Genomic DNA, 106865 nt, shown 5'->3' with positions numbered 1-106865 from the left:
ACGCTCAGCGAATCTAGTATACCTTGTCAGCATCCCAAGCCCGCTATTCTGCACTCAAAGCCTGTCATCCCGGCCCCCGAGCCGTGAACCACCCAAAAGGCAATACGGTCATCGCATCTAGTACACCTTACCTGCACACCAAGCCCGTCATCCCGGCCTCCGAGCCGGGAACCATTCCAAATACAACAAAAATACCACAGATAGTAACGAGAGGTGTTTTGTATCTGAGTAACTCCATCTTGCGGAGTCGCCTGTGAGTAGATCCCGTGTCGGGCACGGGATGACTGGGAGGAAGCATAGGACAACGGAGCTGGCGTTTAGATGACGGAGTACATGATGTATTCAATTATTCTGCACTCAAAGCCTGTCATCCCGGCCCCCGAGCCGTGAACCAGTCCAAATACAACACACATACCACAGATGGAAATGGGAGGTGTTTTCCTCCTGAGTAATTCCATCTAGCGGCGTCGCCGATAGGTAGATCCCATGTCGAGCCCGAAATGACTGGGTAAGTGCATAAAGCGACATAACTGAGTTTATAAATCACCCATAAAAAAGGGCTAAACCCTAAGGTTTAGCCCTCATTAAAAAGCCTGGGGAAAGTGCTTATTGTGCTTTTGCGTTTAATGTTACGCCAGAGAAAGTTCTGTACGCGTTAAGACCGAAGTACCAGGTACCCGCTTGTGGGTTAGTGAAAGTACAAGTCTCTGCGTTACCACCTTTATAAGGACGACAATCGTAGCTAGAGCTGGTAGGTGCGCTACCTTGCTTAACGAACAGGTCAGCGTCGCCAGTACCACCAGAGATAGTTACTGTCAGGCTGCTCATACCCGCAGGTACGTCTAGTGATTTCTGGATCCAGTTGCCAGTGCTTGCAGACAGGTTAGACTCTGTCAATTCAACTGGGCCAGTTGAACCACCTGCAGATTCAGCTTTCAGGCTCACACCGCTGTATGCAGAGTAGCCGCGCATCATAACGTGGTAAGTACCAGTAGACGGGTTATCAATTGTACATACTTCGTTGTTACCACCTTCGTATGGACGACAGTCGTAAGTTGACTGAGTCGGCTTAGCATTTGCACGTACGTACAGGTCAGCATCACCAGTACCGCCACTCATAGTGAAGGTTACTTTGCTCACGCCGCTGCCTACCTCAAAGGTGTAGAAAGTTTCGCTGCCCGCGCCGCCAGACAGGCTAGTTTTAGCTACGCCATCTTCCAGCTCGTTACCGCCAGTGCCGCCCAGTGCTGCATCGACCGCTGCAGACGCATCGATGATACCAGTACCACAGCTGGTACATGTTGCAGGGAAGCTACGTGTTGTGCTCTTCAGGATGCTCTCTACTTCATCAGGCGTTGCAGAAGGTTTCGCTTGCTTGATAAGTGCCGCTACACCTGCAACGTGAGGTGCCGCCATTGACGTACCTTGTGAGTATGAATAGCTGTCGCTTGAAGGTGTGTTGCTGCCTGAATTGTAAGTAGACAGAATACCTTCTGGGTCATTGGCAAAGCTTTGCGCACCGCCTGGTGCTGCAACGTCGATGTTTGAACCGTAGTTAGAGTAGTAAGCACGACCACCGTTACGGCCTACAGACGCAACGTTGATGATGCCTGAACAGTTACCTGGGTTGTAGTTTGCAGAGTTATCGTTGTCGTTACCAGCTGCAATAACAATGGTTGTACCGTTAGCACGCGCTGTGTTGATCGCGTTTTGAGTAGTAGAGCTACATGCACCACTGCCACCTAAGCTCATATTAATAACATCAGCCGGATTAGAGTTAGCAGGCACACCTGATACTGAACCACCTGAAGCCCAGACGATAGCGTCAGCGATATCTGAAGTCAGACCACCACACTTACCAAGTACACGTACAGGTACAACTTTTGCGTCGTAAGCAACACCGGCAACACCTTCACCGTTGTTAGAAACCGCAGCAACCGTACCTGCTACGTGTGTACCGTGCCAGCTTGAGCTGCGTGCGCTGTGCGTGTAACCACACTCGTTTGCGGATACCGCGTCACCCGGGTCACGTGCGTCGCTGTCACGACCGCCGCCATCGTTGGCAACAGACAGATCAGAGATCATGTCGTAACCTGGTAGAATGTTTGCGTTCAGGTCAGCGTGTGGACGGTAACCAGTATCCAGAACAGCAACAACTACGCCGTTACCCGTTGCTTTGTCCCATGCCGCTGGAGCGTTGATACCGCCAGCTGCTTCAAAGTAATGCCACTGATCAGAATAACGCGGGTCATTAGGCGTCGCGAAAGGCTGTAGCATTTGGTCAATTTCAATGTACTCAATGTTGCCAGTAGCAGACATTTCCATCATCAGGCTTTGTGCTTCAGCTGCACTCAGCTTTTGATCAACACGCATAACGTGGTGGTTGCTTAGCGCCATCTTGCGAACGTACTCAGTTTTCAGTGAAGATTTTTTCTTGCTTTTGAAGTTCTTCACGAAACTTTGTGCACGCGAGTTCATCATAGCTGGTGACATGTCGGCACCAGAAATAGACATAAGCTGATTGCTGTTATCTTTATATTTAATGATGAACTGGGTACCGGCAGTGTTCTGGCTTTGCATTTTCAGGCTCAGTTGAGCAATGTTTGCGTTATTATTGAATGCTTCAACGTTGTTAGCCATTGCATTAGAAGCGGCGAACATGCCTGACATCGCTAGCGCGACAGCGCCGATTTTTAAGTTGCGTGTTGTCATTATTATGATTCCTAGTTTCTTACTTGTTGTTGTTGTTCTGTTTGCGTGTGCAAGCAGATGGTTATCGAAGGTAAAGAACTGGTTAAACTATTTAAAGTGCTGTTTTGTTATTTACACTATTGTTTTTGTTATAAGCGGATGGCTAAATAGTTCAATTATGACAATAATTCTTTGTTTTTATTGCATAATTATTATTTGTTACAGTATGAAGTATGAATTAGTTAGTATTGTAAACGATTGTAAATGGTTAATATTTTATTACTAGTTGTGATAAAATTATGTGCCTTTGTTTGCTAAATAATCGCATTACTCCACCTCCAGGGCATAAGTTGATACAATAAGCGCATAACTTTTTCAGGACACAATATACAATGTTGAACTTTGATGTGGTGATCATCGGCGCGGGCGCGGCTGGCCTGATGTGCGCGGCACAGGCTGGGTATCGGGGGCGCAGTGTCGCGGTGGTCGATATGGGCAAAAAAGCTGGTCGAAAAATACTCATTAGCGGTGGTGGTCGTTGCAATTTTACCAATGAAGGTGCTGCGCCACAGAACTATTTATGCGCCAACCCCCATTTTGTGAAGTCCTGCCTGAGCCGTTACACCCAGCACGACTTTATCGAGCTGGTGGACCGCCACGGCCTGGCTTATCATCATAAAACCCTGGGTCAGTTGTTTTGTGACAACAGTGCCCAGGACATAGTCGACATCCTGTTAACCGAATGCGATTGGGCCGGAGTTGAAGTATTTCTGCGTAACGAAGTCATTAAGGTAGAACGTACCGAGGCCGGCGGATATATCGTCACAACTTCTGAGCAGGTGTTTAGCTGCCAGTCTCTGGTCGTGGCCGCCGGCGGTCTGACCATGCCCAAACTGGGCGCCACGCCCATTGGTTACAAAATTGCCGAGCAGTTTGGCCTGAAAGTACTGCCGACCATGGCGGCACTGGTACCTTTTACCCTGCACGACCACGATAAAGCCCGCTTTGATGGCCTGGCGGGTGTAAGTCTGCCTTGCACTGCACAAAGCGAAGATGGCACCCGCTTCAAAGAGAACCTGCTGTTTACCCACCGTGGCCTGTCTGGCCCCGCAATTTTGCAGATCTCCTCGTTTTGGCGCGCCGGGCAGGGGGTGATTGTTAACCTGCTCCCCGATATCGACATGCAGGCACAGTTGCACGACTGGCGTCAGGAGCAAGGTAATAAGTCTCTGAAAAACCTGCTAAGTACTATATTACCTAAACGCTTTGTTGAGGTATTAATCAACGAGCAAACCGTACCAGAAAAAAATGCCAACCAGCTCAGTCACAGCGAAATCGACACTTTAGCCCACGCACTGCACCACTGGCACATTAAACCCAATGGCACAGAGGGCTATCGCACCGCCGAAGTCACCCTGGGCGGCGTCGACACCGACGAACTCAGCTCCAAAACTTTCGAAGCCAAAAAAGCCCCAGGCCTGTACTTTATCGGCGAAGTCACCGACGTCACCGGCTGGCTCGGCGGCTACAATTTCCAATACGCCTGGAGCTGCGGCTGGGCATGCGGGCAGGCGTGTTAGGTGGTGTGTAATAATAAAGTTTGTATACTGCTAAGATGGGTCATCTAATCTTCTGGTTAGGTGACCCATTTTACTATGCCATTACAATCAGGTAAGTTGCTGGAATATGCTGAGGGTAACAACTTTAGCTGTGAACGTGTATACGGAAAACGAGTATTAGCTTGAGTGCCCAATACCGAAAGGATTATAAAAATGAAAAAAATATCCGCTACGGCCTTGTCATTACTATTGACGGGCTGCTTGTTTGACTCTCATTTTGAAACACCCGCAAGTGCCCAAAAGAAACATGGCTCAGGGTTAGTACAATCGTCAGACCTATCTCAAAATGGTGCTTTGTCTGTCATTGCAAGGCAAGATGAAGTTTGCTTATGGAGTAACATCTCAGACAAAAAAGTATTTCCCTGTATCGCGGAAGGTAATATTGAGTTGACCGGTATCGCTGACAACGCCAGTGTATTTTACATATCCAACAGGCTGTCTGTTAGCCTGTTTTCTGCCAAGTCGGGTAAGCTGTTAGGCGCGTGGACTAGCGGTGAAAATATTATCAGAGATATAGCGATATCCAGCGACGGTGAAACGCTACTGTTAGGTTACAGAAGCGGCATAACGGAAGTAATACATGTCAGAAGTAATCGTAGAGCACAACACACATTACACGACTTAGATATAAATACCGTGGCGCTGTCAGCTGACGGGCGCACTGCGATGACAGGTTCCAGCGATAAATTCGTTAAATTGTGGGATGTACAAACAGGCAAAGAATTACAGTCTTATAAATTTTCAACCAGAGTCAACCATGTTTCTCTTAACGCAGATGCGACGATGGCGTTCGTACTGGACTCTGTGAATGCTCGTCAATTTATTGATTTAAAATCACAAGAGTTGAGCTCTTCTTTGTCTACATATAGCAACTTCATAGAGTTTAATCAGTCGGCATTTATTAACAATGATCAGTGGTTACTCACTGCCTCGCCAAATCAAAAAGTGCAGATCTGGCGCGTTGCAGATGGCGATTTAATAGCAAAGTTTATGGCGAATAAAATCGATGGCCGAGATCGAGCGTCAGTATTAAGCATCGCAATGGATGAATCCAGGCAAGTGGTCATCAGTGAAACAAATGATGGGGTTGTGGAAACTTGGCCAATCAAGCCTCTACTTTAAGTCCATATGAGGGGAAAATGGTATGTCGTTTAAATTGTTCAAAAAGCTGATTTTGCTGTGATTCAATAAAATCGGACACGGGTTTAGATGGCATTACTAGCACTCAAAAAGAAAAGTCTGTGACCAGAGAGCGTTGTACTTTTATATTGTAATTCAAATTGGAAGCTGCCGTCTTGAGATGCCTCTTGCCGTATCTGCAGCACCAATAGCCGCTTGACCTGAGGGTTTACTTGTAAGCTTGCTAAACATGAACCGTTTCGGTTTCCCTTCCAGATTAAAATAACTGTTGTTTCCAGTGCTTAATTCGATGTATCAGGCAGCGCAATGGCGTTGCTGAATCGTTATGCCTGGCGTTGCAGTCAGAGAGTGTTACGGAAAATGGGGTTTTGCTTTTGATAGCTGGCACAAATGCGGCTTCGGTGTGATTAAAGTGGTGCTCAAAAAAAGCGGAATTTAGTCTGGCGACGTCCAGGATAGCATTGAATTGAGGCGTGTCTTTTAGGCCGTTTTCTAGCCAGTCTTTTAGTACCACAATGTCAGAAAAACTGACGTGATTGAGCGATTCAAACAGCGCTAAATAACCTTTGTTGTGTACATTGAGAAAGATTTCGCTGAAGTATTCTTCGTCTGCCTGCACGTACATAAAAGGTTGTGTAATGGTGATGTCTTGCCAGCCAAATACAGTGCCATCCATATTAACAATAGCGGTTACTTCGGGTGTTTTTGCCGCGGTATAAAACGCTGCTGCACCACCGTAAGAATGACCCAGAATACCTACCTGGCCATTGAGGGCGTTGAAAAGCGGGCTTTGCGGGTCGCGATTCATGTGTTGTATTTTAGCCAGTACAAAACGCTGATCTGCAGACCACATGGGTAAATCAATGCCCAGATCGTCTGATGGCAGGTCTATCGTTTTTATCGCTTTTGAATTGGGCGGCTGATAATAATCCGAGCCAAAACTGTGATTAATGGAAGCGACCAGGTATCCCCGGCTGGCGATATGTGCAGCCATGATGGTAAACAACTCTGGGTTAAGATAATAACCATGGGAAAAAATGATCAGGGGTAAAGTGTTGTGTGACAGCTGTATTTCGCTATCTGCGGCAATGTTCCAGGTCATTGCGCTCAGCGGAGCGATATGTGTCATATCTGCATCTGTATCATAAATCAGCCTGTGCGAGCGCGAAAACTGATTGCTTATCAGCGGTAATCTCTGGTTGCTGGCAGTTAGGTTGGTGGGGTAAAAAAATCGTACACCAAGTTGCCTGGGTGCGTCTGTTTGTGTTCTGTGGCTGTGACGGTCTGAATCCTCAAAATGCATGTAATGTGTGCCAACCGGGTGATCCAACGGCAGGAACAGTGTATTTTCAGTGTGGTCGATACTGAGCTGCGCAAATAGTGGCAGTGTAGTTAACAGGCAACATAGGCTGAGCAGCAGGTGAATCGATAGTCGTGGCATCGAGAGGTTTTTCTTATTTTTATCAGGCGTGTATAACTTTAGATTATAACACTTTCTGTCATATTTCAGCTTATTCCCGTGCCTTCAATTTATGTAAAATCGAACACTCTTCTACCTGCTCGGCGCTGCATGAGGCGAGGGTTTGCAGGGATTGCTCCTGCAGGGCGAGTTCGCGCTGGGCGCGTTGTACCTCAAAACGTTGTTTGTGTCGAAAGTTAGATGTCCGGCATCGTGTCTTAAGCAAAAGGCGGAAAACAATTGTTGTCATCTCTTCATTTAACATATATTGTTTTTTTGTTTGTTTTAGGTTTATTTGTTGTTTTTTCGCTGTGATGAAACTAAATAGACATGTAGAAAGCCTGTTTAAAGAAAACAGAATTATTTCTGTAATCATGATATTTAGGATGGCTGGGGGGAGTATTACCTGGTCATTGTAGCAAGCAATAAAAAACCAATGTAATACAAACACTTTTATTACTTTTAATGTATTAAGGAAGACCAAGGTGAATATTAAATTAAATCAAAAGAAATTGAAAAACCTTTCAATGGCACCAACTGTACCGCAAGAGCAAACACCTCATGTTGCAGGCGGTGTCAAGCAACTTAAAACTCTTAGACAGTGTATCAGCTTTGACGGTTGGACTTGTACTCGTGAGCCTTGCGTGCCTGACTAACCACATTAAACAGGAAAGTGAAAGCCAGCTGTTTTGATAAGGTACCGGATTTCTTATTCAAGACAAATAAAAAGTCCCAAATTCAACACTGAATTTGGGACACTCTTTTCAAGAACAAGCAGCCAGTGGCGCCGCGTCTTCAAATTACAACGCTGGTTGCTTGAAATCTAAGTAGTTTGTACCAGTAATTTATACGTGACGTCGCCAATTTAATTTTGTTTCAGAGACCTCTCTCATATCCGCGTGGTTCTCACTATGACAGGAAAGTAAGAGACACCGTTTTCAGCAACGTAAGCAGCCTCATAATTGCGTAGGGCATTGCCAACAGCAACTATGGTTGTGGTGCAATGTTCTAAATTTAGGTACAGAGGGGACGGCTTATTCTTATGGCGCCTTCAACTTATGCAAAATCGAACACTTTTCTACCTGCTCGGCGCTGCATGAGGCGAGGGTTTGCAGGGATTGTTCCAGTAGCGCGAGTTCGCGTTGGGCGCGTTGCACCTGGGCGAGTTGTTCGGCGATGATTTTATCGACCACGGCGCAGGAGGCGTTGGGATCGGCTTGTACTTCGACCAGGCGTTTGATGTCGTCCAGCGGGATGTTGAGCTCGCGGCAGCGGCGGATAAAGATCAAGGTGTCTACGTCGCTCGGTTGGTAGTGGCGGTAGCCGTTGCTGGCGCGTTGTGGTGCGCTGATTAAACCAACTTGTTCGTAATAGCGGATGGTTTTCGCATTTATCTGGGATTTCGTCGCAAGTTCGCTGATTTTCATATTGACCTTCCAGTCGCTGTAACCTTTAGCATCCGCAGTATCATTTATTCCTGTCCTGAGGGTCAAGTAAATAGTTATGTCTGATACGTTACGTTCTGCCGGTTTGGTTTTGTCATTAAGTTGTGTATCTCTGGGGATGTCGGTGAGTGTGGCGGCGCCGCTGAGTCCGCTGGCCACTGCTGTGAGTGCTGAACTGGTTGCGCCTGGGCATGAACATGAGTCCCATGCTGAAGAAAAGCATGAAGACGGGGGCCATGATGCGCATGCTGACGATGAGCACCATGATGATCATGGTCATGAAATGGAAAAAATCGTCATCCAGGCGACGCGCTCTGGCCGGATTGCCGATGAGCAGCCGGTGCGGGTGGAGCTGATCAACCGCGAAGAAATCGAAGAAAAGGCAGCGATGCGTCCGGGTAACATCTCCATGCTGGTGGCCGAAACCGGCGGTGTGCGTATGCAAACTACCTCGCCAGCGCTGGGCAGCGCCAATATTCGATTGCAGGGTTTGTATGGTCGTTATACTCAGCTACTGGCCGATGGTCTGCCGCTGTATGGTAATCAGGCAGCATCGATTGGCCTGTTACAAATTCCGCCAACAGATCTGGGCCGGGTGGAGATCATCAAAGGCTCGGCGTCGTCTTTATATGGTGGCTCGGCGCTGGGTGGGGTGATCAACCTGATCTCCCGCAAGCCGGGCGACGAGTTCAAGGGCGAGGTGCTGCTGAATCTGACCACTCGTGATGGCCAGGATCTGACGTCTTATATCGAAAGCCCGCTGACTGATGACCTGAAAGGCTCGCTGACGCTGGGTGCCCATCATCAGAAGTCCGAAGACATAGACAACGATGGCTGGTTCGATTTGGCCGGGTATGAGCGCTACACAGCACGGCCACGCTTGTTCTGGGAAGGTGAGCAGGGCGAATCCTTGTACGTGACGGCGGGTGCCATGACTGAACAGCGCACGGGGGGAACCAAAGATGACTTTATCATGGCAGATGGCAATCCGTATGTACAAACGCAGGATTCAGAGCGTCTGGACGGTGGGTTTGTGTATAGCCAGCCGATGTCCGACACGCTTACGCTGCATGCACGCTCATCGGCCATGGTGCAAAATCATGAGCACGGCTTTGGTCTGGTACTGGAAGAGGACAAGCACGAGAGCTATTTGTTTGAAACCAGTGTCAGTGGTTACAACGACACCACCGACTGGCTACTGGGCGTGGCCTATCAGTCGGACGTGTTTGAGTCTGAGACATTTCCGAGCTTTGATTATCGCTATGAAGTGCCAGGCCTGTTCGCTCAGTTGGATCACACGCTGAGCGATACGCTGACCGCCTCGGTGAGTGCGCGGGTGGACGATCACAATGAATATGGTACTCAGTTTAGTCCGCGAGTGACCTTGTTGTATCGTCCGGGCGAGCTGACGGTACGCGGCTCCTATGCACAGGGCTATTTTGCACCAACGCCTTTTGTGGAAGACATTGAAGCGGCGGGCTTATCGCGTTTAGCACCGATAGGTGAATTGCAGGCAGAGGAAGCCGAAACTGCCTCGCTGGACTTTACCTATACCTTTGATTCGGTTGAAACCAGTCTGACCCTGTTCGGCTCAAATGTGGATAACGTGACTGAGCTGGAGGTGGTGCCAACATCGGATGGCTCGCAACCCACTCAGGTACGCTTGATCAATGCGCTGGGCGAGAGCCAGATCCGTGGCTCAGAAGTGCTGCTACGTTATTACTGGCGCGACGTAAAACTGACTGCCAGTTATTTATATCTGGATGCAACCCAAAGCGTGGATGGTCGGGCGCGTACAGAGATTGCGCTAACGCCCAAACACTCGGCCGGATTTGTGGCCATGTGGGAGCAGCACGGTAACTTCCGCGCCGGGTTTGAAGCCTATTACACCGGGCCGCAGCGCCTGAATGCTAACCCGTTTGTCACTAAGTCCGACCCATACTGGCACCTGGGCCTGATGGGGGAGATCACCACCGGGCGTTACAGCTGGTTTATTAACTTTGAGAACCTGCTAGATGTAAAACAAACCGACGAGCATCCGCTGTTGTTACCACAGCAGGCAGTCAGTGGTCAGTGGACCACGGATATCTGGTCGCGCAACGATGGCTTTATTGTTAATGCCGGTGTGCGCATTAAGTTTGGTCATTAACTGAATAACGGGGTCAGTCGACTGATCCCTTTATTCCATTCAGTCCAAGCCCACAGATTTCCCACCCCTTAATTTATTGTCACCCCCCAATATGGTGATGGTTCTTCCCCGCCTGGGGAGTAACATGCTCTGTAATTGATGGATACATTAGTTGCATGTGTTCAGGCCAACCTAGTGTACGTTTAATCCGCGTTGTACCTGTCTGAGTGCATTTAAAACGATAAAACAATCAACAGGGAAAAAACATGAAACTTAAATCACTTTTTTTGACTGCGGCATTATTATCTGTGAGTGGTGCTGCCAGTGCGGGCTTTGTGAGCAAAGCCGATTACTACAAATACAATTACTATAACCATGTTGTCATGTTTGGTGGGATCGGGTCGGAAGTTGGCTTGTGTAAGGACCAGAACGGCTTGTTTGGGACTTTCTATCGCAATGCAGAAATCTGTCATGTTGGCTGGCATAGCAAAAGCTATGTCGCACCAGATTATCATGTGCTGGTTGAAGATGGTAAAAAGTACTTCAGAACGCTTGATTTGATCAGAGGCGTTCAGTTGTTCAGTGCCGGGCATTCTGCATGTTCACCCAATTCACCGAAGCTGGATGGGTCAAGAGTGATCATGGGTTACTATGTGAAGGATCATGGCAAGTGTTATTACCCTATGGGAAGTCGTCAGTACTCGGCACCAGTAGGTGGCTTTACACACGTTGTTTATAGCTACAGATAATCTATTTCGCTGAGTTTTGCACTGTTATTCACGCGTTATGAGCCAGCAAAGGCATGCTGACAGGTATGCCTTTTTTGATCCTTAAAAACGTTACTCTATGAGAATCAGCTCCTGGTCTATACCAATAAACTGCTCCAGCAAAAGCTGATCCTGATGCACGTCGTTTATTTTCCAGGCGGTGGGTTTGAGTGTACGAAGTGGTTTAATCAGAGTGCCGTTTAAATCGAACTGGTTCAGCGTCAGGCTACTCTGGTCAACGCTGAAGATATGCCCGCCTTTTATCACCATAGCGCGACCGTTCAGAGATGAAAGCGCTGTGGCGTGAGCAGGGTTTTCACCTAGTGTGAAGCGTTTTACTTTACCCAGAGCGTCACTGTAGTATACCTGCTTATTAGCCTGCCATGCACGGTGTACGCCGTTTACCCCCAATTTTTTCAGCTGGTTACTTACTAAATCATATAGATACAAACCGCCGGGCACGGGGTCGTTGATCAGTACCAGCAAGTGCTCCGGGTTACCCCATGTCTGAACGGAATGAATCGGTAAGGTTGTACTCAGGCTCTGCTGTCGGCCAGACAAGTCCGAGATATAAAGTTTGCCACCTTGTGCCCAGAGCAATTGTTTTGCATCAGGTGACCACACAAGCCCGTGGATTGGATGCGTTACACTGGCATCGCTCAGCGCAGTTGCCTTATTGCTCTGCCAAACCCAGAGTTGATCAGTACCGTTACGATTGGACACAAAAGCAATGTGCTGGCCGTCGGGTGAAAAGTGTGCCTGCCGCTCCTGTGCCTGTGTGCGCGACAGGCTGGTATAGGGCAGGGCACGGGCGTTTAAATCGTGATTTATGTCTGCCGCTGTGTCGGCTGAAGAGGAGTTGCTAAGCAGCAGGTGCGCAATATCGATGTCTTTGCCACCGTGAATGGCTGCCAGAGTGTGATCAATTGGATGTTTGTCTGCAAAGAGAAGATGACTGGCCGGAGTCGAGATCTGGCTTACCTTACCCCCGAGGCTCAGGGTGTACAGCTGACCGTTGCTGACTGCCAGCAAAGTGTTACCGTCGGGTGTAAACCGACCCGGCAAATAGGTGTTCGGGTCCATATGTGGCAGCAGAGTGATTTGATTGCGCTGTAAGATCTGCGCCTCTTTATCCATAATCCTCAGTATGTGATTGAGCTGTTTGTCCTGGCTTAGCAAGGCAAAGCGCTGACTGGGCGCATGATAATCAAAGTGGTAAAGGTGTTCGTTTTTGGTGGAGAATAAGGTATTGATACTCTTAGTTAAGTCGTTGTACTGAACCACCTGACTTTGACCCGTTTCGTGTTGTAAGAAGGCGTAAACGTGATTGGGCAGTGCTCTGGGAAAATGAGGTTGAGTTTGGTTGCACAGATAACGTGATTTAATGGATTGCGGCTGACCAAGTGCCTGCGCAAAGTCCAGTGAAGCCAGCGTCCAGCAGGGCTGGGTGTCGACCTTATCGCGCTCCAGGTTGCAATCTGCTTTGGCGGCAAATACCAGCTCTCGACCGTCGGGGGTAAAACTCGCAGCACCAAATTGTCCGGGTGTGTGACTGAGCTGATACTCTTTGTGACTGCTAATATGTCTGGCCCACAGGTGGTTGCTGCAACTGCCGGCATAGCGATTAAAGATCAGGTAGTCGCCATCGGGACTAAAAATAACATGCGATTCATGAGCATCCGTGTGGGTTACTGGGGTCAGGCGAGTGTATTCAGGGCGTCGATTATCGGGCCAGAGCAGATACAATAAAGAACACAGTAAGAGAGTGCTTACTACCAGTTTTAATGCTTTAAAATAAGGGCTGTTGGTTATTCTGGTTGCCGGCTCAACCGAGGACTCCGGCCAGCGCACCTGAGCAATCAGGCGATACCCTATTTTTGGATGGGTGGCGATAATGGTGGGATTTTTGGCGTCGTCTCCCAGTACTTTGCGCAAAATGGCAATGCAGCGTTGCAGGGCGTTGGGCACCACTTCAGCACCTTGCCAGACCTGACTCATTATCTCCTGATGGGTGACCACCTGTTCGCCATGCTCACGCTGACGTTGTGCGAGTAGCAGCAAGACCTGCAACACTTTTGGTTCTACATGGGTTTGCTGGCTATCCTGGATCACCACAGAGCGCGACAAATCAATTTCATACGCGTTTATAAAGAATCGTGTCTGTGTCATTGCAACTCGCTACTGCCTGAATCCGCCATTGAGTGTACGGTGCAATGCCATCACTGTCGAGGTGTACAGCAGCAGACGCTGGCCTGTAATTTGTGACATTGTTTTGCAGCAGACAGTTATGTGATGAGGTATACGACTGAGTAACGCTTTTTTGCTGTGCCGCCTCATCCCAATCCTTTTTTCTGCTATGCCGCCTCTCCCTGACCAGCGCTCCCTTTGTCAGCTAAGCCGCTTCATTCCGGCCAGTGCTCCCCTGTCATCCCGGCCCCCGAGCCGGGAACCACCCAAAGCACGGCTCAGGTGCTAAGGAAAGTAATATGAGGCTGTATGTGCCTGACGAAATCACCTTGTTGTGTAGCCCTCGACCACAGTGCCCTTTGTCAGCTACGCCGCTTCATTCCGGCCAGTGCCCCCTGTCATCCCGGCCCCCGAGCCGGGAACCATCCAAAACACGGCTCAACTGCTGAGGAGAGTAATTTGAGGCTGTATGTATCTGAGTGAACTTACCTTTTGTATAGCTGGTGAGTAGATCCCGGCTCGGAGGCCGGGATGACGGAGAAAGGGGACACGGAACAGCGGTTTTTGGTCAATAAATGGCTGTAATTGGCGTACAAGGAGGTGGGAAATATTCCTCGATTCTATGGTTTTGGCTCATCGGCTCTGCGCCGAATGCCCCTTTTAGTCGTCATCCAGTTTAAGCGTCTTGTCATCCCGACCAGCGCCCCTGTCATCCCGGCCTGCGAGCCCTTTGTCATCCCGGCCCCCGAGCCCTTTGTCATCCCGGCCCCCGAGCCGGGAACCACCCAAAGCACGGCTCAGGTGCTGAGGAGAGTAATATGAGGCTGTATGTATCTGAGTGAACTTACCTTTTGTATAGCTGGTGAGTAGATCCCGGCTCGGAGGCCGGGATGACGGAGAAAGAGGCATCGAATAGCGGAAAAGGGGGACAGAATAGCGGAAAAGGGGGACAGTATAGCGGGGAAAGGGACACGAATAGCGGAAAAGGGGGACAGAATAGCGGGGAAAGGGACACGGGATAGTGGGGAAAGGGCGACAGAATAGCGGAGAAAAGGGCGGGAGAATGGGTTTTGGGAAAACGGTGGATTTAAAATATATCTAATAAATTCAGTTTTTTATTTATATTCACCAAAAATCCAGACGGTAATTTGCAGCCCTCAGTAATTCATCAGCTTTTCATTAGGGTGGCTTTGTGGCCTTGTTTCGCGTGTTTACGTTCAATGGCGCCAAGTAAAAACAACAGAGCGCTAAGCCTATGTACTATGACAATAACAAATGCTGTACTTATCCTGCCGGACATTTCTTCAAGCACTTTACCAATGTGGCAGCCCGCCTTAAGCCTGGGTTGATATTTTTGGCCGGGCATCCCGTCGTTCTGGTGCTGATTTATGCCATTACTATGATGGGAATATGTCCATTGTCTCATGCGCAATCGCGCGAAGCTCAGATCATTGAGCGTTCGGTTCAGGCATATGGTGGTGAGCACTTGCTAACTATGCCCGGGCTGATAGTCAATGAACGCCTCTCTCACTATTCGCAGTGGCTCAGTGGTGATGCTCGTCAGGGCTCTATGGTCACTTATCTGAGTGAACTGCAAAACGACTACCGCATCGATTTTGCGGGTAAGCGTAAGGTCTTTAAGCAGGCAAACTCGAGGCGGGTGGGCAGTCATGGCAGCGATGTGCCAGAAGTGCTCCATCGTCTGTATATCAGTGACCAGGGTACAAGCGTGGACCATGCTCTTAAGCGCTACCAGCCCGGTTCACGGATCACTTTTGACAATACCACTTTGGGGTTTGAAGCCATGCTGGACACTCTGGTCGTTCGTAAGCTGGCGCAGCATAAACAAGCCAGCCAGTGGCTGGGAGAGGCATACATTGCGGGTATGCCTCATGATGTGATCACAGCCCCTTTGGATAATAACCCGGAGACAAAGCACACGCTTTATCTGAATCAGCATAGTGGTTTATTAAGCCGTATGATGACTGAGCAGCAAGGTCAAAAGCGCTTTTATGATTTTATGGTGCACCGTACCACACAGGCTGTGCGCTGGGCGTCTGAGGTGTTGGTCAGCACGGCACAGGGGCCGCAGTATCACAGTAAATCGCGCACCGTTAAGGTGGCGCGACCTGCCGAGCAGTCGTTTCATATTCCAGCCGGTTATCAGCGAGCACCTGAAGTCAGGCCTTATGATGTATCCAAACTGACAGTACGCACACTGGCAGACGGAGTGTACTTTGTGGGGCAAGACTGGGGGTATACGTTATTTATTGATGCGGGTGAGTATCTGGTGTCGGCGGGGACCTGGCAGATGAGCCAGCAGGCCGGAGCCTGGGCAAAAGCACTGGCAGAACTAAGGCAAAGCAAAGCGCTGGATAAACCCGTGAAATACCATATTGTCACGCATCATCATACCGACCATCTGAGAGGGCTGGCAGACACAGTAGCGGAACATACCACTTTACTGGTGCATCCGGCAGACAGAAGTGCGGTCGCCGATGAACTGGGCACACAGGTTAAGATTGAGTCGATCTCTACATCTTACACTTTGGCCGGGGGGAAAATTCGCCTGCTGGATGTACCCAACAGCCATGCTGCGCATAACCTGGTAGTGTATCTGCCTGAATCGCAGATCCTGCTGACGGAGGATATGTTCGGCAGCAGCTTTGAGCATGCGCTGCACTCGCCTGCTCGCTGGCCGGATCTCGACACCTACTATCGTCTCGACGCTCTGGTGGACAGACTCACGCAGCAGGGCATAAAAGTCGCTCAGTATGTGTCTTCGCATCATGGCAGAGTGTTGACACAGGCCGACATCGATCGAGCTATGGCAATGCCTCGCACAGCACGGGAAGTGTTATTAAAGCGCTTGTTTGCATCACAATAAGAAAAAGCGGCACCCGCTATACACAGGGTGCCGCCTGGTTGTGGCTAACGGGCGCGGTTACTCATATCTGAGTATCAGCGAAGGACGGGTGCTAGCCGCTTTAAAGGCCAGACAAGCGACGGTCAGCCAGGTAATGGCCAGCACACCCAGTGTGGCAGCAGCATACATCCAGGTCGCTTGCTCAATACGGTCATTGAAGTTGTTCAGCCAGAGGTTCATGAGCCAGTAACTCACAGGGATCGCCAGCAGGGAGCCTGCGCCTACAATGGTGATGAATTCCCTGGATAAAATCGTCACTATGCTGATACGTGAGGCGCCCAGCACCTTGCGTACGGCTACTTCTTTTTGGCGGCGAATAGTGGCGAACGAGGCCAGTCCTAAAATCCCCATACAGGTCAACACAATGGACAGCGTACTGAATAACAACACCAGCTGCTGCATTCTGAACTCGTTGATATGGGCACGCTGATAATCGTCTTCAATCAGACTGATCTCGACCTCAGGCATGGCCAGTTCATTTTGAATGATTTGCTCGGCCTGGCGCATCACCTGCGCTTTATTTGCCCCCGGATGCAGCTTCATGACCAAAGTGCCTATCGCCACGTTGATATCGCCTGCGGTGAGTAAAACAGGCAATTGTTGCTGACGCGCTGAGCCGATTTTTATGTCTTTAACAATGCCGATCACAGTGGCACGGGCCCTACCATCATGTGAGCTCAGGGTCTGGCCAAGCAGCACGCTGGGGTCGTCATATCCGGCTTGTTTTGCCAGACTTTGTGACAGCAACACGGAAAATGATCGGATGTTGTCATCGCTGACTTGGATCCAGTCTCCGGCAAACTGAGGAGAAAAATCACGCCCCGCGACCAGCTCCAGCCCCAGTGTCTCAACGGCATGGAAGCCGGCGGCTATGGTAGGTTGCGTGCCTTCAAGGCGCTCTCCGTTCGGGAACACCAAAAACAGCTCTGAAGTCATATCATTGGTCAGTAAAGTGTCTGACTGAGTGACCTGAGCGACCCCTTGTAATGATTTCAGGCGCCGCAATACATGAGGCTCGGCTTGCTGGTAAATGGCTTCTGCAGGCAGGTTTTTGATGATCAGTCGGTCATTCTTGGCATACCCTACGGGCAGATCATTGATCAAGGCCATTTGTTTGTAGACCACAGCTGCCGCGACAATCAGCGCCACAGACAGTGCACCTTGCAGGCCCAGCGTGAGTTTACGTACCCAGATGGCGGTTTTACCCCGCTGCAGATCGCCACTGAGTACGCGTTTGGCACTGAAAGAAGCAATAAACAGTGCCGGGTATAAACCTGATATCACCCCGATTAGCGCAACCACTGCCATCACAGCAACCAAAAACACCGGTGAGAAGCTCAAAGACAGGCTGCGCTCCAGCAGCTGATTAGCATAGGGGATCATCATTTCCACCAGGGCCAGTGCAACCAGTGCCGCAATCATGACAATAAACAAAGACTCGGTTAAAAACTGGGTGATAAGCTGAGGTTTACTGGCACCCAGCGCCTTGCGCACTCCCACTTCCTTGGCGCGTTTTGCAGCACCGGCAATGTTGAGGTTGATAAAGTTCACACTGGCGATCACCAGCAACAATACGGTCAGTGCAATACAGACCTGCATCACCAGACGCGAGCCACCTTGTTTCATTTCGAACGGACCACTGCTGTTAAAGTGTAGTTCCGACAGACGACTTAATTCCAGCGCACGAAGTTTGCGGCGGCCGGTCGATTGCTCTCGCATGGTATCCGTCATCTGCTGTGCCAGCAGTGCGGCATCCGCACCCTCAGTCAGGCGCATATACACATAGCCAATGAATGGCATCTTGGTGGCTTTGGGCAAAGCGGTTAAGGTTTCAAACACAAAGTGGGTGTTGTCCGGTAAATCTTCAAACACGGCGGCAATTTCATACTGGCCCTGCTCATACGATAAGGTCTTGCCGACGGTTTGCTCGCTGCCAAACAGGCGTAATGACTGGGCACGACTGATGGCCAGCAGACCCGGGCGGCTCAAAGCTCGGTTGAGGTCGCCGTGCAGTACTGTCATCGTGATGAAATCCGGCAGATTGGCTGTGGCCAAGTAAACTTTGCTCAGACGGACTTGCTGCCCGGCCACGCTGACATCCAGTGCCATTGGCTCCGCTGAGTAGGCCAGATTGTCGGTCGAGACCAGCATCATGATATCCTCAACCTGAGCATGGCTTTGCATATTCAGCGCGTTTTGTGAATCTGACGCGGCGATCAGTTGCAGACCCCATGCCCGGTAATCGGTATGAACACGGTAAACGCGCTCGGCGTTGGGGTGTTGTTTGTCAAAAGACAGCTCATACGCGGCGAACAAGGCCACCATAATGGCCGCCGCCAGACCGATACTAAAGCCGGCCAGATTAAGGGCAAAATGACGGGGGTCGTTTTGCATGGCCCTGAGTGTGGTTTTAAAATAATTCACTATCATAACGGGTACTTCCTTCTTATTCTGGGTATCACGAGGCGGGCTCGTTTAAGCCGCTGGCGAAACACTGTTGGCTTTATCCAGCATGATCTGACCATCCAGCAGACGCACCAGACGATCGGCATAAGCACCTTCTTTTTCCGAGTGGGTCACCACAATGACCGTGGTGCCTTCGCGGTTTAGCTCGCGTAGCATGGCCATCACCTCTTCGCCGTTTCTGGAGTCGAGATTACCCGTTGGCTCATCCGCCAGGATCAGTTTGGGATTGATCACCAGCGCCCTGGCAACCGCCACCCGTTGTTGCTGACCGCCCGATAATTGCTGTGGCAGATGGTCGGCGCGATGGTCAATGGCAACCCGTCTTAAAATTGCCTCAACCCGTTGTTTACGCTCTGCTTTAGAGATGCTCTGGTATTGCAGAGGCAGTTCTACATTTTCAAAAACCGTGAGTTCGTCAATCAGGTTAAAGCTCTGAAATACAAAGCCGATGGAGGCTTTGCGCAGTTCAGCGAGGCGTTTTTCACTGTATCCGGCTATGTCGGTACCGGCGAATTCAAAGCGGCCTGAGGTTGGTGAGTCGAGCATGCCCAGAATAGAAAGCAGCGTTGATTTACCACACCCCGACGGGCCCATGATGGCCAGGAATTCTCCTTCACTGACCTGTAAGTTAATGTCACTTAGTGCGGTGGTTTCTACATCTTCGGTACGAAATACACGGCTTAGGTTCGTCAGTTTAATCATCTTTGCTTCCTCAATTCGGTTGTTCTTGTTCTGTGCTTTGGGGCTAATTCAGTTGTAATATCTGTGCTTTATCAAAGTGGCTGTAGCCAGAGGTGATCACTTGATCGCCAGGCGCCAGTCCGTCTAATACTTCAAAGTAGTCACGGTTTTTCTTACCCAGCACGATATTTTTGCGCACGGCAGTGTCGCCTGAGACCACATAGACCCAGTTGCCGCCACTGCTGGTGTAAAAGGCACCGCGGTTGATCAACAGGGCGTTATTTTTGCTGTCTCCCAGCAGCAGTGCCACATCCAGGTTCTGACCTCGTTTTATCTCTTGCAGTCCGGCGGGCAGTGCCACCTCAACCTGAAATTGCGCGTTGGTAACCCGGCTGTCGATTTTGCTGACCTCTGCGCTGACTTGCTCAGTTCCCAGTGATACCTGCACCGCCATACCTGTGTGCACCTGGTTCAGATAAAACTCATCCAGCCGGACGATGAGTTTGAATTCATTGGGCATATCTATCTGGCCCAGTCGTGCGCCACGCTCTTTGGATTCACCCATTTCAACATCCAGCTCACTCAGATAGCCAGAGACAGGGGCTTTGACGAGCAGATTGTCCAGATTATGACGGGCAAATTGCAGGTTTTTTTGCAGCATGTCGGCGCTGTCTTCCAGCTGGGCAACCTGCACTTCACGAATGGTATTTTCCTGCTTCTGGCGCTCCTTTGTCAGCGCTTTGCGTGCTTTGTAGTAGGCCAGATCATCTTTGATTTCGTCGAGTGTGTCCTGCGCCAGCATGCCTTTTTTGGCAAGCAGCACAGACTGCTTGTAACGCCTGTGCAGGTGGGTGATCTGACGTTCAATTTCCAGCAGGTCGCGGCGCAGATTCAGGCGGCTGGTTTCCATGTTCATTTGTGTGTTACGTAAAAAATTGAGTTGTTCAGTCACCTGGGCCTCGCGGCTCATCACATCCAGTTGCAGGTTCGTATTGCTCAGGCGCACCAGAGGCTGGCCTTTCTCGACATACTCCCCCTGTTCAACCAGTCGCTCTTCGACCCGGCCACCAGAGACGGTATCCAGATAAATGGTGGTTTTTGGCACCACCTGACCACGCAGGCTCAATGCATCAATAAACGGACCCTGTGTTACTGTGCTGATGGTCAGGCTGTCCAATGGCACATTCTGGCTGCGTCCGTTACTGCCTTGATGAGTAAAGGCATACGCCATGGTCGTTGCTAACACAGCGGCAACCACGCCTGCTTTAAAATGCTTCTTTAGTCCTGAGCGTTCGATTTTTTTATCCATGTGCAACTCCCGTTGTCAAACTGTGTTGAGCCATGTTGGTTGGCTGATGCGCTAAATAAGTCAATCATTATGCCAAAAATTAAAGTTTAATAAATACAGTTGCTTAGTGTGTTTTTGCACTGGTGTAGTGGGAGAGAGTGTCCGCTTATAGCACAGTGTGAGCAGGGCAACTGCCCATAAATGGACACATCCTTGCGAAGTAAGCTAAGCTAGTACACCCATAAAAAATAAAACAGGGACAGACAGTGAGTGCAAAACAGCCCGGGGCCATTTTAGTGGTGGATGACAATCCGGATATTCTGATTGCAGCGCGGTTGCTGCTCAAACAACACTATCAGCTGGTTAAAACCACCGATAACCCGTTTGATATCGAAGACATAGTCAAAGCCCACGGCATTGAAGTGATCCTGCTGGATATGAATTTTAACCGCGATGCCATCAGTGGTCAGGAAGGGTTTTACTGGCTGAAGAAAATCATCAGTCAGGATCCCAGTATGGTGGTGCTGCTGATGACTGCCTATGGCGACATTCAGCTGGCGGTGGATGCCATTAAGGCCGGGGCTGCAGATTTTATTGCCAAACCCTGGCAAAACGAGCAACTGTTAGGGGCGGTCGCAGCGGCGTTTGCCCATGCCAAAGACAAACAGCAGCTTGGTAAGCTGACCCGTCAGACACAAGGGCTTAATCAGGCTTTGAGTGAGTCATCCACGGGTCCTGCTTTTGACTTTCTGGGCCAGAGCGCGGCCATGCAGCAGGTGTTCGCTACCATAGACAAAGCAGCTCAGTCTGATGCCAATATATTGATCACCGGGGAAAGTGGTACAGGTAAAGAGCTGGCAGCGCATGCCATTCACCGTGCAAGTTTGCGCGCAGCCCAGCCTATGATCAGCCTGGATATGGGGGCGATTTCCGAAAGCCTGTTCGAAAGTGAGCTGTTTGGTCATAAGAAAGGGGCTTTTACCGATGCGAAAACCGATAAGATTGGACGCTTTGAGCTGGCCAGTGGCGGGTCGCTGTTTCTTGATGAGCTGGGTAATTTGCCGTTAACGCATCAGGCAACGCTACTGGCGGCGCTGCAAAATCGCTGTATTACTCCGGTAGGCGGCACCAAACCGGTGGAGGTGGATATTCGTCTGATCTGCGCAACCAATGACAACCTGCAACAGGCAGTCAATGAAGGGCGTTTCAGACAGGATTTATTGTACCGCATTAATACGGTGGAGATCCGTTTACCCCCATTGCGTGGGCGCAGCGAGGATATTCCTTTACTGGTGAACTATTATCTGACGCATTTTGCGCAAAGATATAAGCGCTCGCTGGATATTGCACAGCAAGATATGGCCGCTTTGTGTGCCTACCATTGGCCCGGTAATGTCCGGGAACTGGCCCATGCCATAGAGCGCGCCGTGATTTTATCCGACGGTGATATGCTGGATGTCAGCTCCGTCGTTGGCACCACCGCGCAGGCGGTTGCACCTGAGGGAAATACAGGCGAGGGGATCTGTGCCAGTTACGATACCTTTGACTTGGAAGTACTGGAGCAAAGAGCGATCCGTGCCGCCCTGAAACACTATCAGGGTAACGTCAGTCATGCCGCCAAAGCATTGGGGCTGACCCGGGGAGCCATGTATCGGCGGCTGGAAAAATATGGGCTGTAGGGAGCAGCTATGTCTTATCTGAAACGTCACCCGCGCTGGTTGCTCGCTTTACAGCTGGGTGTGTTGTGCATGCTCGCCAGTGTTGCAACCGGACATTATCTGCAAAGCGGGATCAGCGCAACCTGGTTGTTACTGGTGCTGATAATTGCGGTGTGTGGTGGTGCGGTATTTTCCTTGTTTGTGCAGCAGCAAAAGCAAAGCACCGCGGTGATCCGGGCATTGGTCAATGGAGACAGCTCATTGCGGCTGAGTCCCAGTCATCCGTTACACCAGGAATATGACGAGATCCGCCATACCCTGCAGGCGGCACGCTTTAAAGCAGAGCAACAAGCGCAGTTTTTTCAGGCCTTGTTACTGCATATTGATCTGGCTGTACTGGTCTGTGACAGTGAAGGTCAGGTGATAGAGTCTAACCCGGCGGTGTCGCGTTTGCTGGGCAAGCCAATTAGTAGTGTGAGTGAGCTTGAGCATCTTGGCGAGCTAATCTTAAGCTGTGACACGCATCTCAAAAGCAGTGCTCCCTGGCAGCACGGCGAGCAGCAGGATACGCTGTCAGTACAGATAAGCGTGGCACAGATCCAGGGGCAGATCCGTAAGGTGATCACCCTGACGTCGATCCACAATGCTTTGATCAATAAAGAACAGCAGGCTTACAAACGCCTGACTCAGGTGTTGACTCATGAAGTCGCGAACTCCATCACGCCTTTATCGTCGATTGCGCAGTCTTGCCGGGGGTTATTACCGGAGAGTTTGTGTTTTGATGATGAAGATGACAAAGACGATCTGCTTTTGGCGCTGGATACGCTGGCTGCACGCACCGAACATCTTGGTGAATTTATTACCCGATTCAGAGCAATCAGTAGCTTACCGCGGCCCAGTCTGAATGCCACCGCATTGGCACCGATATTAGAGCGGTTAGTGACACTCCATCAGCGCCAGCTGGAGCAAGCTGGGATCCGCTGTGAGCTCGAGGTCTCAACTCATCTGCTGGTGATGCTGGACGCAGGCCAGGTGGAACAGGTGCTGATCAACCTGTTTACCAATGCAATCCAGGCGATTGAGCAAAGTCAGGCATTACAACCTCACAGTATTGAGGCACCGGTTATCGTTCTCACGCTGGCGCAAAACGAGGCACAGCAAGTGTACGTTGAGATCCAGGATAACGGGCCAGGCGTTGAGCCTCACGTCATTGACATGATGTTTGTGCCTTTCTTTACGACCAAACAACAGGGATCGGGAATCGGTCTCAGTCTGTCGCGGCAGATCATGGTCAGCCATGGCGGCGATCTTATTTATATCCGCAAGCCTCAGGGCGCGTGCTTTCGCTGTGTGTTTGGATGACTGTCAGCGGGTAATTGAGTGGGTAATTGAGTGGGTAATTGCGAGCAGAAATCTCTGGCTCGCAACGTGGTTACCAGAACCCTCGGTTAGTTCTGGTATCTGTCCAGCCACTCACGGATTTTTCTGGCTTTGCTGTAAGTGAGTGTCATATGTTGTTCGTTGTAGCCCGGGTAAGCCGCGACTTCATCCCAGTTGTTTGCACTGCCAGCAAGTGCTGAGTGGGTTGAAACAAACGAGTGCTGCTGTCCCAGTGTCACATAGGGAGTGATTGGATGTGGTTGATTTTCGATGAGATCGGAGAAGACCTGGTAGAAATCTGCATAGCCTCCTGCCACATTGTCAACACTTGGCTGGGTATAGACTTTGAAGTATTCGCTGCCACCCAGATACCATGGGCGGTGCAGTTTAAAGTGTGAGGTCATTTTTGAACTTGGTGCACCTTGTGTTCTGCTTTGCGCGCCATTCGTGATAGCCAGAGTGGGTACTGTCTGAACGTGCCCTAAGCTTGCCAGTTTGGATAGTAATGCACTTCTGTCACTTGAGCCTGATGGCGTGTTGATAATCAGCTCTTTAAAGGTTTTGGTTTCCAGTCGGTCCTTAATGGCTCTGAGCTTTTTACGTGCAGAGCTGCACTTAGGTATTTCACCACAGGCGACAACGTCGACTTTATCGAGTAAACGGTTTGTGTTGTCTAATATGGAGCGAGGGAAGTTTGCGCCATAGTGAGGAGCATCGAATGAAATAAAGGTCGCAACCTTATTCAGAGACCCTGTTTTTTCGATTTCACGCAGTGCAAAACGGGTTGCAACCCCACCCATTGATAAGCCGATAAATGAGCTGGATGTCACACCAGGTTTATTATTTAACATTTCAACCAAACGTTTCACACCATCAGCATTGAACTCAATGCCGCGGTCCTGTTCTCTGTAGCGGTATAAAATTACATCGTAGCCGGCGCTTCTTAAGCTTGTTGCCAAGCCTCCCTGATTTATATCATAGTAAAAATCTCGTGATGAATAGCTAGAGCCTTCAACATCAATGTGATAGGGCTGGACAATCACGACTGGCTTATCCAGGCGATTATCGTTGCTTAAATACACATCGGCAATACCGTAAACATGTACAGGCGTATCAATCCAGCTCAGGCAAGTGCGAGGTGGTGCCATAATGCCCTGATCTCCGGAGGGGTTGCTCACCTTTTCCTGAGCATTTGAACCATAACTACTCCATAGCTCACAGGTCCGCTCTGTTTCCGTAGACTGAACTCCCCAATAGTCTGACGGAGCACTCGATAGATGGTAATTAGCTTCCATGGTGAAAGGGACGAATGGCGTGACTTTTGTTGAGTGGTGCTCAGTGCCAAACAGTGAAATTGTATGCGAAGCATTGACTGTGAGGCCGTACTCATCCGTTGCAGAGTGTGCCTGACAGGTCAAAGTTATTGCCGCGACTAGTGTTGTAAAAAGTGCTGATTTCTTCATTTCTATCTCCTTGTATGAATCTTTTTTTGTGTTGCTGGTATGTATATTAGTTTTCTATTATGTCAATAATTAGTTTGTTTTTTGTTTTTTGTTTTTTGTTTTTTGTTTTTTTTGGGGGGCCAGAAGAGGATTTGCTCACTTTGAACGGGACGTAATACCAATTTGCGTCATTAGGCGTTCTATTTTGAGGCGAGAAAATATGGCGATTACAGCGCTTCCATGTTCTGCTACTGCTGTAGGCACATTGGTAGGCGATATGGATAATGGTGACCTTTTTACAGGGTCATGCCTCTAGCCGACCTGTGGTTTGGATATGTTCGGCTATGACAGGGTCAATATAGCAATGGCAAGATAAGGAGAGGCCTGCCCGCCCGTGGCGGTCGTTTGCATGGTGGTATAAACAGATAATAGGCAGAACACGTTGTGCTCTGCCTGGTTCACATTCGTTTGATACGCCATGTACCACTATACTAAGCCTGAGGCCCTGCAACTTGGATAAACACAGAGTACCATTCTGTACGAGCTGTGAATTAGTTCTGGTATCTGTTTAACCAATCCAGGATTTTCCGGGCTTTGGTGTAGGTCAGAGTCATATGCCGCTCGTTGTAGCTTGGGTAAGCCGCAACTTCATCCCAGTTGTTGGCGCTGCCAGCAAGTGCGGAGTGGGTTGAGACAAACGAGTGCTGCTGTCCCAGTGTCACATAGGAAGTGATTGGGTGTGGCTGATCTTCGATGAGATCAGAGAATACCTGGTAGAAATCAGCATAGCCCCCTGCCACATTGTCGACACTTGGCTGAGTATAGACTTTGAAGTATTTGCTGCCACCCAGATACCATGGGCGGTGCAGTTTAAAGTGTGAGGTCATTTTTGAACTTGGTGCACCTTGTGTTCTGCTTTGCGCGCCATTCGTGATAGCCAGAGTGGGTACTGTCTGAACGTGCCCTAAGCTTGCCAGTTTGGATAGTAATGCACTTCTGTCACTTGAGCCTGATGGCGTGTTGATAATCAGCTCTTTAAAGGTTTTGGTTTCCAGTCGGTCCTTAATGGCTCTGAGCTTTTTACGTGCAGAGCTGCACTTAGGTATTTCACCACAGGCGACAACGTCGACTTTATCGAGTAAACGGTTTGTGTTGTCTAATATGGAGCGAGGGAAGTTTGCGCCATAGTGAGGAGCGTCGAATGAAATAAAGGTCGCAACCTTATTCAGAGACCCTGTTTTTTCGATTTCACGCAGTGCAAAGCGAGTAACAACTCCACCCATAGACAGACCTACGAAAGAGGTTGAAGAGATACCGGGTTTAGCGTTGATAATGTCCAGTAATCTTTTCACACCATCAGCATTAAACTCGATACCATTGTCCTGATTTCTGTAGCGATACAAGATCACGTCATAACCTTGTCTTCTGAGACTGCTCATCAGGCCACCCTGGTTTACGTCGTCGTAAAATGCTTGTTTGGTGTAAGCTGAGCCCTCTACATCTACATGGTAGGGCTGAACGACGACGACCGGCTTATCCAGCACATTGTCATTACCCATATAGACATCAGCGGTACCATAGAAATGTCTTGGGTATTCAGTCCACAAACGGCAGGTGCGCTGCGGTGCGACGACAAATTCTTCCGCAACGGGCTGAGCGTTTAGGGCCTGTGTTTCGTTGCCCATGGTTTCTGGCAGGTCAACACCGCGTGGATCCTCGCCATCCCACCATTCACAAACGCGATAAGTTTCAAGGGATTGCACATACCAGGTGTTACCGTAGCTACTGCTTGTTGTAGCCAGGTTTTGGGCAACGCCAGGCTTGAATGGGGTCACCAGGCGGTCAGCGGTTGCTTTGTTGTTACTTTGTTCGCTGCCAAACAGTGAAATGGTATGAGATGCATCGATTACCAGACCATATTCATCTACCTGCTGACCTTGTGCCAGTGCCGTATGTGCCGAGAAGGCCAGCATGGCCATAGAGAGCGTTTTTATTTTCATTGTTATTTTCCTGTTGTCTTTGTGGTCCTTTTTTAGGAGCTGGTAATGTATTTATTTGTTACCAAAAGATCAACAGCGTGTTTTGTTTCATAATTCCTTACTGTTTTTATTTTGTAAATTATTGTCTTTTGGTGAGTGTTTACTTAATAAAAGGATAAATTCTTCTGAGTGTGAGTTAAGTCTTTTGCTGAAATATGCCATCAAAGTAACAAGTGATGTTTTTTACCCATTGGTAAAAAAGGAGATATTTTAAAAACCCATTATATTGCTTGGAAACCAGGTTACGACACAGCGCGCTCACGGTGCTGATTGTGAAAAAGTGAATGAATTAACCATATGTAACCACCAGATAGGGAGGAAGTTGAATAGTGTGAAAAATGCACTGATAAAAAATAAGAAAAATTTGCAAACGGATATGCACGCTGTGTTTTTAAGGCGGTGGGCCTGTGCAGCAGGTGGGCGCTGACACATAAAGAGGAAAGCTCGGGTACTGTTTATGCCACTTTAAGCTGTCGGTACATAAAGGGTCAGTAACTGTTCAGTAACTAATATGCACACTCAACTCGACCGTTCTGGGTGCGGCAATAGCAGCCTGAGCGGGATAGAAAATATCCGCCCATGGTACATATTCTTCGTTCAGTAGATTGCGTACGCTGAGATTAAAGCGGGTATGCTCAAACTGATAGGCAGCAAACAGGGTCAGCGTCTCATAGCGTTTGAAGGTAACCGAATTTTGAAAATTGGCGTAGCGGTCACTGACATGACGTATACCCCCACCAATTTCCAGCGGTAATGACAGGACCTGATCCCAGCTAAACCAAGCATTGGCGACAATTTCAGGCACATTAGGCGGGGTATGGCCACTGGCATTCACGCCAAAATCCGGGTCGACGAAAGACTCATAACTCGCCTTAGTGTAGGCGATATTGCCACCGACACGAAAATGGGGCGTTGGCTGACTGGTGATCGCCAGTTCTAGCCCCCGCGCAACATGGGTCCCCGAGTTACCTACCGTATCATGAGATGTCAGTAGCAGGATGTTACGGCGAGCTATATTATACCAAGCCGCGGTCAATTCACTGTGCCAGGCCGGCAGTATGGCTTTCATGCCCACTTCGTACTGGCGTATATCTGTAAAATTGAAGTTTTCACTGGCGTTGACCAGATAAATATTGGATCCGACCGGATCGTGCCCGGTGCTCCAGTGCGTATACAGGCTGAGTGACTCGTTGAGCTGATACGTCGCACCTAACTGATAGGCAAGGGGGGTAAAAGTACGCTCAAAACTTTCATCTATAAGAAAAGTTCCTGAATCATCATAGTTGTCTCTGTCCAGTTTAATGTGGTCGCGCCGCAGCCCGCCAAACAGGCGCAAACTCGGGGTTACCGACAGCGTATTATTAACATACATGCCCCATTGCTGGATGTCGGTTGGACTGAGGTGTTTGTCCAAAGCGCCGAACTGACCAGCCACAGGCTCAAATAACGAGACGCTGTCTCCTGCGGGAAATCCTCGCTCCCGGCTGAAGTCGGTGACTTTAAACTCAGCGCCAAAGGCTAACTGATGCTGCATCTTGCCAATCTTGTGGCGATAAACCCCTTCGAACTGGTTGCCGTAAAAGGTGTGGTCGTGGAAGACAAAAAAGCGGTCCCGATCGACTAAGCCTGTTGCGGGATTAAATACATAGCTTTCTGCGTTTTTCCAGGCGCGGTCCGCTTTGAAGTGAAACAAGGTATTGGTCAGCGAGAGTGTGTCTGTTGGCTGCCAGTTTATGTTCAGGCGAGACCATAAATGTTCCGAGTCTGAACGGCTGTCTTCAACATTATAGTTTAGATAGCGGGTATGCTGATCCAGCACCCGGCTGTCGTTGGTAGTGACTATGTCGTCCATTGGTTGCTGCGCAAACTGCACAGGAATAAAAGGCGTGCCCCAATAAGCCGGCAGGTCATCTTCCAGATAATCAAAACTGAGCAACCAGCTCAGGTCAGGGGAAGATTGCCAGAGCAGGGAAGTGGTTGCATTTAAAGAGTGGGAATGCGTTTGGTCAACCCAGCCGTCTGACTGCGCTTTATTAATGTCGACCCGCGCTGCGCTTTGTGCTGAAACGGGAAGGTTTATGCCTATGCCCCATTCCCGGGTATCGAAGCGAGACTGAGAGACAAAGGCTTCTGTGCTGGTGGGGGCGTCCAGTTGCGGCTTTCTGGTCACCATATTGATGGCGCCAGACGCCGTTCCCTGACCATATTGTAATGTGGCGGGTCCTTTGATGACATCTATTTGTTGCAGGTTAAAGGTGTTGTGTGGCCGCATCGTCATGGAAGCCGGACCCAGTTTAATGCCGTCCCGTAAAACCGAAACGGAGTCGCGAATAAAGCCTCGCATAGCAAAGCTGGAAGGTTCAGCGGGGGACTCACCCGATATGACTCCCACCAGATTCTCGACAGCACCGGTCACTGAGGTCAGGCCGCGTGCACGCATGGTTTTACGCTCAATCACATCTATGCTGAAGGGTAAATGCAGTGCTTTCAGGTTGAATGGGTTCGCACTGGCAGGGGTGGTTTCCAGATTCAGATCACGCACTGCGGAGCCTGTCAGGTTCACCTTAAGTAGCTCATCCAGGCTCATTTCAAACAGGTTGGTGCTTTCAGCAGCCTGTATGCTGGCAGCAAATGGCCATGCACAGAGTAACAAAAGGGGCTGACTGGCACCACGCAGCTTCATTTTTATCATTCAGAATCATGTTATTAATCTTGTGTTTACTTAGTGTAGTTCAGTATGGTCGGTTCGTCCGTGAGACAATTAAATTCCCGTTTAATTGGGTTCCCCAAAATGACAACTGTCTGCTCATTTTAAAGGCAGCGTTAGTGTAAAACAGGCTCCCGCCAGACGCGTTGAGTTGCAGACCCTAAGCTGTCCGTGATGCCAGTCAGCTATCCGTTGTGCCAGCGCCAGACCCAACCCAAAGCCACTGCGAATTGTGTTTTGTGTATTTTCTGCCCGGACGAATGGTTTAAAAATATGTTGCGCTTCGTCAGGTGACACACCGAAACCGTTGTCATGGACGCTTAGCACAGCCTGTTTTTCTTTGGTGCTTAAACACAAGATCATCTGACCTTGCCCGTATTTCTGAGCGTTGTCCAGCAGGTTAGTAAGCAAAGTGGTCAGGTAAAATGCATCACCTTCTATCTGAACGGGGTGCACAGGGATATCTAAATTGAGCGCAAGATCACAGCTCTCAAAAGTCGCACTGGTCTGTTTAATCAATTGGCAAAGATCGACTAATTGGCTTTGTTTGTTATGGATATTCTGGTCCAGTCTGGCATAGCTGAGTAACTTATCGATAAGCTCAGACAAGGTATCCAGATCACGGTTGATTTTAGCTTCGTAGCTACGGCGTTTGATTGGATCTGTGGTTTCCTCCAGCGTATCCATGCCGAGACGGATCCGTGCCAAAGGGGTGCGTAGCTCATGAGACATCGCCCCGCTGAGCAGTTTGACGTCCTGCACCAGGTATTCAATGCGCTCAGCCATATGGTTAAATTCATTTTCCAGATCACGCAGATAAAGTACCGAGCCCACTTGAAGGCGCTGCGACAGGTCGCCATCGCCAAAGCGTTGTGCGGCCTGACGCAGCCTGAGTAGTCGCAGTAAAAACGGCAGTAACCATATCAGGATCAGTGTCATTGTGGCGACATAAAACAGTATGGTTAGCCACCAGGCTGTGTCATTCTGAGGCTTTATTCGTTTGCTACGTATGACCAGCAAAGTATGGGGATCAGGCAGGCGCTGCAAAAACAGTAACTGCTGATCTGTTTCCAGCTGGATTTGTTCATTGGCCTGTAATTTTTTCTGTAAAGGTGTAGGTAAGGGAAACGCAGAAGTGGGCATAATTTGCGGATGAAGCAAGGATTGCGCTGGCCAGTTGGCTAGCAACGAGTGTGGTGAGTCCGCTGCTGAGATCACGGTGTGTATGTCTTTGGCTAAGTGCGCCAGTTGCATCTGAGGAGAGTTTGGTTGCTGCTGGGACGCAGTGATAGTCTGATACAAATGATCAAACAACCAGCTGGTAGCAACCGAAATAATAGCAATGGCCAGCAACAGAGACAGGGCAAATTGGCGCATTACCAGGCATCCCGGATTAATTGATAGCCCTGGCCCCATACTGTTTTGATACGAAATGGCGAAACCGGATCGTCACCGAGTTTCTTGCGTAGACGGGAAATACGTTGATCAATAGAACGATCAAAGCCGTCGTACTCAAACCCACGCAGCGATTTGGTGAGATAATCGCGGGTCACCAATTCACCTGCTGATTTCGCTAGTAACCACAGTAGATCAAACTCTTTGGACGAAACTTCAATGGTCTGGCCTTGTAAGGTCACAGTCCGGGTGCTTTTGTCCACCTGTAGCCCCTGTATTTGAACACGCTCTGAGCCTTGTGGCTGGTCAGGCGCGGGAGTGGCTGGGACATGGCGGCGTAACAGCGCTCGGATCCGGGCGAGCAGTACCCGGGCTCTTACAGGCTTGGTCAGATAGTCATCTGCACCCATTTCCAGCCCAAGCACTTCATCCATATCCTCGTCACGTGCTGTCAGCATAAGAATAGGTCCGTCATACTTAGATCTGACCTGTTTGCAGACATCCAGCCCATCCAGTCCGGGCAACATACCATCTAATATCACTAAGTCCGGATTCAGCCCGATGATCTGTTCAGGCGCACGATCGCCGCGATGACACTGGCTGACAGTAAAAGACTTTTCCGTCAGGTAGTCACAGATCCACTGTGCCAGTTCAAGATCATCTTCAATGAGGAGCAGGTGTGTATTCGGTATTGTCGTCATTAGAACATTCGCCATTTTACGCGTGTGTTTTTGCTTTTGTTGTATACCCAGGCATAAGTAAGTTGTGTACTTGCCAGCGTATGTTGTTGAATATCTTGCAGCGCAAAGACCACATTTTTATTGAATTGGAGTTCCAATGTCAGCGTGCCAGATAAGGATTTCTCCCAGCATTTTAGCGGTTTTTTTCGGTCTGATTGGGTCAGACAGTAGTGACCCTGTGTGCTGGCTTGCCAATGGATTGTTAGCTCGCTATAGCAGTGTTCGCCCTGATGCAATGCAACACATTGTTGTGGGTTGAGTGTCAATGTTGCAGGGACATCGACATTTGCATGACTGGGTAAACATGTGGCACCTGTCAGTGTCGAGAGTAACATGAGTTTACGCATGATCTTGCCCCCTAAAATACATAGCTGACGGACAGACCCAACCCCAATGCATTACGGCTGCGGTTGTCACCACGCATCAGGTTGTTCTGTATGATAGGGCTATCGGCAACGGCGCTGGGAGTCTGATAGTAGCGCAACGACGCATCAAACAGCCAGTTTTCTGTGAGCGGATAGGTGGCGCCAAGGTGCAAGCTATGCGACAAGCCACTACCCGCTATATACTTAGGTAACCCGCTGATCCTGTTATTATTGTTATTCTCTGTGTTGTTGACACCATAGTAATAATTCAACAAATCCCCCGACAGATAATTCACTCGATACGCGCCAAACAGGTGCCAGTTTTGGAAAGTCCAGTGTTTACTGATCTGCGAGCTCATATAAGTGCCTCGGTCGTCACTTAGCTTAGGAGTTGCTATTAATTGAAATCTTAGCCCTGACCATATCCCACGAAAGCGCACACCCAGGTAGTTAGTCTGGTTTTTTGTAAAGCGCAGCTCGGAGCCATCTTGTTGAATGTATTTGGTATCGGCGTCTGAGTGTGCCGATGAGGCCAGAAAATCCACATCCCAGTGGTCGGTGCGGTACAAGTTGTAGCCTACGCTGGTGCTGCCAAGAATATTATTGGGCCCACCCGGGACCTCAACAAACAAACCGTTATCCCACTCATAAGCACCATTAATGAAATAACCCAGGCCTGCACCCGCATCACCAAAGGGCCCTTGCCCTGCGAAAGCGCCAACGCCAATTGCCATATACCCTTTACTGTCAGGGCGTTTTTCCTCTACAGGCTCAGCCGCCTGCAAAGGTGCACTGGTTACGCCTGCCAGAGAAAGGCAAACAGCCAGTGTGTGTACCAATACCTTGTTCATTATTTTTATTCCTGTCATCACTTTCGATACGAACAGCATAGCGAGGAGCTGTTGAAGAAGTCGTAACAGTCACCACCAAAATGTATCAAAGTGTAGCGAAGGTTATATATAATTTAGGTACTGACGTCTATCCCCTCAAATTGCCATTGTGGATTAAGACGCAAACTTTATGCTGAGTGTTTGATGCTTAAAAGCGGGGGCTGGCTAAGTTGAAGGAAATGAGATTGACTATTGCTAAAGGTGTGGTTGAATTTTGACCACACGCTCAGATGCTGTTTTCTGAGTGTGTACTCTGTTGGTGCTGGAGTAAGGCACTGACTCACTCAAAAACACATGTAAGGACAAGCTATGCAACTCAAACTCAAAAAATCACCAGTCAAAAACCTCAGCCACAAAACACTGGACACGCACAATACTCAGGCTATCGCCGCTGGTAATGGGCCCAGTGCCAGTAACCCCATTGTTTGCCACAGTTACCCGGTGTGCTGGACAAAAACCTACTGCTGGACCGCATAACGGCGCAACACATCTATGCCTGAGTCACCGACTCGGGCATCATAAGGTTAAGATGTTGAGTATGTAAGGTCAGCCTTAGCGCCAGGCCTGGTGTCATCCGGTGGGCTGTTATCTGGCCTTGCTGAGCACTGACCAGTTGTGCGACCAACGCAAGTCCAATCCCGGTTCCCTGAGTTGTGCGGGTTAGTTCACTGCCTCCCCGATAAAATAACTCAAATAGCTTATCGCATTGTTGTTGCGACACACCGGGACCGTAATCGCGGATCTCCAGCTCCAGTTTGTCTCGATTGTGGTCGTTGCGTCTAAAGGTAATGTCGAGCTGTCTGCGTGCCGGGTCGGTGATGCCCTCGGCAGCGAAGAACTTGACGGTGTTTTCGGTAATGTTAATCACCACCTGCGCAAACGCATCCTGATCAACTAACACGGCGGCCTCTTCAGACAAAGGAGGCTCAATGGCCATATTCAGGGTAAAGGCGTGTTTATCTAGCAAGGTTGATGTCTTTGAACGAATAATATCGGCCAGCATAGTGACTGGCACGTATTCGGGATTGACCTGGCTCAGTCCGTCCTGATCATGATGATTCAACCGTGTCAGGAGCAGGATATTGTCGATCAGACGGCTTAGCCGCTCACTTTCACTGTGAATAAAGCCGTAATAGTCTTGCCGGGCATCCGTCGATACCACAGTACCTGAGCGCAGCATTTCGGCATACATACGAATGGCGGTAAGCGGTGTTTTGAGCTCATGGCTGACCGAAGACACAAAATTCATTCTCTGCTCTGCAAGCGCCAGCTGTTTAACACTCAGCCGATAAAATCCGTAGCAGGCACCCAGAATTGTCAGTATCAGCAACAGGGCAAACACACTGCTGTACAGCATGCTCTGACTCATGGGCAGAGTATGGGTCGTAAAGTGTAATGTGTAGTTGTTAAATGGCCAGCGCAGGGTGTCGCTATATAAGAGTTGCTCACTCAGGTCAGTGGGGATGTCGGTTTGTGCCAGGCGACGTGCAGGCGACTGTGAATGGGTAAGTAAAAAATGCACTGGCTCCGGCTGAGCTGTCATTGCATTATACAATTCATTGGAGCCGCTTGAACTATCTGCATCCAGCGTCAGTAAAACCGGGAGGTCAAACTGACTTTGGCTCAGGTACTCACTGACAAGGCTCAGTAAATACGGCTCTCGCCTGACCAGATAACCTTGCAACTTTCGCTGCGCGCCAACTTTGGGCAGACGGTAGAAAATAAAGTAGCCAGGCACATCAAACCACAGCTGGTACAGGCCGCTTTCTTTGCTTAATCCCTGCGACAGCTTGCTCTGTAATGCCTCGGATTTAGACAGGATCTGGTATATGAACCTTGCCTGTTCGTAACGTTGTTGTAACTCGGGTGAGGCTTTCTTTAGCTCTGAAACTGGATTTGCAATGTCCTTATCCGACAGGGGCTCTGGCCAGATTGGACTGTTGAACCGACCCTGTGCATCAAACTGAAAATAACCGACCAGCCCCTGAATAGGGCGGGTGGCCGTTGGTCTGGCAGGATCCAGATGTGACAGTACTGAGGGCATCTGCAGGGTTTCGTCGGTGAGTGGGTTATACACCGCCTGATAGTAGTCAAATGCGTTGACTGGCAGCGCATCGGTAAGTAGCCGGCGTTTAAACATCTTGCGGTCAATTTGTAATATCAGGTGACGAGCCTGTTCCTGATAGGTGTTCAGTTGGTTCTGTTTAAGCTGTGCAAAACCAAAGTAGAGCAAAATACCCAGTGGTATTAACAGGCACAGTAAAAAGGTGCCGGCCAGCCAGCGCAGTCTCTGTTTGCGCTGTGTATAGCTCATTAGTTGAGTATCTTTAAACCACATAGCGATGCCGTTACTGAGTGTACAACTGATAGCCTTCACCACGATGGGTGACCAGATGGCGTGGTGACTTAGGATCCTGCTCTATTTTTTTGCGCAACTTGGCAATATGAATATCGACCGTACGCGTATCTATGTCCCCCACGGTTTTATAGCCCCAAACCTGATGCAATAGCTCATCACGACTGACGGGTTTGTTCTGACGTAGCAGGTAACTTAATAAACTGACCTCGCGACGCGTATATTTGACGGGCAGCTGATAAGACGTTCCGGTCAGTGTGTGCGGACAAACACAGACGTCTTTGCTCAGAAGCAGCTCTTCTTCATGCTGGCTCCAGCCCGAGCGGCGCACCAGCGCATTGATGCGCAATACCAGTTCCGAGGTTGAAAAGGGTTTGGCCACATAGTCATCGGCTCCTAGGCTCAGGCCATTGATAATGTCCTGCTCGGTGCTTTTGGCCGTCAACATCATAATGGGTTGAGTTGCAGAGGTTTGTCTGAGTGCTTCGCAGATCTCAAAGCCGCTCATTGATGGCAACATGACATCCAACAAAATACAGGCATAGTCGTTCTGTTGTGCTCGTTTAAGACCTTGTGCACCGTCCATTTCACTGTCGACGTCATAGCCATGAAAAACAAATAAATCGGTCAGACCACGCAGGATGGCTGGTTCATCTTCTACGATCAGCAGGGTGGGTTTCATCTTGTTGTTATTCCCTTTTTAGTCGCGGCCAGTGATGTGAAAAATCTAGCTGGCCCGGCGCCAAAGTGCACGTAAACTTTTGTAAAACCTGCGCCGTTTTATTTTACATAGCTTGCCTGTTGTCACGCCCATACGCCCTCTAAAGTAGACTGCATCGTCCCGTTGGAGAAGTCACCATGGATATAGTGAGAACGAAAAAAAGCCCCCTGTTAAGACATAAAGGCAAAGCGATGAGCGCACTGGGCTTGGTTGTGATGACCTGCATGGCTGTGTTTTTTAACCGCCATACTAGCGCGACCAACCTGGTAGATAAAGCCCCGTTGTTGATTGATACCGTTCGCCGGGGTGAGCTAAAAGTCACGGTACGAGGCAGCGGCGTGCTGGTACCCGCTCAGATCCGCTGGATAACGACCCCGGTAGATGGCCGGGTGGAACAGGTATTTAAGAAAGCCGGCGCGCAGGTAAAACAGGGGGATGTACTGCTGCAGCTGAGTAACCCTGAACTGAAAGAGTCGCTTGATCAGGCGCGTTGGCAGTTACAAGCACTGGAAGCACAGACCCATGCGGAGCAGGTGACGCTGGAGTCTGCTTTGCTCGATCAGGAAATTGCGGTGGTTGATGAAAAGCTAAATCTGGAACGCGCCGAACTGACCCTGGCTGCCCAGGAAAAGCTGCTGGCGCAGGGGATCGTTGCCGTCTCTAAGATTGATTTTGAAGAAGTTAAAATCAATGTCGCCCAGTTTCGCCAGCGTTTTTTACTAGAGCAGCAGCGTCTTGATAAACGGCGCGAAAACCTGGCCGCGCAGTTACGCGCCGGTAACGCAAGGCTCAACAGTTTGCGCAAGCAGGTCGAGCGCATTGAACAACAGGTGAACGGGCTCACAGTAATCGCCACCATGGATAGTATTGTCCAGGCCATGCCACTGGAACCTGGCCAGCAGATCAGTGCCGGAAGTAACCTGGCTATGCTGGCCAGAAATGATCAGTTTGTTGCCCAGCTGCGTGTACCGGAAAACCAGATCAAAGATGTACAGATTGGTCAGGCTGTCGTGCTGGATACCCGGGCAAGCCAGATCAAGGGCGCAGTACAGCGCATTGATCCGGCCGTCAGCGATAGCGCGGTGCTGGTGGAAGTGGCGCTCAGTGGAGCGCTGCCCAAAGAAGTCCGTCCGGCCTTGAGTGTGGATGGGGTCATAGAGATAGCAACGCTTGCTGATACCTTATTTGTTAAACGCCCTGTCATGGCCAGTGGATTTAGTCAGGCCAGTCTCTACCTGCTGGATCAGTCTGGCGAGCAGGCCAGTCGGCAGCCTCTGACATTTGGTCATATGTCCAGCCAGTACATTGAAATTGAACATGGTGCGACGGTCGGCACCCGCATCATTTTGTCGGACACGTCACACTGGCAGCACAGCAACGTACGCTTTAGTCAGCCGTTTTCTGCGCAGTATTAGCCCCCACTCTACAGGAGCCCCGAGTATGTCAACTCAATATCCAAACCATGAAATGCTGGTTGAGCTAAACCAGTTAAATAAAGTCTTTGTCAGCGATGATGTCGAAACCTGGGCGCTGAACAACATCAATTTACGGATCTCAAAAGGGGAGTACCTTGCCATCACAGGGCCATCCGGCTGTGGTAAGTCGACCTTGCTGGCTCAGCTTGGGTTGTTGGATACCCCGACCGATGGTACCTACTGGCTGGCAGGGCATGATGCTGCACAGATAGATAAAAATGAACGCGCACGGATCCGAAATAAGGAAATAGGGTTCATTTTTCAGGCATTTAACTTGATCAGTGACTTGAATGTTGAGGATAACGTGGCTTTACCACTGACATATCGTCAGGACCTCAGCCGAGAGCAGCGACGTGCACGTGTCGCGACGGCACTTGAGCAGGTGGAGATGGTCCATCGCGCCAGTCATTTTCCTGCTCAGTTATCTGGGGGGCAACAGCAACGGGTGGCCATCGCAAGAGCCATTGCCGGGGAGCCTGCGATTATTTTAGCGGATGAGCCAACGGGCAATCTGGATTCCAAAAATGCCGCAGCTGTGATGGCACTGTTAGATACCCTGCACCATAACGGCGCGACGATTTGCATGGTAACCCACGATATGTCGTCGGCATTACGTACCGGGCGGATCATCGAAATGAAAGACGGCGCAATTGTGTCGGACAGTCCCACGTCTGCCCGTGCTGCCATTGCAGTGTAAGTGGCAATTTGCTGAAGAGGAATTGAGTATGCCTGCCTGGATAGATATCCGATATGCAGTTCGGCTGCTGCTGAAAAAGCCCCTGTTTACCCTGACCACCACTGCCATTGTGACGGTGGGACTGGCACTGACTTTGTACACCTATACGCTGATGCAGCAGCTGGTGTTTAAGCCCCTGACTTTAGGTCAGGATACGCAGCTTATTGCCATTGCAGGTGAGTTTAAGGCTGCCCATGGTGTCCGCCAGCGTGTTGATCCCTATCATCTGAATCGAGTTCAGGCGCACAGTACGTTATTACAGAGTATGAGTATGTATCAATCGGCAGTGCGCACTGTGGGCAGGCTGGGTAACGAAGCCATGTCGCAAAAAGTGCATCTGAGCTACGTACAGTGGGATATATTTGAGGTAGCAGGTGTGCAACCTTTGCTTGGCCGCAGCTTTGGCCCGGCTGATCAGCAAAATGAAACACAGTCAGCGGTGGTGCTGAGCCATGATATCTGGCAACGGGTCTTCGATGGCAATGAAGATATTATTGGCCAGGTGGTTCAGGTTGAGGCTATCCCTGTACAAGTGATAGGTGTCATGCCGCCTGGGTTTGCGTTTCCAACTCAGGCTCAGGTTTGGCAAATTATGACTCAGACCCGGCTATCGCCTGCCAACCCGTCGAATCGGGGAGGGCTGCAGGCAATAGCCAGGCTTAAGCCTGATGTTACTCTGGCACAGTTTCAACATGAGCTGGCCACTTTGTTGCAGCGCCAGATCCAGACCCTGCCACAGGAGTTTGCCTGGCGTTCTGATGTGCCGGGTGGCTACCTGCAGGCGGTGCCATTTAAACTCAGCGTCGATGTGTTGTATCAGCACTATTCTGTGCTGGTGGCCATGATGTTGGTGGTGTTACTGATCTTACTACTGACCTGTATCAATGTGGGTAATTTACTGCTGGCCCGGGTGAATGAGCAGATCCGTGATGTGGCTATTCGGGTTGCGTTGGGTGTGCCACAGCGGCGTTTAATTTTGCAGATGCTGTGGGAAAGCACCTTGATTTGTTGTTTTGGCGGAATATTGGCATTGGGGCTGGCACAATGGGGGATGACACTGACCAATCAGGCATTAGACGAGATCTTTGCATTGAACGGTGCACGCCCTTTCTGGTGGACGATCAGTTTATCGCAGGACTCAGTCTGGATGTTACTTGGCGCTGTTTTAATGATGATACTCATCACCGGTTTAATTCCGGCGTGGCGTGCTTTGCAAGGAGATATGAATGGCATTTTACGTGACGGTACCCGGGGTGCTGTCAGTAAACGTGCGGGCAGAGTGAATCAAGTGTTGGTGATTACCGAAATCGCTTTGTCCTGTGTCGTATTGGTCATTGCAGCAATGCTCCTGGGGAGTAGTTTGGCTGCGCAACAGGCGGATTATGGTGTACAAACCGAGCAGCGTCTGACAGCGTCGGTGCGTTTGGCGTGGGGGAGTTATCGTTGGAATGGGGGGGAGCCACAAGCGCGAAAAAAGCGCAATGATTTTTACTATGGGCTTAAAGAAAAGCTTGAACAGCTTCCAAACGTGCGTAGTGTTGCCTATTTCAGTAGTCTGCCGGGGACTGGCGGAGGCACCTCACACTTTGAGATCCAGGGACAGGCGGCAGAGGTTTTTAGTGACAACCCAATGTGGAACTTTGAAGTAGTCAGTCGGGATGCGTGGCGAACGGTTGGTATGCAGCTGCTTGAAGGGCGCGATTTTAACCTGACAGATCTGGCCATTGATAGCCGTGAACTGCGTAACAGTGGATCACCGGTCATTATTAATGCGGCGATGGCACGGGAGTTGTTTCCACAAGGAAGTGCTGTGGGGCAGCGTATTCGTACTCTGGATGGAGAAGGCTGGCATACGGAATGGCGGACCATAGTCGGTGTGGTGTCTGATAGCATTCATGGCCCGACACTGAATGCCACCAGTACTGCGTATACCGGTTATGGCCTGATGGATCTGCGGTCGTGGTGGATGAATATAGTTGTGCATTATAGTGGCGATGAATCAGAGGCCATTGCTGCGTTGCAGCAGATTATAATTGACCTGGATGCGGATGCAACGGTACACCAGATCCAGAGTTATCAGAGTTTAATTAAACAGCCTTTGCTTTTGATGGAATCACTCAATCAGGTGTTCTTAGTCGGCGGGCTGGTCGCCTTGTTTTTAGCGGCCAGTGGCATATATGCAATGTCTGCGAACAGTATTACTTTGCGCAGTCAGGAGATTGCCACCCGGCGTGCCCTTGGCGCACCAGATAAACAAGTGGTTGGTTTGTTTGTCAGGCAGGCGCTTGTGCAGCTGGCAGTGGGATTGATCGTGGGAGGGCTTAGCGCATTGTGGATCAGTGGACAGCTCACAGGTGCCATGAACATCGACCCTCACAGTTATGTATGGGCACTGCTTGGGATCCCTGCTTTTATCGTTTTGCTGGTACTGCTGGCCACTCTATTGCCAGTCTCACATCAGGTTAAAGCACCGCCTGCGCAGGCATTACGACAGAGTTAAGTGTGAAGATATGTGGTGGACACCCTAATAGGGTTAAGGCACAGTAGGGGTTTTCTGATTACTGTAAACACCTATGCTTGCTAATTTTATTACGCGTGTTCACCATGTCGCGATTATTTGCTCAGATTATGAGACATCTAAAGCTTTTTATACCGATATTATTGGCTGTCGAGTCGTCGCCGAACATTATCAGCCAGGACGTGAGAGTTATAAGCTGGACCTGTCACTGCCCGACGGCACTCAGATTGAATTGTTTCACTTTGCCTCGGCACCTGCGCGACCCAGTTACCCTGAAGCTCAGGGGTTGCGTCATCTTGCGTTGTCAGTCACCGACATAGAGGCGGCACGCAATGCATTGCTTGCTCAAGGGGTGAGCTGTGAATCTATCCGGGTTGATCCCTATACCCAGCAACGTTTCTGCTTTTTTGCTGATCCTGATGGCTTACCCCTGGAACTATATGAAATGCCGGGTTAGTAAAATGCGAATGTGTGACGAGACGCTGAGTGTCAGGTTGTTCCTTTTTTAGAACCGTATGATACCATCGGGATCTCGTCATATCAGGAAGTAATAATATGAAAAAACAAAGTGTACTCTTAGGGCTGTGCTTGCTGGCACTGGGCGGTTGTCAGGTATCTCAGCCCGCGCCGTATGAGAAAGACAAGGCTCCCGAGGAGCGTCAGGAATACAATGGGGTTGATGGCCTGGCTCAGGCACAACAGGATCAGGTATACCTGATGGATAAGGAGCTCAGAGATAAATGCAACAATGCAAAGGTTGATCTGGCGGTGGCCAAAGGCGATAAAAACGACAAAGAAATTGCCAGACAAATAAACATCATCAAACAAACCTGCAGACAATAACAATATAAACAGGGCCGCATTGATATGCGGCCCTGTCGTGATTTACTCGAATGACGTTAATCAAGCGAGATTAATCAAACCAGGTTACTGGAATGAAGTTAATCAAACCAGGTTACTGGAAACTCACACTCACTTCGTTCGAACAGATGTCACTTGCCTGACAGATCTTGTAGGTGAAGCCGGTAACCGCCGGGTCACGGCCGAAATCACGGAACTGACCTGAGTTGTTCACGGTACGAAGTAGTGCACCGTCGCGGTAAATATCGACCTGGTCAGCGCTGCTTCCAGACCATGACAATGACACGCGGTAGAAGCCAAGGCGTGACTTGTTAGTGCGTACCACTTCCAGCGCAATATCATCAGAGCTGACGGTGACTTCCTGCGTGGTACTGTTGCTGTTGCCTTCACTGTCAGTCACAGTGAGGGTAGCAGAGTAAGTACCAGACGCGGTATAGACATGTGTCGGGCTTGCTTCGCTGCTGCTGTTACCATCTCCGAAGTCCCATTGCCAGCTGACGATATCGTTATTGGCATCGGTACTGCTGTCAGTAAAGACCACGCTCAGACCGTCTTTTTCGAAGCTGAAGCCTGCGACCGGAGGCTGCGCAGAAACTTCGCCAAGGCCTGTGAGTGTCAGGGTCCAGTTATTCAGTGTTCCGGTATCCACACCCGCGTTATCAGACACGTTTAGCGTCCAGTCACCACGTGCCGTTTCACCATTGAAGGCCGCAGAGTTGAAGGTATCAACCAGGTTATCAGCGCTGCCACCAGCACGGTTATGCAGCGTCACTGAGGTACCCGCCGGAGATGTCAGGGTGACCAGCAGATCGCCAATATAGGTGTGAGTGATGTCCACCAGTGTGCTGCTGCCGAAAATAGTGATGTCATCAGCAACGGTGATTACTGAGCTGATGCCATTAGCGTCGTTATCAGGAATATCCACAGCCGTTGTGTTGTCATAGCTGAAGTCGCTCAGGCCCTGCGGCAATACAGACAGACTAACCGTTTTACTTTCAGCCAAATCGCCAGATGTGGCGTTGACGGTGAAGCTGTAATCGCCCCACTGAGTATCTGCTGTAGTGGGGACAGTCAGAGTCACAGTGTTACCCGGAGTAACTGTGCTTTGTGACAGAACAGCACCTGGCAATGCGCTGTCCAGCGTCAGCGCGATGTCACCCTGCCAGTCAGCAACTGAAGTGAAATTGAACTCATAGCTGGCCGTATCGCCCGCTGTGATCTCCTGGGTACCAGGTGTGACACCGACTCTAAAGCCCGGTGTCGGATCGGCATCAAGTAGCGCCTGATGTGCATTCAGACGTGTGCCTGCAACGGTTTTGCCGTCCAGGTCTGCATTTGCATCACCACTTTGCATCAGCAGGTTTTTCAGCGACAGAGTATCCAGTGTAGGGTCAATCGACAATACCAGCGCCGCAGCACCTGCGACGTGCGGAGTTGCCATCGAAGTACCTGAGAAGCTACTGTAGCCACCGCCCGGCACAGTTGACAGGATCGCGCTACCCGGTGCACCCATGTCAACAGAAGTCAGACCCCATTGTGAGAAAGACGACATAGTGTCATTGTCTGTGGTTGAGGCGATAGAGAATACGCTGTCATGCTCATAGCTTGAAGGGTAGTGTGGGTTGCTGTCGTTGTCGACCGCGCCGTTACCGGCTGCCGCCACAAACAGGATGTCGGCATTTTCACTGGCTGTGATTGCATCCGATAGCGCCTGACTGAAACCGCCGCCGCCCCAGCTGTTATTCAGAACGCGAACGTTATGGCCAGCCTGTTTCAGAGATACCATGTAATCAATACACTCGATGGCATCTGCGGTTGAACCACTACCTGAAGAGTCTAAGAACTTACAGCCCACAATCGATACTTCATGGTTTACGCCCACTACACCGGTGGCATCGTTACCCGTTGCGCCTATGGTGCCCGATACGTGCGTACCATGGCCCTGATCATCCATAGGATCGCCTGACCCTGTGATGGTATTGACACCGTAAACATCATCAACAAAACCGTTGTTATCATTGTCGATGCCATCGCCTGCGATCTCACCCGGGTTTTGCCACATGTTTGCTACCAGGTCCGGGTGCGTGTAGTCCACACCCGTGTCGATAACCCCGACAATCACATCTCGTGACCCGATGCTGATATCCCAGGCTTCAGGTGCATCGATGTCGGCATCGTCCACACCGCCAGTTTGTCCTGTGTTATGCAAACCCCATAGCTCGCCAAAGCGCGCATCGTCAGGAATACCCAGTGCTTTTACCTGATAGTCTGGCTCGACATATTCTACTGCCGGGTGTTTAGCCAGTTTGGCAATGGCCTCTTTGCTGCTGATCCCATCCAGTTTGAAGTTGGCAAGACGGCCTGACAGAACATGCTTATAACGATCATCTACTTCGTCGGCGTTGTTATCTGAGATACGCGCTTTTACCAGGCTACGAGCCTGAGCTCGCAACGCACTGGATGCCTCTTTTTTGAATACCACGATGACGCTGTTGTCATTGGTTTTTTCTGTTGCTGTGATCTGTACCGCAGCTTGAGCTGCACCGCTGAAAAGTGGCAGTAATGCCAGTGTTAAGGCAGAAAATTTTAATTTCATCATTTGTCCTAGATAGTAAGTTGGTTTGTTAACCATGACGTCATGGTGTGTGCTCGACTAAGTGGGCATGATGTGTGATCCGCCAAGCCCTCAGGCCGACGGTCGATAACTCGGTTTGGCAACTCAGCTCACGCTAAAACAGCCTGAATTACGGATGCAATTTCAACATGTAAAAAAGTCGTTAAAATACTGCTTTTTTGGCATTTAGTTGGTTTTGATAGGGCATTATTCATGCTTTTTTGTGAGCTTTGCGGTCCTGAACTGATTATTCTTTGACTCATACTATTTTGTGAGATTGTCTCGTACTAATATAGGTAAATTGAAATTTTTCATTTTAACTGTATGAATTTTATATGATTAGTAGAATCCAAATTATTTCTAATTTCCCTTACTAACACAGCACTCTAGAGTGGCTACATGAGTTCGAAAAAACGTGCAAACACTGCTCAGCCAGACGCTGAGCACCGGACTCAGGCTTTGATGACTAAGCGAGTATGAACGCGGCCCCGCTCATTGACGGTATCCGGTGACGGACGACGGTCTTTGTGAGCGAAGCTGAAGATAACCCGGGTTAACAGTGTATTGCGTCTGTTTCAGCGTACGTTAGGAGCCGGCAACCTCCGTTAAGACGATACGTTCTAAACCAGCAGGCAAGCAATGCGAGTTGAAGGAAATTGCAAAATAACGATTAATAACTCTAAGGAGAACCAGGTGAAATTTTCAAAATCACTGACCTGCTGTGCAATTGCATTGGCATTATCTGGTGTCAGCGTTGCACAGGCTGCCGACACAGAGGCAAAAGCAGCTTCAACGTCTGAGTTGGCACAGCTGATCCAGATTGATAATACGGGAAATACGCTGACGGTAACTCAGCGTTCTAATAATGGTGCGGGCAATGCACTCACCAGCTCACAAGAAGGCGAGTCGAACGTCAGCGAAGTGTCAATTGCGGGAGATGGCAATATCACCACGGTTGCGCAAGCTGGTACAGGCAATCTGACCAAAGTAACCGCTGTGGGCGATGGCAATACGCAGGAATACAGCCAGGATGGTGAACAAAATGGTGCACTGACTGAGCTCAATGGTAACGATAACAACCTGAACATCACTCAGCGTGGTGTTGGTTACCTGGGGATCAACAACGAAGTCACCAATACCATAAATGGTGACGGTAACCGTATTCATGTTGAACAAAGCAGTGGCGGTCATTGGTTCTATAATACCGACATGCAGGGTAACAATAACCAGGTGACGGCTGTTCAGCAAGGGACCTGGGGTGAAGTGAATATTGACCGTGTACAGGGCGATCAGAACAGCATCGAGGTTGACCAGAACGGAACCTACAACGAACTAAATCTGGCGAGTCTGCAGGGCAACGACAACGATCTGAGCTTGTCTCAGGAAGGTAACTACAACAAGTTTACCATTGATACGCTAGCCGGCAATGATAACGAGTTACAGGCAGAACAAAGCGCTGGTGATGGTAACCGAGTTGAAATGGCCGAATTGCAAGGTGAAAGTAACCGCATTGATCTGGAGCAGGAAGGCAATGATAACCGCATGACGTCGACCCTGTTTGGCGGTGATAGTAACTATGTCACGGTGGCACAGCTAGGTGACAACAACCAGACAACGTTCGATGTGGTTGGCAATGACAACGACTTTGACGCGCAGCAGCGTGGTAACGATAACCAGGCATATCTGGGCGCTGCGGGCAATGACAATGAATACAGCACCTTGCAACTAGGTGACAACAACCAGCTACACATTGCGAAATTTAATAGCAATGGCAGTGAAGTCGGTGTTATCCAAAATGGTGATAACAATGAGGTTGTGCTGCAGTCATCGCATCCTGATAACTCGCTGACCAGCAATAATAATATGCTAAATGTTGCGCAAACAGGTGACAGCAATGGCGTGTCAGTTACGCTGGCGTCTGTGACTGAAAGCGGGTTGAATCAGCTTGATCTGGTCCAAAATGGCGAGCTCAATGCTATCGATTTGATGCTTGAAGGCAATGGTAACGACATTGCGATTGAACAAACCGGCGGCGCTAACTTTGTTGCTGGTGTGGGTTCAGGTGCATTCGTTGTGAATGGCAGCGATAACAACATCCAGATTAATCAGGACGGCTTTGGCAACCTGGTTGAGGGTGGAGTTAATGGCAGTGGCCAGACTATCAACATCACTCAGGTCGGTGACTACAATGTCGCGACTGTGACTCAGCAGTAAGCAAATTGGTCACAAAGCGGATGGCTTTGTGACCAGGTTTAACACCATGAAGATTTACCTATTTATTTTGGGTGTCTGGCTTTTGAGCTTTACCCCGTATAGCCAGGGAGCCGACGAAGAGGTCGAACTGGGCGGGCTGGTCATTGATCAGAGTATTAGCCGTTTTGGCTATCAGTTTTATTTTGACTTTTCACAGCTGTGGCGCGATGTACCGGCGACAGCAGGTGTGAATATCACCATTAAAGAAACCGTACTGCCGCGCGCTGGCACCCGGTTACAGGTATTTATGAACAACCAGCTGGTGTATGCCACAGCCATGGGGCGTCGTGGTGGGCCACTTAAGTCGCGCGTTGAGGCAGCTTTGTTTGCCATTATGGACGCCATGGCCAGTGCACAGCATCAGCAACACTCTCCAGATTTAGCAACAAGCGGGTGGTAACAATGAAAACAACAATAATATGCTGCTTTGGGGCGCTATGCAGTTTGTCGCTGCATGCCACTGAATTGGTCTACAAGCCCATTAACCCGTCATTTGGCGGTAATCCTCTCAATGCCAATATGCTGTTAAACAAAGCACAGGCACAAAATAAGCATCGCGCACCTGTGATTGAAAAGTCCTACGGCGACCGCTTTCAGGAATCGTTGGAGCGGACCTACCTGAATCGCATGGTGCGGGAAATCACATCCACCGCATTTGGCGATGAGGTCGAGGACAGTATTTTTGATAAAGACTCGACCTTTATGAGTGGTGATTACGAAATACAGGTGATCACCAGCACACCGGATTCCATTACGGTGCAGATCACAAACACCCTTACGGGAGACATTACGACGCTGGAAGTACCGAGGTTTGGTTAATGAAGTATCTGAGTATTACCTGTGTGATATTACTGCTGAGCGCCTGTAGCGCTCTGCCCGTACTGCCTCCGCCCACAGTAAAGGCTGAGCCGCTGGCAGCCACTGAGGTGTTTAGTGAATTGAAGGCATTGCCAGCGCCGCGCGGACCTATCCCGGTTTCTGTGTATTCGTTTCGTGACCAAACAGGGCAATATAAGCCTCAGGAAAATGTCAGTTCATTTTCGACGGCGGTGACTCAGGGAGCCAACTCGATCCTGATGCAGGCGCTGCACGAAACCGACTGGTTTATTCCTATTGAGCGTGAGGGACTGCAAAACCTGCTGACCGAGCGTAAGATCACCCGGGCCGCGATGCAGGATAAAGATAACGCCAACAGCCTGCCGCCGTTAACCCACGCCAAGCTGATCTTTGAAGGGGGGATCATCAGCTACGACGCCAATATAAAAACGGGTGGGATGGGAATGGAATACTTCGGTATTGGCGCCTCCGAATTGTACCGTGAGGACACCATCAGTATTTATCTGCGCGCGGTCGATGTTCGTACCGGACAAGTCTTGTTGTCGGTCGCCACCAGTAAAAAAGTATTGTCTAAAGAAATGCGTGCGGGGTTTTTCCGCTACGTGAGTTATAAACGGCTCGCAGAGGCCGAAGCCGGATACAGTGAAAATGAGCCTATGCACATCTGTGTTACCCAGGCGATAGAAAAAGCCCTGACGTTGCTGGTCCATCAGGGCCTCGAAAAAGGGGTCTGGGCGGCAAAATCCACACAGCCGCAGGCTGGTTAATTGGCCAGCCCGCCAAATGGAATATGTTGCTGGGCCCAGTTGGCCAGCTCAATTCGGTTGCGTGAGTTGGTCTTTTTAAATGCGCTGTATATGTGGGTTTTAACAGTGTGACTGCTGATATTCAGAGAGTCGGCAATGTCGTCGTTTTTGGCACCATCGGCCAGTAGCCGGATCACGGATTTTTCGCGTTTGGTGAGCGAGGCCAGGGTAATATCACGCTGCTCGTCCGACAGTGCTGGCAAAGTTTGCGGCAGGCGCTGCATCAGAGCGCTGAATGCCAGTGAAATCGCGCCTCTGCCGAACCAGAGTTCACCACCGAGTACGCGCTGGATGCCCTTAAACTGACTTTCTGGTGAAGCGCCCTGATAGAGCACACCTTTAACATTGGCGAGTAGGGCGGTTTGTTCGTTCAGAGTATCCGGGCAGGCATTGAATAACAAGACGCTGTGATGTTGTGCCAACGCCCTGAGCTGTGCGCTGAGTAAATCGCGACATTCGCGATGACTGACATCGACCAGAAACAGCTGGTATTGTGAGCGTTGCTCAGTGACGGGCAGGCGGGTATCGACCTTGATATTGTTACCGCAAGCCTCAAGCATTTTGACAAACATGAGGAAATCCTGACTTAGCGTGTTGGTCTTTTGGTCTGTCAGGACGAACAGAGCACCACGCGTTTGGTTGTCTGAATACATCATTTTCTCGACTGTCCTTTTGTTGTTCCATTAACTTAAATATACATATTTTTTACAGGATGTTTAGTACTTATTTTCAATTTTTGGAACTGACCGGAGCCGTATCTCGTATTGGAACATTCCACTTGATCGCGGGTAAGGTGACGGAGAATTGGTCAGGCAGTGCGTAAGAGCTGGACCTGCTGCATTACCTGTTCCTCACAGGGGAGTCGTAAGCAGGTGGCCAGGTTGCTGGCCTGACCACCTCGGTTGGTTGGATATTTATCGGTAGAGGGCTCGCCATGCACAGGTGCGATAGCCATTGCGTTCAAAGTAAAAACGATTGCAGTTGTCGTCGTAATTATAGTTACCCACATCCACCCGGTAGCCGCTGATATAAGTGTTGTGAAGAGACACGAAACGACCATTATAAAGCAATGAAAAATGCAGGTGCGGCCCACTGGATTGGCCACCCTGACATAGCGCTGTGTTGTAGTCATTGGCATAGCGACCCAGCCAGGCACCTGCATCAATCACGTCCCCAGTCTGATATTGCAAGGCGTCCATATGATAGTACTGAGTAGCGTAACCGCTGGGATGTGTAACGCGGATATTACAGCGTGAGTAGCGGGTCACGGTTCCGCCGTGGGCTGCCTGGACCCAGGGCGTATTCGACCCCCAACCGCCTGAGTTGTTATTAAAGTCCAGTGATGAATAGGGGTAACCAGAGCCGGTATTAGAGTGTGCGCCACCACTGTACCAGGCATAGCCAGAGGGCCAGGGAAAGTTAAGATAAAAATTGTTCTTAATCGTCACGGACTCTGTATTGGAGGTCTGTACGTGTGCTTGTGGGTTAAGGAGAGCATCGCCGAACAGCTGCTGGAAGTGTCTGGCTACTTTGGCAACGTTACCTTGATCGCCCAGTAGTGTGTGCAGGGCAAACGTCGCCGGGCTGACTGAGGGGGCATGGCTGAGTGTGTGATGTAACACGTCTGAGTGCTGACCCTGCTGCTGTTCAAAAGCGTAATAGCGTTGCGACAGGGCTGTGGTGATTGCTGCCAGTTGCGCCGAAAATCCTGATTGTGACACCAGCGAGCCAAATGGCTGTTCGAACGCTTTGGCTGAGGGCGCGGTGAGTAGCTGACTCTGTTGTTCCATCAGCGCTAATAACAGCTTAGGGTTAATGCTGGCATGACCTGCCCAGTGCAGCAGGGTTTCAAGCTGAGGTAACAGATGGGGAGCATGACTTGCAAGCAGAGCTTCCCAGTCTGTTTGTTGTAGCGGGTTACTGAACAGAAAGTGTTGTGGGTCAATGTTGAGCAGCGGAGAAATCGCATGTTGCGTCAGTGCATCTTCAGGTAGCTGATAAGCCGTGGCATCATGGTGCTGGCCCTGTGCATGTATCTGCGTGCCGCTGAGCCCTAGTGCCAGCGCGGCGTAGTGTAGTGTTTTCATGTTGTATCCTCATTAAGGTGAGTTCATGATCAGGTATATCCTTTTGTTGAATAAATGTACAATTTGAGTTTTTACTCTGTAATTTGTTTTTGTTTCTTAATGTTTACATTTTTGTTTCATTTAAGTTTGCAATTTGGCTGACGACTGGTATCACGACAAAGGACGTTGAACCAGGTTTAAACCGAGCGAACGTCGGGTGTTTCAGAAGGGCTAATAAGTACAGTAATATGATTGCAGACAGGCCTGATGGGGCACCGGCCATCAGGCCCTGAGATTACGCTGAGTTACGCTTTGGCTCGGCCAGCAGAAAGGGCAATGACTGAGTTTTGGCCTGGTACATAGTTTTATCTGCACAACTCAATAATTCAGTTGGTCCATCACCATGATCCGGAAACAGCACGGCACCGATACTGAGATCCAGTGTGACTTCGCGCATATTGCCTTGCTGATCTTGCAGGCAGTAATTGTCGGCCAGCAGGTTATGCTTGTAACGGGTAAATAGTTCCAGCTGGCCCGGGTTGTCTATGTTGGGGGCAATCACCACAAATTCATCGCCGCCAAAGCGCGCCACAAAATCTGAGCTGCGTTTGTACATTTTGAGTTTAGACGCAAGCAGCCTGAGCAGCTGGTCGCCTGCCTGATGACCTAACTCATCGTTAATGGTTTTAAAATTATCAAGGTCGATAAACAACATGGCAAACTGCTTACCATAACGCCGGGCATCCTGAACCTGGGTATGTAAGTGTGTATCCAGTGCGCCGCGGTTGTTGAGCATGGTAAGTCTGTCCAGGCTGACGAGGTTTTCCAGGTTACGCTGCATATCAAAACGCTCTTTAGAAAACACTATGGTGCGCCTGAGTAAATGAGCGCTGAGCTCGTGCTTTGGTATATAGTCCTGCGCGCCAAGCTGAATGGCTTTCTCGCCAAACATTTCGTCGGACATGCCCGTCAACACTATGATGGGGATGTGTGCGGCAAAGTCTTTAACCCGCAGCAAGGTTTCCAGCCCCCGGCTTTGTGGCAGGTTAAGGTCCATTAAAATGGCTTCGGGATTAAGCTGGGCGACTGCATCACGCAGCGACTCTATGGTTTCAAAGGCATTGACGGCATAATGGTGCTTACCATGGTGCTGGCTTAGCAGTTCTTTCACCAGATAGATGTCATCCTGATTGTCCTCGAGTAAATAGATTAACCTGGCATTCATACCTTATCCTTTGCGTTTTTGATTGTATTGAAACCAATATTTAATGAGCGTTTGGACCAGCTCGGTCAGCTCCGTCAGGCGGTTCGGTTTGGTTAAATAAGATTTGGCACCAAGATGATAGGCTTTGGCGATATCTTTGGGGCTGTCCGACGTGGTGTAGCAGATCACCAACAAGGAGTTTACCAACCCCAGCTGTTGCAGCTCTTCCAGCGCTTCGAGCCCGCCCTTGTGTGGCATGTTTAAATCCAGCAGGTAAACGGGCATCTGGCTGTCACTTTGCTGCACATGAGAGATAAACTCAATGCCGTTGTTTAACACGGTGACTTTGGGCTCCCGGGGAAGTTCTGCACAGGCTTGCTGGAAGAAATAAATGTCATCCGGGTCGTCTTCAACTAATACGATTTCCATCATAGCTCCCGTTGTTTTAGCGTGATTACAAAGTGTGCACCAGCGTGTTCGCTGTCGATACAGGTAATTTGCCCACCATGCAGGTCAACTATTTTCTTACATAAGGATAGACCAATCCCGCTGCCTTTGTGGCTGTCGCCATGTAAACGCCTGAAGGGTTCAAAAATCTGTTGCCTGAACTGCTCAGGTACACCGATGCCGTTGTCTTGATAGTGCAGCATTAGCGTCGTGCCCTCGCGCTGGATAGTGATCCGCACGCAGGGTGCCTTGTCGTCAGCACAGAACTTAATACTGTTAGCAATCAGGTTCTGCCAGATTTGAATAAACAAAGAGGCATCCACTTCCAGTTCGCAATCCGGGTTATCACATTCTATTTGGGCGTGACTTTCCTCAATTATAAAGCTCAGTTGATCGCACGCTTCAGTAATCAGGCTATTGAGTGATACTCGGGTTAGTTTTAATTGGTGCGCATTCAGCCGGGATAGCTTGAGTAGGTCCTGGATCATGGTGCGCATGCGCTGCGTTGCATCCAGTAGCCTGTCCATTTCAAAGCAGGCTTTATCGTCCTCTTTCAGGGCTGGAGCCAGCCGTAATGACAAGCTGTCGGAAAAGGCGGAGATTTTACGCAGTGGCTCTTGTAAGTCATGAGAAGCAATGAAGGCAAAATGTTCGAGGCTGGCATTGGATTCCTGTAATTCACGCAGCAGGTTGGTTTGTTCCGTGATATCGACAAAGGTCCCCAACATCAGCTCCGGGTTACCCTGCTCATCTCGGGTGACTATTGTATCTAGCGAATAACACCAGACCCAGTGTCCCTGCTTATGCTTGAAGCGGTACTTTAATGGGATTAAATCACCGCTCTGACTGCTAACGACTTCTTTCATATGAGCATCTAACAAAGGGCGCTCCTGTGGGTGAAACAGCTCCATCAGATTGCGGTTTTCCAGCTCCTGAAGTGTATACCCGAGCAGGTGTGTGTATCTGCGGTTGATTTTCACATTGGTCTGCTGTGTCAGATCAAACAAGTACAAACCGCAGACGGCAGAGTCTATGATGCGTTGCAAAAATTGTTGGCTGTCTCGTAATTCGGTCTCTGCGTATTTCCGAGCTGTGATGTCAATAGCGGTTCCAACCAATTGTTTTACGTTACCCTGACTATCGAGCAAAGGGTACAACGTTGTTTGATACCATAATTCCTGACCATGCGTTGGCAGCATTTCGATATACTCCAACGGCTTTTTGAGTTCGCAACAGGTCTGGTAGTTATCCTGAATATGGTTGAGAATTTGGTCATCAAACATTTTTCCGCGTAACTCGGATAAGCGTTTGAACTGAATGTCCTCCAGCTTGATGGATGCGCGTTGGCAGGCGGTTGGATTAAATTCCAGGAAAGTAAAATCACCGTCTTCTTCTATCTGCAATAGCCAGATGGCCTGACTGGCACCATTATAGATTGCGTTTAAGATGTTGGTTTTTTCACTGACTTTACGCTCCAGTATTTTGCTGGAGTCGATGTTGCGCAGCGCGCCAGACATCAGCAGGGGTTTGCCCTGCTCATCAAACTGGCTATTACCCACTGCCATAAACCAACTGTACTCGCCGTGTTCGTTGCGGCCCTGATACTCCACCTGGTACTGTTCCTTACTTTTAAAGTGGTGTTCAATGGCCTGTTCTACACGCTGGCGGTGCTCAGGGTGAATATGTTCAAACCAGTCCTCATAACCAGGGTGCTCTATATTGGCTTTGCCTATCATCGCCATCAGGCGAGGCGAGTAACTGACCTCGCCAGTGACAACATTCCACTCCCAGATGCCATCGGCGGTGGCATTGATGGCCCGGCGCATTTTTTTATCAGACTCTTTGAGTGCTCGTTCGGTATTTTTAAGCGTACTCAGGTTATTAAACAGCGCTAGCACCACACTTTGTCCTTCAAACTGGGCCTTAACCAGCTTCATTTCCATTGGAATGGTGGACTTAGCTTGTGTCGTAACATGGCATAAAGTTGACAGCTCCGCTGATTCTGCATTGCTCAGCTTATGGGCCAGCGTATCTATGGTGGTAAAGGGATCGCTGAATTCAATCCACTCGCTCAGCGGCTGACCATTGAGTTGGGTGTCACAAAGATCTAAGGCCTTAAGAAAGTGCGGGTTACACTGAGTGATTTTAAAGGTTTCATCGAGAACCACGATACTGGCAGGCAGGCTGTTGAGAATAAAGTGGGTTAACTCATGCTCAGCCAGTTTTGAGTCCAGCTGATGTTTTTCCTGTGTGACCTTGTCGAGCTTGCGGGACACCCCCTGAAATTGATTCGGGGTGGGAATGGCAATGGCACTGGGAATAAGGCGGAACATGTACACCGCTGTGGTGATAGAGACCAGAGCGGTGGCCATTTTGGCCAGAGCATGCATGCCATAGGCACCTTGCCAGACTGTGTAAATCCCTATCAAATGAGTCAGTCCACACAGCAAGATAAAGCTTGAAAACAACACAAACAGCCAGTGTCCGCCAACATCAGGCCGTTTTTTGGCAAATATCATAATGGCAATGGGGATAGAGAAGTAAGCGGTGGCAATGAGTAAATCCGAAATAACATTGCCCCACAGCAGGTGGGGTTGCCATAAATAACAGTGCCCGTGTGGCATATAGGTATCATGAAAAAATGACTCAAAACTGTTGGATTCCATGGGATGTCCTTACTCGGCGTGCTCGGCTGGCTCCGTGGGAAAGCTGGGGGTCGGCAAAGTTGCAATCACGGGTTTGGCAAACAGATAGCCCTGCATCAGGTACACCCCTAAATCGCACAGGCACTGGTAGTCCGCCAGAGTTTCGACGCCTTCGACCACCAGGTCGATATTTAGTCGGCGAGCCATCAGGCATATGCCATCCACGATGGCTTGTTTGACCGGGTCCTGTGCAATGCCGCTAACCAGTGAAATATCGAGCTTGATGATATCGGGCTGAAAGCGGTGCAGCACTTCAATGCCCGCATAGCCTGCGCCAAAATCGTCCAATGCAACCTTGAAGCCGTTTTTGTTATACGTATTGGCGATATCGATGAGTTTTTCATGGTCAGTGAGGTGTTCCTGTTCAGAGACCTCAAAAATAATACGTTTCTTTGCCAGGTTGAATTTATCGGCGGCTTCTAGGGTTTTGCGCAAGCAGGTTTGGGGATCATAAATGGCGTTGGGTAAAAAGTTGATGGAGAGCTTGGCTGTGTCGCTGAGACCAGCCATCATCTCAATGGCAGTAGTACGGCACAACTGGTCGAAATAATATTTGCTGTCTTCTGTGACCTGAGCGAGTACCTGCCCGGCCGACTGACCCTGAGTGCCTCTGACTAGTGCTTCATAGGCATAGACTTGCCGGGTGCGCAGGTTCACTATCGGTTGCATGGCCATAGTGATGTCCATTTTGTAATCGGTGTGACAACGGCAAGTTTTACAGCCCGGCATAGAGACTCCCTGTTTAAAAGTTAGACGCCTTAACAAGTCTGGCACAGCCTATGGGTTTTGCAATCGAACAGTACGCAGGTTTACAAGGGAATGATACGTTGGGGAGGCGGATCGGAGTTTACTTTGCTGTGCAGATATCCGAATAATAACAAAAGGAAAAAGCGCCCGTGGGCGCTTTTAGCAGAGATTAGCTCTGGCCTGTGAGTTTGAGAAACTTCTCAGCCAGCGTATCCAGGCTCTCGCGGTGTGCGGGGTCTGGTTTAATACAGTCAATCGGGCAGACACTGACACAGGTTGGCTGGTCGTAGTGGCCGACACATTCTGTGCACTTATCCGGGTCTATCTCATAGATTTTCTCACCCATATAGATTGCCTGGTTGGGGCATTCCGGGTCGCACATATCGCAGTTAATACATTTACTATTGATCAGTAACGCCATAGTTTACGCTCCGTTCTGGCCGGTTCAGGCTTTTTTAAACGGATTGCGGGTGTCTTCCTGTGCGCCCAGGTTACGCATCAAAATAGCGTGGCTCAGGTCAATGTCTTCGGGCAGTGGGATCTTCACAATATGGCCCGAGCCCTTGGCATCGCTGATCTGCTCGCCTTTTTTGTTTTCCATGTGCTCAAGGTTAAAGCTGATATTACCCTGTGGGGTCATCAACTCCAGGCTGTGGCCGGTACAGAACTTGTTTTTAACGTCAATTTCCACCAGGCCATTGTCGTGGCGTCCCAGGATCTCGCCAACAAACTGCTGCTGATCAGATACTGAGTGACCATAGTCGTAGTTCTGGTATTCCTGATGGGCATGGCGCTTGAGGAAGCCTTCGGTGTAGCCTCGGTGCGCCAGATTTTCCAGTGTTCGCATCAGTGACGGGTCGAACGGTTTACCGGCGACGGCATCGTCAATAGCGCGGCGATAAACCTGCGCAGTTCTGGCAACATAGTAAAAAGACTTAGTCCGGCCTTCAATTTTCAGGCTGTGCACGCCCATCTTGGTCAGCTGATCCACGTATTGTACGGCACGCAGGTCTTTGGAATTCATAATGTAAGTGCCATGCTCATCTTCAAAGGCCGGCATATACTCACCCGGGCGACCTTGTTCTTCGAGCATAAACACCTGATCGGTCGGTTGCCCGTCGCCGAGCGTTGGGATCACCTGTTGCGGGTCAATTTTGTGCACCACATCGCCTGTGGCGTTTTCTTCTCCCGGTTTAACGTCGTAGCTCCAGCGACAGGCATTGGTGCAGGTGCCCTGGTTCGGGTCGCGCTTATTGATGTAGCCAGAGAGCAGGCAGCGCCCTGAGTAGGCCATACACAGCGCACCATGCACGAACACTTCCAGCTCAGTATCCGGACACAAAGTGCGGATCTCGGCAATTTCTTCCAGCGACAGCTCCCGCGACAGGATCACCCGCTCTATACCTTGCTTTGCCCAGAATTGTACGGCGGCATAGTTGACGGCGTTGGCCTGAACGGACAGGTGAATGGGCATATCGGGCCACTTTTCGCGTACCAGCATGATAAGACCCGGGTCGGACATGATCAGCGCGTCCGGTTGCATGGCAATAACCGGCTCAATATCGCGCAGGTAAGTTTTGACCTTGCCGTTGTGCGGCGCAATGTTAGACACCACATACAGCTTTTTATTTTGCTGGTGGGCTTCGTTAATGCCAATTTCGAGGTTGGCCAGGTCGAATTCATTGTTGCGCACGCGCAGGCTGTAGCGCGGCTGGCCGGCGTACACGGCATCGGCACCGTACGCAAAAGCGTAACGCATATTCTTTAAACTACCGGCGGGTGAAAGGAGCTCAGGTACAAACATCTCAAAAACCTCATACATTGAACTGATTACGGGTCAGCTGTTGGGGTAAATCAATCGTCTGCGTGCCCTGCATTGCAGTGAACCTGACGATTGGGTTAAATCAAAAAGCGGCGCAGTATAGGGCAAGCCGCCGAGGTGTTTTTTGACTTGGATCAGGTTTTGCGGGGTCCCTGACAAATTGCCCAACCTGCGGTCACATAAGGCCTGGTTTCACACAAAATCAAAGCGGGACGGAAATAGTAGGTTTTTACATCTAAAACGCGTATAATTCGCGCCCGTATAAATTCATTAATTTCATTTTGGAGCAAAAAAGATGGCTTTAGAGCGTACTTTTTCAATCGTTAAGCCTGATGCGGTAGCTAAAAACCACATCGGTGCAATCTACAACCGTTTCGAGTCTGCTGGTCTGAAGATCGTTGCAGCTAAAATGATCCACCTTTCTCAAGAGAAAGCGGAAGGTTTCTACGCAGAGCACAAAGAGCGTCCTTTCTTCGGTGCTTTGGTTGAGTTCATGACATCTGGTCCAGTAATGGTTCAGGTACTTGAAGGTGAAGATGCAATCCGTAAAAACCGTGAAATCATGGGTGCAACTAACCCAGCTGAAGCCCTAGCGGGTACGCTACGTGCTGATTACGCTGACAGCATCGACGAAAATGCGGTACACGGTTCAGACGCTCCAGAGTCTGCTGCACGTGAAATCGCTTACTTCTTCACTGAAGAAGAGCTGTGTGCACGTACTCGTTAATTCGAGCGCGGTGACAGGAAAGAAGGGCCTTAGCGCCCTTTTTTCGTCCCTGATGCACTTTGCTAAGCCTGAATGCGACAGACAGCAGGTTTAGCAAAGTATTCAGATTTGAAAGCGCTGATTGAATTTTGTACAATTTGGCGTTTTATTAAATTTGCACTGGCCGTCATCTGATCTGGGGTTGTTTCATGACTACGACTGAGAAAAAAATTAACTTACTTGATTTAAATCGCGAGGGGATGCGCGAGTTGTTTGCATCATACGGTGAAAAGCCGTTTCGCGCCGATCAGGTCATGAAATGGATTTACCACTTCGGCATCGATAACTTCGATGATATGAGCAACATCAATAAAAAGCTGCGCGCTAAGTTGCAGGCGGAGTGTGAGATCCGTGCACCGGAAATCTCGGTACGCCAGCAGGCCAGCGATGGCACCATCAAGTACGCCCTTGTGCTGGATGGCGGACAGGAAGTGGAGACCGTGTGGATCCCGGAAAAAGACCGCGCCACCTTGTGTGTGTCTTCTCAGGTTGGCTGTGCGCTGGAATGTACTTTTTGCTCCACGGCGCAACAAGGCTTTAACCGTAACCTTAAAGTCAGCGAGATCATCGGTCAGGTGTGGCGCGTAGCCAAAGACATTGGCTTGCATGATGGTGACAGCACCAAGCGTCCGATCACCAATGTGGTGATGATGGGCATGGGGGAGCCGCTGCTTAACATCAATAACGTGGTGCCTGCCATGGAACTGATGATGGATGACTGGGCATTCGGCCTGTCTAAGCGTCGTGTTACTTTGAGTACCTCGGGCGTGGTACCGGCATTGGATATCCTGAAAGAAAAAATTGACGTCGCACTGGCGATTTCCTTGCATGCGCCAAACAACCCGCTGCGTGATGAGCTGGTGCCTATCAATAAAAAGTACCCGATTGAAGAATTCTTAGCGGCCTGTCGCCGTTATATCGATGGTTCAAAAGCCAACAAAGACGTTACCATTGAATATGTGATGTTGCAGGGCGTGAACGACAGCACCGATCATGCCCATGAACTGGTTCAGGTATTGAAAGGCACGCCGTCTAAAATCAACCTGATCCCATTCAACCCGTTCCCGGGCAACGAATATGGACGTTCGAGCAACAGTCGTATCGACCGTTTCTCTAAAGTACTTCAGGCCGCTGGGTTAACCTGTATCGTGCGTCGCACCCGAGGTGATGATATCGATGCTGCCTGTGGTCAGCTGGTAGGAGACGTGGTCGACAGAACCAAACGCCTTGCTAAGAAAAAGCAGCTGCAAGACAATGCGATAGCGGTGAAGGTTGGCTAAAAAAAGGGTGAAACTCGAACGCATTCGGGTAATATATGGGCATAGATCAACAGCGCTCTGGTGAGCTATGCCTGCGGCCTTGCGCCGAGTGTCACCTGTCAGTGCGCGCTTATAACTAAAGTGTTTAGTTTAGCTATGTTTTCATTGGTAAAAAGTTTCTCCTTTGAGGTCTCAAAGCGCACTGTGGCTGCCCGAACCGGGGTGCTGCTGACATTGAGCGTGATACTGAGTGGCTGCGTGACCGAAACTCGCTATGCCAACAGTGACAAACCGGTTGTACAAAGCAAAGCAAGCCGTGAAGATGCTGCTAAAACCCGTATTTCGCTGGCATTGCAATATCTGGCAAACGGCAATAACACGCAGGCTAAGTACAACCTGGAGCGGGCACTGACTTTGGCGCCACAACTCCCCGAAGCACACTATTCTCTGGCTTACTACTATGAGCAGGTGGGCGAGAATGCCCGTGCCGAACAGGCTTATCAAAAAGCACTGGCACTGGCACCCAAAGATCCCAATACGCTCAATAACTACGGCACCTTTTTATGTCGCATCGGCAAGTATGATGAAGCGACGGAGCAGCTGTTTAAAGCCATAGAGATCCCAAGCTATATTCGCGTTGCACAGAGTTATGAAAATTTAGCCCTGTGTGCACTGCGTCAGGATAACTTTGAACTGGCATTGGAATACCTGGGCAGCGCCGAGAAACACAATGGTCAGCGTCAGTCGACCCTGTTATTAATGGCTGGCTTACACTATGCAAAGAGTGAACTGCATAGAGCAGAAGAAGTCCTTAAGGTGTATGGTGACCGCGGGTTTGTCTCGGCACGTGGATTATTGCTGTCTCACTTACTGGAGTTACGCAAAGGTCATTTGCAACAAGCTGAAGAAACAGCCACTTTGTTGTTGCAAACTTACCCTGAGTCTCCTCAGGCTGCGCTGGTGATCCAGCAGCGTTTGAAGGACAGCGAATTTGAACGCCTGAAGGAGCAATACCGTCAAGCCCAGTTAACTAAGATTACTCATAAATCGCCGACCCATATAGTGGCAGAGCCTAAGATCAAGGTACGTCGGAAAGTAGAGGCTGCTAGTACTCGCGTTGAGGCGCCAGCGCTATCCCCTGTTGTGTCTCAACAGTCACAGATAAAAGCGCCCGCACGTTCGTTGCGTACTCAGCAATTCACCCAGAATTCACTTGCACAGGATACAGTGAGCGCCGCGACAAAACCACAAAAGGCGACTTCAGCTGTGGTTAAACCTGTGATTTCAATGCAACAAGGGAAAGTGGTGTTTTATGAGCCTGACCCTGAGGATATTTCATTTTCAGCGTCTTCATCCCGACCAAGCGCTGAGCCTACAGATAGTTGGTTGGCACAACTGCCAGCTGAACCTGCTTCTGCTCGGACATCAAATCGCGCTGTGGGTGGCTTATTGAACACAGATATTATGCTTCCCAGCATCCCTCAGCACACCGTCAGGCTGGGAGAAAACCTGTTTAGTGTGTCAGTGAAGTACAACCTAAAGTTAGAAAAACTGATGGCATGGAATAATTTACGCGAGTCGGACAAGCTGTCGATTGGTCAGGTGGTGTATTTAAATGACCCTAAAATCGTTCACACCATTGGCGAAGGCCAGTCATTGTTCGACATTGCAATGGAATATAATTTACAGATTGACGACCTGATGCGGTGGAACAAATTGACACCGGGTATCGTCTTACAACCGGGGCGACATCTCTTAATCGTGGATCCAGATAACTATACTTTATGAACGAAGCAGAATTAGACACAGATACCGGCAGCGACGTACTGTCGCTCGGACAAACACTGGCAAAAGCCAGACACGACAAAGGCGTCAGTTTTGAGGAGATCACCGCACGGCTGAAGCTCAGTGAATCTCAAATCAACAAGCTGGAACAGGACGACTATCACAAGCTGGGCCCTGAGACCTTTGTGAAAGGGTATATCAAAAGCTATTGTGGCTTACTGGGCCTGGATGCACAGGAAACCTTACGGTTATATCAGTCCCCAGTCGTACCCGAGCAAAAGGGCAAGATGAAGAGCTTTTCGCGTCGAACCGAAAAAGAAGCGCATGATAATCGCCTGATGTGGTTTAGTTACGCTGTCCTGGCGCTGGTGATCGGTAGCTCAGCAATTTGGTTCTGGCAAACTATCAGCACACAAAACGAGATCACGCCAGGGGACGCCCGAGATATTCCTCAGGTCAGTGCACCTGTCACCGGTGTGCCAAATGAGGTACCAAAAGAAACGGCACGAGAGAATACGCCAATTGAGGACACGATCGATAGTGGTGAATTGAACACCACCACAGAGCCTGCTGTACCGTCAGATGATGTGAGCGAAGCGCGACCTCAATTAGCGTCGGCGACGTCTGAGAGCGAGGCTACACAGGTGAGCACTGAAGTACCACAGAATACTGTGGCTACTGAATTGTCGTCTCCGGCGGTAACTGCCCCAGCCCCAGAGCCCGGCAATACACAAAGCGAATTTTCACAGAGCACCATAGTGATGGTGTTCAAAGAGGACAGCTGGGTTGAGATCTTTGACGCCAGCCAGGAACGGGTTGCGTTTGGTGTTAAAAAAGCAGGGTATACCATGACCGTCAGTGGTGTTGCCCCGTTTTCAGTCGTACTGGGCAAACATCGTGCTGTGAGCATCACACTGGATGGCGAAGCCGTGGATATTTCCGGGTTGCCACGTAACCGTTTAGCCAAATTTAATTTACCGTTAGCAGAGTAATCGTCATGTTTTCAGAATCACCGATCAAACGTAGAAAATCCACACGCATCAATGTGGGTAATGTCCCAATCGGGGATGGCGCACCGATCGCCGTGCAGTCGATGACCAACACCAATACCCTGGACGTAGATGCCACTGTGGCTCAGATCCGGGCGATTGCCGATGCCGGCGCAGACATTGTGCGAGTATCCGTGCCAACCATGGAAGCCGCAGAAGCGTTTAAGAGTATCAAAGAGCAGTCAGAAATTCCGTTAGTCGCAGATATCCACTTCGATTACCGTATTGCCCTGAAAGTAGCGGAATATGGCGTGGATTGCCTGCGCATCAACCCAGGGAACATTGGTAACGAAGAGCGTATTCGTGCTGTAGTTGATGCCGCCCGGGATAAAAATATTCCCATTCGGATCGGCGTCAACGGTGGGTCACTGGAGCGTGATTTACAGGAAAAGTATGGTGAACCGACGCCAGAAGCTTTGCTTGAATCGGCTATGCGCCATGTCGAAATACTTCAGCGACTCGACTTTGACCAGTTTAAAGTCTCAGTTAAAGCCTCAGATGTATTTTTAGCTGTGGGTGCCTATCGCCTGCTGGCAAAAGAAATTGATCAGCCTCTGCACCTGGGGATCACCGAAGCCGGTGGGATGCGCGCGGGCTCGGTGAAATCTGCTGTGGGCCTGGGGATGCTATTGGCTGAGGGGATTGGTGATACGCTGCGCGTATCTTTAGCAGCCGATCCGGTTCAGGAAGTCAAAGTGGGTTTTGATATCCTGAAGTCTTTGCGGATCCGCTCACGCGGTATCAACTTTATTGCTTGTCCAAGCTGTTCACGGCAGGAGTTCGATGTAGTTAATACGATGAACCAGCTGGAAGAGCGCCTTGAGGATATTACCGCACCCATCTCTGTTTCTGTGATTGGTTGCGTGGTGAACGGTCCCGGTGAAGCGCTGGTAAGTGATTTGGGACTAGCTGGCGCGAATCGTCGTTCGGGTTTGTACATCAATGGTGAACGCCAGAAACTGCGTATCGACAATGACCATATTGTCGAACAGCTGGAAGAGCAGGTACGCAGCTATGTTGAAAAACAGCAGAATGAACCCAAAATCGATGTCAAGATAGTCGAATAACCGGTACAGACTAGGCAAACTAAGCGTTTACGTTTTAGCCTAGCTGGGTATAATAGCGGGTTTATCAGATCTGGCTAAGTCATCGGGCTTAGCCAGCCATTTCGTGTAAAAAATTAGATTACTAGGATTTTCAGTGGCAAAACAAATTCAGGCAATTCGAGGTATGAACGATTGTCTGCCGGGTGATACGCAAGTCTGGCAGAAGGTAGAATCTATCTTACGTGACACAGTGGCATCTTTTGGATATCAGGAGATCCGCTTCCCTATCGTAGAATCCACCGAGCTGTTTAAGCGCTCGATTGGTGAAGTCACCGATATCGTTGAAAAAGAAATGTATACCTTCGAAGATCGCAATGGCGATTTCCTGACCTTGCGTCCTGAAGGCACCGCTGTTTGTGTGCGGGCCGGTAATCAGAACGGCTTACTGTACAATCAGGAACAGCGTTTGTGGTACATGGGCCCAATGTTTCGTCACGAGCGTCCGCAAAAGGGCCGTTACCGCCAGTTCCACCAGTTTGGTGTGGAAACCTTTGGCGTAGCCAGTGCCGATATGGACGCGGAAGTGATCCTGATGACTGCGCGTTTATGGCAGCAGTTTGGGATCAAGGATTTTGTTCGTCTGGAACTGAATTCACTGGGCTCAAACGAAGCGCGTGCAACTTATCGTGATGCGCTCATTGCGTTCCTTGAGCAGCACGAGTCACAACTCGACGAAGACTCAAAACGTCGTATGCACAGCAATCCATTGCGCGTTTTGGATAGCAAAAATCCAGACGTTCAGGCCATTTTGGTGAATGCACCAAAACTGTCTGAATATCTGGACGAAGAGTCTCGTCAACATTTTGCAAATTTATGTGAACGTTTGGACGCTGCGGGCGTCGAATACCAGGTTAATGAAAAACTGGTACGCGGCCTGGACTATTATAATCGCACCGTATTTGAATGGGTAACGGATAGCTTAGGCGCGCAGGGTACCGTGTGTGCCGGTGGCCGTTATGATGGCTTGGTAGAGCAAGTCGGTGGTAAAGCGACTCCGGCTGTGGGCTTTGCCATGGGTATGGAGCGTCTTGTACTGATGTTACAAGAGCTTGAGCGTATCGGCACATTACGCCGTAATGCAGATGTGTTCGTTGCAGCGATGGGCGAGCAGGCTGGCATTCAGGCTCCGGTCATTGCGCAACAACTACGCAGTGAAATCCCTGGCCTGCGTGTACTGGTTAACGCCGGTGGTGGCAACTTCAAGAAACAATTAAAACGTGCGGACAAAAGCGATGCCTTGGTTGCCCTGATTTTTGGCGAAGATGAATTAGCCGAAGGTAAGGTGACTGTTAAGTATCTCCGCGAACATAAAGAACAAGTTACCCTGACACTGGCAGAGGCAAAGAGCCTGTTGTCAACGTTGGTGGAATAAGCGCTGATGCGCAGTAAAGCCGGGTTACTCAAAAGTTGGGTACTGGCTTTACGCTATTAATAAAGAGGTCAGAATGGAAATTTATTCAACAGAAGAACAACAAGCCGAAGCAATAAAACGATTTTTCCGTGAAAATGGAACATCTTTGATTATCGGCGCGGTGCTGGGCCTGGGTGGTCTGTATGGTTGGAAAGCTTACAATCAGCATCAAATCGATAGCGCAGAAGCAGGTTCTGAAGCCTACAACCAGCTGGTTGATAGTGGTGACGTTCTGACCAAAAGCGATGAATTTTTAACGAATAACGGCGAGTCCAGCTACGCAGTCCTGGCAGCTTTTGTTGCTGCCAAAGAAGCGGTGGAGCAAGGTAAGTTAGATGTTGCTCAAGAGAAGCTGAGCTTCGCAGCAAGTAAGGTGAAAGCGCCAGAGCTAAAAGCCACGGCTTATCTGCGTTTAGCACGTGTTCAGGCGGCACAAGAAGATTACAGTGCGGCAATGGCCACGTTAGGCAATCAAATGCCTGAAAGCTTTGCAGCCCAGCTTGCTGAAGTCAAAGGTGATATTCTTTTAGCGCAAGGTAAAAAAGACGCCGCGCGTGATGAATATCAAAAGGCAGTGACAGCCGGTGGCAGCGACAATAACCCACTGTTGCAAATCAAACTGGACGACCTGGCTGGCACAGCAGCACTTTAAGGAGTAGCCATGAAGAAGTTGACTATGGCCTCTCTGACGCTATGTATGGCGTCATTGCTAGGGTGTTCCTCAAGTGATGATGAGCAAGAGTTGGTGTTACCTGAGATTGTGAATCAGTTCGAAACGAATGTGGTTTGGCAGGAGTCTGTGGGCGACGGCGTTGAGCATTACTTTTCTCGTTTGACCCCAACCTTCTATCAGAACACCGTTTATGTTGCTGAGCGAAACGGTCTCGTTGCTGCGCTGGATGTTGGCAGTGGTGATACGCTGTGGGAAGTCGATACCCGTGAGAATCCTGCTTTTTGGCCCTGGGAAGACGATGACAGTGCAAAGTTGTCGGGTGGCGTTTTGCAGGCCTATGGCAAGTTATATATCGGCTCAGAGCATGGCGAAGTTGTTGCTCTGGATCGTGAAACCGGTGAGGTGGTTTGGCGCAAGTCAGTCCCGGGAGAGGCCCTTTCTACACCTGCTGCCGGAGATGGTCTGGTGTATGTGAATCTGGGTTCAGGTAAGTTGTTGGCGTTGCACCCTGATACGGGTGAAGAGCGTTGGCAGTTTGAACAAGAAGTTCCGGCACTGACCTTGCGTGGCTTGAGTTCTCCCACGTCAGCAAATGGCGGCGTACTGGTCGGTGAAGAAAGCGGCAAGCTGTCGGTATTGATTGCAGAAAATGGCTTTATGGCTTGGAGCACAGATATTGCCTTGGCAAAAGGTGCATCTGAGTTTGAGCGTCTGGTTGATGTAGATACTAAGCCTGTTGTGATTGGCAGTACCGTGTATACCATAGCGTATAATGGTAAACTAGCGGCGTTGGATGTGCGCAATGGTAATGTGATCTGGGACCGTGAATACAGCAGTTACCGAGACCTGAGCATTGAACTGAATACCATTTATTTGGTAGATAGCGAGGGCGTACTCTATGCTCTAGATAGAGAATCAGGTATCGAACGCTGGAGTCAGTCGGCATTACGCGGCTGGTATCTGACCACCCCGGCAGTAGCGGGAGACTATCTGGTAGTCGGAGATCAGGAAGGAAACTTGCACTGGCTGGATAAACAAACTGGTGCTCTGGTGTCTCGCGAAGAATTTGATAGTTCGGGCTTTTTTGTCGAGCCAATCGTGGTAGATGACAAACTGATCCTGTACACCCGTGATGGTGAAGTCAGTGCGGTAAAAATTCCGTAATCACTTTACACGGTATAAATAGAAGTAAGGCTTCGCGGTGCGAAGCCTTTTGTTGTTTTTAAAAGAGGTAGTCTATGCTTCCTGTGATCGCTCTCGTCGGGCGACCCAATGTGGGTAAATCCACTTTATTTAACCGTCTGACCCGCACGCGTGATGCGTTGGTGGCGGACTTTCCGGGCCTGACACGTGACCGTAAATATGGCCAGGCAAACTATGATGGCTATGAATTTATCGTGGTCGATACCGGCGGTATTGATGGCAGTGAAGAAGGTATCGAAACGGAAATGGCAGAGCAATCCTTGCTGGCCATTGAAGAAGCCGATGTGGTGCTCTTTCTGGTTGATGCCCGTGCCGGCATGACCGCGGCTGACCAAGCCATTGCGCAGCATTTGCGTAGGCAACAGAAAAAAAGCTTTGTTGTTGCCAATAAAACAGACGGTATTGATGCTGATTCTAACTGTGCTGAGTTTTATCAGCTAGCACTGGGTGAGGTATATCATATTGCTGCAGCGCATGGTCGAGGCGTGACGCAACTCCTTGAAGCCACGCTGGGTCCGGTAATTGCCGAACTGGCTGCTGAAGAAGATGAGATTGAGCAGGACGATGAGCTGCTGACAGAGCTTTACCTGGAAGGGGAAGAAGCCCCGGAAGAGGGGAAAACCGGCTTTGAAGACAAACCCATTAAACTGGCGATTATTGGTCGACCAAATGTGGGAAAATCGACGCTTACTAACCGTATTCTCGGTGAAGAGCGGGTCATTGTATATGATATGCCTGGCACCACACGGGATTCCATCTACATTCCGATGACCCGTAATGAGCGCGACTATGTACTGATAGACACCGCCGGTGTCCGCAAGCGTAAGAAAGTCAGTGATGTGGTCGAAAAGTTCTCGGTTATCAAAACGCTAAAAGCGATTGAAGACGCCAACGTTATTTTACTGGTGATCGATGCCCGTGATGGTATCTCTGACCAGGATCTCAGTCTGCTGGGCTTTGCCCTGAATGCGGGTCGTTCTTTGGTGATCGCAGTGAATAAATGGGATGGTCTGGATGACTACGTGAAAGAGCGTATTAAGTCTGAACTGGACCGTCGTCTTGGCTTTATTGATTTTGCTCGCCTGCATTTTATTTCGGCATTACACGGGACTGGAGTGGGTCACCTGTTTGAATCGGTTGAAGAAGCCTATGAATCGGCAACTAAGCGTGTTAGTACCGCTATGCTCAGACGTATCATGGACATGGCTCAGGCCGATCACCAGCCACCTCTGGTGCGTGGTCGTCGGGTTAAGCTGAAATATGCGCACGCCGGGGGATATAACCCGCCGCGCATCGTGATCCATGGGAATCAGGTGCATGACTTGCCTGACAGTTATAAGCGTTACCTGATGAATTACTATCGTAAAGCGCTGAATATCATGGGCACGCCGATTAAGATCGAGTTCCGTGAAGGGGATAACCCCTATTCTGGTCGCACCAATAAAATGACCCTGTCGCAGAAGCGTAAACTCAGGGCATTTACGAAAGAGCAAAAGAATAAGCAGTAATTGCTTGATAACAGGGCGCCAATGGCGCCCTTTTTACTGTCTGCGTCATTGCTGTCCGGATCCTAAAGCGGTTTACGCTGAACGAAAAATATGCTTTATTTATATTTATTTAGCCCGAATATTCGCCATGCAGTTTCTGAAAACCGTGATCTACGTTGATAGTGTCGAAGAGGTACTGGATTTTTACTATCAGGCATTTGGCCTGAGTGCCTGTGGTCTCAGCGAGGACGGGGATTATGGAGAGCTGGATACCGGAGAAGTGCTGCTGGCATTCGCCACACACCCAGTCGCTCAGGCACAGTTTAAACAAAGCTATATTCGTAGCCAGCCTAAGCAGCCTGCGCTGGGGTTTGAATTGACTTTAGGCTGTGAGAATGTTGCAAAAAGCTACGACAGGGCGGTTGCTGCGGGGGCAGAGCCTTTGTCACCACCTTGCCAAAAAGGAGAGCACACACAGGCTTATGTGCGCTCAATAGAAGGCACCCTGGTTGCCTTAGTGTGCGCCGACTAAGCGGGACTATTCAGACAGTGCCCGGGCAAGACCGACTGGCTCGATTTCTGTACAGACGTTGTCATCGTTCCAGTTAAGGCCGAGCAGCGCGTTATCGTCGCGTAAATCTTCAATCCATTCGTCAAGCAGCTCATCCAGTGCGATGGCGATAGGTTTAAAATCAGCCCACTCATCACGACATTGAGCTTTTGCATTGTCTTCGTTATCCCACAGCAGTAGCACGTCTGATTCTTCAAACTGGTTAGAGTCAACGACAACCAGGCCGCCATCCTCTGAGCCCAGTGCCCAAACTTGCTCCTGTTTTTTCGCTGCAACGACAAAACTGACTACTTCCGATTCTATTTCGATGTCACTCATGGTGTATTTCCAAAGTTAACGAGCTTATGCTCTGGGATCTGTAAGACGTGCCTCATCAAGAGACTGCCATTGGTCATAAAACTGCCCCAGAGCACTGTACGCAGTTAAGTCGAACAAGTCTCTGAAGCGGATCCAATCCAGCAGGCAGTATAAACTGATCTGAAGATACTCGCAGTTTAAAAATACGTTTTCCTGGCAACGCTGATCTAATACATGCAGGGTTTCAGCTATTCTGCCACGTTGCAGGTTAAAAAATAGCCTGTCTTCGTTGGTGTCAAACTCTGAACGCTGACACAGTAAAAGCTCTACCAGGGAATCGTTACAGGCATTAAGGATCGTTAAGAGATTTTCCTGCGCCCAGTTGAGGTGGGGAAGAGAAAATTTCTGTTGTAAATATCGGGCAATGACGTTTGAGTCGAGTACCGGCTGATCGTCAGCTAGCAGAAAAGGCAGTTTTCGTGCCGGATTGTATCGGTTAAGCGTTGCTCTGCCTTCATCACTGAAGATGTCCAGTTTTCGATAGTCCAGGGTAATGTCATGGCGAAGGCAGTAGATGCGGATGCGCCTGACGTACGGAGATGTGTCCGAGCCGTATAAGATCATCACTCAATCCTTATGTTTTAGTTGGATGCGCAATGACTATAGCACTACTTTTATGTGGGTATAAACAGGGAAGGGTATATTTAGAAAATAGCACGCAGAGCTACCAGCAGCAGTAAGCTACCAGTAGCAAATGGGCGTGGGCAGATTAATCGACCCGGCTTGTCACTTCAAGCAGGTGGTACCCGAACTGAGTCTGAACTGGCCCTTGTACTTCATTGATCGGTGCAGAAAAAACCACTTTGTCGAACTCGGGGACCATCATACCCGGTCCAAACTCGCCCAGTTCTCCTCCATCCTGGCCGGACGGACAACTTGAATACTGTTTGGCAATGTCGGCAAAGTCTTCGCCTGATGCAATACGTTGCTTAAGTTCCAGGCATTGGGCTTCGTTATCGACTAAAATATGTCTTGCGCTGGCTAGTGTCATTATCTCTCCATGGTGGTTAATTAATGCTCATACATTATTCTAATATACTTAGATTTAAAGCGCATTATTTAAGATCAAGTTCTTTTTCAATCGCAGCGATCAGTGGCTCAGACATGGGCTTAGTTCTGCTGTTGAACTGCTGTATAGTCTTACGATCGGCAGAGATCAGGTACTTGTAAAAGTTCCACATGGGCGCGCCGCTCTGCTCGCCCAGATGTTGAAAGAGCGGGTTTGCATCACTGCCTCGTACCGCGCCGGTTGCCATCATAGTGAAGGTGACGCCATAGTTAATAAAGCACACTTCAGCGGTGTCTTTCTCGTCGTTCTCTTCCTGGAAAAAGTCATCAGACGGAAACCCTAGCACGACCAAGCCCTTATCTGCATAAGCTTTGTGCAGCTTTTCGAGGCCATCGAACTGACCGGTAAAACCGCAATTGCTGGCGGTATTGACCACCAATAAGGGTTTGCCTTTGAAAGCACACAAGTCAACGGTGTCTTTTGATCTCAGCTTTCGGAATTCGTAGCCCGTGAAGTCATCACATGCTGTGCTCTTTGAGAAGTTAGGGATATCACTGGCCTGAATGCTGGCGCTGGTGAGCAGTGCTAATGAAATCAGTAGCGGTTTTATCATTGGGGAGCTCCCTGAAACTGTTTTAAATTCAATGCCTGAGTATACGCGACGTGATGGTGTTCAGTTCACAGTTTACCTCTTAAACAGCATGATTCAACCGCACAGAGTATCGTCTCGGCAATTCTTGACTAAACTGAATGCAATGATTGAGAAGAATATTCCGGTAATTTGGCTTACCACAACAGGGTTTAGTTATGGAAAACAACAAGGTATTGATTATCGATAGCAGCAGTGTGCTGGCTATGAGACTGAAGGTGTTATTTGAGTTACTGGGTTGTGAAGTGGTACATCTGCACTTTCAGGTGTTGCACAAAGTTCAGGACTTTTTTGCCTACCATGTTGTCGCTATTGCCCATGGACTGCCTGATACTACGTTCGACGCTCTGTCTGCGCTTAAAGACCATGACCGCCTGATTTTATTGGCTCCCAAACCAGAAAATTCGGAACATGTCGAGGCATTCAGTCGCTTAAACCGGATGCTGTGTAATGCCATCGTGATTTACCCTTTTTTTGGTAATAAAGAAATCACTAGCTTGCTGGAACGAGTGCTTGAAACGGGCGATCATGACCGTCTTGAGCTGCCCAAAATTTTACTGGTTGATCACAGAGAGGAGCGCCTTGCCCGCCTGGCGGCCAGTTTGCGTGGCGCACAACTTTCGGTGGTCACAGCGCGCTGTATTGCTGAGGCTATGCAACAGGCAAGTAGCCATGATGTCGATTTGTTGATTTGTGATTTCAACCTGGAACAGGGAAGTGGGCTGGATGTTTTTAAGAAGGTGCGGCAAGTTCACCGTGATACGCGCTGTTTGTTGATGACTTCGCGACAAGATCAGGTTGATATGATGGAAGCCATCCGTCAGGGGGTGGAAGATGTGCTAACTAAGCCCATAGATGAAGGGGCGCTGCTGCAATCTCTGCATAAACTCTGGCAGAGCGAGTTGCTGCGTCGACATAATCAGGAACTGGTTGAACGTTTACAAGATACGGTCGATGCGTTGATTGAAAGGGATAGCTTACTGCGGGTGATTTATAAGCATACGCCGGACCCCATCATGTTGTTTAACCTGGATGGCTATGTGATTGAGGCGAACGATGGTTGCACGACCTTGTTGCGCCTGCCCAGCGATCAGCTTCAGCAGCATTCGATATTCAATTTGTTTGAACCCTCATCGGTCGCAGCACTGAAAGAAGCGATTAATAATGGCGGTATCTTGCGCCATTTTAACTGTGAGCTGGTGTTGCCACAGGAAGAAGGACCCAGCATTCCCCTGATGGGCACTTTTATCGAAATTGATCATCATGGCGAAATTGCGTTAGCAGCGATTTTTAAGAACGTTGCTCAGCTAAAGCGTAAGCAACAGTTACTGGAAGAAGCCAAGGAAGTGCTGGAAGTCGAGGTTCAGGCGCGTACGGCCCAGCTTCAGGCCGCCAAAGAAGCCGCGGAAGCCGCAAATATCAGTAAATCTGAGTTTCTGGCGAATATGTCACATGAACTCAGAACCCCGATGCACTCAATTCTGAGTTTTGCCCGCTTCGGGCTCGACAAGCTGGGTTGTGGTGAGATACCTGTGGGTAAGTTAGAAAAATATTTGTCGCGGATTGAAACCAGTGGTGAACGTTTGCTGTTGTTACTGAACAACTTACTCGATTTATCTAAGCTCGATGCAGGGCGCTTTCCTTTCAACCCGTCATCGCATAATTTGCTGACTTTAGTGCATACTGCAAAAGAAGATGTCTCGGGTCTGGCCATGGCAAGACATATACGCATTGAGCTGGATGTGCAGGAAGAAGCCATTATGTTGTTTTGTGATGCTGAGCAACTCACTCAGGTGATGAGAAACCTACTGGGCAATGCGCTGAAATTTAGCCCGGAATACAGTCAGGTCAGTGTCACTGTCATGCAAAAATCTGGGTATGTGCACCTGTTGGTGCGTGACAAAGGGGTTGGGATCCCGGAGGATGAACTTGAGCACATTTTTGACAAGTTTGCACAGAGCAGTAAAACCAATAGCGGTGCGGGCGGAACAGGACTGGGGTTAGCAATCTGCAAAGAGTTCGTGCTACTGCATAAAGGCTGTATTTATGCCGAGAATAATCCGGATGAAGGTGCCTGCATCCACATTGAACTGCCAATTCAGTTGGAGCACTAGCGCCATTGGGGATCACTGTCTATAACTAAAGGATGAGTGTCTCCGCTGGGTTTGTGGTTTTACAGCAGGCTGGCAGATGACAACGCTTTGGCAACGGAAAAGGAACTGTGTTATGGCATTGCAACGAATCCTGGCGGTGGATGATGAACCTTTCAACCTCGAAATCATTGAGGAAATACTTGAAGACCTTGATTTTGAACTGCTTACTGTAACCAGTGGTCAGCAGTGTCTGGACGTGATTGAAGACTTTGCGCCTCAGGTTGTTTTGCTGGACGTGAGCATGCCACAAATGAATGGCTATGAGGTTTGTAAAAAGCTGAAGGCTAATTTGCAGACACAGGACATTATAGTGATGTTTGTGTCGGCGCGTGGCTCGGTTGAAGAGCGTATGGAAGGTTATGCGGTTGGTGCCGAAGACTATATTGTGAAACCTTTTGGCCACAATGAGCTCAAGGCTAAGCTACTCAACCTGGGGCAAATGTTACTGGAGCGAGATATTCTCGAGCAGCAGGTAGAGGATGCCACCTCCACAGCATTTAACGCCATGGCAACCAGCAGTGAAATGGGCTTTATCGTCAGTTATATTGAGCAGATCGGTGTGATTGATGACATTCAGGCGTTAGCAAAAGCCCTGATCCAGTGTCTGAATAACTTAGGGTTAAGCTGCAATATCGAATTTCGGGTAGATGAGCAGCGCCATCATTTCGCAACCGCAGGGCTGTGTTCACCTATTGTGTTGGAACTGTTTGAAATATTACGCTCCAAGGGGCGGTTGCATGAATTTACCAGCCGAATTCTGGTGAATTACAACCTCGTTAGTGTCCTGATTCTGAATATGCCATCGGAAGATGCCGACAAGCATGGTCGGCTCAGAGATCATATCTGCTTTATCGCCAGCGTTACAGAGCAGCAATTGTTGGCCATCCTGACGCGGAAACAACTGCTCTGTCAGCAGGCAGAGCTGAATGAAGCCATTACCATGATCCACAGTAAGTTCACCGGGTTACTGGCTTTGCTTAATAATAATCGCAGTCAGAATGAATCTATTTTTAGAAATCTCCAGGAAGTATTCGAGCAACGGATCCCGACCATGGGGCTGGATGAAGATCAGGAAGTCTTTATATACCAGCATATTGATGAAGCGATTCAGGGATCCATCGCCCGAGAAGAAGCCATTATGCAGGTGCGTGAAGCCTTCACTGAAATCGAAAGTGATTTGTCCTTGCTCAGTTCGACGGGAAAGCAATCACAGTAACAAAGAAGAGTGAGTTTTGCAGTGCCGCTGTAACAACACTAGCCTAATAGTCCAGATGACCCTAGGTGAGGCGTATTTTGCTCACCATAGCGGTGTAGTTTACAGCTCGATGTTAAAGTGATTTAATTTATTGAAATATAATGGTTTTATCAAGCATCTCGCGGCAGGCCTTTCTCGATTATACGGATCAATCTGGCGCTTTTACGTTGTTGCTGAGCTTGTTTGGTACGTTGCTGCTCCAGTGCCCAGACAATATGTTCCCGGACCAGCTCGGAGGCCGACTCAAGACGTGCCTCAAGTGCCCTGATAATGCCGGGGTCGGGGTCGGCATTACCCAGTCCAACGGCCAAATTACGCAGCCAGCGTTCATGACCAATACGGCGAATAGGGCTGCCTTCTGTATTTTTCAAAAACGTGGGTTCATCCCAGTTGAATAGGGTAACCAGCTCTTGATCTTTGAGCTGCTGGCGGGGGTGGAAGTCTTGTTCGTCAGTGAGCTGGCCATAGCGATTCCATGGGCAAACCAGTTGGCAGTCGTCGCAACCATAGATTCGATTGCCCAGTAATGAGCGATACTGCTCGGGGATCGGGCCTTGTAATTCAATGGTCAGATAAGAAATACACTTGCGGGCATCCACCACATAGGGCTCCACAATTGCGCCGGTGGGGCAAAGCGTGATACAGGCGTTACATTTGCCACAGCCCTTTTCTTGTGGCTGATCATCTATGGGCAAGGGCAGGTCAACAAACAACTCGCCAAGAAAAAACCAGGAGCCGGCTTGCTTGTGGATCAGTAAGCTGTTTTTGCCTCGCCAGCCCAGTCCGGCCTTTTCGGCAAGCTGGCGTTCCAACACCGGCGCCGAATCAACGAACGGGCGAAAACCAAACTGTCCGACTTCCTGTGCTATGCGTTGCCCGAGTTTTTTTAACCGATTACGGATAACCTTGTGATAGTCTCGGCCCAGAGCGTAACGGCTGATATAGGCCGTTTGCTTATTTTTAAGCGCACGGGCGAAACTGGCATCAGGTGGCAGGTAGTTCATTTTGACTGAGATCACCCTTTGAGTACCGGGCACCAGTTCAGCGGGGCGGGCACGTTTCATACCATGGGCAGCCATGTAGTCCATTTCACCATGATAGCCATTATCAAGCCAGCGCTGTAATTGCGTTTCGTGTTCGCTGAGGTCTATGTCGGTGATACCAACTTCAGCAAAGCCAAGTTCTTTGCCCCAGAGCTTAATTTTTTGCGCAAGTTCAGTATAGTTAATATCAACAGAAGAATGAGTAGTGGTTGTCACGGCATGTCTATATCACAAGCAAAATACCTGACTAATTTACCACAAGTTGCCTATACGGCCCAAGCGGTACAAGTCAATGAAGGCGAAGCGGCGCGCCTGGCAGGAACCACGTTAAGTGCATTAATGCAACGTGCCGCAGGCGCATTGTTTGAGTATGTCCGTAGTCTGTCACCGAGCGGTCCTGTACTGATCCTTGCTGGTAAGGGAAACAATGGGGGAGATGGCTACGTGCTGGCACATCTGTGTCATCGGGCTGGTATTGTTGTTGAAGTACTTGCGTTGTTCGACCCGGAGCAACTTCAGGGTGATGCACGCGCGGCTTATCATCAATATTGGGGCGGCGGTGGCAAGGTGTCACGGGATTGTGTTAACTGGCAGGAGTCAGCACCCGCTTTAATCGTGGATGCCGTGTTTGGTAGCGGCTTTCGTGGCCAGTTGCCAGAGCATGTCGCAGCGGTTTTTAGACAGCTTGTTCAGTGCACGTCACATCGGCTTGCGGTTGATATTCCCAGTGGTGTGAATGGCTCGACCAGTGAAGTTGCCCGGGATGCCTTTGTTGCAGACGTGACCATCACGTTTATTGCGCTCAAGCAAGGTCTGCTTACCGGTTCAGCCAGACACCATAGCGGGACTGTCTATCTGGCAGAGCTGGGCGTTGGGGGCGAATTTGCACAACTGGTATCTCCCTCAAGTCACTACTTGTCAGCAGAGGCTTTGCTGGCAAAGCGTCCGGTGCGCCCAGCTGATACCTATAAAAACCGCTGTGGCCATGTGCTGTTAATTGGCGGAGGCCCCGGCATGGCGGGCGCGATACGCCTGGCTGCTGAAGCCTGTTTACGCGCTGGTGCTGGTTTGGTCAGCGTAGCAACTCACCCAGATAATCAGGCCGTGGTTCTGCAGGGGCGCTATGAACTGATGGTGCATGGTGTGACTGGCCCCGATGAACTGCTCCCCTTGCTGGACAAGGCCGATACCTTGGTCATAGGCCCCGGTTTAGGGCAATCAGCTTGGGCAAGATCACTGTTTGACAAGGTGATTCACTGTGCTCACCCTATGGTTGTTGACGCCGATGGGCTGAATTTGCTGGCGAGACAACCCAGGCAGTGGCAGAATGCTATTTTGACCCCACATTGGGGAGAGGCAAAGCGCCTCAGCGCTGCCATCGCGACCTTACCAGAGAGCAGCTCCAGGTTCGAAATGTGCGATGCGCTGGCACAGTATTTTCAGGCCTGTGTGGTGTTAAAGGGACCGGGTACATTGGTTCAGCAGACGCAGCGGATAAATATCAACCGCTCAGGATGTACTGCCATGGCCAGTGCTGGGATGGGCGATGTATTATCTGGTATAATTGCCGCTTTGTTGGCGCAGGGCATGAGTAAATTTGATGCGGCTATGTTGGCGGTGTATATTCATGGTCTTGCGGCTGAAAAAGCGGCACATGACGGCGCGCATGGGTTGCTGGCAAGTGATTTATTTGTCCATATTAGAGGTATTATCGGATGAGTGTCGATGCGACATTAGAAATTGAGCTGGCTGATGAAGCCGCAACCATTGCTTTGGGAAACCAACTTGCCAAGTTGATTGATTCCGGGGCGGTATTCTATTTGCATGGTGATTTGGGCGCCGGTAAAACGACTCTGACACGCGGTATTGTGCAAGGGCTGGGTCATCAGGGGAATGTGAAAAGCCCGACTTATACCTTAGTTGAACCCTATGAGTTGGGGGACGTGTGTATTTATCACTTTGATTTGTATCGTCTGGGCGACCCGGAAGAGCTGGAGTTTATGGGGATCCGGGATTATTTTGCGCCGCATGCCGTCTGTATTGTTGAATGGCCAGAGAAGGGGGCAGGTGTGATCCCAACGGCAGATATGGACATTGACCTGGCCTATCACGGTGAAGGACGCCGTGCTGTATTAAGGCCGCACACAGAACGAGGAAGACAGCTTGCTCAAGCTATAGGTCGATATGCGTAGTGCGATAACAAAAATTAGTTTTACCCTGTTTGCGCTGAGCGTGTTACTGCTCGCCAGCGCTGCACAGGCAAAAAATAAAATCAACGGTGTGCGTGTGTGGCCTTCGCCCGAAAGCACACGCGTGGTATTTGATCTGTCTGAAAAGCCCGAGTACAGCTACTTTATGCTGAAAAACCCGCTGCGGCTGGTGATCGATCTGGAAAACACCAGTAAGCTCAAGCAACTACCTACCTTGCCCAAAGAGCATAAAATCGTAGAAAAGCTCCGTTACAGTCAGGCCAAGAGCCGCAACAGCACCCGGGTGGTCATGGAGCTGAGCCGCACTGCCAAGCCGGTGATTTTCGCGCTTGCGCCGACCGGGCCATACAAAGACCGTTTGGTGGTGGACTTATATGGGCAGCAAAAAAGCCTTTATGCCAGTAAATCTAAACAAAGCAAAAAGCGTGAACTGGTCAAAGACAGAGACATCATTATTGCCATCGATGCAGGTCACGGTGGGGAAGACCCCGGCTCAATCGGGCCTTCGGGGACGTACGAAAAGAACATCACACTGCCAATTGCTAAACGGCTTGCGCGTTTAATTGATAAAGAGCCTGGCATGCAGGCACGCCTGACCCGCACAGGTGATTACTATATCAAGCTCAATACCCGTACAGCGAGAGCCAGAGAGCGTCAGGCTGATTTCTTTGTGTCTATCCATGCAGACGCCTTTTCGCGCCCGGAACCCCGTGGTGCTTCGGTTTGGATCTTGTCATTACGTCGAGCTAATTCCGAAGTCGGTAAATGGCTGGAAGATAAAGAAAAGCACTCTCAGTTACTGGGTGGTGCGGCGGATGTGATAAAGGATACTGCGAACGAAAAATATCTGGCTAAGGCATTGCTGGATATGTCCATGGACCACTCAATGAAAACCGGTTTTAAGGTGGCGGAAGAAGTGGTAACCGAGCTGAAAAAAGTCACCAAGCTACATAAAAAGCGTCCTCAAGCGGCAAACTTTGGGGTACTAAAGTCACCGGATATTCCTTCCATTTTGGTTGAAACGGGTTTTATCTCTAATCCACAGGAAGAAAAACAGCTAAAAACCAGCTACCATCAGCAGCGCCTGGCGAATGCCATTTTTAAGTCGATCAAGCGGTATTATCAGCAAAACCCGCCAGATAACACTTTGTTTGCGAGCCTGAAAAACAACAAACCTCTGCGTCATAAAGTACAGCAGGGAGAATCTTTAAGTGTGCTGGCCGCTCGTTATGGCACTACGGTGTCTGCACTGAAAAAGGCCAACCGACTGACAAAAAATACTTTGTATATTGGTCAGGTGCTGACCATTCCTAAGGCGTAGACCGTGGCCATTGAAATTTTACCAGCCAGATTAGCGAACCAGATAGCTGCGGGGGAAGTGGTTGAACGCCCGGCATCTGTCGTCAAGGAGTTGGTCGAAAATAGCATTGATGCGGGCGCGACACGCATACAAATAGACATAGAGCGTGGTGGTCATAAGCTCATCCGGATAAGGGACAATGGTGCCGGTATCGTCAAAGATGAGCTGACACTGGCGCTGTCTCGTCATGCAACCAGCAAGCTTAAAACTTTGGACGACCTGGAATGTATTTCGTCGCTGGGCTTTCGCGGTGAAGCGCTGGCTTCGATCAGTTCTGTATCCAGACTGACGTTAAGCTCTAAGCCTGCTGATCAGGAAACGGCCTGGCAGGCGTTTGCCGAGGGGCGTGATATGACGGTGCAGATCCAGCCCACCGCTCACCCTAATGGCACCACCATTGAAGTCAAAGATCTATTCTTCAATACCCCAGCCAGACGAAAGTTCTTACGTACTGAAAAAACCGAGTTTAGTCATATCGATGAACTGATTAAGCGCATTGCATTAAGTCGCTTTGATCTGGCCCTGACGCTGACGCATAACCAAAAAGTGATCAGGCAATTTCGTGCCCGACCGGATCCATACAGTGTAGAGCGGGTTGCTCAGGTAGCAGGTAAAGTGTTTTCACAGCAGGCCAGCTTTGTGGAATCTGGTCACGATGGCCTGAAATTGTATGGCTGGGTGTTACCAGTGGGAAGCAGTAATCAGACCCAATACACTTATGTAAACGGGCGGATGATGCGAGATAAATTGATCCTGCATGCTATCCGACAAGCGTTTGAAGAAACAGTAGGAAGCGTTGATACGCCGGGGTTTGTGATTTACCTGGAACTCGACCCAACTCAGGTTGATGTGAATGTGCATCCTGCCAAGCATGAAGTGCGGTTTCATCAGGCACGTCTTATCCATGACTTTATCGTTCAGGCTGTAAAACAAGTTGTACTAAGTGAACGACCAGAGCTGCCATTGCACCAACCGGATACACAAGTGGCTGCGGACATGGGAACTGACACTATAAGTCAGAGTGAGCCTGTTGCGGCTGAGCAATTGACCTTACAGCAGACGCGTCAGCATCAGGCTTATCGAACGCCACTACAAAATGAATATGGCGAGGTTCGGGCTAAGACTTTTTCGTCAGGCCACGAACCCTCATCCGGTGCGCGGGGGACGAGTCAAAACCCCCGAAGTGGTGCGAAAAGCAACACCAGTTCAGTCTCCGCTAAGCCGCCTCAGGTTAATGTCAACGAGCTGTATCAGGGGATGTTTACCCCGGCAGAAGCCGTGCAGGTAATACCCGGAGTTGAAGAAGCTACAGTCCATCAGGAGACGGTGGTCACCCAGTTTTTGCCTCTAAATAGCGGCGCAGTCCTTTTCACTAAGGCTGGTGACCTCAGGTTGGGCCATTGTCGAGATGGCCTGAAAGAAACCTGGCAGGCACAGCTTGAGCAAGACGGTACTTTGCAGGGCAAAGCACTACTATTGCCTGTGCGCGTTAATTTGAGTGCGCAGGAGATTGCGCGTATTACGCAGCAGGAGTCCTGGCTGACTTTATTGGGGTTTGCTATCCAGGCACACGAACGCTATGTGATGGTGAAAAAGTTGCCTTTAAGTCTGTACAGTCTGGATGTGCCCCAGTGTCTGGATAGCGTGTTCGACGCCTGTTCGGCAGAGGCGCAGACATTGGAAGACTGGTTAAGCTGGCTGCAAACGACGACGCCGGCAAGTTACTTTGACTCTCAGCACTTTGCGGCAGCCATTGAAAAAATATTAAAAAATGCCAGAAGCTGTGCTCAAATCGAAGCAAAAGCGGTTACAATAGACCAAAGCAAGCTAATAAGCTTGTCCCAACAAGAGTTATAAGCTCTTGTCCTGGCTGTAACCCTGATGTGTTGCAGCACCAACAGCAGTAGAGAAACAGTGTGCAAGCAAAACCCGTTATTACCTTGATGGGGCCAACCGCCGCCGGTAAAACCGCGTTGGCTATTGAGCTCTGTCAGCATTTAAATAGTGAGATTATCAGTGTGGATTCTGCACTGGTATACAAAGGCATGGACATAGGTACCGCCAAACCTGATGCTGCTGAGCAGGCTATGGCACCGCACCACCTGATTGATATGTTGGATCCGGCTGAAAGTTACTCTGTTGCAGATTTTCGCCGTGATGCCATTGCCTGCATTGACCGGTTGCATGAACAGGGCAAAGTGCCTGTGCTGGTTGGTGGCACTATGATGTATTTTAAAGGCCTGATTGAAGGCTTATCGCCTTTGCCTGAAGCCAGTCCACAAGTGCGTGAGGCGCTAGAGAAAGAAGCAAAAGCGCTAGGCTGGCCGGCTTTGCATGCACAACTGATGAAGATAGATCCGCAGGCTGCGGCGAAAATCAGCGAGAATGATTCACAGCGTATCAACAGAGCGTTGGAAGTGCACCGTTTAACGGGTAAAACCATGACTGAATTGCAAAAAGCCAAACAAGCGCCTTTGCCTTATCAGTTTCATCAGTTTGCAATTGCCCCCAAGGATCGTAAGATACTGCACGAAAGGATAGAAAAAAGATTTAAAATAATGCTGGATCAGGGCTTTAAAAACGAAGTTTTGGCCTTATATCAGCGAAATGATTTGCATCCGGATTTGCCTTCCATTCGTTGTGTGGGATATCGGCAGATGTGGGAGCATTTGGCTGGCGAGTGCGATTATGAAGAAATGCTCTTCAAAGGGATTGCAGCGACCAGGCAGTTAGCGAAGCGCCAATTAACCTGGTTACGAAGTTGGCCAGATGTCACCTGGCTTGAAACGGACGGGCAAGAAAACTTGCAACGTGTATTAAGTTCGCTAAGCTAATAGAGGTTGGGGAAATTTTTTTATTCAGATTACTTCAACTATCTCAACATAATAACACCTAGAACGAAGGATAAGAACATGGCAAAAGGCCAATCGTTACAAGACCCATTTTTGAATGTCTTACGTCGTGAGCGCATTCCCGTTTCCATCTTTTTAGTTAACGGTATCAAATTACAAGGCAAGATCCAGTCCTTTGATCAGTTCGTCATCTTGCTGGAAAACACAGTAAACCAGATGGTTTACAAACATGCCATTTCGACCGTGGTGCCTGCTCGTGCTGTAAATTTCCAGAACACACAAGGCAATGACAGTGCAGAACATGGCGAAGATGGTAACTTTTAATCGTTTTTAGTCGATAGTAGGAGCGTAATGCTTGTTTGACCGTTATGAAGCCGGCGAACAGGCAGTCTTAGTACATATAGAGTTTCCGAATGAAGGAGATCGAGAAGATCTTCGCGAACTGGAAATGCTAGTGTCTTCTGCTGGTGTTAGTTGTTTGACGGTTGTGCAAGGCAGCCGTCAGGCGCCTCATCCGAAATTGTTTGTCGGAACGGGGAAAGCAGAAGAAATCGCTGAGATTGTCAGAACTCACAATGCAGATGTCATCATCTTTAATCATCAACTCAGTCCCTCTCAAGAGCGCAACTTAGAGCGTGTCTGCCGTTGTCGGGTATTAGATAGAACGACCTTAATTTTAGATATTTTTGCTCAGCGTGCACGAACCCACGAGGGTAAGTTGCAGGTTGAGTTGGCGCAGTTGCGACATATTTCAACTCGCTTGATCCGTGGCTGGACCCACCTTGAAAGACAAAAAGGCGGGATAGGTTTGCGCGGGCCGGGTGAAACGCAGCTTGAAACCGACCGCCGCTTGCTCAGAGAGCGCATCAAAAGCATCCGTAAGCGACTGGAGAAAGTTGCGACGGTGCGTGAGCAGGGGCGCCGGGCGCGCAGCCGGAACGAGATCCCCACGGTGTCTCTGGTCGGCTATACCAATGCGGGCAAATCAACCCTGTTTAATCATGTCACGCATGCCGATGTATATGCTGCGGATCAGCTGTTCGCGACCTTAGACCCGACATTGCGTAAGCTTGAAATTGCCGATGTCGGGCCGGTCATTTTTGCCGATACCGTTGGTTTTATTCGCCATTTACCTCATGATTTGGTGGCTGCGTTTAAAGCTACACTGACTGAAACCCGCGAAGCAGATTTGCAGCTTCATGTTGTGGATGTGGCTGATCAGAGAAGAAAAGAGAACATAGAAGAGGTACAATCGGTCCTCAAAGAAATTGAAGCGGATGAGATCCCTCAGTTACTGGTTTACAACAAAATTGATCTGGTTGAGGAGATCAACCCTAAAATAGACAGAGACGATCAAGGCGTACCTGTGCGTGTGTGGTTATCTGCACATACTGGTGAAGGCAGTGAATTGCTTGAGCAGGCGATTTCAGAGCTATTAGCAAAGAAAATTTTTGCCCATAAGCTCATTGTGCCACCTGCTTTTGGCAAGTTACGTGGGGCTTTGTTTAACCTCAATGCAGTCAATGGTGAGTCTTATGACGAGACCGGAAACTGGCTGCTGGACGTCAGATTGCCACAGGCAGACTGGGAAAGACTTAAAAAAGAGCAGGGGCAGGAAATAGAGCAATTTGTGGTTGGGGATTGAAAAAGCCATATATCGCACGCATTTCTCTATTAGATCTCTGTGTTTTTTGTTAGATTTAGATTAATTCATTTTATAACAATGGAGTATAGCTATGGCCTGGAACGAACCGGGTAATAATGGCAATGATAACGATCCGTGGAAAAACCGCGGTGGTCGTGATCAGGGGCCACCTGACTTAGACGAGGTATTCCGCAAATTCAACAACAAGTTTGGCGGCATGTTTGGCGGTAAGCCAGGCAAAGGCGGCGGAATAGGCGGTGCCGGTACGGTATTTGTGCTGCTGATTGCTTTTGTTGTTTGGGCACTGAGTGGTATCTACACAGTAAAAGAAGCAGAACGGGGCATCGTGCTGCAATTCGGTGAGTTTAACCGTATCGCAGAGCCGGGTCTGCGCTGGAAAATGACCTTTGTTGAACGTGTTATCCCCATTGATATTGAAGCGGTTCGCTCATTGTCGGCATCCGGCTTCATGCTGACTGAAGACGAAAACGTGGTGAGTGTTGAGTTCGAAGTGCAGTATCGTGTGGTTGACCCGACTTTGTATCGCTTCAGCGTAACCGATGCCGATCACAGCTTACAGCAGGCGCTTGATAGTGCATTGCGTTATGTTGTGGGTCACTCTCGCATGGACCAGGTCTTAACAACGGGCCGTGAATTGGTACGTCAGCGTACCTGGGATGAACTGACCAAGATTATCGAGCCATATAACCTGGGTATTATTGTCACCGATGTGAACTTTAAAGATTCACGTCCGCCTGCAGAAGTAAAAGATGCATTCGATGACGCCATCGCAGCACAAGAGGATGAAGAGCGTTTCATTCGTGAAGCAGAAGCATACGCGAGAGAAATTGAGCCGCGTGCTCGTGGTCAGGTAACGCGTATGACGCAAGAAGCTGAAGCATATCGAGAGCGCATCACACTGGAAGCGCAGGGTGAGGTTGAGCGCTTTGAAAAGCTGCTGCCAGAATACCAAGCTGCCAAGCAGGTTACCCGTGAGCGTTTGTACATCGAAACCATGGAACAAGTGCTGGGTAACAGCTCTAAAGTCCTGGTTGACGTAAAAGGCGGCAATAACATGATGTATCTGCCACTGGATAAGATTATGCAGCAAGGCAAGCCGGGCACGCAGGTTACCCTGCCAAGCCAGAACGACATCAATCAGCTACGTCAATCACTGGGCCAGTCACGCAATAGTACGGTAAATAGCAGTGATGACCGTTTTTCGCGTGACCGTTTTAACAATGGTGGGAGGTAACTGACATGAAAAACATGACTATTGTAGGATTGCTCATTGTTGCATTTCTGACTTTTTCGTCGGTGTTTGTTGTGACAGAAGGGCAGCGCGCCATTGTTTTACTATTCAGTAAAGTACAAAAAGACAGTCAGGACAATGCCGTGGTCTATGAACCAGGCCTGCACCTGAAAGTGCCTTTCTTCAGTCAGGTACGCCGTATTGATGCGCGTATTCAGACGCTGGATGGTGCACCAGACCGTTTTGTTACCAGCGAGAAGAAAGACTTGATCGTTGATTCATTCGTCAAGTGGCGTGTTAACGATTTCTCTGCGTACTATCTGCGTGCCAGAGGTGACAAGCAGTACGCTGAGACCCTGCTTAAACAGAAAGTGAACAATGGTCTGAGAACAAACTTTGGTTCCCGTACCATCAAAGAGATCGTTTCAGGTGAACGTAGTGAACTGATGGAAGAAGCACTGGTACAGGCCTCTGAAAGCGCTCAGGAGCTGGGTATTGAAGTACTGGATGTGCGGGTTAAGCAAATTAACCTGCCGAATGAAGTCAGTAACTCTATTTTCCAGCGGATGCGTGCTGAGCGTACCGCGGTGGCAAAAGAGCACCGCTCTGAAGGTCAGGAAAAGGCGGAGATTATTCGCGCTGAAGTGGACCGCCGGGTAACTGTTATGTTGGCAGACGCAGAGCGTAATGCTCGTGCTGTACGTGGTCAGGGTGACGCGCTAGCGGCAAAAATTTATGCTGATGCCTATAACAAAGATCCTGAATTCTTTGGCTTTGTTCGCTCACTGGAAGCATACAAAAATACCTTCACCAGCAAAGGTGATGTCATGGTCTTGTCGCCAGACAGCGAATTCTTCGATTATATGAAGAACAAAAAAGGTGAATAAGTTAGCGTTCTTTTTACTGTAACAACGCGACTAAAGTCCGAACTGAAAAACCCCGCAGCAGCGGGGTTTTTTTCTTTTCTAACCAGGTTCGAACACGCCAGCGGGCAATATCACCTGATCAGACGAGTTAAAGAAACTCTCTTAATTTCATTGGGATCCCAGCAAGTGCGGAAAAAATAGCCGTAATGGGGTGTTTTGACCGGGCTTTTCTGATAAAATCTGCGCCTAATTTTTTCTAAGTGATTTTGCAATGGGTAAAAACGTCGTTGTATTGGGCACCCAGTGGGGTGACGAAGGTAAAGGCAAGGTTGTAGACCTGCTGACAGATAAAGCTTCTTTGGTTGTTCGCTATCAGGGCGGACATAACGCGGGCCACACGCTGGTGATCAACGGTGAAAAAACCGTTCTGCACCTGATCCCGTCGGGCATTCTACGTGATAACGTAAAATGCATTATCGGTAACGGTGTGGTTTTGGCACCAGACGCACTAATGAAAGAAGTGCGTATGCTGGAAGAGCGTGGCGTACCAGTTCGTGAGCGCTTGCTTATCAGTGAAGCATGTCCGTTGATCCTGCCTTACCATGTTGCTTTGGACCAGGCACGTGAACTGGCTCGTGGTAATAAAGCAATCGGTACAACCGGTCGTGGTATCGGCCCAGCTTACGAAGACAAAGTAGCGCGTCGTGGCCTGCGAGTGGGCGACCTGTTCAACCCAGAGCAGTTTGCAGCTAAGCTGAAAGAGGTGCTTGAGTACCATAACTTCACCTTGGTTAATTACTACAAAGTAGACCCGGTTGATTTCCAGAAGACCTATGATGAAGCGATGGAAATTGCACAAATCCTGAAGTCTATGGTTGTTGACGTTACTGAGCTGTTGGATCAAACGCGTCTGAATGGCGATAACATCTTATTTGAAGGCGCTCAGGGTACTTTGCTTGATATCGACCACGGTACTTACCCATATGTTACCTCTTCGAATACCACTGCAGGTGGTGTAGCAACGGGTGCTGGTTTTGGCCCTCTGCACTTGGATTATGTACTGGGTATTGTGAAAGCCTACACCACGCGTGTTGGTTCAGGTCCATTCCCAACGGAGCTATATGACGGTCTGGACAAGCAAGATCCAGTTGGTAAGCACTTAGGTGAGAAAGGTCACGAGTTCGGTGCAACTACGGGTCGTCTGCGTCGTACAGGTTGGTTTGACGCAGTTGCTATGCGTCGTGCTATCCAGATTAACAGTATCTCAGGTTTCTGTCTGACTAAGCTGGATGTACTGGATGGCCTTGAAACCATCAAGATCTGTACTGGCTACCAGCTGGAAGATGGTACAGTCACTAACGTGACGCCACTGGCTGCGGAAGGTTATGAGAAAGTGACGCCTGTTTATGAAGAAATGCCAGGCTGGTCTGAGAACACCTTTGGTGCGACCACCGTTGAGGCGCTACCAGAAGCGGCTATCAACTACATCAAGCGTCTTGAAGAGTTGACTGGTGTACCAATCGACATCATCTCAACGGGTCCTGACCGCGTTGAGACTATGATTGTTCGCAACCCATTCGGCGAATAATTAAGTGTAAAAAAAGCTGCTACGGCAGCTTTTTTTATGTCTGTAAAATGCATTATGCTTGTCTTCACTTGCTTCGGCTCAGCCTAGTTTCTCCAATACAATCCTTCTCAGTGGCACATTTATTGTATACTTAATGTCAGTGTGTCATTGGTACGTATCGAATATGAACAAGCATCTAAGTATGATATCTGCGCTGATTGTAAGCGCTTGCTTATTTATCAGCCCTCATTCTAAAGGCGATGAGCCGATTGAAGCCGTTCCCCTTTATAGCCAGGCGGAGCTGCTGGAGCTGATCAGTCGCAACGCACACCTGAAACGTGTGAAAGACGATGAGTGCCAGTTGGTTCAGGATATCGAAGCACGCGCCGAAATAATGGCGCTTCCGTCGTACCAGTTTCTGTATGGCGATATGCTGGCTTATGCCGTTTGTGTGGATCGTAATGTTGAACTTGGACTGTATTATATGCGTAGGGCTGCAGAGCAAGGGTTGGCGCCGGCGCTGGAACAGCTTGGTCGCTATTATGATCTGGGCAAACTGGTACAGATGGACAAACGCATGGCGATCACCTATTTGCGTGAAGCGTCAGTATTGGGCAATTTGAAGGCTCAGCTACGACTGGTCGATTTGTTTAACAAAGGGTATGGCAGCCCAAGAGATTACGAAGATGCTTATCGCTGGCTGTTCCATGCAGCTGTCGCAGACAAAAAGCTGCACAAGCGTATCGAAACAGCCCTGGCGTTACTGGCGCAGAAAATGCCGGACAGTGTGGTTAAACGTGCCCGGCTACCGATGTAAGTAATACTAATCTCCCAGTTTTTCTCCGATCGGGGCCTCTTTTTGCGCCGGGTCTTTCAGAACCGACAACTTGGGAGGTTGCAGTGCTAGTACCCGCTCTCCACTGCCGGGGGCGTTTTTCATATCCGTTGTAAAGGGCCGCACTGGCAGACCGTCGTCATTTTTGCCTGCTTCTCCAATGATAAACAGCGGTATCGCTTCTTTATTCACATCCTGATATTGCGCCCAGGTAAACTCTTCCGATAAGCGGGTCGCGCTCACCTTTCCCCCTTTGGCCATCATACTGCTTAATTTGGCATAATTCCCCTCGTCTCCAAACAGTAACTGACGCGACAGGAAGGTTGCACTGTCCTTGTTTGCTTTGGCGTGATTCGTAGAGGACTTAAGAGAAAACACATTTTGCTCCCCCAGCAGGTGAGAAAAATACTGTACACCAAGTGCGTTATGGTGGCGATTGGGCGACAGTGCCATGACTGATTTTAAGCTGGTAAGTGGCAGGTAGCGTTCGGCATGCTCCGATTGGGGGTTTCCATAATAACAGGGCAGGCCGTCCATGCGTGCCATTTTGCAGTTTTCCCAAGCCGGATCAGACAGGTAGACGTCGACACTTTGCTCCTTTAAGCCCTTGGCGATTGCCCGGGATACATGGTTGGCACCAATCAGCAACAGGGTATTAGGCGCTGGCTGGCGGACCTTGAGCAGACGCGCCAAAGGCGTAGCCGTCAGGCTTTGCAGTATCACTGTGATGATGATCACAGTGAAGATCAAAGGCACCATTTTGTTGGCATCGGGATAGCCCGACTGCATCATACTCAGTGCAAAAACAGAGCCCACCGCTGCCGCAACGATCCCCCGCGGGGCTATCCAGGCCAGCAGCAACCGAGAGCGCAGTGGCAGATCACTGCCAAATGTCGATACTGCAATACTCAAAGGACGCGCTACAAACAACACGATGGCCAGAAAGATGAACACCTCACTGTCGAGTAGCATCAAATCTTCCAGTTGTAACCTGGCGGCCAGAAGGATGAACAAACTGGAGATCAATATCATCGACAAGTCTTCTTTGAATTCCAGCACCGAATCAATTTCCAGGTCATCCTGATTAGCCAGCCAGATACCAAAAATGGTGACAGCCAGCAGCCCGGATTCGTGGCTCAGGTGATTTGCCAGGGTAAAGCTGAACAGTACCAGCGCAAGAATACCAAACTTGTGCAGCTCGTACGGTAACCACTCTCGGCGAATGATAGTGGTGGTCAGCCAGCCTGCGACGATCCCCACAGAGGTGCCCACGCCCAGAGTTGAAAACAGCGCTAACATGGTATGGCTGAACACGGCGGCCTCTCCCACCTGGTTGACTGCTTCAAACACCAGAACAGCAAACAACGCGCCGATGGGGTCGATGACAATACCTTCCCAGCGGAGGATCCGATCAATGTCTTTTTCCGGTCGCATGGCGTTGAGCATAGGGGCTATCACGGTCGGGCCTGTGACCACCAGAACTGCGCCCAGTACCGCAGCCACCCGCCAGTCAAGTTCCAACAGCCAGATAGCACTGGCAGTGAGGATAGCAAAGGTCGTTAGCATGCCGATGGAGCACAGGTTTCGCACCACCTTGCCGATGCCTTTTAATTCATGAAAATGCAGTGTGAGTGCACCTTCAAATAAGATAATGGCAACAGACAAAGAAACAACAGGAAAGAGTAAATCACCAAGCAGCTGGTCTGGTTGTAATTGTCCTGAGACTGGACCCAGCAACAAGCCGGTGAGAAGTAAAAATAAAATAGCCGGAACCCGACAGACCCAGGCAAGCCATTGGGCTAAAACAGAAAATAACGCAATCCCGGCAATATAAATAGCTGACATAGCTGCTCCCGCAAGTTGGGGTAAATATAATTATAGTGTTTGCTTGGTTATAGCACAGACAAACCACAAATAAAGTGTTTACATTGCTTTAAGTGTGCTGAGCCGAGCATGTCTGACGGTATAGCTAAATAGTCAGTCAAATAATTACACCCTTGTAATATTATGAAAAATATAGACTATTAATTTTGTTTATGATGGTTATAAATCAAAATCACGTGACAGGGTTGAAATGTAAGGTAGATCCGCGCTAAGGTATAAAGCGTTTATTCGAGCGGGCTTTGCGCCCATCATCAATCTACTCATGTGCGCAATTATTCATTGCGATCAGACCTTTTTTGCCGCACCAAACCATGGTGAGCCTGCAAAAAACGGTCCGACCCGAAGAGCTGGTCTCTCAGGTCACAATCAATCTTTCTTAGTTTTCGCAGCCACAGTTGCTTGTTAGTACTGAATCATTCAGTGCGTGCTCGTCAGGGGTCTGTCTGTTTGCCGTTTCGAAATGTATGCTGTATCCGTGTGAGTGGGTATTTCGAAGCCGTTGTTATCTTATCTTTTATGTGGTCGCGTATGCTGACAAAGAAGCGTTGTAGTATCAACCAGGATACTGCGCGCATGAGGATATAAGGTAAAACGGAAAAAACATGTCAATCGAAACATCTCAACGCATAGTGATCAAAATCGGCAGTGCGTTAATCGCACCAGAGCAGGACGGTTGCCGCTCTCGTTACCTGCTTAACATTGCCCAGTTTATTGTGCAGTGTCGCGCCAAAGGCAAAGAGGTGCTGTTGGTGTCGTCCGGTGCTGTGGCTGCCGGGTCACACCTGTTCAAAAACAAAGACAAGAGTTCGGTGGCGGTGAAAAAAGCCATGGCGGCAGCAGGGCAGACAGAAATGATCTCGACCTGGGAGCGCTTTTTTGACTTTCCGTCGGCCCAGTTATTGCTGACTCACGGCGATTTACGTGACCGTGATCGCTACAACAGTATTCGTGAAACATTGTTCACTTTACTGGAGCAAGGGATCCTGCCTATTATCAACGAGAACGATGCGGTAACGACAGACGATCTTAAGGTCGGTGATAATGACAATCTGTCAGCCATGGTGGCAGCGGCGGCGGACGCCGATTGCCTGATCATCTGCTCTGACGTGAACGGCCTGTACGATAAAGATCCCAATAAAAACCCAGATGCCAGATTGCTGGACACGGTAGGTGAGCTGACGCCAGAGATTTATGCCATGACCAGCGGCCCTACCAGCAGTGTAGGTACTGGTGGTATGAGGACCAAGTTACAGGCGGCGGAAAAGGCTACATCCCATGGTATTGTGACGTACATAGTGAATGGCTTTAACGAAGATACCTTCTCTGAGCTGCTCAATGGAGCGAATCCTGGTACACGTTTCCTGCCTTATGATACGCCGATGCAGGAAGCTGTGCACTGGATGACGCACACCGCGTCGGAGCAGGGGGAGCTGATCGTCGAGGCAAACGAGTTTGATGAACTGAGTTGTGATGACATAGTAGCAGTCAATGGTGACTTCTCGGCGGGTGAAACCGTGCTGGTGAGAAACGAAGATGGCCAGAAGCTGGCCAAGGCAAACAGCAATTACAGTAGCTGCTTACTCAACTTCATTGCCCAGCAAGACAAAGATATAGTGACCGAGAAAGTTCAGGACAGTATAGGCCCGGTCATCTCACAAAATGATATTGCAGTATTTGAGGAAAGAAATTCATGAGTTTAATTACAGAAATTGCACATAGTGCTGCGCAGGCGGCAAAAACCCTGGCGCTGCTATCGACCACACAAAAAGATGCGGTATTGCGCGGTATGGCTGGCGCACTCAGAGCCAGCATGGATGAAATCATTCATGCTAATCAACAGGACCTCGAAGCTGCGCGAGAAAACCAGTTGCCTGCTGCCATGATTGACCGTTTAACACTCACGCCTGAGCGCATCGAGGATATGGCGCAGGGTATAGAAACCATTATCGAATTACCCGATCCGGTTGGCACCGTTCGGGAGCTGGGCACTCGGCCCAACGGCATCGAGATCAGAAAAATGCGCGTTCCTCTGGGAGTGGTGTGCATGATTTATGAAGCTCGTCCAAACGTCACGGCTGATGCCGGCGCTTTGTGCTTTAAGTCGGGCAATGGTGTTATCCTGCGCGGCGGTAAAGAAGCCCTGCAAAGCTCACTGGCCATCGCCAAAGTCCTGCACGGTGTGCTGGAAACTCACAGCTTGCCGACGGCGCTGATCAGCGTGATCCCCGACCCGGATCGCAGCCTGATGATGGAACTGATGCAGCAAAAAGATTACATAGATCTGATCATTCCACGTGGTGGTGAAGGCCTGATCCAGTTTGTCACACAAAACAGTACCGTGCCGGTGATCCAGCACTTTAAAGGGGTGTGCCACTTGTATGTCGATAAAGCAGCCGATCTCGACAAGGCACTGCAACTGCTGCTCAACGGTAAAACTCAGCGCACTGGGGTCTGTAATGCACTCGAAGGTTTGATAGTGCACCAGGATATTGCCGGGCAGTTTTTGCCGCAGGCCGCACAAGCCCTGCGGCAGCGTGGCGTTAAGATCAATGCTGATCAGGCAAGTGCCGGTTACTTCGACGGTGCCACCGTATTGGCAGACGATGAGTTTGGTGAAGAGTATCTTAGTCTGGAGATTGCAGTCAAACAAGTGGCTGATTTCAGCGGCGCCATTGCGCACATTGATCGCTTTGGTAGCCACCACACTGAAGTGATCTGTACTCAGGATCCGCAAACGGCAGAACTGTTCCAGCGCAGCGTTGATGCGTCGGTTGTTATGGTGAATGCCTCGTCACGCTTCAGTGATGGTGGTCAGCTGGGCTTAGGCGCTGAGATTGGCATTGCAACGACCAAGCTGCATGCTTATGGTCCGATGGGACTGGAATCGCTGACAACAGAAAAATATCTGGTCAATGGTGAAGGTCAGATAAGAGATTAGTATGTTACTGGGTACAAGGATGTGCCCTGAAAATAGCCTAACAGACTGCCTGTATATGTGGTTTTTGAGTTTGGGATTAATGACCAAGGAAAGGCGGAAAGTGGTGGAGCTAAGCAGGATCGAACTGCTGACCTCCTGCGTGCAAGGCAGGCGCTCTCCCAGCTGAGCTATAGCCCCACTTCCGGTGTCGATTTGACGGTGAGAATTTAAATCATTTTTCTACCCAGCGTCAAGCCTTCGACTCAAAAAACTTGCCAAGATGCCGCTTTGCTTTGTTACACTGGGCAAAAAACACAGAGAAATTTATGATACGTGTGAGTCTACTGTTCGGCGCCGCCCTACTGCTCAGTGCTTGTAGTAGTAAGCCAGAGGCACCACTTCTGGAAGTTGAAAGCCAGCAATTACATCAACGTGTGAACGCCAAAGGACAAGATGAGTTTGCTTTTGTCGTCACGGTGAAAGCCACCCCACAAATGAATTTGGATACCAGCAAACCGGTTTCCCGACGCGAGTTGAAACGCTTTGCGCAGCAGCAAAGGGTAGAGGACTCCCCGGAGCTTAAGCTCAAACTGGAAGACGAAGCGGTTGTCAGACTCAGGCAGGCACTGGAGGATGCCAGTTACTGTGGAGCTGGCTACAAGATAGAACGGGTGTTCTGGCGTAATCGGAGTGTCCAGCTGCGTGGGGTGTGTCAGTGAGCGTATTGACTGTCGATGCGCTGGCAGCACTCATGGACAGACTAAACATATCCTATCAGGCATACCAGCATCCTCCATTGGCGACTTGTCAGGATGCTGACCGGCTCGATCTGGCGCGTGAAGGCACGCGTCTGAAAAACCTGTTTTTGCGAGATAATTACGGTCGGCAACACATTCTATTGATCACTACTGCGAGTAAGCAAATTGATTTGAAGGCATTATCCAAACAGCAAGGCTTATCTCGCCTGGGGTTTGCCTCTGACAGTCGACTACAACACTATCTGGGCATAAAGCCAGGGTGTGTATCCGCGCTGGCGACGGCCAATGACCCCCAGCAGCATGTCCAGCTGTGGCTGGATGAGAATCTACGTCAGGCTGCTTTATGGCAATGCCATCCTTTCGAAAATGATAAAACCTGGGTGTTGTCTTTGGCAGATCTTGAGCTAGTGTGGCAGCACACAGGCCATCAGCCGCAGTGGCTGGCCTTACCTGAACGACAAACCTGAACCACAGAGCAGCTATAGAGGAAGGCTGGCTCTGCTGGACCGCGCATAATGGTGATTACGCCATATCAACACTAACCCGGCGATACACATTATCAGTAGAGACAGCAAAAAATAAGGCAGTCCCCAGCGCTGATAGATGAGACCCGGCAGGTAGGAACCCAGTGCTCCGCCGCAGTAATAAAATGAAACATAGGCGCCATTGGTCACAGTGGATTCGGCACGGCTAAGCTGGTTAGCAAGGGGAGCGGCACTGGCATGGATCATAAACATACAGGCACAAAACAAGGTAAAGAGCACCAGAAACAGCCAGAAGTTATGCCACAACATACCCACAATCGTCAGGCAATACACGGCAAATAAGCCACTAAGGATCAGCCACATACTGGCTTGCAGCCTACTCAGCAACGGCGTAGACAAAGACAGGCAAGCACCAACCAGGTAACCTGTGTAGACCCAGCCGATCAGGCGAGGATCGCTTATTTTGTAGTCGTTGCTGAGGATAAAGGGCAAATAGTTGAGTAGCGCGGCAAAACAAAAAAACATACAAAACACCGCCCCATAGAGACCTAACAAATCAGCCTGTTTGAGTGGTTTGAGATATGCTAAAGGGTGATTAGCCGGACTGTTGACGACCTGAGCTCGTTGGGGCTTTATCCACAAAGCCAGTATTATCAGGACAACGGCATTGAGCAGGTAAAAGCTCTGCCAGTCGAACCACACCGCAAAGTTGGCAGCTAATGTGCGGCCAAGGTAACCTCCGGCAATAGTGCTGCCAATATACCAGCTCATTGACCGTTTCAGTTGGTTATGCTGGTAAGTTCGGCCCAGATAACCGGTCATTGCGGTGAGGGCGGCCGGAAGTAACAGACCCTGCATAAAGCGTATTGCCATCATCCATTGAAAATCCCCACTGAACGCAAAACCTATGCAACATAGTGCCAGCATCAGCATGCTCCCTTTGATGATCCGCAATGGATTACGTTTCGTAAATAATAATCCGTAGCAAATAGGCGCAATAGCCAGTGGCAGCATAGTCAGCGACATAAGCATACCTGCTTTTGCCGGCGCGACCTGATAAGACTCTGCAAACAAAGACAACAAGGGTTGAGGGGCGTACAGCACACAAAAAATGGCAACAGAGCACAGCAGCAAGTGCGGCAGAGACATAATCTATCCATAATGATCAAATCGCGCTCAAATTATGCCTGCCGAATCACAGAATTGCGAAGTAAATCACAGAAAACTTGCGTTAAATCATATTTTTTAGTGCCGACTCTGCTAGATTTTTGAGGTGTAAAATTTTTCTTCCGGAATGCTCACCAGCAGTGGTCAAATTCGTCCACTGCGTTAAAATAGCGTCAGTCTAGTTTTATGGAGTGGCATTATGGGATCTCTACAAGATCAACTTTTGAAAGCGGGCCTGACCACCGAGCACCAAGCCAAAGTTGCGAAGAGCGAAAAACGCAAAGCGCAAAAGAAAAAGAAGAAAAAAGGCGCGACCAGCGACGTCAGCGATCTGCAAAAGCACATTGAACAAACTAAGCAGGCTCAGCAGCAAAAAGCGGAAGAGCTGAACAAGGCAAAACAGGCAGAACTCAAAGAGCGTGAGCAGGTTGCCAGAGTGAAACAAATCCTGGAGCACCACAATCAGGATGAGATCCGTGGCAATGTGACCTTTAACTTTACTTATGAAAGTAAAATTAAAGAGCTGGATGTGAATGCGCAAACTCAGCAGGCATTAGCGAAAGGCAGACTGGCGATATGCGTACTGGAAGGGCAGTTTTATGTCTTACAGGACGAGCCGGCACGTAAGATTGCTGAAGTAGATGAAAAGTACATTGTCTTTCATGTTGAAGATGATCAGAAAGATAAAGACGAAGATGATCCGTATGCGGACTTCGAAGTCCCGGATGATCTGATCTGGTAGGCACAGCAGCCGTACCTGTAAGCTCACCGTCATGAGAGTATGGATAACAGTGCGGCATAGACTACACTTGAATTGATCCGTTATATAAGAAGAGAAAAGATATGAGCAAGATGAAACAACTGATGTTGGCCAGCACGTTGGCCGTTGCTGCCCTATCAGCTGGTACTGCCAGTGCAGCTGATGGTAAAGCGCTTTATACTGCAAAAATGTGCCAGACCTGTCATGGCGCAGAAGGTAAAGCACCTATCATGCCTGTGTACCCTAAATTGGCAGGACAAAATAAAGAATACTTGTTGGCACAGATGAAAGACATTAAATCAGGTGCGCGTAGCAATGGTATGTCTGCGGCGATGAAGGCCATGACAGCAAATGTCTCTGACGCAGAGCTGGAAGCCATTGCCGATTACCTGTCAAAAGTTCAGTAACATTGACAGTTAATAAAAAAACCACCGCTTGTCGGTGGTTTTTTGATCCACATCGACTATTCTGCTTTCTCCCGGCTTGAGTTATTGCATCCCGGAGATGAGTGTTTTAGACTTCTATACATCCAAAATAAATTGGGCTTTATAACAAAAGGAAGGGCCATGTTTGAATTGCCGAAACTCAACGTAAAAGACAAAGTCAGTGAGCAAGAGTGGCGACTACGTGTTGATCTGGCAGCGTGTTATCGTTTGGTAGAGCACTTTCGCTGGGGCGATCTGATCTATACACATATGTCTGCACGTCTCCCTGGTACCGATCATTATTTGGTTAATGCCTTTGGGCTGAGTTTTGATGAAGTCACGGCCTCCAACTTGGTAAAGGTGGACCTGCAAGGCAATATTCTGGACGATACGCCGTTTGAAATTAACCCAGCCGGTTTTACCATTCACAGTGCCATTCATGAAGTGCGTGAAGATGCGCACTGTGTGATCCATCTGCACACCAAAGAGACCATTGCGGTTGCGAGCCTGAAAGGTGGGTTATTACCCCTAAGCCAGCACAGTATGTTCTCTTTGCCTTCATTGTCTTATCACGAATATGAAGGCCTGGCGGTGAATGATGCTGAAAAAGCCCGATTGCAAAACGACCTTGGCACAACCAACCATATGCTATTGGTGAATCACGGTGGCCTGACAGTCGGACCCACAGTCGGTGATGCTTTTATGCGCTTTTATGATCTGCAGCGCGCCTGTGAGATCCAGGTCGCGATTCAGGCAACAGGTCGACAAGCCATTGAAGTTCCGCAACCCATTCAGGACAATATTTATAATCAGGCAAAGGTGGTGCACAGTGGTAGCACCGGTGGCCAGTTAGCCTGGCCTGCTATGTTGAGAAAGGCATACCGCCTGGATCCTGGCTTTGCCGAATAGGAGTCAAAATGAAAGTTAATCGCGTCGAAGTGTTTGATATTCACTGTCCGGACAGACCAGCCTGGACCCCGGTATTTGTTCGTATTCATACCGATGAGGGAATTTCCGGAGTGGGCGAAGCGGGCCTTGCCTATGATCTGGGCCACAGCGCAGCAGCTGCCATGATCAAAGAAATGGCGGAAGCCTTTTTAATCGGCCACGACCCGTTCCAGACTGAAATGCTGTGGGCCCGCATGTTACGAGAGAGTTTCTGGGGACTCGGTGGCGGACCTGTGGTGTATGCTGCAATGAGCGCCATTGATACAGCGCTGTGGGACATTAAAGGTAAAGCTTTAAACCTGCCTGTTTATCAACTGCTTGGCGGTAAGGTGAACGACGAGCTGCGCACTTATGCATCACAGCTTCAGTTTGACTGGGACAATGAATTTAAGGCACTGGTGCAGCCACATGAATATGCTGAGGCAGCCCACAAAGCACTGGCTGAAGGCTATGATGCGGTGAAAGTTGACCCTATCATGTACGACAAAGACGGAAATACTTACTACGACCGCACTAAGCTGATCTCGCGCGCCGAGATGAAGTTATACCGGGCACGTATGCAGGCGATCCGTGAAGCGGTTGGTGACGAGGTAGACATTATTTTTGAATGTCACAGTTTGCCAGGTGCCACTTCCGCGATTCAGATTGCTGAGATTGCCGAAGAATTTGACTGCATGTATTACGAAGAGCCGGTCAATTATCTTAACCATTCTTTGCACGCCAAAGTCGCTAACAAAACAGCGGTGCCGATTGCCGGTGGTGAGCGTTTGTATAACCGCTGGGATGTGCGTCCTTATTTTGAAGATCAAAGTATTGATGTTCTGCAGCCGGATATTGGTCTGTGTGGTGGTTTTACTGAGACGAAAAAAGTCTGTGATTACGCCGACATTTTCGATATCCGTATTCAGGCACATGTCTGTGGTGGCCCGGTTGCGACAGCGGCTTCTTTGCACCTTGAAACAGCCATTCCTAATTTCCTGATCCATGAGCATCATACTTATGCGATTAAAAAGTGGAACCGGGAACTGTGTCTTCAGGATCCGCAGCCAGAGAAAGGCGTGTTCAAGGTCTCTGAAGCACCAGGCATTGGCATCGAGTTGAATGATGAAGTGGTAATGCGCTCAGCCCGAGTTGAAATCAAGTAACTCACATTTAGCGTCAGACATAAAAAAACCCAAACAGTTGTTTGGGTTTTTTTAATACCAATGTGCTTACTTAAGCAGTGACTCAGTCAGCACAGGACGAATTTCTTTTACAATGGCCTGACACAGCTTAGGTGCGCCACAAATGATATTACCGCTGTTGTTGTAGTTGGCGCCGCCTGCGAAGTCCATCAGCATACCGCCGGCTTCTTTGATCAGCAATTCACCTGCCGCAGTGTCCCACGGCTTAAGACCAATTTCATAGAAACCATCGATACGACCCGCTGCAACATATGCCATATCCAATGCCGCAGAGCCGGCACGACGGATATCCGTCGTCTGGATAAACAGCGCTTTAAAGGCTTCAGTGTAAGCGTCCAGGTGATGCTTTTGTTTGAACGGGAAGCCCGTTGCCAATACAGAGCCTGCCAGCTCGTTACTCTTAGTAACGCGAATACGTTTGCTGTTCAATTGTGCGCCCTGGCCGCGAGAGGCGGTAAAGAGTTCATCGCGGATTGGATCGTATACAACGGCTTGTTCTACGCGGCCTTTAACTTTCAGCGCGATAGAAATAGCAAAGTGAGGAATGCCCTTGATGAAGTTAGTGGTGCCATCAAGCGGGTCAATAACCCAAAGGTAATCGGCTTGCTTGCCATCAGTATGGCCAAGCTCTTCACCGACAATTGCATGCTCCGGGTAGGCTTTTAAAATTGTGTCACGGATAACCAGTTCCGCTTCTTTATCTACGTTTGTAACGAAATCGTTCGAGCCTTTTTGTGAGGTCTCAACCTGAGACATGTTTTCACACGCACGTAGAATCACCTTACCCGCGTTACGCGCAGCGCGTACCGCAATGTTTAACATTGGATGCATAGCATTACCTTTGAATTGTAAAAGAACTAAAATTTTTGAGCCGGCGTATTCTAGCGATTTTTCCTGCAAAGTAAATAACCCAGCAGCAAAAAATATGTGCTTTTTTTAATCAATATGAGTAAGTGACTCAAATTCAGGCAGTTCTGTTGAGGCGCTCTTGTTGAATGCTTTTACGCTTTACCTGCCTTTCTGTTACCGACTTGCGGTTGGTCCTGATTTTACTATCTGGCGAATTCGCGTTTGTGCTAAACTCCGCCATTATTTTTTCCTGAGGCATAAGACATGGCATTAGAAGACATTCGCATTGTATTGGTTAATACCTCCCATTCAGGCAATATCGGCTCGGTTGCGCGCGCGATGAAAACCATGGGGTTATCAAAACTCTATCTGGTAGATCCCGCGTGTGAAGTAGACAGTCATGCCAGCGCCCTGGCGGCCGGTGCAACAGATGTACTGGGCAATGCGGTTCAAGTAGAGAAACTCGAAGACGCCATTGCAGACTGTGCCCTGACCATAGGGACCAGTGCACGTTCTCGTACGCTGTCGTGGCCTATGGTTGGTCCGCGTGAATGCGCACAAAAACTCGTTGATGGGGCAGAAAAGACGCCGGTAGCTTTGGTATTTGGTCGTGAAAATAGCGGTCTGACCAACGAAGAACTACAGCTGTGTAATTACCACGTCTGCATCCCGGCAAATCCGGAGTATAGCTCTTTGAACCTGGCTATGGCGGTGCAGACACTGGCTTATGAAACCCGCATGACCTACCTTGACCGTCAGGAACAACCTGTTGAGCAGGACGATGTTCAGTACCCGACATCTGAGCAAATGGAGCTGTTCTACGAGCACCTCGAGTCTACCCTGAACGACACTGGCTTTATCATTAAACAGCATCCAGGCATGGTGATGACCAAGCTAAAACGCCTGTTTAACCGCGCGCGTCCGGAAGATCAGGAATTAAACATCCTGCGTGGGATTTTAAGCTCAATAAATAAATCAATAAAATAAAAGAGTTAGCGTTTTGGTATGAGATATACCAAAGCGCTGCAATAATCTCTTGCGCAAATACTTGACTAAATTACTCAGGTAATTACAATGTCCGTAATACCTGAGGAAATTAGTCAGGTATTACGATAAGCGCAGATTGAATACGTCAGGTAAGTACCTACCTACGTGATATCCGCATGGTACAGGGCGATTCGTTGTTGGTTAATACTTGACTATCTTAGTCAGGTAATTACAATTTGCGCCTTGATAACTTTTCTGGGGGCACGCATGAAACTGACTTCAAAAGGCAGATATGCAGTGACAGCGATGCTGGACGTCGCACTACACGCAAATATTGGGCCCGTGCCTCTGGCGGATATTTCCGAACGTCAGGAAATTTCCCTGTCATACCTGGAACAATTATTTGCCCGCTTGCGCAAACATGGCTTAGTCAGCTCTGTACGCGGACCGGGTGGCGGCTACTTGCTGGGCCGCGACGCGCATACTATCTCGGTTGGTGATGTGATCGCTGCGGTAGATGAATCCGTAGATGCAACCCGATGTCACGGAGAAGGCGGCGGCTGCCAAAGCGGCATGCGCTGTCTGACACATACACTGTGGTCGGACTTAAGTATGCGTATTGAAGAGTTTTTAAACAGTATTTCCCTCGCCGAGTTAGTCGCCAATTCTGATGTGCAGTCTGTTGCCACACGTCAGGACAATGGGGTTAACAGTGCAATGAAGCAATTAGAGAATATTCAAGTGAGTTGCCAGCTGTAAACTGGCGTCTAGCGGAGAAAGAAATGAAATTACCGATATATTTAGATTATGCAGCGACCACTCCGGTTGATCAGCGTGTTGCAGACGAAATGATGCAGTGCCTGACAATGGATGGTAATTTTGGTAATCCAGCCTCACGTTCGCACCGTTTCGGGTGGCAGGCAGAAGAGCTGATTGACCAGGCGCGTAATGATATCGCTGATTTAATCAATGCCGATCCGCGTGAAATTGTTTTCACCTCAGGGGCTACAGAATCAAATAACCTGGCTATCAAAGGTGCGGCTAACTTCTATCACAAGAAAGGCAAGCACGTGATCACCGTTAAGACCGAGCACAAAGCTGTGCTGGATACCTGCCGTGAACTGGAGCGTCAGGGCTTCGACGTCACTTATATGGAAGTTGAAGAAAACGGCCTGCTGGATCTGAAAAAGCTAGAAGCCGCTATCCGCGAAGACACCATTCTAATCAGCGTCATGCATGTTAACAACGAGTTGGGTGTTATTCAGGATATCGCCACAATCGGTGAGATGTGTCGTGAGCGCAAAATTATGTTCCACGTTGATGCCGCGCAAAGTGCCGGTAAAGTACAGATCGACCTGCAACAACTGAAAGTGGATTTCATGTCTTTCTCTGGTCACAAAGTGTATGGCCCTAAAGGCATTGGCGCACTGTATGTCCGTCGTAAGCCGCGTGCACGTCTTGAAGCGCAAATGCACGGTGGTGGCCATGAACGTGGTATGCGTTCAGGTACACTGGCAACCCACCAAATCGTGGGCATGGGCACAGCTTTCCGTGTTGCGAAAGAAGATTTCGAAAAAGATCATGCCCACATCAGCACCTTGCGTAAGCGTTTGCTGGACGGCGTGATGGATATGGAAGAAGTGTATTTCAACGGTGCCATCGACCAGTCTGTACCGGGTATTGTTAACCTGAGCTTCAACTTTGTTGAAGGTGAGTCATTGTTGATGGCAGTTAAAGACATCGCCGTGTCATCTGGTTCTGCATGTACTTCTGCAAGCCTTGAGCCATCTTATGTTTTGCGTGCACTGGGTCGTAACGATGAACTGGCACACAGCTCTATCCGCTTCAGCATCGGCCGTTTTACCACTGAAGAAGAAATCGATTATACCGTTAAACTCATCAAAGACTCGATTGGTCGTCTGCGCGAGATGTCACCACTTTGGGAAATGTTCAAAGATGGCGTGGACTTAGATGCAGTTGAATGGGCACACCATTAAGCAAATCCGTGTATAGCAAGTTAATACTATAGGCAGGTAGTGAGGAAAGAATTATGGCGTACAGTAATAAAGTAATTGACCACGTGGAAAACCCACGTAACGTTGGTTCATTAGACAAAAATGACCCGAATGTGGCAACTGGTATGGTTGGCGCACCGGCTTGTGGTGATGTGATGAAGCTACAGATCAAAGTATCTGATCAAGGTATCATCGAAGACGCGAAATTTAAAACCTATGGTTGTGGTAGCGCCATTGCGTCATCGTCACTGGTCACCGAATGGGTGAAAGGTAAAACGCTTGACGAAGCGGGTGAAATCAAGAATACCGACATCAGCGCAGAACTAGAGTTGCCACCAGTGAAAATCCACTGTTCAATTCTGGCAGAAGATGCGATCCAGGCTGCAATTGCAGACTACAAGAGTAAACAGGCGAAGTAAGAGATAACTATGGCAGTGACACTGACAGAGTCGGCGGCAGGCCGAGTACAGACTTTTTTGGCCAACCGCGGAAAAGGCATTGGGCTGAGAGTCGGCATTAAAACGACCGGCTGTTCAGGTCTTGCCTATGTACTCGAGTTTGTCGATGAGCTGGATGAAGGCGATGAGGTATTTGAAGAAAAGGGCGTCAAACTCATCGTCGATGCCAAGAGCCTAGTGTATATCGACGGTACTGAGCTAGACTACACCAAAGAAGGTCTGAATGAAGGGTTTAAATTCAACAACCCGAATCAGAAGGACGAGTGTGGTTGCGGCGAAAGTTTCACCGTTTAATCTCTCTTGTGATTAATAATTCTAAAGCCCTGCCTTGGTAGGGCTTTGCTGTATTGGATGCGTATGCGATATTTTGAATTATTCGATTTACCTGTCAGCTACCAGGTTGACCTGAGCGTTTTAAATCAGCGTTATCTTGACCTGCAACGCGCGGTCCACCCGGACAAGTTTGCCCACCTTGGCGAGCGCGAAAAACTGTTAGCGGTACAAAAGACCGCAGAGATCAATGATGCACTGGCGGTGCTGAAGCACCCGGTAAAGCGTGCTGAGTACATGCTGAGCGAGCGTGGCGTGGATATTCGTGCTGAGCAACAAACCTTGCAGGATCCGGCCTTTTTAATGCAGCAAATGGAGCTGCGTGAAGCGCTGGAAGACATTCAGCATAGTGACGATCCTGAAGCAGAAATCGAGTCATTTGAAGCGCAAGCCAAACAGCTGGAACAGCAATATAGCGCCGGCCTGGGTGAGCTTTTAGCGAGCAGCGACGAAAGTGACCTGCATCGCGCGGCGGATCATATTCGTAAACTCAAGTTTGTTTATAAATTGAAAGACGAGTTGTCTCGAATTGAAGACAGCCTGTTCGACTGATTGATGCGGTGTGGCTGCAAAGAGCAGCGACAACCAGCTTCACCAAAGTGAAAGAGCATTATGGCATTATTGCAAATTGCTGAGCCGGGGCAGAGCGCGGCACCTCATGAACATAAACTGGCCATTGGGATAGACCTGGGCACCACCAATTCGTTGGTTGCTACGGTCCAAAGTGGCGAAACCAAAACCCTGACCGACATCAATGGCGAGGCGATGTTGCCTTCTGTGGTCCGTTATCATGACGAGCAGGTAAGCGTTGGTAAGTCGGCGCAGCAAGAGGCAGCATTGGATCCGGAAAATACCCTGATCTCAGTAAAGCGCTTTTTGGGTAAAACGGCTGAAGAAATTGCCAGCAGTTATGGCCAGCTGCCTTACACCTTTGTTGAGCATCAAGGCAGCCTGGCGGTTCAGACTTGTGCAGGGCCAATCAGCCCGGTGCAGGCATCGGCTGAAATACTCAAATCACTCCATCAGCGCGCGGTTGAAAGCTTTGGTGGCGAAGATGTAATGGGCGCGGTGATCACTGTGCCTGCCTATTTTGATGATGCACAGCGTCAGAGCACTAAAGATGCCGCTGAAATTGCCGGTCTTAAAGTACTCCGCCTGTTGAATGAGCCAACCGCAGCAGCAGTCGCTTATGGTCTGGATTCAGGTCAGGAAGGCGTAATTGCCGTTTATGACTTAGGCGGTGGTACCTTTGACATTTCTATCCTGCGGCTGAATAAAGGCGTATTTGAAGTACTGGCTACCGGTGGTGACTCAAGCCTGGGTGGCGACGACTTTGACGCCTTGCTGGTCAATACGTTTAAGCAGCAAACCGGGTTAACCGATCTGACTGCCAAAGAGCTGCGCCTGTTTATCAACAAAGCTAAGGCGTGTAAAGAAGCGCTGACCAGCTATGAAACGGTGAACGTGAAGTTGCCTGTGCGTGAGCAGGAATTCACCGTGACCATTACCCAAGCACAGTTTGCGGACCTGGCAGAGGAATTAGTTAAGAAAACATTGCGTTCGTGCCGCCGCGCGCTCAAAGATGCGGGCGTTGAAAAAGAACAAGTGCTGGAAGTGGTGATGGTGGGTGGTTCAACCCGCATGCCTGTGATCCGCAGCGCCGTAGAAACCTTTTTTGCTAAGCCCCCATTGACGTCGATTGACCCGGATCGGGTAGTCGCACTGGGCGCTGCTATTCAGGCTGATATTCTGGTCGGCAACAAGCCGGATTCAGATATGCTGCTGCTGGATGTTTTGCCATTGTCTTTGGGCCTGGAAACCATGGGCGGGTTGGTTGAGAAGATCATCCCACGTAATACCACTATTCCGGTTGCCCGTGCGCAGGAATTCACCACCTTTAAAGATGGTCAGACTGCCATGTCGCTGCATGTGTTGCAGGGCGAGCGTGAGCTGGTTGATGACTGTCGCTCTTTGGCTAAGTTCAGCCTTAAAGGCATTCCGCCCATGGCGGCAGGCGCGGCACATATTCGCGTAACCTTTAAGGTGGACGCGGACGGTTTGCTGAGTGTGTCTGCAATGGAGAAATCCACTGAAGTACAGGCTGAGATCCAGGTTAAGCCGTCGTTTGGCCTGAGCGACGATCAGGTTGCACAGATGCTCAAAGACTCTATGAGTAATGCCAAAGAAGATATGCAGGCACGTATGCTCAAAGAGCAGCAGGTTGAAGCGCTGCGTGTGCTGGAAGCTCTGGAGGCCTCACTGGCGACCGACAGCGAGCTGCTTAATGAGCAAGAGCTGACGGCATTGCGCGATGCAATGGCCGGGCTTGATAACGCACGATTAACGGCCACAGATCCACAAGCGATCAAAGCGGCAATCGAACAGGTGGATGAGGCAAGCAGTGAGTTTGCATCACGCCGTATGGATGTATCAATTAAACACGCACTGCAAGGTCAGTCGGTAGACGAGGTGTAATATGCCACAGATTATCTTTTTACCCCATGAAGAACTTTGCCCGGAAGGTGCAGCCATTGAAGCGGAATCAGGCAAAACCGTACTGGATGTGGCGCTGAAAAATGGTATCAGCATTCCCCATGCCTGTGAAAAATCCTGTGCCTGCACCACCTGTCACGTTGTGATCCGTGAAGGGTTTGACTCGCTTGAAGAAAGCGATGAGCTGGAAGATGACATGCTGGATAAGGCCTGGGGGCTCGAGGCAGAGTCCCGGTTGGGTTGCCAGGCGGTGATTGCCGATGAAGACCTGGTTGTGGAAATCCCCAAATACAACCTCAATATCGTCAACGAAGAACATTAATCTTTGTCTCTACAGGGCCGCATTTAGCGGCCCTGTTCAGTTATGGAAGGAGCGTTTGCTATGACACTTATCACCGAACAAAACCACTCCTGGGTGAATGGCAGCCCCTGGCAATCTCAGCGGCAATTAACAGTGCATAACCCGGCCAACGAGGAGCCCTTCGCGACGGTTTCCATTGCCGATAATGAGGCGGCAGCACAAGCACTCAACGCAGCGCAGACATGTTTTGATACCCTTCAGCAGCGCCCGGCCCAGCAGCGAGCCGAGGTGCTGATGCGCTGGTATCAGCTCATACTGGACAATGATGCGGTACTGGCAGAGCTAATGACCAAAGAGCAGGGCAAACCGCTTTGTGAAGCGCAGGCTGAAGTCAAATACGCAGCTGGGTTTGTGCAGTGGTTTGCTGAGGAGGCTAAGCGTGCTTATGGCGAAGTGATCCCATCGCACAGTCTCTCGCATCAGCTGACAACGATAAAGCAGCCCGTCGGTGTGGTGTTGGGGATCACGCCATGGAACTTTCCATTGGCTATGATCACGCGCAAAGTGGCACCGGCTTATGCTGCGGGTTGCCCCTTTATTCTTAAGCCATCAGAAGAAACGCCTTTGAGCGCCATTGCTTTAGCCAAATTAGCGTTAGAAGCTGGGTTTGAAGATGCCGCTTTTCAGGTTCTGGTAACGGATGATGCCGAGGCGCTGGTCGCCCCCTTACTGGCAAGCCCGGTGGTGCGCAAGCTGACTTTCACCGGCTCCACATTGGTGGGTAAAAAATTACTGGCAGACAGTGCCGATACGGTAAAGCGGACCTCAATGGAGTTGGGGGGCAATGCGCCCTTCATTGTTTTTTCCAGTGCAGATATCAGTGAGGCGGTGGCAGGTTTGATGGTGGCTAAGTTTCGAAATGGCGGGCAAACCTGTGTGGCAGCCAATCGGGTTTTTGTC

General features: G+C 49.5%; 94 protein-coding genes and 1 tRNA gene (1 of these 95 running past the window's edge). 58 read left to right on the top strand and 37 right to left on the bottom strand.

Annotated elements, in window-relative coordinates:
• Window positions 1–606 precede the first annotated feature (606 nt).
• Window positions 607–2712 carry a S8 family peptidase gene (locus ACXAH1_RS11240; RefSeq protein ID WP_475196739.1) on the bottom strand — a complete coding sequence of 702 codons (2106 nt, stop codon included), beginning with the start codon at window positions 2710–2712 and terminating at the stop codon, window positions 607–609.
• A gap of 371 nt (window positions 2713–3083) precedes the next feature.
• Between ACXAH1_RS11240 and ACXAH1_RS11235 the strand changes: the two genes are divergently transcribed.
• Complete coding sequence (locus ACXAH1_RS11235) at window positions 3084–4271, top strand: BaiN/RdsA family NAD(P)/FAD-dependent oxidoreductase (RefSeq protein WP_475196737.1); 1188 nt, start codon at window positions 3084–3086, stop codon at window positions 4269–4271.
• Between the two features lie 192 nt (window positions 4272–4463).
• Window positions 4464–5432: a WD40 repeat domain-containing protein gene (locus tag ACXAH1_RS11230; protein ID WP_475196736.1), complete on the top strand. Its 969-nt coding sequence runs from the start codon at window positions 4464–4466 to the stop codon at window positions 5430–5432.
• A 274-nt stretch (window positions 5433–5706) separates the two neighbouring features.
• Here ACXAH1_RS11230 and ACXAH1_RS11225 read toward each other — a convergent pair whose 3' ends face one another.
• Both ACXAH1_RS11225 and ACXAH1_RS11220 read right to left on the bottom strand, forming a co-directional pair.
• Complete coding sequence (locus tag ACXAH1_RS11225) at window positions 5707–6891, bottom strand: alpha/beta hydrolase family protein (protein WP_475196735.1); 1185 nt, start codon at window positions 6889–6891, stop codon at window positions 5707–5709.
• Window positions 6892–6961: 70 nt separating this feature from the next.
• Window positions 6962–7360 (bottom strand): hypothetical protein, encoded by a 399-nt coding sequence (locus tag ACXAH1_RS11220; RefSeq protein WP_475196733.1) that lies wholly within the window; start codon window positions 7358–7360, stop codon window positions 6962–6964.
• A gap of 34 nt (window positions 7361–7394) precedes the next feature.
• Between ACXAH1_RS11220 and ACXAH1_RS11215 the strand changes: the two genes are divergently transcribed.
• Window positions 7395–7565, top strand: a complete 171-nt coding sequence (locus ACXAH1_RS11215) for a hypothetical protein (protein ID WP_475196731.1) — start codon at window positions 7395–7397, stop codon at window positions 7563–7565.
• A 384-nt stretch (window positions 7566–7949) separates the two neighbouring features.
• On the opposite strand, the gene ACXAH1_RS11210 is transcribed toward ACXAH1_RS11215, so the two are convergent.
• A complete protein-coding gene (locus ACXAH1_RS11210; protein ID WP_475196729.1) occupies window positions 7950–8336 on the bottom strand; it encodes a MerR family transcriptional regulator in 387 nt (128 codons plus the stop codon).
• A gap of 76 nt (window positions 8337–8412) precedes the next feature.
• On the opposite strand from ACXAH1_RS11210, the gene ACXAH1_RS11205 reads away from it, so the two are divergent.
• Window positions 8413–10503, top strand: coding sequence for a TonB-dependent receptor plug domain-containing protein (locus ACXAH1_RS11205; RefSeq protein ID WP_475196727.1), 2091 nt, complete (start codon window positions 8413–8415; stop codon window positions 10501–10503).
• Window positions 10504–10748: 245 nt separating this feature from the next.
• On the top strand, window positions 10749–11231 hold the full coding sequence (locus ACXAH1_RS11200) for a hypothetical protein (protein ID WP_138546116.1): 483 nt from the start codon (window positions 10749–10751) through the stop codon (window positions 11229–11231).
• Between the two features lie 90 nt (window positions 11232–11321).
• Here the strand turns inward: ACXAH1_RS11200 and ACXAH1_RS11195 are convergent, their stop codons facing one another.
• Both ACXAH1_RS11195 and ACXAH1_RS11190 read right to left on the bottom strand, forming a co-directional pair.
• Entirely contained in the window at window positions 11322–13418 is a 2097-nt protein-coding gene (locus tag ACXAH1_RS11195; protein WP_475196725.1) for a winged helix-turn-helix domain-containing protein, read from the bottom strand.
• A gap of 678 nt (window positions 13419–14096) precedes the next feature.
• Window positions 14097–14345: a hypothetical protein gene (locus ACXAH1_RS11190; protein WP_475196724.1), complete on the bottom strand. Its 249-nt coding sequence runs from the start codon at window positions 14343–14345 to the stop codon at window positions 14097–14099.
• Between the two features lie 346 nt (window positions 14346–14691).
• Here ACXAH1_RS11190 and ACXAH1_RS11185 point away from each other — a divergent pair, with 346 nt between their 5' ends.
• Window positions 14692–16323 (top strand): MBL fold metallo-hydrolase, encoded by a 1632-nt coding sequence (locus ACXAH1_RS11185; protein ID WP_475196722.1) that lies wholly within the window; start codon window positions 14692–14694, stop codon window positions 16321–16323.
• A 57-nt stretch (window positions 16324–16380) separates the two neighbouring features.
• On the opposite strand, the gene ACXAH1_RS11180 is transcribed toward ACXAH1_RS11185, so the two are convergent.
• From ACXAH1_RS11180 to ACXAH1_RS11170, 3 genes are read right to left on the bottom strand one after another with little or no spacing between them, the layout of a single operon-like run.
• A complete protein-coding gene (locus ACXAH1_RS11180) occupies window positions 16381–18792 on the bottom strand; it encodes an ABC transporter permease (protein WP_475196720.1) in 2412 nt (803 codons plus the stop codon).
• A 45-nt stretch (window positions 18793–18837) separates the two neighbouring features.
• Window positions 18838–19530: an ABC transporter ATP-binding protein gene (locus tag ACXAH1_RS11175; RefSeq protein ID WP_475196718.1), complete on the bottom strand. Its 693-nt coding sequence runs from the start codon at window positions 19528–19530 to the stop codon at window positions 18838–18840.
• Between the two features lie 43 nt (window positions 19531–19573).
• On the bottom strand, window positions 19574–20818 hold the full coding sequence (locus tag ACXAH1_RS11170) for an efflux RND transporter periplasmic adaptor subunit (protein WP_475196716.1): 1245 nt from the start codon (window positions 20816–20818) through the stop codon (window positions 19574–19576).
• 245 nt (window positions 20819–21063) lie between these two features.
• On the opposite strand from ACXAH1_RS11170, the gene ACXAH1_RS11165 reads away from it, so the two are divergent.
• Together ACXAH1_RS11165 and ACXAH1_RS11160 are read left to right on the top strand one after the other, a co-directional pair.
• Window positions 21064–22476, top strand: a complete 1413-nt coding sequence (locus ACXAH1_RS11165) for a sigma-54-dependent transcriptional regulator (RefSeq protein WP_475196714.1) — start codon at window positions 21064–21066, stop codon at window positions 22474–22476.
• Window positions 22477–22485: 9 nt separating this feature from the next.
• A complete protein-coding gene (locus tag ACXAH1_RS11160; protein ID WP_475196712.1) occupies window positions 22486–23817 on the top strand; it encodes a sensor histidine kinase in 1332 nt (443 codons plus the stop codon).
• A gap of 86 nt (window positions 23818–23903) precedes the next feature.
• On the opposite strand, the gene ACXAH1_RS11155 is transcribed toward ACXAH1_RS11160, so the two are convergent.
• The 8 genes from ACXAH1_RS11155 to ACXAH1_RS11120 form a co-directional block, all read right to left on the bottom strand.
• Entirely contained in the window at window positions 23904–25298 is a 1395-nt protein-coding gene (locus ACXAH1_RS11155) for an esterase/lipase family protein (protein WP_475196710.1), read from the bottom strand.
• Window positions 25299–25619: 321 nt separating this feature from the next.
• Complete coding sequence (locus ACXAH1_RS11150; protein WP_475196708.1) at window positions 25620–25757, bottom strand: hypothetical protein; 138 nt, start codon at window positions 25755–25757, stop codon at window positions 25620–25622.
• Window positions 25758–25828: 71 nt separating this feature from the next.
• Entirely contained in the window at window positions 25829–27277 is a 1449-nt protein-coding gene (locus ACXAH1_RS11145; protein ID WP_475196706.1) for an esterase/lipase family protein, read from the bottom strand.
• Between the two features lie 538 nt (window positions 27278–27815).
• On the bottom strand, window positions 27816–30008 hold the full coding sequence (locus ACXAH1_RS11140; RefSeq protein WP_475196704.1) for a TonB-dependent receptor: 2193 nt from the start codon (window positions 30006–30008) through the stop codon (window positions 27816–27818).
• Window positions 30009–30122: 114 nt separating this feature from the next.
• Window positions 30123–31400 (bottom strand): ATP-binding protein, encoded by a 1278-nt coding sequence (locus ACXAH1_RS11135; RefSeq protein ID WP_475196702.1) that lies wholly within the window; start codon window positions 31398–31400, stop codon window positions 30123–30125.
• Entirely contained in the window at window positions 31400–32119 is a 720-nt protein-coding gene (locus tag ACXAH1_RS11130) for a winged helix-turn-helix domain-containing protein (protein WP_475196700.1), read from the bottom strand. Before ACXAH1_RS11130 ends, ACXAH1_RS11135 begins: the two co-directional genes overlap by 1 nt.
• Entirely contained in the window at window positions 32119–32505 is a 387-nt protein-coding gene (locus ACXAH1_RS11125) for a DUF3019 domain-containing protein (protein WP_475196698.1), read from the bottom strand. Before ACXAH1_RS11125 ends, ACXAH1_RS11130 begins: the two co-directional genes overlap by 1 nt.
• 11 nt (window positions 32506–32516) lie before the next feature.
• Complete coding sequence (locus ACXAH1_RS11120) at window positions 32517–33374, bottom strand: MipA/OmpV family protein (RefSeq protein WP_475196696.1); 858 nt, start codon at window positions 33372–33374, stop codon at window positions 32517–32519.
• 348 nt (window positions 33375–33722) lie between these two features.
• On the opposite strand from ACXAH1_RS11120, the gene ACXAH1_RS11115 reads away from it, so the two are divergent.
• Window positions 33723–33890, top strand: coding sequence for a hypothetical protein (locus tag ACXAH1_RS11115; protein WP_171045299.1), 168 nt, complete (start codon window positions 33723–33725; stop codon window positions 33888–33890).
• Window positions 33891–33903: 13 nt separating this feature from the next.
• Here the strand turns inward: ACXAH1_RS11115 and ACXAH1_RS11110 are convergent, their stop codons facing one another.
• Window positions 33904–35751 carry a sensor histidine kinase gene (locus ACXAH1_RS11110; RefSeq protein WP_475196694.1) on the bottom strand — a complete coding sequence of 616 codons (1848 nt, stop codon included), beginning with the start codon at window positions 35749–35751 and terminating at the stop codon, window positions 33904–33906.
• 10 nt (window positions 35752–35761) lie between these two features.
• Window positions 35762–36451, bottom strand: coding sequence for a response regulator transcription factor (locus tag ACXAH1_RS11105; protein WP_475196693.1), 690 nt, complete (start codon window positions 36449–36451; stop codon window positions 35762–35764).
• Window positions 36452–36627: 176 nt separating this feature from the next.
• Here ACXAH1_RS11105 and ACXAH1_RS11100 point away from each other — a divergent pair, with 176 nt between their 5' ends.
• From ACXAH1_RS11100 to ACXAH1_RS11080, 5 genes are all read left to right on the top strand, one after another.
• The gene (locus ACXAH1_RS11100) at window positions 36628–37905 is read left to right on the top strand and encodes an HlyD family secretion protein (RefSeq protein ID WP_475196691.1); all 1278 of its coding nucleotides are present in this window, start codon (window positions 36628–36630) and stop codon (window positions 37903–37905) included.
• Between the two features lie 25 nt (window positions 37906–37930).
• Entirely contained in the window at window positions 37931–38662 is a 732-nt protein-coding gene (locus ACXAH1_RS11095) for an ABC transporter ATP-binding protein (protein ID WP_475196689.1), read from the top strand.
• A 28-nt stretch (window positions 38663–38690) separates the two neighbouring features.
• Window positions 38691–41201, top strand: coding sequence for an ABC transporter permease (locus tag ACXAH1_RS11090; RefSeq protein WP_475196688.1), 2511 nt, complete (start codon window positions 38691–38693; stop codon window positions 41199–41201).
• A gap of 73 nt (window positions 41202–41274) precedes the next feature.
• Complete coding sequence (gloA2, locus tag ACXAH1_RS11085) at window positions 41275–41676, top strand: SMU1112c/YaeR family gloxylase I-like metalloprotein (RefSeq protein WP_475196686.1); 402 nt, start codon at window positions 41275–41277, stop codon at window positions 41674–41676.
• Window positions 41677–41774: 98 nt separating this feature from the next.
• Complete coding sequence (locus tag ACXAH1_RS11080; RefSeq protein ID WP_475196684.1) at window positions 41775–42062, top strand: hypothetical protein; 288 nt, start codon at window positions 41775–41777, stop codon at window positions 42060–42062.
• 112 nt (window positions 42063–42174) lie between these two features.
• On the opposite strand, the gene ACXAH1_RS11075 is transcribed toward ACXAH1_RS11080, so the two are convergent.
• Complete coding sequence (locus ACXAH1_RS11075) at window positions 42175–44676, bottom strand: S8 family serine peptidase (RefSeq protein ID WP_475196753.1); 2502 nt, start codon at window positions 44674–44676, stop codon at window positions 42175–42177.
• Window positions 44677–45387: 711 nt separating this feature from the next.
• Between ACXAH1_RS11075 and ACXAH1_RS11070 the strand changes: the two genes are divergently transcribed.
• Genes ACXAH1_RS11070 through ACXAH1_RS11055 form a run of 4 tightly spaced genes read left to right on the top strand, consistent with a single transcriptional unit; the run spans window position 45388 to window position 48551 of the window.
• A complete protein-coding gene (locus ACXAH1_RS11070) occupies window positions 45388–46908 on the top strand; it encodes an autotransporter outer membrane beta-barrel domain-containing protein (protein ID WP_475196683.1) in 1521 nt (506 codons plus the stop codon).
• A gap of 46 nt (window positions 46909–46954) precedes the next feature.
• A complete protein-coding gene (locus tag ACXAH1_RS11065) occupies window positions 46955–47347 on the top strand; it encodes a curli production assembly/transport protein CsgE (protein ID WP_253047922.1) in 393 nt (130 codons plus the stop codon).
• A 2-nt stretch (window positions 47348–47349) separates the two neighbouring features.
• Window positions 47350–47766 carry a curli assembly protein CsgF gene (locus tag ACXAH1_RS11060; RefSeq protein ID WP_138544679.1) on the top strand — a complete coding sequence of 139 codons (417 nt, stop codon included), beginning with the start codon at window positions 47350–47352 and terminating at the stop codon, window positions 47764–47766.
• Window positions 47766–48551 carry a CsgG/HfaB family protein gene (locus ACXAH1_RS11055; protein ID WP_253047920.1) on the top strand — a complete coding sequence of 262 codons (786 nt, stop codon included), beginning with the start codon at window positions 47766–47768 and terminating at the stop codon, window positions 48549–48551. The genes ACXAH1_RS11060 and ACXAH1_RS11055 overlap by 1 nt, the downstream gene beginning before the upstream one ends.
• Here the strand turns inward: ACXAH1_RS11055 and ACXAH1_RS11050 are convergent.
• The 8 genes from ACXAH1_RS11050 to trhP all read right to left on the bottom strand — a co-directional run bounded on the left by ACXAH1_RS11050 (window position 48548) and on the right by trhP (window position 57563).
• Entirely contained in the window at window positions 48548–49246 is a 699-nt protein-coding gene (locus ACXAH1_RS11050; protein ID WP_054016008.1) for a helix-turn-helix transcriptional regulator, read from the bottom strand. The genes ACXAH1_RS11055 and ACXAH1_RS11050 overlap by 4 nt on opposite strands.
• Window positions 49247–49504: 258 nt before the next feature.
• A complete protein-coding gene (locus ACXAH1_RS11045) occupies window positions 49505–50677 on the bottom strand; it encodes a M23 family metallopeptidase (RefSeq protein WP_475196680.1) in 1173 nt (390 codons plus the stop codon).
• A 274-nt stretch (window positions 50678–50951) separates the two neighbouring features.
• The gene (locus ACXAH1_RS11040; protein WP_475196679.1) at window positions 50952–51881 is read right to left on the bottom strand and encodes a GGDEF domain-containing protein; all 930 of its coding nucleotides are present in this window, start codon (window positions 51879–51881) and stop codon (window positions 50952–50954) included.
• Window positions 51882–51884: 3 nt separating this feature from the next.
• On the bottom strand, window positions 51885–52289 hold the full coding sequence (locus ACXAH1_RS11035) for a response regulator (RefSeq protein ID WP_475196677.1): 405 nt from the start codon (window positions 52287–52289) through the stop codon (window positions 51885–51887).
• The gene (locus tag ACXAH1_RS11030) at window positions 52289–54973 is read right to left on the bottom strand and encodes a PAS domain-containing protein (RefSeq protein ID WP_475196676.1); all 2685 of its coding nucleotides are present in this window, start codon (window positions 54971–54973) and stop codon (window positions 52289–52291) included. Before ACXAH1_RS11030 ends, ACXAH1_RS11035 begins: the two co-directional genes overlap by 1 nt.
• Window positions 54974–54982: 9 nt before the next feature.
• On the bottom strand, window positions 54983–55741 hold the full coding sequence (locus tag ACXAH1_RS11025; protein ID WP_475196675.1) for an EAL domain-containing protein: 759 nt from the start codon (window positions 55739–55741) through the stop codon (window positions 54983–54985).
• 187 nt (window positions 55742–55928) lie between these two features.
• On the bottom strand, window positions 55929–56180 hold the full coding sequence (locus ACXAH1_RS11020) for a YfhL family 4Fe-4S dicluster ferredoxin (RefSeq protein ID WP_046005076.1): 252 nt from the start codon (window positions 56178–56180) through the stop codon (window positions 55929–55931).
• 24 nt (window positions 56181–56204) lie between these two features.
• Complete coding sequence (gene trhP / locus ACXAH1_RS11015) at window positions 56205–57563, bottom strand: prephenate-dependent tRNA uridine(34) hydroxylase TrhP (RefSeq protein WP_130245767.1); 1359 nt, start codon at window positions 57561–57563, stop codon at window positions 56205–56207.
• Window positions 57564–57876: 313 nt separating this feature from the next.
• On the opposite strand from trhP, the gene ndk reads away from it, so the two are divergent.
• From ndk to ACXAH1_RS10965, 10 genes are all read left to right on the top strand, one after another.
• Window positions 57877–58308, top strand: a complete 432-nt coding sequence (gene ndk, locus ACXAH1_RS11010; RefSeq protein WP_010383936.1) for a nucleoside-diphosphate kinase — start codon at window positions 57877–57879, stop codon at window positions 58306–58308.
• A gap of 188 nt (window positions 58309–58496) precedes the next feature.
• Window positions 58497–59627, top strand: a complete 1131-nt coding sequence (gene rlmN / locus ACXAH1_RS11005) for a dual-specificity RNA methyltransferase RlmN (protein WP_054016001.1) — start codon at window positions 58497–58499, stop codon at window positions 59625–59627.
• A gap of 135 nt (window positions 59628–59762) precedes the next feature.
• Entirely contained in the window at window positions 59763–61394 is a 1632-nt protein-coding gene (pilW, locus tag ACXAH1_RS11000) for a type IV pilus biogenesis/stability protein PilW (protein ID WP_475196672.1), read from the top strand.
• Window positions 61391–62383 (top strand): RodZ domain-containing protein, encoded by a 993-nt coding sequence (locus tag ACXAH1_RS10995; protein ID WP_475196671.1) that lies wholly within the window; start codon window positions 61391–61393, stop codon window positions 62381–62383. Before pilW ends, ACXAH1_RS10995 begins: the two co-directional genes overlap by 4 nt.
• 5 nt (window positions 62384–62388) lie before the next feature.
• Window positions 62389–63507 (top strand): flavodoxin-dependent (E)-4-hydroxy-3-methylbut-2-enyl-diphosphate synthase, encoded by a 1119-nt coding sequence (ispG, locus tag ACXAH1_RS10990; protein ID WP_046005072.1) that lies wholly within the window; start codon window positions 62389–62391, stop codon window positions 63505–63507.
• A gap of 133 nt (window positions 63508–63640) precedes the next feature.
• Window positions 63641–64918, top strand: a complete 1278-nt coding sequence (gene hisS, locus ACXAH1_RS10985; protein WP_475196669.1) for a histidine--tRNA ligase — start codon at window positions 63641–63643, stop codon at window positions 64916–64918.
• A 73-nt stretch (window positions 64919–64991) separates the two neighbouring features.
• On the top strand, window positions 64992–65609 hold the full coding sequence (locus ACXAH1_RS10980; RefSeq protein WP_475196667.1) for a YfgM family protein: 618 nt from the start codon (window positions 64992–64994) through the stop codon (window positions 65607–65609).
• A 9-nt stretch (window positions 65610–65618) separates the two neighbouring features.
• The gene (gene bamB, locus ACXAH1_RS10975) at window positions 65619–66794 is read left to right on the top strand and encodes an outer membrane protein assembly factor BamB (protein ID WP_475196666.1); all 1176 of its coding nucleotides are present in this window, start codon (window positions 65619–65621) and stop codon (window positions 66792–66794) included.
• Window positions 66795–66868: 74 nt separating this feature from the next.
• Window positions 66869–68341, top strand: coding sequence for a ribosome biogenesis GTPase Der (gene der, locus ACXAH1_RS10970; RefSeq protein WP_253047902.1), 1473 nt, complete (start codon window positions 66869–66871; stop codon window positions 68339–68341).
• A gap of 127 nt (window positions 68342–68468) precedes the next feature.
• Window positions 68469–68852: a VOC family protein gene (locus tag ACXAH1_RS10965; protein ID WP_138551059.1), complete on the top strand. Its 384-nt coding sequence runs from the start codon at window positions 68469–68471 to the stop codon at window positions 68850–68852.
• Between the two features lie 6 nt (window positions 68853–68858).
• Here ACXAH1_RS10965 and ACXAH1_RS10960 read toward each other — a convergent pair whose 3' ends face one another.
• From ACXAH1_RS10960 to ACXAH1_RS10945, 4 genes are all read right to left on the bottom strand, one after another.
• Complete coding sequence (locus ACXAH1_RS10960) at window positions 68859–69209, bottom strand: DUF2750 domain-containing protein (protein ID WP_253047900.1); 351 nt, start codon at window positions 69207–69209, stop codon at window positions 68859–68861.
• A gap of 24 nt (window positions 69210–69233) precedes the next feature.
• The gene (locus ACXAH1_RS10955) at window positions 69234–69812 is read right to left on the bottom strand and encodes a glutathione S-transferase family protein (RefSeq protein WP_475196665.1); all 579 of its coding nucleotides are present in this window, start codon (window positions 69810–69812) and stop codon (window positions 69234–69236) included.
• A gap of 145 nt (window positions 69813–69957) precedes the next feature.
• Complete coding sequence (locus ACXAH1_RS10950) at window positions 69958–70239, bottom strand: peptidylprolyl isomerase (RefSeq protein ID WP_054015990.1); 282 nt, start codon at window positions 70237–70239, stop codon at window positions 69958–69960.
• Between the two features lie 64 nt (window positions 70240–70303).
• Complete coding sequence (locus tag ACXAH1_RS10945; RefSeq protein WP_475196662.1) at window positions 70304–70870, bottom strand: glutathione peroxidase; 567 nt, start codon at window positions 70868–70870, stop codon at window positions 70304–70306.
• 194 nt (window positions 70871–71064) lie between these two features.
• Here ACXAH1_RS10945 and ACXAH1_RS10940 point away from each other — a divergent pair, with 194 nt between their 5' ends.
• On the top strand, window positions 71065–73020 hold the full coding sequence (locus tag ACXAH1_RS10940) for an ATP-binding protein (protein WP_475196660.1): 1956 nt from the start codon (window positions 71065–71067) through the stop codon (window positions 73018–73020).
• 112 nt (window positions 73021–73132) lie between these two features.
• Complete coding sequence (locus tag ACXAH1_RS10935) at window positions 73133–74275, top strand: response regulator (protein ID WP_475196659.1); 1143 nt, start codon at window positions 73133–73135, stop codon at window positions 74273–74275.
• 149 nt (window positions 74276–74424) lie between these two features.
• Here the strand turns inward: ACXAH1_RS10935 and queG are convergent, their stop codons facing one another.
• Window positions 74425–75573, bottom strand: coding sequence for a tRNA epoxyqueuosine(34) reductase QueG (gene queG / locus ACXAH1_RS10930; RefSeq protein ID WP_475196657.1), 1149 nt, complete (start codon window positions 75571–75573; stop codon window positions 74425–74427).
• A 3-nt stretch (window positions 75574–75576) separates the two neighbouring features.
• On the opposite strand from queG, the gene ACXAH1_RS10925 reads away from it, so the two are divergent.
• The 11 genes from ACXAH1_RS10925 (at window position 75577) to ACXAH1_RS10875 (ending at window position 87926) form a co-directional block, all read left to right on the top strand.
• Entirely contained in the window at window positions 75577–77076 is a 1500-nt protein-coding gene (locus ACXAH1_RS10925) for an NAD(P)H-hydrate dehydratase (protein WP_475196655.1), read from the top strand.
• The gene (gene tsaE, locus ACXAH1_RS10920; RefSeq protein WP_475196653.1) at window positions 77073–77549 is read left to right on the top strand and encodes a tRNA (adenosine(37)-N6)-threonylcarbamoyltransferase complex ATPase subunit type 1 TsaE; all 477 of its coding nucleotides are present in this window, start codon (window positions 77073–77075) and stop codon (window positions 77547–77549) included. The genes ACXAH1_RS10925 and tsaE overlap by 4 nt, the downstream gene beginning before the upstream one ends.
• Window positions 77542–78888 (top strand): N-acetylmuramoyl-L-alanine amidase, encoded by a 1347-nt coding sequence (locus ACXAH1_RS10915; RefSeq protein ID WP_475196651.1) that lies wholly within the window; start codon window positions 77542–77544, stop codon window positions 78886–78888. Before tsaE ends, ACXAH1_RS10915 begins: the two co-directional genes overlap by 8 nt.
• Before the next feature lie 3 nt (window positions 78889–78891).
• Window positions 78892–80784, top strand: coding sequence for a DNA mismatch repair endonuclease MutL (gene mutL / locus ACXAH1_RS10910; RefSeq protein WP_475196649.1), 1893 nt, complete (start codon window positions 78892–78894; stop codon window positions 80782–80784).
• 59 nt (window positions 80785–80843) lie between these two features.
• The gene (gene miaA / locus ACXAH1_RS10905) at window positions 80844–81761 is read left to right on the top strand and encodes a tRNA (adenosine(37)-N6)-dimethylallyltransferase MiaA (RefSeq protein ID WP_475196648.1); all 918 of its coding nucleotides are present in this window, start codon (window positions 80844–80846) and stop codon (window positions 81759–81761) included.
• A gap of 78 nt (window positions 81762–81839) precedes the next feature.
• A complete protein-coding gene (gene hfq / locus ACXAH1_RS10900; RefSeq protein WP_054015980.1) occupies window positions 81840–82103 on the top strand; it encodes an RNA chaperone Hfq in 264 nt (87 codons plus the stop codon).
• A 31-nt stretch (window positions 82104–82134) separates the two neighbouring features.
• Window positions 82135–83424, top strand: coding sequence for a ribosome rescue GTPase HflX (gene hflX / locus ACXAH1_RS10895; RefSeq protein ID WP_253047878.1), 1290 nt, complete (start codon window positions 82135–82137; stop codon window positions 83422–83424).
• A 91-nt stretch (window positions 83425–83515) separates the two neighbouring features.
• Window positions 83516–84679, top strand: a complete 1164-nt coding sequence (hflK, locus tag ACXAH1_RS10890) for an FtsH protease activity modulator HflK (RefSeq protein ID WP_475196647.1) — start codon at window positions 83516–83518, stop codon at window positions 84677–84679.
• A gap of 5 nt (window positions 84680–84684) precedes the next feature.
• Window positions 84685–85563 (top strand): protease modulator HflC, encoded by an 879-nt coding sequence (hflC, locus tag ACXAH1_RS10885; RefSeq protein WP_475196646.1) that lies wholly within the window; start codon window positions 84685–84687, stop codon window positions 85561–85563.
• Window positions 85564–85813: 250 nt separating this feature from the next.
• The gene (locus tag ACXAH1_RS10880; protein WP_054015976.1) at window positions 85814–87130 is read left to right on the top strand and encodes an adenylosuccinate synthase; all 1317 of its coding nucleotides are present in this window, start codon (window positions 85814–85816) and stop codon (window positions 87128–87130) included.
• A 181-nt stretch (window positions 87131–87311) separates the two neighbouring features.
• A complete protein-coding gene (locus ACXAH1_RS10875; RefSeq protein WP_475196751.1) occupies window positions 87312–87926 on the top strand; it encodes a tetratricopeptide repeat protein in 615 nt (204 codons plus the stop codon).
• Window positions 87927–87932: 6 nt separating this feature from the next.
• Here ACXAH1_RS10875 and ACXAH1_RS10870 read toward each other — a convergent pair whose 3' ends face one another.
• Window positions 87933–89789 carry a cation:proton antiporter gene (locus tag ACXAH1_RS10870; protein WP_475196644.1) on the bottom strand — a complete coding sequence of 619 codons (1857 nt, stop codon included), beginning with the start codon at window positions 89787–89789 and terminating at the stop codon, window positions 87933–87935.
• Between the two features lie 641 nt (window positions 89790–90430).
• On the opposite strand from ACXAH1_RS10870, the gene proB reads away from it, so the two are divergent.
• Together proB and ACXAH1_RS10860 are read left to right on the top strand one after the other, a co-directional pair.
• Window positions 90431–91522 carry a glutamate 5-kinase gene (gene proB / locus ACXAH1_RS10865; protein WP_475196642.1) on the top strand — a complete coding sequence of 364 codons (1092 nt, stop codon included), beginning with the start codon at window positions 90431–90433 and terminating at the stop codon, window positions 91520–91522.
• Entirely contained in the window at window positions 91519–92766 is a 1248-nt protein-coding gene (locus tag ACXAH1_RS10860; RefSeq protein WP_475196640.1) for a glutamate-5-semialdehyde dehydrogenase, read from the top strand. The genes proB and ACXAH1_RS10860 overlap by 4 nt, the downstream gene beginning before the upstream one ends.
• A gap of 101 nt (window positions 92767–92867) precedes the next feature.
• Here the strand turns inward: ACXAH1_RS10860 and ACXAH1_RS10855 are convergent.
• A tRNA-Ala gene (locus ACXAH1_RS10855) sits at window positions 92868–92943 on the bottom strand.
• A gap of 128 nt (window positions 92944–93071) precedes the next feature.
• Here ACXAH1_RS10855 and ACXAH1_RS10850 point away from each other — a divergent pair.
• Both ACXAH1_RS10850 and ACXAH1_RS10845 read left to right on the top strand, forming a co-directional pair.
• The gene (locus ACXAH1_RS10850; protein ID WP_253047864.1) at window positions 93072–93464 is read left to right on the top strand and encodes a hypothetical protein; all 393 of its coding nucleotides are present in this window, start codon (window positions 93072–93074) and stop codon (window positions 93462–93464) included.
• Window positions 93465–93496: 32 nt separating this feature from the next.
• Window positions 93497–93970: a prolyl-tRNA synthetase associated domain-containing protein gene (locus ACXAH1_RS10845; protein ID WP_253048006.1), complete on the top strand. Its 474-nt coding sequence runs from the start codon at window positions 93497–93499 to the stop codon at window positions 93968–93970.
• A gap of 12 nt (window positions 93971–93982) precedes the next feature.
• Here ACXAH1_RS10845 and ACXAH1_RS10840 read toward each other — a convergent pair whose 3' ends face one another.
• A complete protein-coding gene (locus ACXAH1_RS10840) occupies window positions 93983–95137 on the bottom strand; it encodes an MFS transporter (RefSeq protein ID WP_475196639.1) in 1155 nt (384 codons plus the stop codon).
• Window positions 95138–95354: 217 nt separating this feature from the next.
• On the opposite strand from ACXAH1_RS10840, the gene ACXAH1_RS10835 reads away from it, so the two are divergent.
• The 4 genes from ACXAH1_RS10835 to ACXAH1_RS10820 all read left to right on the top strand — a co-directional run bounded on the left by ACXAH1_RS10835 (window position 95355) and on the right by ACXAH1_RS10820 (window position 98433).
• Window positions 95355–95897, top strand: coding sequence for a DUF2058 domain-containing protein (locus ACXAH1_RS10835; protein WP_475196638.1), 543 nt, complete (start codon window positions 95355–95357; stop codon window positions 95895–95897).
• Between the two features lie 101 nt (window positions 95898–95998).
• A complete protein-coding gene (locus ACXAH1_RS10830; protein WP_253047860.1) occupies window positions 95999–96322 on the top strand; it encodes a c-type cytochrome in 324 nt (107 codons plus the stop codon).
• Window positions 96323–96481: 159 nt separating this feature from the next.
• Window positions 96482–97249 (top strand): class II aldolase/adducin family protein, encoded by a 768-nt coding sequence (locus ACXAH1_RS10825; protein WP_475196636.1) that lies wholly within the window; start codon window positions 96482–96484, stop codon window positions 97247–97249.
• Between the two features lie 8 nt (window positions 97250–97257).
• Window positions 97258–98433, top strand: coding sequence for a mandelate racemase/muconate lactonizing enzyme family protein (locus tag ACXAH1_RS10820; protein WP_138544716.1), 1176 nt, complete (start codon window positions 97258–97260; stop codon window positions 98431–98433).
• A 66-nt stretch (window positions 98434–98499) separates the two neighbouring features.
• Here the strand turns inward: ACXAH1_RS10820 and suhB are convergent, their stop codons facing one another.
• Window positions 98500–99303 (bottom strand): inositol-1-monophosphatase, encoded by an 804-nt coding sequence (gene suhB / locus ACXAH1_RS10815; protein ID WP_475196634.1) that lies wholly within the window; start codon window positions 99301–99303, stop codon window positions 98500–98502.
• Between the two features lie 282 nt (window positions 99304–99585).
• Here suhB and trmJ point away from each other — a divergent pair, with 282 nt between their 5' ends.
• The 9 genes from trmJ to ACXAH1_RS10770 all read left to right on the top strand — a co-directional run.
• Window positions 99586–100308: a tRNA (cytosine(32)/uridine(32)-2'-O)-methyltransferase TrmJ gene (gene trmJ / locus ACXAH1_RS10810; protein WP_138544718.1), complete on the top strand. Its 723-nt coding sequence runs from the start codon at window positions 99586–99588 to the stop codon at window positions 100306–100308.
• Window positions 100309–100575: 267 nt separating this feature from the next.
• Window positions 100576–101067, top strand: a complete 492-nt coding sequence (gene iscR / locus ACXAH1_RS10805) for a Fe-S cluster assembly transcriptional regulator IscR (RefSeq protein ID WP_010384014.1) — start codon at window positions 100576–100578, stop codon at window positions 101065–101067.
• 23 nt (window positions 101068–101090) lie between these two features.
• Entirely contained in the window at window positions 101091–102305 is a 1215-nt protein-coding gene (locus ACXAH1_RS10800; protein WP_475196633.1) for an IscS subfamily cysteine desulfurase, read from the top strand.
• A gap of 53 nt (window positions 102306–102358) precedes the next feature.
• Window positions 102359–102742: a Fe-S cluster assembly scaffold IscU gene (iscU, locus tag ACXAH1_RS10795; RefSeq protein ID WP_138544720.1), complete on the top strand. Its 384-nt coding sequence runs from the start codon at window positions 102359–102361 to the stop codon at window positions 102740–102742.
• A gap of 9 nt (window positions 102743–102751) precedes the next feature.
• Window positions 102752–103075: an iron-sulfur cluster assembly protein IscA gene (gene iscA, locus ACXAH1_RS10790; RefSeq protein WP_046003656.1), complete on the top strand. Its 324-nt coding sequence runs from the start codon at window positions 102752–102754 to the stop codon at window positions 103073–103075.
• A gap of 63 nt (window positions 103076–103138) precedes the next feature.
• Window positions 103139–103663: a co-chaperone HscB gene (hscB, locus tag ACXAH1_RS10785; protein WP_475196630.1), complete on the top strand. Its 525-nt coding sequence runs from the start codon at window positions 103139–103141 to the stop codon at window positions 103661–103663.
• A gap of 60 nt (window positions 103664–103723) precedes the next feature.
• Window positions 103724–105586: a Fe-S protein assembly chaperone HscA gene (gene hscA / locus ACXAH1_RS10780; protein WP_475196629.1), complete on the top strand. Its 1863-nt coding sequence runs from the start codon at window positions 103724–103726 to the stop codon at window positions 105584–105586.
• A gap of 1 nt (window position 105587) precedes the next feature.
• Window positions 105588–105926, top strand: a complete 339-nt coding sequence (fdx, locus tag ACXAH1_RS10775) for an ISC system 2Fe-2S type ferredoxin (RefSeq protein WP_010384025.1) — start codon at window positions 105588–105590, stop codon at window positions 105924–105926.
• Window positions 105927–105986: 60 nt separating this feature from the next.
• Window positions 105987–106865, top strand: partial view of an NAD-dependent succinate-semialdehyde dehydrogenase gene (locus tag ACXAH1_RS10770; RefSeq protein WP_475196628.1) — the 5' portion only. It continues 558 nt past the right edge of the window; 879 of the gene's 1437 nt are visible here — the first part of the coding sequence; the start codon lies at window positions 105987–105989; its stop codon lies off the right edge, out of view.

Source organism: Pseudoalteromonas sp. AWH4_217, from assembly GCF_056161105.1.
The sequence above is the reverse complement of the archived record's forward strand: the minus strand, read 5'-3'. Positions and strand labels throughout refer to the sequence as shown.

Coding starts and splice junctions, on each gene's coding strand:
- ACXAH1_RS11240 (WP_475196739.1), bottom strand. CDS start 2,712: ATGACAACACGCAACTTAAAAATCGGCGCTGTCGCGCTAGCGATGTCA.
- ACXAH1_RS11235 (WP_475196737.1), top strand. CDS start 3,084: ATGTTGAACTTTGATGTGGTGATCATCGGCGCGGGCGCGGCTGGCCTG.
- ACXAH1_RS11230 (WP_475196736.1), top strand. CDS start 4,464: ATGAAAAAAATATCCGCTACGGCCTTGTCATTACTATTGACGGGCTGC.
- ACXAH1_RS11225 (WP_475196735.1), bottom strand. CDS start 6,891: ATGCCACGACTATCGATTCACCTGCTGCTCAGCCTATGTTGCCTGTTA.
- ACXAH1_RS11210 (WP_475196729.1), bottom strand. CDS start 8,336: ATGAAAATCAGCGAACTTGCGACGAAATCCCAGATAAATGCGAAAACC.
- ACXAH1_RS11205 (WP_475196727.1), top strand. CDS start 8,413: ATGTCTGATACGTTACGTTCTGCCGGTTTGGTTTTGTCATTAAGTTGT.
- ACXAH1_RS11200 (WP_138546116.1), top strand. CDS start 10,749: ATGAAACTTAAATCACTTTTTTTGACTGCGGCATTATTATCTGTGAGT.
- ACXAH1_RS11195 (WP_475196725.1), bottom strand. CDS start 13,418: ATGACACAGACACGATTCTTTATAAACGCGTATGAAATTGATTTGTCG.
- ACXAH1_RS11190 (WP_475196724.1), bottom strand. CDS start 14,345: ATGCCTCTTTCTCCGTCATCCCGGCCTCCGAGCCGGGATCTACTCACC.
- ACXAH1_RS11185 (WP_475196722.1), top strand. CDS start 14,692: ATGTACTATGACAATAACAAATGCTGTACTTATCCTGCCGGACATTTC.
- ACXAH1_RS11180 (WP_475196720.1), bottom strand. CDS start 18,792: ATGATAGTGAATTATTTTAAAACCACACTCAGGGCCATGCAAAACGAC.
- ACXAH1_RS11175 (WP_475196718.1), bottom strand. CDS start 19,530: ATGATTAAACTGACGAACCTAAGCCGTGTATTTCGTACCGAAGATGTA.
- ACXAH1_RS11170 (WP_475196716.1), bottom strand. CDS start 20,818: ATGGATAAAAAAATCGAACGCTCAGGACTAAAGAAGCATTTTAAAGCA.
- ACXAH1_RS11160 (WP_475196712.1), top strand. CDS start 22,486: ATGTCTTATCTGAAACGTCACCCGCGCTGGTTGCTCGCTTTACAGCTG.
- ACXAH1_RS11155 (WP_475196710.1), bottom strand. CDS start 25,298: ATGAAGAAATCAGCACTTTTTACAACACTAGTCGCGGCAATAACTTTG.
- ACXAH1_RS11150 (WP_475196708.1), bottom strand. CDS start 25,757: ATGGCGTATCAAACGAATGTGAACCAGGCAGAGCACAACGTGTTCTGC.
- ACXAH1_RS11145 (WP_475196706.1), bottom strand. CDS start 27,277: ATGAAAATAAAAACGCTCTCTATGGCCATGCTGGCCTTCTCGGCACAT.
- ACXAH1_RS11140 (WP_475196704.1), bottom strand. CDS start 30,008: ATGATAAAAATGAAGCTGCGTGGTGCCAGTCAGCCCCTTTTGTTACTC.
- ACXAH1_RS11135 (WP_475196702.1), bottom strand. CDS start 31,400: ATGCGCCAATTTGCCCTGTCTCTGTTGCTGGCCATTGCTATTATTTCG.
- ACXAH1_RS11130 (WP_475196700.1), bottom strand. CDS start 32,119: ATGACGACAATACCGAATACACACCTGCTCCTCATTGAAGATGATCTT.
- ACXAH1_RS11125 (WP_475196698.1), bottom strand. CDS start 32,505: ATGCGTAAACTCATGTTACTCTCGACACTGACAGGTGCCACATGTTTA.
- ACXAH1_RS11120 (WP_475196696.1), bottom strand. CDS start 33,374: ATGAACAAGGTATTGGTACACACACTGGCTGTTTGCCTTTCTCTGGCA.
- ACXAH1_RS11115 (WP_171045299.1), top strand. CDS start 33,723: ATGCAACTCAAACTCAAAAAATCACCAGTCAAAAACCTCAGCCACAAA.
- ACXAH1_RS11110 (WP_475196694.1), bottom strand. CDS start 35,751: ATGTGGTTTAAAGATACTCAACTAATGAGCTATACACAGCGCAAACAG.
- ACXAH1_RS11105 (WP_475196693.1), bottom strand. CDS start 36,451: ATGAAACCCACCCTGCTGATCGTAGAAGATGAACCAGCCATCCTGCGT.
- ACXAH1_RS11100 (WP_475196691.1), top strand. CDS start 36,628: ATGGATATAGTGAGAACGAAAAAAAGCCCCCTGTTAAGACATAAAGGC.
- ACXAH1_RS11095 (WP_475196689.1), top strand. CDS start 37,931: ATGTCAACTCAATATCCAAACCATGAAATGCTGGTTGAGCTAAACCAG.
- ACXAH1_RS11090 (WP_475196688.1), top strand. CDS start 38,691: ATGCCTGCCTGGATAGATATCCGATATGCAGTTCGGCTGCTGCTGAAA.
- gloA2 (WP_475196686.1), top strand. CDS start 41,275: ATGCTTGCTAATTTTATTACGCGTGTTCACCATGTCGCGATTATTTGC.
- ACXAH1_RS11080 (WP_475196684.1), top strand. CDS start 41,775: ATGAAAAAACAAAGTGTACTCTTAGGGCTGTGCTTGCTGGCACTGGGC.
- ACXAH1_RS11075 (WP_475196753.1), bottom strand. CDS start 44,676: ATGAAATTAAAATTTTCTGCCTTAACACTGGCATTACTGCCACTTTTC.
- ACXAH1_RS11065 (WP_253047922.1), top strand. CDS start 46,955: ATGAAGATTTACCTATTTATTTTGGGTGTCTGGCTTTTGAGCTTTACC.
- ACXAH1_RS11060 (WP_138544679.1), top strand. CDS start 47,350: ATGAAAACAACAATAATATGCTGCTTTGGGGCGCTATGCAGTTTGTCG.
- ACXAH1_RS11055 (WP_253047920.1), top strand. CDS start 47,766: ATGAAGTATCTGAGTATTACCTGTGTGATATTACTGCTGAGCGCCTGT.
- ACXAH1_RS11050 (WP_054016008.1), bottom strand. CDS start 49,246: ATGATGTATTCAGACAACCAAACGCGTGGTGCTCTGTTCGTCCTGACA.
- ACXAH1_RS11045 (WP_475196680.1), bottom strand. CDS start 50,677: ATGAAAACACTACACTACGCCGCGCTGGCACTAGGGCTCAGCGGCACG.
- ACXAH1_RS11040 (WP_475196679.1), bottom strand. CDS start 51,881: ATGAATGCCAGGTTAATCTATTTACTCGAGGACAATCAGGATGACATC.
- ACXAH1_RS11035 (WP_475196677.1), bottom strand. CDS start 52,289: ATGGAAATCGTATTAGTTGAAGACGACCCGGATGACATTTATTTCTTC.
- ACXAH1_RS11030 (WP_475196676.1), bottom strand. CDS start 54,973: ATGGAATCCAACAGTTTTGAGTCATTTTTTCATGATACCTATATGCCA.
- ACXAH1_RS11025 (WP_475196675.1), bottom strand. CDS start 55,741: ATGCCGGGCTGTAAAACTTGCCGTTGTCACACCGATTACAAAATGGAC.
- ACXAH1_RS11020 (WP_046005076.1), bottom strand. CDS start 56,180: ATGGCGTTACTGATCAATAGTAAATGTATTAACTGCGATATGTGCGAC.
- trhP (WP_130245767.1), bottom strand. CDS start 57,563: ATGTTTGTACCTGAGCTCCTTTCACCCGCCGGTAGTTTAAAGAATATG.
- ndk (WP_010383936.1), top strand. CDS start 57,877: ATGGCTTTAGAGCGTACTTTTTCAATCGTTAAGCCTGATGCGGTAGCT.
- rlmN (WP_054016001.1), top strand. CDS start 58,497: ATGACTACGACTGAGAAAAAAATTAACTTACTTGATTTAAATCGCGAG.
- pilW (WP_475196672.1), top strand. CDS start 59,763: ATGTTTTCATTGGTAAAAAGTTTCTCCTTTGAGGTCTCAAAGCGCACT.
- ACXAH1_RS10995 (WP_475196671.1), top strand. CDS start 61,391: ATGAACGAAGCAGAATTAGACACAGATACCGGCAGCGACGTACTGTCG.
- ispG (WP_046005072.1), top strand. CDS start 62,389: ATGTTTTCAGAATCACCGATCAAACGTAGAAAATCCACACGCATCAAT.
- ACXAH1_RS10980 (WP_475196667.1), top strand. CDS start 64,992: ATGGAAATTTATTCAACAGAAGAACAACAAGCCGAAGCAATAAAACGA.
- bamB (WP_475196666.1), top strand. CDS start 65,619: ATGAAGAAGTTGACTATGGCCTCTCTGACGCTATGTATGGCGTCATTG.
- der (WP_253047902.1), top strand. CDS start 66,869: ATGCTTCCTGTGATCGCTCTCGTCGGGCGACCCAATGTGGGTAAATCC.
- ACXAH1_RS10965 (WP_138551059.1), top strand. CDS start 68,469: ATGCAGTTTCTGAAAACCGTGATCTACGTTGATAGTGTCGAAGAGGTA.
- ACXAH1_RS10960 (WP_253047900.1), bottom strand. CDS start 69,209: ATGAGTGACATCGAAATAGAATCGGAAGTAGTCAGTTTTGTCGTTGCA.
- ACXAH1_RS10955 (WP_475196665.1), bottom strand. CDS start 69,812: ATGATCTTATACGGCTCGGACACATCTCCGTACGTCAGGCGCATCCGC.
- ACXAH1_RS10950 (WP_054015990.1), bottom strand. CDS start 70,239: ATGACACTAGCCAGCGCAAGACATATTTTAGTCGATAACGAAGCCCAA.
- ACXAH1_RS10945 (WP_475196662.1), bottom strand. CDS start 70,870: ATGATAAAACCGCTACTGATTTCATTAGCACTGCTCACCAGCGCCAGC.
- ACXAH1_RS10940 (WP_475196660.1), top strand. CDS start 71,065: ATGGAAAACAACAAGGTATTGATTATCGATAGCAGCAGTGTGCTGGCT.
- ACXAH1_RS10935 (WP_475196659.1), top strand. CDS start 73,133: ATGGCATTGCAACGAATCCTGGCGGTGGATGATGAACCTTTCAACCTC.
- ACXAH1_RS10925 (WP_475196655.1), top strand. CDS start 75,577: ATGTCTATATCACAAGCAAAATACCTGACTAATTTACCACAAGTTGCC.
- tsaE (WP_475196653.1), top strand. CDS start 77,073: ATGAGTGTCGATGCGACATTAGAAATTGAGCTGGCTGATGAAGCCGCA.
- ACXAH1_RS10915 (WP_475196651.1), top strand. CDS start 77,542: ATGCGTAGTGCGATAACAAAAATTAGTTTTACCCTGTTTGCGCTGAGC.
- hfq (WP_054015980.1), top strand. CDS start 81,840: ATGGCAAAAGGCCAATCGTTACAAGACCCATTTTTGAATGTCTTACGT.
- hflK (WP_475196647.1), top strand. CDS start 83,516: ATGGCCTGGAACGAACCGGGTAATAATGGCAATGATAACGATCCGTGG.
- hflC (WP_475196646.1), top strand. CDS start 84,685: ATGAAAAACATGACTATTGTAGGATTGCTCATTGTTGCATTTCTGACT.
- ACXAH1_RS10880 (WP_054015976.1), top strand. CDS start 85,814: ATGGGTAAAAACGTCGTTGTATTGGGCACCCAGTGGGGTGACGAAGGT.
- ACXAH1_RS10875 (WP_475196751.1), top strand. CDS start 87,312: ATGATATCTGCGCTGATTGTAAGCGCTTGCTTATTTATCAGCCCTCAT.
- ACXAH1_RS10870 (WP_475196644.1), bottom strand. CDS start 89,789: ATGTCAGCTATTTATATTGCCGGGATTGCGTTATTTTCTGTTTTAGCC.
- proB (WP_475196642.1), top strand. CDS start 90,431: ATGTCAATCGAAACATCTCAACGCATAGTGATCAAAATCGGCAGTGCG.
- ACXAH1_RS10860 (WP_475196640.1), top strand. CDS start 91,519: ATGAGTTTAATTACAGAAATTGCACATAGTGCTGCGCAGGCGGCAAAA.
- ACXAH1_RS10850 (WP_253047864.1), top strand. CDS start 93,072: ATGATACGTGTGAGTCTACTGTTCGGCGCCGCCCTACTGCTCAGTGCT.
- ACXAH1_RS10845 (WP_253048006.1), top strand. CDS start 93,497: ATGGACAGACTAAACATATCCTATCAGGCATACCAGCATCCTCCATTG.
- ACXAH1_RS10840 (WP_475196639.1), bottom strand. CDS start 95,137: ATGTCTCTGCCGCACTTGCTGCTGTGCTCTGTTGCCATTTTTTGTGTG.
- ACXAH1_RS10835 (WP_475196638.1), top strand. CDS start 95,355: ATGGGATCTCTACAAGATCAACTTTTGAAAGCGGGCCTGACCACCGAG.
- ACXAH1_RS10830 (WP_253047860.1), top strand. CDS start 95,999: ATGAGCAAGATGAAACAACTGATGTTGGCCAGCACGTTGGCCGTTGCT.
- ACXAH1_RS10825 (WP_475196636.1), top strand. CDS start 96,482: ATGTTTGAATTGCCGAAACTCAACGTAAAAGACAAAGTCAGTGAGCAA.
- ACXAH1_RS10820 (WP_138544716.1), top strand. CDS start 97,258: ATGAAAGTTAATCGCGTCGAAGTGTTTGATATTCACTGTCCGGACAGA.
- suhB (WP_475196634.1), bottom strand. CDS start 99,303: ATGCATCCAATGTTAAACATTGCGGTACGCGCTGCGCGTAACGCGGGT.
- trmJ (WP_138544718.1), top strand. CDS start 99,586: ATGGCATTAGAAGACATTCGCATTGTATTGGTTAATACCTCCCATTCA.
- iscR (WP_010384014.1), top strand. CDS start 100,576: ATGAAACTGACTTCAAAAGGCAGATATGCAGTGACAGCGATGCTGGAC.
- ACXAH1_RS10800 (WP_475196633.1), top strand. CDS start 101,091: ATGAAATTACCGATATATTTAGATTATGCAGCGACCACTCCGGTTGAT.
- iscU (WP_138544720.1), top strand. CDS start 102,359: ATGGCGTACAGTAATAAAGTAATTGACCACGTGGAAAACCCACGTAAC.
- iscA (WP_046003656.1), top strand. CDS start 102,752: ATGGCAGTGACACTGACAGAGTCGGCGGCAGGCCGAGTACAGACTTTT.
- hscB (WP_475196630.1), top strand. CDS start 103,139: ATGCGATATTTTGAATTATTCGATTTACCTGTCAGCTACCAGGTTGAC.
- hscA (WP_475196629.1), top strand. CDS start 103,724: ATGGCATTATTGCAAATTGCTGAGCCGGGGCAGAGCGCGGCACCTCAT.
- fdx (WP_010384025.1), top strand. CDS start 105,588: ATGCCACAGATTATCTTTTTACCCCATGAAGAACTTTGCCCGGAAGGT.